Below are 110299 nucleotides of genomic sequence, written 5' to 3' on the forward strand. Positions count from 1 at the left end.
TCCGACGCCGCCACCAGCGCAGCCGCATCCTCCACCACCGTCACCCCGGCCGTACGGTAGGCATCGTCCGATATGCCCGAACCCTCCCCGGCGCCCGCCTCCACAAGGCATGCGTGGCCCAGCTTCTGCAACTGCATGGCGGATTCGGGCGTCAGCGCGACGCGCGCCTCGCCGGCAAACCGCTCCTTCGGCGCTCCAATGCGCATTGTAGGCTTCTCCATGATATGCGGGATCAGTCGGCGGTCCAGCCGCCATCGACCATCAGAGCGGTTCCGGTCACCATCGACGACGCATCCGATGCGAGATAGGTGACGGCGGCCATGATATCCTCGACGCGGCCGATGCGGCCGAGCTTGATCTTTTCCTCTATCCACCGGACCCGTTCGGGATTGGAAAAGGTCTGCTCGGTCAGGGGCGTGCGGATGAAGGTCGGGCAGATCGTGTTGACCCGGATGTTCTTCGGCCCCCATTCGATCGCCATCGACTTGGTAAAACCCTCGACGGCATGTTTCGTGGCGCTGTAGACGGCGCGGTCGATGCCGCCGACATGGGCCATCTGCGAGGAAACATTGATGAGCGACCCCACCTCGCCGGCCGCAAGCAGCCCTCTGGCGACGGCGCGTGTCAGGAAATAGGCGCCCCTTACATTGAGCGCGAAGACCGCATCGAAGTCGGCCGGGCTCGTCTCGACGGCCGGGCCGTGACGGGCGACGCCGGCGCTGTTGACCAGAACCTGGAACGGCGGCTGCGCGGCGATCGCCGCTTCCGTCGCCTCGACATCGGCGATGTCGAGCACCAGTGCCTCGGCCGAAAACCCTTCGGCGCGGATCGCGTCCACCGCCTCGGCAAGCTTGCCCGACGAGCGCGCCGACAGCATCACATGGGCGCCGGCCTCTGCGAGCGCCACGGCGCAGCCGAAGCCGATGCCGGACGAGGCGCCGGCCACCAGGGCACGCTTGCCGTCGAGGCGGAAGGAAGGGGTGCGCGGCAGGCTCATGATGCATGGCTCCATGCTGTAACAGGGGCACCGCCATCCGGCTCGAAGCACCTGACGATGTAAAGCGATCTATCCAAGCGAGCCCCCTCCAATCCGATCGACTGCGGCTTACGCCGCAGCCTCTCCATAGCCGACATTGCGGCCGCCATAGCGGCGAACGCGGATATTGGCCTGTTCCGCGTGACCGACAAAACCTTCCAGCATGCAGAGCCGCGAGCAATAGGCGCCGATCTCCGCGGCCGCCTGGTCGGTCGTGACCTTCTGGTAGGAGTGGGTCTTCAGGAACTTGCCGACCCAGAGCCCACCGGTATAGCGGCCGGCCTTCTTCGTCGGCAGAGTATGGTTGGTGCCGATCACCTTGTCACCATTGGCGACATTGGTGCGGGGCCCGAGGAACAGCGCGCCGTAGGAATGCATGTTCTCCAGGAACCAGTCGTCGCGGTCGGTCATCACCTGCACATGCTCGGAGGCGATCTCGTTGGCGACCTCCAGCATCTCCTCATAGGTATCGCAGACGATGACCTCGCCATAGTCGCGCCAGGAGGCGGTGGCCGTTTCCGTCGTCGGGATGATCGAAAGGATGCGGTCGATCTCATCCATCGTCTGCCGCGCCAGCTTTTCCGAATTGGTCAGCAGAACGGACGGCGAATTGTAGCCGTGCTCGGCCTGGCCGATCAGGTCGGTGGCGCACATTTCGGCGTCCACCGTCTCGTCGGCGATCACCATCGTCTCGGTCGGGCCGGCGAAGAGGTCGATGCCGACGCGGCCGTAGAGCTGGCGCTTGGCTTCCGCGACAAAGGCATTGCCGGGGCCGACCAGCATGTCGACCGGCTTGATCGTCTCGGTGCCGAGCGCCATGGCGCCGACGGCCTGCATGCCGCCGAGCACGTAGATCTCGTGGGCGCCCGCCTTGTGCATGGCGGCGACGATCGCCGGATGCGGCTCGCCCTTCTGCGGCGGGGCGGAGGCGACGATGCGCGGTACGCCGGCAACCGAGGCCGTCAGCACCGACATATGGGCCGACGCCACCATCGGAAACTTGCCTCCCGGCACGTAGCAGCCGACCGATTGCACCGGAATGTTGCGGTGGCCGAGGATCACACCCGGCATCGTCTCGACCTCGATATCCGTCATCGAGGCGCGCTGGGCTTCCGCGAAACGGCGGATCTGCGCCTGGGCGAAATCGATATCGGCCATGTCGCGGGCCGAGACCTTGGAGATGGCGGCTTCGATCTCCGACGGGCTCAGCCTGAACGACGGCGGCGAGAACTTGTCGAACTTTTCCGAAAGATCGCGCACGGCGGCATCGCCGCGCGTCTCGATGTCCTTCAGCGTCGCTTCAACGATCGCCCGGACCTTCGCATCGTCTTCCGACCGCTGGGCCTCGGGCTTGCCGCGTTTGAGATAGGTAACAGTCATGGATCAGATCTCCCTTTCGCCCCGAAGGATATGATGCTATGCGGGAAGCGCAAGTTTTCATATAAGAACTGAAAAATTTTCACACACGGTCACCCGATGAAGCCCACCGCAAAGCAGGTCGCCCACGCCGCAGGCGTTTCCCTCGCCGCCGTATCGCGTGCATTCACGCCGGGCGCGCCGCTTGATGCGGCCAAGCGGAAACGCATCCTGGCGGCGGCCGAGTCCCTGGGTTACATCAGCCCGGCCAGGCGCACGGCCAATGCCATCGCAGCCGGAACCATCACGCTGGTCGCAGGCGATCTTCTCAACCCGTTCTATCCGACGGTGCTGGATACGCTGGCCAGGCAACTGCAGGCGAGCGACCGGCAACTGCTTGTCTACACGATGGCGGCCAATGCCGATGTCGATGCGATCATCCCCCAGATCCTCGCCGCGCGGCCGTCCGCCATCATCGTGACGTCGACCTTCCTGACCTCCAACATGGCGCGGGCCTGCCGGCAGCATCAGATCAAGGTCGTGCTGCTCAACAGGATACAGCGGGATGCGCGCATCAATGCCGTTGCCTGCGACAACTACCAGGGGGGCCGGGACATCGGCCGCCGGCTTCTGGAGCGGGGCTACCGCAAGATCGGCTTCATCGGCGGTGTCGCCAACACCTCGACGCATGCCGAGCGCGCCCGCGGCTTCCAGGACATCCTGGCGGAGGCGGGCCGGTCCATCCATGTGCGCGCTGCCGGCGACTTCAACTACCATGACGCCTATGCGGCCGGCATGGCGGTGCTGTCCGGCGGCGATCCGCCGGACGCGCTGTTCTGCTGCAACGACATCATGGCGCTCGCCGTCATGGATGCGGCAAGGGAGCGCGGGTTGAGAATTCCGGACGATCTGGCGGTCGCCGGCTTCGACGACATCCCGATGGCAGGCTGGAACGCCTACCGGCTGACGACCATCCGGCAGCCGGTCGAGCGCATGGTGCAGGAAGCCCTCAATCTCATCGACGACCCGACGATCAAGCCTTCCGACGACGGCGTCACCCGCACCCTGCCGGGCACGCTGATGGCGAGGAAGAGCGCCTGACGGCCGCCGGCCGACCATATCAGCCGCCGGGTATGCGTGCGATCCGCACGCCGGTCCTGGCATCGAACAGGTGACAGATCGAAGCCGGGATCGCCGCATGCACGACATCGCCGATTTCGGCGCGGTATTCCTTGCCGGACTTGATCGAGACGAGCTGGTCGCCGAGCCTGAAGCTCGCCATGGTCGCCTCGCCGAGAAGCTCCATCGAATAGATCGCGGCACCAAGCTCGCCGCCTTCTGAAATGAGCGAAGCATCCTCGGCGCGAAAGCCGAGCGTGACCGACCCCTTCACATCGGTCTGCAGACCGGGGATGGTGATGCCCGGGCCGCGGAACGTGCCGTTCTCGATATCGCCGGAAACAAGGTTCATCGCCGGCGAGCCGATGAAGGAGGCGACGAAGGTGTTGGCCGGGTTGTCGTAGATCTCCGTCGGCGTGCCGACCTGCTGGATGACGCCCTTGTTCATCACCACCACACGGTCGGCCAGCGTCATCGCCTCGATCTGGTCGTGGGTGACGTAGATCGTCGTGACCTTCAGCGTGTGCTGCAGGTTCTTGATCTGGGCGCGGGTCGAGACGCGCAGCTTCGCATCGAGGTTGGAGAGCGGCTCGTCCATCAGGAACACCGAGGGCTGGCGCACGATGGCGCGGCCAAGCGCCACGCGCTGGCGCTGTCCGCCCGATAGCGCTGCCGGCCGGCGTTCGAGGAAATCGGTAAGCTCCACCATGCGCGCGGCCTGCATGACCTTCTCGTGATGCAGCGCCTTCGGCACCTTTCGCACGCGCAGCGGGAAGCGGATGTTCTCGTAGACGGTCATGTTCGGGTAGAGGCCGTAGCTCTGGAACACCATCGAGATGTCGCGGTCCTTCGGCTCCAGCCTGTTGACCATGCGGTCGCCGAGCCAGATCTCGCCCTCGCTGATGTCTTCCAGCCCGGCGATCATGCGCATCGTCGTCGTCTTGCCGCAACCCGAGGGACCGAGCAGAACGAGGAACTCCTGGTCGGCGATATCGAGGTTGAAATTGTCGACCCCGACGAAATTGTGCCAACGCTTCGATACGTTCTTGAGGCGGATTTCAGCCATTTGCGATTATCCCTTCACGGCGCCGGCGGTGAGCCCGCTGACGATCTGACGTTGGAAGAACAGGACCAGCACGAAGAGCGGCGCGGTCGCCGAGACGACGGCGGCAACGGCGAACATGACATTGCCCTCCTGCTGGACCGTCCCGAGGAAGCTCGCGATCTTCGGCACCATGGTTTGGTTGGGCTGGGAGAGTAGCATCGCGGTCACGGCGAAGTCGTTATAGGCGAGCAGGAACGAGAACAGCCCCGTGGTGATCACGCCCGGCCACATGACCGGGATCACCACGAGGCGGAAGGCCTGGAAACGCGAGCAGCCGTCGACCATCGCGCTCTCGTCGAGGTCCTTGGGGATCGACAGGAAGAACGAGTGCAGCATCCACAGCGTGAACGGCTGGTTGATGGCGACCAGCACGATGATGGCGGTCGGCATGTAGCCCCAGATGTTCATCTCGAAGAACGGCAGCAGGTAGCCGGAGACCAGCGTGATATGCGGCATGGCACGGAAGACGAGCGCCAGCATCAGCAGCCAGAACGTATAGCGATAACCGGAGCGCGCCAGCGCATAGCCGCCGAGCGTGCCGAAGGTCAGCGACACGACGACCACCGACACCGTGACGATCACCGTGTTGATCACCGAGGAGAAGAAGTCGCGCAGCACCCAGGCGCCGTAATAGCCGTCACCGGTGAAGGCCGAGCCGGTCCGGGCGATCGTGCGCGTGCCCTCGATGGCGAACCACCAGCTATCGCGCGAGAAGAAATCCTGCTCGACCTTGAACGATCCCCAGACCGTCCAGATGAAGGGGAAGGCGGCCATGAACACCCAGAGGAGCACGAAGCCTGTGGAAAGCACTGCCAGCGGCAGGGGCTGTCTGCGTTTTGTCACCATCATCACGGCGCCCTCATCGACGGTTGAAGTCTCGCCAGGTGCGCACCAGCACCGGCGAAAGCAGGATGATCACGCCGACGATGGTCAGCATCGACGTGGCGGCGGCCGAGCCGAAGAGCTGGTCGACCTGGCCGCGCAGGTCGTTGAAGATCGACCAGGACAGCGACGTGGCATTGGCTTCGGCGCTGAAGCCGACGATCGGCTCGAAGACCCGGAAATTGTCCATCAGTTGCACCAGCCCGACGAAGGTGGCGAGCGGCATGAGATGCGGGATCACCACGAAGCGGATGCGCTCCCAGCGGCTGGCGCCGTCGATCATCGCGGATTCCAGCGTATCGTGCGGCACGGTCTGCAGGCCGGCATAAAAGACGACGAAGGAAAACGGCGCGTTGTGCCAGATGCCGTAGACGAGGAGCGTGATCCAGGTGAGCACGGCCGACGACTTCAGCGACAGCGTGGGATCGTTGAGCAGCACTTGCAGCGTCGCGCCGAGAATGCCCTGCGACGACGCCATCCAGTAGACGATGAGCGCGCCCACCAGCGGCGTCACGATCATCGGCAGCAGCGAGAAGAAGATGACCGGCCCCTTGTAGAAGGGCGGAATGGCGTTCACCCCGAGCGCGATGCAGAAGCCGAGCAGCATGGCGAAGGGCGTGACCACGAACGTATAGGTCAGGGTAAAGGCAAGCGCCCTGTAGAATGGCAGGTTGTAGACGCGCGCGACGGTATCCTTGAAACCGGCATTGTCGGAGAGGATCGCGCCGATCTCCGTGACGGCCAGATGGTTGCGGTCGAGATAGGTACCGAAGCCGTTGAAACGGCCGAGCGGTTCGTCGTTGCGCAGCTTTTCGGTCGCTTCCGCATCGACGCGCGTTTCCTTGGTGCAACCGGAAAAGGGCGTACAGGTCTCGACCTCGGTCACGACCCGCTCGTGCTGGACATAGAGCGACTGCACCGCGACCGAGACGATCGGCAAGGCGATGAAGAGCAGCATCGCCGCAAGCGACGGCATGATGAAGGCAAAGAAAGCCCTGTGCGGCATGCGCCTTCTCCTTGCTCAGGATTGAATGTTGCGTTCGTCCCGCCTCGGGCAGGACATCTCGATCGAAGCCTGCGGGACGCGCCGGCTGGGCCGGCGCGCCCGAGGCTCACTTCAGGAAACCGCCTTCGCGGGCAGCCGCGGTATAGGCCGCCTCGACATCCTTCAGCGCCTCCTCGGCACTCTCACGTCCCTGCATGAATTCGGCCAGTTCCGCGCCGAGCGCGGTGTGCAGCAGCCCCATATAGGGCAGCATCGGATAGGGTTTCGCACCGCCATTGGCGGTTTCGAGCACGCCGACGGCGACGCGGCCGGGCTTGTAATCCTTCGTCAGCCAGGTCGCGAGGTCGGGATTGTTCTGGCCGACCTCCGGACGGATGCCGTAGACCATCGCACGGAAGGAGGCTTCCGCATCCTCGTCGGAAATGTTCCTGGCGATGGAGAACCCGTCCCACCACAGGGCTGCCGCGGGGACCGAGCCGCCACCGACGGTCGGCGCACCGACCAGAACCGTGTTGTCACCCACCCCGTCTGCGGCCTTGGCCGGATCGATCGCGCCGTTGGCAAGCGACCCCCAGCCATTGATGATGGCGGTCTTGCCGGCCGCATAGACCTTGATGATCTCGTCGGCATTGTAGGTCATGTAGTCCGGGTTCATGTATTCGGTCATCGCCTTCATCGTGGCGAGCGCGGCCAGGCCCTTTTCGTTTCTGATGGCGGGAACAGCCGAACCCGCTTCAAAAAGTTCGCCGCCATAGCCGAGATACATATTGACGAATTCGGCAGCCAGGTCCCAGCCGGCCTTGTCGGAGGCGGACAGCGGGTAGTCCATCAGGCCCTTTTCCCTGATCGCCTTGGCGGCGGCCAGGATGTCCTCATAGGATTTCGGCTGCGCCAGGCCGGCCTTCTCCAGAATGTCCTTGCGCAGGAAGAGGTGCTGCGAATTGCCCATGAAGGCGACCGCCATGACCTTGCCGTCGAGCTTGATCAACTGCGTCGGCAGAAGGTCCTGCCCATATTTGGCGACGAGGTCGTCGAGCGGGCGCAGCAGGCCTTCATTCAGCAGCGGCACGATCGAATTGTTGGCGATGACGGCGACGGTGTATTCGGCCGGACTGATCTTGAGCGCCGGCACCTGCAGGTTCTTGTGCTCGGTCGTCTGGTTCGTGATGACCTTGACCGTGCCGGAAGCGCATTTTTCGGCCTCCGACAGGACGAGACGCAGCCCGTCGAAATCGTTGGCAAGGATGCGCACCGAACCTTTCTCGATGCCGCAGTCCGCCCGGGCGGGCAGTGCCGCCGCAAGACTTGCCAGCACCAGGGCCGCGGTCGATGCGAAGAATGTCGATTTTCTCATGTTCCCACCTTCTTTGTTGGCGGCGCCCCGTTTTCGGGGTCGCCGCATTCCTCGGTCAGGCACCCTTGACGGGCGCCGATGCCGGATCGTTCGAGATGTCCACAGGCGCCTTGGATATTCTCCGCCTAGCGCAGAACCTGGATGAGCACGCCGAACTCGTTGAAGGTCGTCCACTCCTTGGTGACGCGGTTGCCTTCGATCAGCCAGTGCGTGATGCCCCAGATATTGACCTCGCGGCCGGTCGGCTCGCCATAGCGGCCAAGCCCGCGATGCGTGCCGGTCATCGACCAGCGGATGGCCACGACGAAACCTTCCTGGGCATTGCCCATCCAGTAGAGGTCGTCCACCGAATAGAGCACGTCCGGGAACATGGCGAGCTGCGAGAGCATGAAGGAGCGCAACTGCCCCGTACCGCGGAAGATGCGGCTGCCGGTCTGCTGCGAGACGATGCCGGGATGATACACCTGATCGAGCGCGCCGAGATTGCGTCGGTTCCACATTGTGTGCAGCGCCGCGCGCACGAACTCTTCCGGATTGTCGCGTATCTCCGTCGGCACCGCCATCTTCTCCGGCTTGCCCTGCCCCACCGTGCGCTTCGGCTCGCCGCCCAGGAAATCGCGCGGCAGCCCCGTCGTCGCGCCGGACGACGCCGCACGCTTCGCCGTCTCGACAACATCGAAGCCGAGCTGCCTGACCACCTCCGCCGTGTCATAGACGACGTGCTCGTAGAAGATCTCATTGTCGCGGGCGACACAGTTCGCCATGCAGAGGAACTGCACGCGGCGACCGGTCGGCGCGCCGTAGCGGCTGAAGCCGGTATTGGTGCCGATGATCTGCGAACGGTGCGACGTGTGGAAACCGATCGCGTCGTCGCCGGCCCAGACCACGTCTTCCGCGACGATGCGGATATCGGGAAAGGCGTTGTTCAGCGAGGTCGTGTCGGCGACGATCTTGTCGCGGCCTACCTGCAGCGCCAGGTCGTCCCACACCAGGCAGTCATGGCTATAGGTGTCGTAGATATAGCCGATATCCTTCTCTTCCCAGATCTGGTGGGTGATGCGGATGATGTAGTCGATGATATTGACATATTGCGGCTCGAAGCCGGTCAGGCGCTGCTTGACCAGATGGTCCGGCGAGCGGCCGATGAAGGCATCCGTGCCGCCACGCCGATAGGCGTCAAGCGAGATCGTATAATCGCGGGGCATGTGCTCGGGCGACAGCGGCCGGAACCGCGAGCGCCCCTGTTTCGTCTCTGCCCGGCCCCTGCCGGCAGGCATCTCCTCATGGACCACGGCCTGCTTGCCGACGACCTTTCCCGACTGCTCGCTCATCACTTTCCCTCATTTTTTGCATTCGTATGCAGAAGGAAACATGAAATGCTCGATCGGTCAATAGTAAATGACTGTTCGGTCACATTTCTCCTGATCCCACATTCTCACCCACACACCAGACGGCAAGAAGGAGCGCAAACCGGGCACCGACAGAACCACCGTCTGGTGCCCGCAATGCGTGCGGCCCACAGCACCACGACGCCCAGAGGGTCGAGGTCTGACTTGTGCCGGGCCAGTCGGCTGGAGCAATTCCAGCAAGAGTGTGACGCGGCCTTGCGTCCGGAATTTTGTTAAAACAACGAGTTAGAGCGCTTCCACGATTCGAGGAAAAGCGGAAACACTCTAGGCGACCACGATCTTCGTGCCCGCCCTCTCCAGCGCCTCGGCGATCGCGGGCGGCGGTGGCGCATCGGTGACGAGCCGATCGATGCTCGACCAGGGCGCCACTTCGAAAATGCCGCGCTTGCCGAATTTCGAGGCATCGGCGAGCACGGTGACGATGTCGACGCGCTCGATCATGCTCTGCGCGACTTCGGTCACCTGGGCATCGAAATCCATCACCGCGTGCTCATCCACCGAGCCAACCGTCAGGAAGGCATGGCGGGCGCGGAACCTGCGGATCTGCTCCACCGCGAACTGACCAAGCGATTCCCCGGCATCGGCACCATAGGCGCCGCCGATCAGGAAGACCTTGTGGTCCGGGTTGGCGGAAAGCGTGGCGGCGATGCGCCAGGAATTCGTCACGACGACCAGCATCGGCAGGTCGACCAGGGCTTCGGCGAGGATCAGCGTCGTCGTGCCGGTGTCGATGAAGACCGCGTCGCCCGGTGCCAAAAGGCTTGCCGCCGCATGTGCGATCCGGCGTTTGGCCGGCAGGTTTTCCGCCATGCGCAGGGCAAAAGGCCCCTCCACCGCCGGCTCCACCTGGGTGTTGGAGCGCACGCGGGCGCCGCCGTGGAATTTCTTCAGCCGCCCCATGGCATCGAGATTGGCAAGGTCGCGCCGGATCGTCTCGCGCGAGGCGCCGAGCGTCTGCGCCAGGTCGTCGACGCTTATTTCGCCCGCCTTGTGCACGAGCTTCACAATTTTTTCGTGGCGATCGGCAGGCCGCATCGGCGCTTCCTTCAGATGGCGATTCGCGCAGAAATCCACGCGATTTGCAGCATTTCTCCCGTTGTATCGTTGAATTCGGTCAAGTCAATGACTGAATTACGACCGTTCAGTCATCTCGTCGCAATGTCGCTTGCCGGGAAATACGGGCGGGAGAGCACCTTACTAGCGGCGCTCTGGAATCTTCAGCGCTTCAGCATGCTTTACATTCGGTCATTCAGATTATACCGTTCAGTCACATAATGACCGAACGGGAGATAATGCCGTGCCACTCCATCCACCGATCGCGGAAACTTTCGACGTCGCCATCATCGGCGCCGGCGTCGTCGGCTGCGCGGTGGCCCGCCGGTTCGCGCTGGCCGGCGCGAAGGTGCTCCTGATCGAGAAGGGCGCCGACATCCTGTCGGGCGCCTCCAAGGCCAACAGCGCCATCCTGCATACCGGCTTCGACGCCCCGCCCGGCAGCCTGGAACTGGAACTGGTGCGGGCCGGCCGGCAGGAATATCTGGAGATCAAGGACAGCCTCAACCTCCCCCTGGTGGCGACGGGCGCCTATGTCTGCGCCTGGAACGCGCTGGAGGCCGAAAAGCTCGCCGGCATCGAGCAGCAGGCTCGCGACAATGGCACGATGGATGTCGTTCTGCGCTCCGGCGCACAAGCGCGCGCGTCCATGCCGGCGCTCTCCGATCGCCTCGTCGCGGCGCTGGAGGTGGCGGGCGAGCACATCATCGATCCCTGGACGGCGCCGCTCGCCTATCTCAACCAAGCCGTGGCGCTCGGTGCGCGGTTCCTGCGCGGGACGGAACTCCTCAAGGGCACGTTCGACGGCGCCTGGCGCCTGGAGACGACGGCCGGTGAGATCAAAGCCGACAGCGTCATCAATACGGCCGGGCTTTACGGCGACATTGTCGATACCCGTCTCGGCTTCGAGGCCGCCTTCCGCATCAGGCCGCGCAAGGGCCAGTTCGTCGTGCTCGACAAGGCGGCCGCACGCTATGTGCCGCGCATCATCCTGCCCGTGCCCACCGAAGTGACGAAGGGCATCGTGGTCTGCCCGACGGCCTTCGGCAACGTGCTCGTCGGCCCCACGGCGGAGGAGCAGGAGGACCGGGTGCGTGCCACCGTCGAGACCCAGACGCTGGAAGCCCTCCTCGCCCGCGCGGCAGAGATCGTGCCGGCGCTCGCCGGCATGCCCGTCACCGCGCTTTATGCGGGACTCAGGCCCGCCAGCGAGGAGAAGGGCTACAGGGTCTTCGTACGCCCGGACCAGCGCGCCATCACGCTCGGCGGTATCCGCTCGACAGGCCTCAGCTCCGCCCTCGGCCTCGCCCAGCATGCGCTGAAGCTTCATGCGGGCTTTGCCGGCCCCTTCACGCCCCCCGCGGACGTGCCTGACATCGCCATGCCCAACCTTGCCGAATGCCGCGAACGCGACTGGCAGCGCCCCGGCCATGGCGAGATCGTCTGTCACTGCGAACTGGTGACCCGCCGGGAGATCGAAGCGACGTTTGAAAGCCCGGTGCCGCCCGGCGATTTCGGCGGACTTCGCCGCCGTACCCGCGCCGGCATGGGCCGCTGCCAGGGATTTTATTGCAATGCGCGGCTGGCCGAGATGACCAAGGGCCGGCTCGCCGCCCCGCTCGCCATCGAGACGGAGGGCGGCCGATGAGCGCGGCGGATGCGGATGTGCTGGTCGTCGGCGGCGGCCCCTCCGGCGTGGCGGCGGCCATCGAGCTCCGCCGGCAGGGCCGGCGCGTCATCCTGCTCGACCGCGAGCCGGCGCTTGGCGGCGCGACGCGCCATTGCAGCCATTCCCCCTTCGGCATGCTGGAATTCGGCCGCGTCTATTTCGGCGCCGCCTACGGCCGCAAGCTGGCGCGGGAAGCGCAAAAGGCCGGCGTCGATATCCGCACCGGCCATTCCGTCGTTGAGCTTGCCGAAAACGGCGCGCTCTTCGTCACCGCCGGTCCCGGCGTCGAACGGCTGACGGCCGAACGCATCCTCGTGACGACCGGCGCGCGCGAAAAACCGCGCTCCGCCCGACTGATCTCCGGCGACCGGCCGATCGGCGTGGTCACCACGGGCACTCTGCAATCCTATCTCGCCTTTCACGGGCTCCTGCCTTTCCGGCGACCGCTGATCGTCGGTTCCGAGCTCGTCTCGCTTTCGGCGGTGCTGACCTGCCTCAGCCATGGCGCAAGGCCCGTCGCGATGATCGAGCCACGCCCCCACGCCCTCGCCCGGGCGCCGCTGAGCTGGTTTCCGACGCTGGCCGGCGTGCCGTTCCATCGTGGTGCCCAAATCGTCGACATCATTGGACGGAATCGCGTCGAGGCGGTCACCATTCGCCGCGGCGAAAAACTCGAAACGCTCGACTGCGACGGCGTGCTGCTGACGGGACAGTTCACCCCGGAATCCGCACTGTTCCTGCAGTCGGCCATGGGCATAGACCAGGGCAGCGCCGGACCGGCCGTCGACCAGCACGGCCGCGCGCTCAACCCGCGATATTTCGCCGCCGGCAATGTCCTGCGCGCGGTGGAGACGGGCGGCTGGGCTTTTCGCGAGGGCCGTGCCATCGGAAGGACCATCGCCGAGGACCTTCGGCACGAGGCGGAGGACGGCAGGCCCGTACCCGTCACCTTCGATGCGCCGGTCAAGCTCGTCGTCCCGAACATCCTGCGCCGCGCATCGTCGCTGCCGGCGGCGTTCCGGGACTTCCAGCTCCGCTTCCTGCGCCGCGCGAAGGGCCGCCTGTCGCTCGAACTGGAGGGACGCGAGATGTGGCACGCTCGCGGCACCTGGATGCCCGAACGGCGCATCCTCGTTCCCATTCCCGCGGAGGCGCCACGGGCGCAGCACGTCCATTTTCGTTTCAGGGAGGAAACATGATGCGGGTCGCCGCGATAGATCAGGGTACGACATCCACGCGCTGCCTCGTCATCGAGGATGGCGGGGCATGGACGGTCGCCGGCACACGCCGCCATGCGCAGCACCATCCCGCGCCCGGCTGGGTGGAGCACGATCCGGAGGAGTTGCTGCGCAATATCGAGGCGGTGCTGGAAGGCGCAGGCCCGGTGGATGCCATCGCCATCTCCAACCAGGGCGAAAGCTGCCTTGCCTGGGACAGCGAGACCGGCAAGCCCCTGTCACCCGTCATCGTCTGGCAGGATTCACGCACCGCGGCCGATCTCGCCGCCCTGCCGCCCGAGGCCGAGGCGCGCTCCAAGGCGGTCTGCGGCCTGCCGCTCGATCCCTATTTTTCTGCAAGCAAGCTCGCCTGGCTCGTGAAGAACGTGCCGGCCGTCTCCGCCGCGCTTCATGCCGGCCGCCTACGGCTCGGCACGACCGACGCCTTCTTCCTCGACCGGCTGTGCGGCATCTTCCGCACCGATCTCGCAACCGCATCGCGCACCGGCCTCATCGACCTTGCGACCGGCACCTGGAGCGAGGAAATGTGCACCCTGCACGGCGTGCCGCGCCAGTGCCTGCCCACCATCGGCGCGGTCGATGCAGGCTTCGGCGCGATCGGCGGAACGCCGGTAAAAGTGTCTATCGTCGACCAGCAGGCGGCCCTCTTCGGGCACGATTGCCGCAAGCCCGGCGATTGCAAGATCACCTTCGGCACCGGCGCCTTCCTGCTGGCGATCGCCGGCGACCGGCGCCCGCCCGCCTCCGACCTCCTGCCCACCATCGCCTGGCAGCGCGCCGGCGAAACCGCGACCTTCGCCATCGAAGGCGGCGTCTACGATGCCGGCTCGGCACTCGAATGGGCGCGCAGCATCGGCCTCTTCTCGGCGATGGAGGAGCTGGGCAGCTTCGAGGGACCGTCGGCGCTCAGCCGCGGCATCGTCTTCGTGCCGGCGCTGTCAGGCCTTGCCGCGCCCTATTGGGATCGCCAGGCCGCGCCCCTCTTCATCGGCATGGACCATGCGACGGACCGGCGGGACATGGTCCGCGCGGTGCTGGAAGGCATCGCCATGCTGACGGTCGGTCTCATCGAAGCGGCAGCCAAGGTGGGCGAGCTCGGCTCGAGCATCTCCATTGACGGCGGTGTCTCGCAGAGCGCCTATTTCGCCCAGTTCCTTGCGTCCGCGAGCGGCCGGTCGATCACCGTGGCGCCGATGCACGAGCTGACGGCGCTCGGCCTTGCGGAACTGGCCGGCCTCGACGTCAGCGGCGCACGCACCGCTGCCCGGACTTTCAAACCGGACGGCATGGTTGCGGCCGCCGACCATGCCCGCTTCGCCAAAGCCATCGAAAGGGCGCGCGCCTGGCGGCAATGACGCCGCCGGCCACATCCTCAAATCCCACGGAGCCAAACATGCGAAAGATCTTCCTCGCATGCCCCTACGGGCATGCGGACAAAGCCGTCGTGGAACGGCGCTTCGACATCTCGAACGCGGTCGCCGCCCGCATCGTGCGAAACGGCGCGGCCGTCTTCAGCCAGGTCTCCATGTCGCACCCGATCAACGGCCAGCTCGCCGGTCTCGACAAGGCGGCGATCGGCAGCCTCTGGGCGCCGGTCGATGCCCTCTTCATGGCGGCGATGGACGAGCTGATCGTCATCGACGAACCCGGCTGGAAGGAAAGCGCCGGCGTCGCCCGGGAGATCGACTTCTTCAAGGAGCGCGGCCGCCGGGTGAGCTTGTGGAGCGAGGTGGAGAGCGACTTTCCGGCATGAACTGAACTTCGAAAAACCCGAAACAGGAGGGGAACCATGAACAGCAACATCCAGGCGCGGCCCGCATCCGGGCCGTCATCCCACCATGGCAGCGAGCATGACCGGCTGAAACGCGACGTCACCGCCTTCCAGTCCTTCGCCGTCGCCTTCGGCTTCGTCTCGATCGCGACCGGCATCTTCACCGCCTACGGCGCCATGCTCTCGACCTCCGGGCCGATGGGCATCTGGACCTGGCCCGTCGTCGTCGTCGGCCAGTTGATGGTCGCCCTCGTCCTCGGCTCGCTCGCCGCGCGCATTCCGGTGACCGGCTATGTCTACCAGTGGACCTCGCGCATCTCCAATCCGGTCTTCGGCTGGATCATGGGCTGGATCAGCTTCACCTTCCTTGCCATCGTGCTCTGCGCGGTGGATTACACCATCGCATCCACCGTTCTGCCCGTCCTGTTCGGTTACGAGGGCACGGCCATGAATGCCTGGTGGATCACCAGCCTCGTCATCGTCGCCCAGGCCGTGATGATCGCCTTCTCGACGAAGTTCACCCAGCGCTTCAACGCGGTCGCCGTCACCATCCAGCTCGTCGGCATGATCGGGCTTGTGGTGCTGCTCTTTGCGGTCGGCGCCATCAACAACGAGCTGGACTTCGCCAACCTGACGAGCACCGGCGCGATCGGCGTAGAAGGATATTATGCCTTCGGCGAGCTGACCAAGGCCGGCCCGTGGATCATGGGCACGCTGCTCGGCGCCTTCACCATCGTCGGCTTCGAATCGGCGGCGAACCTTGCCGAGGAAACCCGCGAGCCGGCCCGCGTCGTGCCGAGGGCCATGTGGCAGGCGGTTCTCAGCCTCGGCGTCATCGGCATGCTGTTCCTCATCGCCGTGACCGCCCTTCTCGGCGATCCGACGGCGCTCGGCGCCTCGGCAACGCCGATCGCGGACGTCATCTCGCGCGTGCTCGGCCCCATCGTCGGCAATTTCCTGCTGGTCCTGGTGGTCATCTCCATCTTCTCCTGCGGCCTCGTCATCCTTCTCAGCGGCACGCGCCTCGTCTGGGCCATGTCGCGCGACGAGCGCTTCCCGGGATGGCAGCTCTGGCACAAGATCAGCCCCACCCTGCACACGCCGGTCAACGCGACGATCTTCGTCGCCGTCATCGGCCAGGTCATCCTCGCCCTGTTCTCGCAGCAGACGGACGCGCTGTTCTCGCTGTTCTCCGCCGCCACGCTGCTGCCGGCGATCATCTATGCGGTGACCGTGCTGATGTATGCGGCCAAGCGCCACCAGCTGCCGCCGAGCCAGGGCTTCACGCTCGGCGCCTGGGAAGTGCCGGTGCTCGTGCTGGCCATCGCCTGGCTCGCCTTCGAACTGGCGATCTTCCGTGACGCCTCCTTCGCAAAGCCCTGGTCCTATGTCGCCGTCATGTTCGGCCTCGGCGCCCTCTATCTCGGCTACCTGCTCGTCTCGCGCGGCGGGCCGGGCGGCCTGAAGATGCCCGAGCTCATCGCCATCGACAGCATCCTCGACGCCGACCGCGGCGCCGACTTCAACGCGATGCCCGCCGAATAGGCCATGCGCTCGACCGGTCGGTGCCGACTTCCATCGGCCGGTCAGACATCAGAGTGAGACGTCGTCTGCCGGCAAGGCGGCAGACGCAATGATCCGCAGGCAGGAGACGTGCCGTCAGCCGTGGGCACGCGCGAAACCGCTGGGCGGAGTGCCCACCCGGTCTGCCAGTATCTCGCGGTCCAGCGTCAGGTCCGCCTCAGTGTTTAAGGATCTGGCTGAGGAACAGCCTGGTGCGTTCATGTTGCGGATTGCCGAAGAATTCATCCGGCTTGCCCTGCTCGACGACCTGCCCTGCATTCATGAAGATAACCCGGTCGGCGACCGCGCGGGCAAAGGCCATTTCGTGCGTGACGCAGACCATGGTCATGCCCTCGCGGGCAAGGCCGGTCATGGTCTCCAGCACCTCGGACACCATTTCCGGATCGAGCGCCGAGGTCGGCTCGTCAAACAGCATCACCGCCGGCTGCATGCAGAGCGACCGGGCGATCGCCACGCGCTGCTGCTGACCCCCCGAGAGCTGCACGGGATATTTGTTCGCCTGTTCGGGGATGCGCACACGCTCCAGGAACTGCAGCGCCGTCCTGCGGGCTTCCGCCTCCGGCACGCCCTTGATCCACATCGGCCCGACCATGCAGTTCATCAGCACCGTCATGTGCGGAAAGAGATTGAAGTGCTGGAACACCATGCCGACGTTCTTCCGCACCTCGCCGACGTTGCGCATCTTGTCGTGCAGGGTGATGCCGTTGACGACGATGTCGCCCTGCTGGTGGGCCTCCAGCCGGTTGAAGCAGCGGATCAGCGTCGACTTGCCGGAACCCGAGGGGCCGCAGATGACGATGCGCTCGCCCCTCTCCACCGTCAGGTTCACGTCGGTCAGCACACGGAAGGCGCCATACCACTTGGAGACGTTGCGCACGTCGATGATCTTTTCCGCGCTCATCGGATCTTGCTCCTGGCATAATGGCGCTCGATACGAGCCTGGACGAGTTCGAGGCAGATCGACAGGCCCCAGTAGAGCATGGCGGCCGAGATCAGCATTTCCATGTGCTGGAAGGTCTTCTGGCCGAGCGTGCGCGCCAGGAACATCAGCTCCCAGACGCCGATGACCGAGACGAGCGAACTGTCCTTCAGCATCGAGATGAACTGGTTGCCGGTCGGCGGGATGATGACGGGCAGCGCCTGCGGCAGGATGATCTTGCGCATGGTGAGCCCGAAGCCGAAGCCGATCGAGCGGGAGGCCTCCCACTGGCCGCGGTCGATGCTCTGGATGCCCGAGCGGAAGATCTCGGTCATGTAGGCGCCGTAGCACAGCGAAAGCGCCAGGATACCGGCCGGCACCGCATCGATGATGAAGCCGAGCTGCGGCAGGCCGAGATAGATGAGGTAGACCTGCATCAGGAGCGGCAAGCCGCGGAAGAACGAGGTGTAGAAGCTCGCCACCGCATAGGCGAAGCCGTTGGTCGAGAGCTTCGCCACCGCGCCCAGGATCGCAATGGCCGAAGCGATGATAATCGAGATCGCCGAGACGTAGATCGTCGTGAAAAGCCCCTGCGTGATGAGGAAGGGCAACTTCTCGGCCATGAACGGCAGGCTGAGATTGAACGTCTTGAAGAAGGCGAGGAAGAGCAGCAGAAGCTCCAGCCAGACGATGGCGATCTGCACTTTGAGCGTCGCAAAGCCGATCAGCACGACATTCATGCAGAACAGCACGGCAATGACGAAGGCAATGGCGAAGCGGCCGTAGAGGCCGCTTTCGGCCGGCTCGCCGATGACGGGGCGCATGAATTCGCCCATCGACGTGCCGGTGAGGTCGATGGCCAGGAAGACGGCAAGGATCGCCGCAAACGTGGCCATGACGAACCATGGCTTGTGGACGAGCACTTCCGATTCGACGGTATCCGGATACAGCATCTGCGCTCCCTGTGCCTGGGCGCGGCCCGCCCATCCGGGCCGCGCGAACCGATACGTCTTACTGGGTGACCGTATAGTCGACGCCGTACCACTTGAGCGACAGCTTGCTCAGCGTGCCGTCCGCCTGCATGGCCTTGACGGCCTCGGCGATCTTTTCGCTGAGCTCCTTGTCGCCATGCTCGATGGCCACGGCCAGCGGCTCGAAGAAGACCGGCTTGCCGAGCTGCCGGATCGGATAACCGGCCTTTTCCGCATCGAGAATGCTTGGAAGCGACGAGACGACGGCATCGAGGCGCGTGCCGTCGCCGAGCCGCAGGTCGTCGAAGGCGGTCGTGGAATTGGCATAGGATTTGACCTCGCCCGGCTTGAACTCATAGGTGAAGGCCGGCGCGCCGGCGGCATCCAGCGTCAGATCCTGGTTGGCATAGGCCTCGAAGGTCGAGGTCGCCGTCACGCCGACCCTCTTGCCGTCCAGGTCGCCGAGCGTCTCGGCCTTGCTGTCCTTGTGCACGGCGACGGCGGCGGGCGTGTAATAGTAGACGGCCGGGAAGTCGAAAAGTTCGGCGCGCGCCTTCGTCGGCGTCATCGAGCCGACATGCATGTCCCAGCGGCCCTGCCAGTTGCCGGCCGTGATGATGTCCCAGCCGGGCGTGATGAATTCCACGGAGACGCCGAGATGCCTGCCGATCTCCTTGGCGATATCGACGTCGAAGCCGTCCATCTCGTTCTGGTCGTTCATGAAGGACTGCGGCGCCCAGCTCGCGTCGGTCGCGACCTTCAGCGTCTTGGCGGCGAGCACCCGGTCCAGCACCGCGCCGGCCCTGGCGGGCATGGCGGCAAGCGAAAGGGCGAGAGAGGCGGCGAGCGCCGCGACCATCGAGGTTCTGATCATGCGTTTGTTCCCTCTGTCTGTTGTCGTTTCGTCGACGGCGCGGGTTTCCTCTCCCTGCCGTTGCTGGCGATCTTGGGGCCTGCCGCCCCATGCGTCTTCCGGCGTTCCCAAGCAGCGTCCGCCGCCCGGCTCCATCGAAATGACGGAAATCAAGTCGTGCCCTCCCCGGCCATCTCCGCCCGCACCGCGCGGGCCACGCGGAAGGCCTCGACGCCGGCCGGCACGCCGCAATAGACGGCGATCTGCACGAGCGCGGCCTGCAGCTCTTTTTCCGTCAGGCCGTTGCGGACCGCGCCGCGGTAATGGAGGCCGAATTCGTGCATGCGGTTGCTGGCCGCCAGCATGCCGAGGTTCAGCAGGCTGCGTTGTTTCAGGTCGAGCCCGTCGTCCGTCCAGGCCATGCCCCAGCAATATTCGTTGAGCATGTCCTGCAAGGGGGCCGAGAAGGCGTCGCCGCCGCCCATGGCGCGGTCCACATAGTCGTCGCCGAGCACGCGCCGCCGCACGTCCTCACCCTTTTTCCGCAAGGTCTCATTCATGGGCCGCCTCCGTATAGGCCAGGAAATCGCCGATGGCATCGGCCACGACATCCGGCGCTTCGATGAGGATGGAATGACGCAGGCCCGGGAAGATGGCGAGCCGCGATCCGGGAATGCGCTCGTGCATATAGCGGGCCATGCGCGGGTTGGAGCCCACGTCGTCCTCGCCGGTGGCGATCAGCGTCGGGCAGCGGATCTGGTCGAGGAACCCGCCGAAATCCGTTTCGGCGAGCACCCGATAGGCGGAGGCGTAGCAATCCGGGTCGTTTTCCGCATCGCGCGCCCTCAGCCAGGCGATGGTGTCGGGGTGCTTCTCCTGGAAATCCTCCGTCAGCCAACGCGAGAGCGAGGCATTGTGGTGGTCGGCCGGGGTTCCGGCCTGGAGCGCGGCGAGCCGCGCCAGTACGCGCTCGCGCTCGTCCGGCGTGCGCCCTGCCACGGTGGACAGCAGCACCAGCCGCCGCAACCGCGGAAGATGCGTCAGCGCAAGGCGCTGGGCGATCAAGCCACCGAGCGAGAAACCGGCAAGGTTGAAGGTCGCAAAACCGGCCCTGTCGGCAAGCGCCAGCGTCTCGGCCACGAAATCGTCGATCTCGTAGCGGCCCTTGACGCGGCTCGATTTCCCGTGGCCCCTCAGGTCGAAGGTGAGGATGGTGAAGCGGTCCTTCAGCCGCGCCACCACGCCGGACCAGGCTTCCAGGTAGGAGCCGACGCCGTGGACGCAGACGAGCGGTTCGCCGCCGTCGCCGTCGATGCGATAGTTGAGGGTGACCTCGCCGACCGTGTGTTCCGCCATGCCCTCCATGCTCAGCGCCCCGCCATCGCCCGCTTGCGCTCGCTCTCGCGCGCGGCGAAGACGGGCATGACCTCCTTGACGAAAAGCTCGATCGTGCGCTTCTGCAGTTCGAAGGGCAGGTTGAAGATGAGGCCGAGGCAATACTGGTCGACGCCCGCCGCCTCGTAGACCATGAGCTTCTCGATCACCTCGTCCGGCGTGCCGAACATCAGGTTCTTGCGGATGCTTTCCGGGTTGTAGTTCTCCTTGCCCCTGACCGCCTCGAAGGGCACGGCCTCGGGGAAGCCGTCCTTCACCGTGCCGATGTTCTGCATCAGGTTCTCGAAGGCGCGGCCGTAGTCCATACTGTGCCGCACGGCGCGCTCCCAGCCGTCCGGCCGGTCGTAGACGCAGGTGCGCCGCTGCATCATGAAGCGCGGGCGCGGCACCTCCGGATGGTCGGCCACCGCCTTGTGGAATTTATCGGAGAGGACCTGGATCTCCGCGGCCGGCGCCGAGAGCGGCGTCGACAAGATGCTGGCGCCGTTGGCGACCGCCCAGTCGAAGGTGCCGGGATCGCGGGCGGCGACCCAGATGCGCGGATGCGGCTGCTGCAGCGGTTTCGGCACGGCGGCCGTGACCGGAAATTTCCAATAGTGCCCGTCATGGGCATAATCGCCGGCCCACAGCTTCTTCACCGCCGGCACGAGTTCCTTCAGGTAGGCGACGCCCTCCTGCTGCGGCATGCCGCCCGCCATGCGGTCGAACTCGTACTGGTAGGAGCCGCGCGCGATGCCGAATTCCAGGCGCCCGTTCGTCAGATGGTCGCACAGGGCGGATTCGCCGGCGAGCCGGATCGGGTTCCAGTAGGGCGCGACCAGCGTCGAGGTTCCAAGCCGGATGTTTTGCGTATGCTGCGCGAGCCAGACCAGCGTCTGGAACGGGTTCGGCGAGATCGTGCATTCGAGCGTGTGGTGCTCCGCCGTCCAGAGCATCTCGAAACCGCCCTCGTCCGCCATGCGGGCCAGCGTCAGGAGGTTGTTCTTCACCGTCGCCATCGGCATGTCCGGCGAGAAGCGTTCCATCGTGAGCGAGACTGCGAACTTCATGGATTCTGCCTTTCGAGGTCTGGTTATTTGAGGCGGATGACGAAGGGGTCCTGCATGGCGCCGGAATAGTCGATGATCACGTTCTTCAGCCGCGAGAATTCGTGCATGACCTCGAAACCGCCGCGCCGGCCGTAACCGCTTTCCTTGAAGCCGCCGTTCGCGGACATGAAGGAGGCGGAGCGGTAGGTGTTGATCCAGACCGTGCCCGCATCGATGCGGCTGGCAAAGCGCAGCGCCCGGTCGATGTCCTTCGTCCAGACGCCGGAGGCGAGGCCATAGCGCGTGTCGTTGGCGAGCGCGATCATCTCCTCCTCGTCGCGGAAGGGCATGACGCCCACCACCGGACCGAAGAGTTCGTCGCGCATGAAGGTCATGTCGTTCTGGGCGTCGACCATGACGGTCGGCTCGAAATACCAGCCGCCCGGTGCAAGCTCCGCCTTCTGCGGCCGCCCGCCGCCGGCGGCGACCTTCGCGCCTTCCCTGACGCCCGAAGCGACGTAGGATTCGACCTTGGAAAGCTGGTCGGCGAGCGCCAGCGGGCCGATATCCGTGCCATCGACGGTCGGCAGGCCGACGCGGATGCGCTGCGTGCGGGCGACGAGCGCATCGAGGAACCTGTCGTAGACGCTCGCTTCCACGAAGCAGCGCGAGCCGGCGACGCAGGTCTGGCCCGCCGCGGCGAAGACGCCCGAGACGACGCCGTTCACCGCATGCTCGATATCGACGTCGCCGAAGACGACATGGGGCGACTTGCCGCCAAGCTCCATCGAGCAGGGAACGAGGTTCTCAGCCGCATTGCCGGCGATGCGGCGGCCGGTCGCCGTGCTGCCGGTGAAGACGTATTTCGCCACACCCGGGTGACGGGTCAGGGCCTCCCCGGCGCTCTTGCCGGTGCCCGTGACGACGTTGACGACGCCCGCCGGAAAGCCCGCCTCGTGGACCAGCTCGGCAAGCGCCAGCGTGGAGGCCGTGGCATGCTCGGACGGCTTGATGACGACGGTGTTGCCGATGGCAAGGCACGGTGCGAGCGTGCCGGTGAGCAGCATCAGCGGCGAATTCCAAGGCGTGATCATGCCGACGACGCCGAGCGGTTCGCGCAGGTTGAGGTTCAGCGTATCGAGCCGGTTGATGGGGATCGTGTCGCCCTGCAGCTTGTCGGCCATGCCGGCGAAATAGTGGTAGCTGTCCGGCATGGCGCGCATCTGCGCCCGCGTCTCCTTCAGGAGCTTGCCGTTGTCGCGCGTCTCGATCTCGGCGAGCGCATCGGCATTGGCGCGGACGAGTTCGGCAAGGCGGCGCACCAGCGCGCCGCGGTCGGTCTGCGTCATGCGGCGCCATTCGGGATTGCGGAAGGCGGCGGTGGCGGCTGCGACGGCGGCTTCCACGTCATCCGCATCGGCCTCGGCGAATTCGTACCAGGGCTCGCCGGTCGTCGGGTCGAAACTGCGGATGTAGTTGCCGTTCTTCGGCGCGACGAATTCGCCGCCGATGAACAGGTGCTGGCGCGAACCTTCGAGGGTGCTGACGGTCGTCTTCATGTCATTGTCCTTGGTCTGAGGCCTGGAGCCAGGCGCGGGCCTGCCCGTCGATCATCGCGACGCGGCCGCCGTCGTCGGAATCCATGTAGATGCCGAAGCGGCCCGCCTGCCGTTCCTGCACGTAGCGGCGCAGCATGGCGCGCAGTTCATGGGTGGCGATCGCTTCATAGGGCAGGTCGTCGATGGGGAAGAAGCGGAAGCCTTCGGGTAGGCTGACCGCTGCCCCCTCACCCGCCAGCCGGGCGCGGTAGACGAGGTGGCCGGGATCGCTGTCGGCGACGTCGAAGACGGAATAGAGGAAGGTTTCCTCCGGCACGAGGCGGAGTGCGTCGCCTCCGTCGAGCACCAGTTGGCTATCGGCCTTGCGGCGGCGGGCGGAGGGCAGCACCCAGCCGCCCTTGCCGTCCGAACACAGGAGCAGCCCGTCGCCGGCCTCCACGAGGTAACCGATGATCATGCCCTGCGCGGCGAGCCAGCCGGCCGGCAGCGGATCCTTCACGCTGGCATAGCGGCCGCGGCAGAAGCCGAGCGGGGCGGTCGGGCTGGTGCCGAAGGCGCGCACCTCACCGATCAGGATCGCGTGGTCGCCGGCATCGATCGAATCGTGGAGGCTGCAATCGAACCAGGTGAGGCTGTCCGTCAGCACGGGCGCGCCGGTATGCACCCGGTCGTGGTTGACCGACTGGAACTTGTCCGGTGCCTTGGAAGCGAAGGTCGCCGATACGTCGACCTGGCCTTCGTGCAGGATGTTGACGGCAAAGCAACTGGCCGCGGTGAAGGCCGCATAGCTGGAGGCCGACTTGGCGACGCAGACGAGCAGGAGCGGCGGATCGAGCGAGACGGAGGTGAAGGAATTCGCCGTCATGCCGCGCGGCGTGCCGTCGGCTTCGCGCGTGGTAATGACCGTGACGCCCGTGACGAAGGTGCCGAAGGCGCGGCGCAGCGCGATGGGGTCGATCGGTGCGTCCTTCGTTGCCGCCTGCTTCGTCATGCCGTCGACCTCCTCCTCGGTTCGTTGGGAAGAAGCTATCCGCCACGGGCGGCGGCGACTTCCTACCGAACGGAGGATGCGGAGAAAGAGTTCTGCTGCGGTTCGAAGGAAGGCCGGGCCTGCCGCGTGGTCAGCGTTCGCCGAAGGCGCGGTTGTCGATGACGCTGTAGAGGCGCAGGGCAAGTTCCACGGAAAAGCGTCGCTCCGGCGTTTCCACGTCGATGCCGAAGAGTTCCTGGATGCGTGCCAGCCGGTAGCGCAGCGTCGTCACATGCAGGCCGAGGCGATCCGCGCAGGCCTGGCTGCGGCACCCCTCCTCCAGATAGGCGGACAGCGTCTCCAGATAGGGCGTGCCGTTCTCCCGATCGTGCTCGGCGACCGCCCCGACGCTGTCGCGCACGAAGCTGCGCACGTCGCCGACATCGGCGGCGGACACGAGCATCGGCAGCGGCCCGAAATCCTGCCTGGAAAGCGCACCCGTCAGGCCGAAGGAGCGGCCGATGCGGATCATCCGGCTGCACTGCTCCCAGGCCGTGGCGTAGTCGTCGAGGCCCGCGCAGCGGCTTCCGACGACCACGATCGGCGCCTCGTCGAAATAGCGGCCGAGCTCGTCGGCGATACGGCGCATGAGCTTCGTCGTGCGCTCCTGCCGGTGTCCCGCCTCATGCGGCATCAGGCAGACGACGCCGCCTTCGATGGCCACGAGCCCGGCCTCGATCGAAGCCTGCTGCATGATGCGGGACAATGTGTGCTCCACATCGACGGAGCCGCCGCCGAAAGCCTTGGCGCGCTCCGGGAAGTCGACCACGATCATCTGCTGCGGCAGCGACAAATCGAGGCCGAGCCGCGCGGCGCGCTGGCCGACATCGGCAGCGTCACGCCAGCGCCGCTCGACGATCTCGAAGAAGAGTTCGCTCTGCGTGCGCGTCTCGAAGCGGAAGCGCAGGAAGCTGCGCATCATCTGGACGCTGAGCGCGAATTTCGCGCTGTCGAGCATGAGCTGGTCCAGTTCGCCCTCATCGGCCGCGGACGGAAAGATGACGAGCGCGCCGACAAGCTGGCGGTCTACCGTCAGGGGTTCCACGCGGGCGGAGACACGAAGCCGCCGGGCGCCATCCTCAAGGAAGATCGGCGCCGTTTGCGTGTTGCCGCGCTCCACGGCTTCCCGCGCAGCCCGGACGAGCAGGCGCGCAAAAACCGTCGGCGCCGCCGCCTGCCAGGCCGCATCCGTAAAATCCACGGGCAAGGGCGAGCGCCCGGCGATCACCTGGTTGACAGTGAAGTCGACGACGACGAGCGGATTGGGCAGGAGCCGCCCCACCATCGCGGCGAGCGAGGCGACGGAACCGTCGCTGAGCACATGCTCCAGCAGCGAGGTATGGGCCGCCAGCGCCCGGTCGAGCCGCTCGGCGGCGCGCTTTTCCGCCGCAAGGCGGTGCTGCTTTTCCACCGCGATGGCACCGAGATGGATGATCGTTCCAAGGAACGCGAGGTCGTCCTCCGTCACCTCCGTTACCGTACGGGCGATCACGCTCAGGACCATCGGCCGGCCCTCTGCGTCCGCGCAATCCATCGGCATGACGAGCACGGTGCGGTAATCGCGCTCGAAGGCCTCCTTGCGGTAGCCGGGAAATTCCGTGCTTTCCCGCGCATCGCGGATATAGACCGGCTCGTTGCGCTGGAGCGCGATGAGCGATGGGCTGGTGGCCAGTTCCCAGCGGTCGGGCAAGTCGCGGTGGATGAGCGTCGGATCGTGCCGCACGATGACATGGGCATAGCCGTGGGCCGCATCGATGCCCATGATCGAGCCGAGCGCCCAGTTGGCATGCCGGCAGGCGGCCGCGATCAGGTGCTGCAGCACCGTCGCGAGGTCCCCGCCGCTGTTGATCTGGCTCGCCACGTCGCGCAGCGAAAGTATCCTTGATTTCTGGCCCAACGCGCCGCGCACTCCCGTCGTAGGGCCATGATAATGCGGCGCACCGCGCGCGAAAGCTACTGGTTTTCGAAGGAGGCGATGCTGCCATTTTCCTCCGGATACGAGGAAGACCGCACAAGGCCACACGCTAGGTTGGCGGCGAGTTCAACAGACGGGGGAAACGACATGGCGCTCGGCATCAGAAAGATCTGCACCTTCCTCGAGGAGACCCATGTCGAAGGCGGCAGGGCCGCGCCGCAGCCCTTCAACATCGTCGTCGTCGCTGCCATCCTGCAGAACCCCTGGGCCGGCAAGGGCTTCGTCGAGGACCTGCGGCCGGAGATCATCCGCATCGCCGGGCCGCTGAGCGAGGAGATGACGCGCCGCCTGCTCGCGCAGATGCCCGCGGAGAGGATCGAGGCCTGCGGCAAGGCAGCGGCCGTGGGCATCAACGGCGAGGTCGAACATGCCTCGGCGATGATCCATACCCTGCGCTTCGGCAATCCTTTCCGCAACGCGATCGGCGGCACGAATTACCTGGAATTCGCCAACACCCGCAACGCGCCCGGCGCGCTGCTCTCGCTGCCGATGATGCACAAGAGCGAGACGGGCAAACGTTCCCACTTCCTGACCGCCAATTTCCAGATCGCCGATGCACCGCATCCGGACGAGATTATCGTGGCCATTGCCGCCGCCGACGGCGGGCGTCCGCATGCTCGCATCGCCGACCGCTTCCAGGATATCGCGGAGATGGAGGCGGAGATCGCCGCGAATGCCGGCTAGCCGTGGACCACATCGCCAAGCCGGATGTGGGTTTTCATAGCGATTCTAGCCGAAATTGCGTTTGTAGGTAGAGGCGATGAGGGTGGTTGCGGCGGCAAGGGCGGCTTCTCCGTCGCGCCGTTCGATCGCCGTCAGGATCGCCTCGTGCTGGGCGAGCGAAGGGCCGAAGCCGCCGGAGGCGGCCATCGTCTTGGGAATGCTGATCGACAGCGCGGCCCGGACGACCGAGGAGATCGGCAGCAGGAAGCGGTTGTGCGCGGCCTGCAGGATCTGGAGATGGAAGTCGATGTCGGCCTCGATCGCCTCTTCCAGCCCGGCCTGCGCCTGCGACATGCGGACGAAGGCAGCCCGGATGGCGGCATGATCGGCCGCCGAACCGCGCCGGGCGGCAAGGCGCGCGGCCAGCGGCTCGATGGAGAGGCGGATTTCGAAAAGCTCCTCGGCCAGCGCATCCTGGTCTTCGGCATCGCCCTGCCAGGACAGCACGACCGGATCGAGCGTGTTCCAGTGCTCGGCCGCCCGCACGCGCGTGCCGAGCCGGGGCTTTGCCTCGATGAAGCCTTTCGTCGACAGGATCTTCAGGGCCTCCCGAAGCGTCGTGCGGCTGACCCCGAGCGTTGCCAGCATGTCGGCTTCCCTCGGCAGCGTTTCGCCGGCCTTCAGCTCGCCGAGCGTGATGCGCCGGCCGATATCGCCTGCAATACGGGCCGGCAGGCCGCGATCCTCCCGAGCGATGACCTTCATGCACGCCCTCTCCCTTGTGTCTTTCCCCCGTACATAGACGCTCCGCCCTATTCGGGAAAGCCACCCAGGGCGGCGGCGTAACGGCGGACCATCGCGATGCCGACTTCGGTCGGCCGCAACGCCGGGCCGCGGTCGTGGATCGCCATGCCCGCCCGTTCGCCGAAGAGACGCTTGCCATAGCACAGGAGGGTCTCGATACCCTGCATGGTGAAGACGACGCCCGGCAGCATGCGGCGATACTCCTCCTCGGCATGTTCATCCCAGCCGTCGCAGAAGAATTCGTAGGCCCGCACCGCATAGTCGATGGAATCAGGCGCGAGGATGAGGCCGCGGCAGCCGATGCGCAGATTTTCCAGCAGTTCCAGCCCCGCCCGGCCGTTGAAGACCGGCAGTCGCCCCTCGGTGACCTCAATCAGGTGGGCGATATCGACGACCGGCCCCTCGCCCTTCACCAGGCGGATATTCGGATGCTGGCGCACGAGATCGTGGATGTCGGCCGCCGTCAGGCCGCGTCCCATCAGCGCCGGCGCGTTCTGGATGGCCAGCGGCAGGTCCGTCTTCTCCGCGACGCGGCCGAAGAAGCGGATATATTCGGCGGCGGAATACTGGCCGACCATCGGCGGCTGCAGGATCAGCCAGTCGGCGCCGGCGGTCGCGGCATGGCGCACCTGGCGCACCTGCTCCTCGACGGACGCGCCGAAGATCGTCAGGGCGACGGGCACGCGGCCGGCGGTATCCTCGATCACCCAGTCCATCACCGTCATGCGCTCGGCCTCGTCGAGCTTGGAGGCCTCGGTGGCAAGGCCGAGCGCCGCCATGCCGTGCACGCCGCTTTCAAGGCAGATCTCCACCTGCCGGCGCATCGCGGCCCGATCGAGCTTTTCCCGCTCGTCGAAGAGGGCGTAGAGGATGGCATGGATGCCGTGGAGGTCGTCGATCTGAAAATCCTTCACCGGCGCCTCCTCAATGGCTCTCGCGGGGAACCGCATGGCCGCTGCCGCCGACGAGGAAGTCGAGGTCCGCCCCCGTATCCGCCTGCATGACGCGTTCGACATAGAGCCCCTGGTATCCGCGGGTCATGTCCGGCACGGGTGCTGTCCATTCCGCGCGGCGGCGGGCAAGTTCGGCCTCGTCGACATCGAGATGCAGCCGGCGGCCGGCGACGTCGAGCTCGATCCAGTCCCCCTCGCGCACCAGCGCGAGCGGGCCGCCCACCGCCGCTTCCGGCGCGGTATGGAGAACCACCGTGCCGAAGGCCGTGCCGGACATGCGGGCATCGGAGATGCGCACCATGTCGCGCACGCCCTTCTTCAGGAGCTTCTGCGGCAACGCCATGTTGCCGACCTCCGCCATGCCCGGATAGCCCCTCGGACCGCAATTCTTCAGCACCATGATCGAGGTCTCGTCGATATCGAGGTCCGGATCGTCGATGCGCGCCTTGTAGTGATCGATCGTCTCGAAGACGACGGCCCGGCCGCGATGCTGCATCAGCGCGGGCGTGGCGGCCGAAGGTTTTATGATCGCACCATCAGGGGCGAGATTGCCGCGCAGCACGGCGATGCCGCCGCTGGCCGTCAGGGCTTTTCCGCGCGACAGGATGACGTCGTCATTGAAGTTTTCCGCATCCGCGACGTTCGCACCGACGCTGCGCCCCGTCACCGTGAGGGCGTCGAGATGGAGAAGATCGGCGATCTCCTTCATCACGGCCGGCAGGCCGCCGGCATAGTAGAAATCCTCCATCAGGTAGCGGCCCGACGGCATCAGGTTGAGGATCGTCGGCACGTCGCGACCGAGCCTGTCCCAGTCGTCGAGCGACAGCGCCGTGCGGATACGGCCGGCAATGGCAAGCAGGTGCACCACCGCATTGGTGGAACCGCCGATCGCGCCGTTGACGCGGATGGCATTGGCGAAGGCCTCGCGGGTGAGGATTTTCGAGAGGCGAAGGTCCTCGGCGACCATCTCGACGATCCGGCGGCCGGTGAGGCGGGCAAGCCGCGCGCGCGCCGCATCGACGGCCGGGATGGCGGCATTGCCCGGAAGGGCGATGCCCAGCGCCTCGACCATCGACGCCATGGTCGAGGCCGTGCCCATGGTCATACAGTGCCCCGGCGAGCGTGACATGGCGCTTTCGGCCGCCATGAAATCCTTCTGCGACATCACGCCGGCACGCACGTCCTCGGAAAACTTCCAGACATCCGTGCCCGAGCCGATGGCTTGCCCGCGGAAGCGGCCGTTCAGCATCGGCCCGCCGGAAATGACGATCGAGGGCAGGTCGCAGGAGGCCGCGCCCATGACGAGCGAGGGCGTGGTCTTGTCGCAACCCGCCATCAGGATGACCCCATCCATCGGATTGCCGCGGATGGCCTCCTCCACGTCCATCGAGGCGAGGTTGCGGAAGAGCATGGCCGTCGGACGCAGGTTCGATTCACCGCAGGAGAAGACCGGAAACTCCAGCGGCAGCCCGCCCGCCTCCAGCACGCCCGCCTTGATATGCTCGATCAGCCCGCGGAAATGCGCGTTGCAGGGCGTGAACTCGGAGAAGGTGTTGCAGATGCCGATGACCGGCCGGCCATCGAAAGCATCGTCCGGCAACCCGTTGTTCTTCATCCAGCTCCGGTGGATGAACGCATCCTTGTCCAGCCCGCCGAACCAGTGCTGCGACCTCAATTTCCGCGACATCTTTCCCTCCAGTCGACCGATACCAGCATGCTGGCTCATATTCTCATATAATCGGAGTTATTATCGGTCAATAAAAACGCTGCCGCAGGCAAAGAAAAACCTCCGGGGCGAAGCGCCGGAGGCTGAAGGTGCCTGGACGAGATCCGCTGCCTCGATCCCAAGGGCGGTTGCGACATGTGCGCCATCGCTGCGATATACGCCGGCCCCGCCATAGCCCCTCCGCTTCATCATTCGGCACCGGGGATGGCGAATGAGCGCGTCAACCCCGCTCCAATCACCCGACCTCGTTTCCAGTTCCTGAATTCCGGCGACCAGCGCACCGGGCCTCTGAGGCGCGGTGAAGCTTGGAAAGCTCCTCGATCGGGATATCCCATTCTGATCTGCTGATCGCCAGAAACGAGAGCGGGCGCCTGAGGCGCCCGTTTTGCTCCTGAAGAGGTCGTTTTGACAGTGCGATGCGAAAATAAAAAAGTCGCAAACTTCGCAGCGAGGGACTGAGGCATTCGCCGGAAAATAGGGGGAAACCGGTGGTAGCGGAGGCGAATTCTTTTCACCGCCCCGAATTCGATCAACGCGACGTACTCGTTGTTTTTTCAGGTTTTCGGGTTTGAATACCCATTCGCATTGCAGGGCTTCTAACCATCAATATGTGCGTCGCGCGGGCCAGCTTGATAGTCAGGCTCCTCTTTCCATCGTTTTTCATTGAAGGAATTCAACTGTTCAACGACGTAAGGAAGATTGACCGACTGCAACACTGCCGCCATCGAACCCGATAGCCTCTCCTCCATTTCCAGCAACCTGCGAAGCTTTCCGTTCAACATAACGAGAGCGTGGAGCGGCATTTGAGCCAATTCCGCTGCCTTAGCTTCTGAGTTTTCATCAGGCGTCATAGGAAGCGCACTGGAAAGACGCTTGCACAACTTCATAAAAAATTTCTCGGGGTCTGAAGGCATTGAGCCGGTCATCAAGCCCGTATCTTGGAGAACCCTGTTGCCGCCCTTGTTTACATATCCATATTTCGCGTCGAAAGTTGACGTGACGAATGTCCGAAGAAGCCTGAGCCGGACCTTAAACTCTTCATCAGTTCGATCTCGAAGAAGGATATCGGTCTGGGCTGCAACAAACTCTGCCTGCTTCGTTGCCTGCTTGGCTTGTTCCTTCATCACCTTTCTATTTTCGACAAATTCCTTTCGAGTGAGCTTAAGCTCTTCCCGCGTCAGTCCAAGTTCCTTTCGCTGCTCGCGCAGCTCGTCAGATTGTATCCAGACAGCGGCAAACAACATGGCGAATGCGGCCGGCGCAGAAATCCCGGCGAGAAAATCGCCCCAGGTATTTGCACCGTCTGGAACGCGCAGATAGAGACCGATTGCTCCTGATATGAGTATCCACAGGACAGACGCTCCGCCGAACCAACACAATTTTTTCCCTGCGCCAGATGGCAACGTTGAAGTTCGCTTGGCTTTCGGCTTTTCGTCGGTCATTCCTGCCCCACATGCTATCATTGGCTGAAGCGTAGATGGTTTGCGACTTCTGAGAAAGATGGCTCGTTCTAGGCTTCACAGAAGCGGTGGTGTTCATGAAGAAAAAATGGCCGAGCTTTGAGACCGGTGATCTCCCCGACACCGACGAAGGCGACGCGGAGATGCAGCGCCGATGGGAGGCCTACGACCGCGAGATGCGGGCGCTGATCGCTGCCGGCGGCGTCCATCGGGACGGAGATGGATGGTGGGTTCACACAACGACCGGCGAGCTTATCGGGCCTGATCCCGAGATCGAGCGCCCGGCGACTGACGAAGAGCTTGCCCGCGCCCGCCCATTCGCCGAGGTCTTCCCCGAACTCGCCGAGAGCATCAAGCGGATGCCAGGTAAGGATCACCGATAGGCGGCATCAGCCTGGCGCTGCGACCGCAAGCTCACCATCGGGCGTGAGACGCACGCCCCGCGCCTGATCCACCTCAATCGCGCCAGCATCCAAGCACGCGGCCCGTAGGCGCGAGAGCCGCTTCCGGGCGGCCTCTCGCCGCCGAGCGTATTCGTCGCCCCTCTCGCCCGCCCTGGGCGGCTCCACGTCCACTTCCTTGATGATCTGACGCCATGGGATGAACCGGCCAGGCGCAGCGCGTTCGGCCATCCCTTTGACGGCTCGTAAAAGCGGTAGGCAGTTCCTGCCAATCGCGGGGGCTGCCAGCGCTTCATTCGCCCAGGGCGACAAAGCCGGCGCGCGTTTTCTCTCTGGCAAATGCGCAGGCAGCGCGAGTGCCGCCATGAAAGGCACCGCATTCGGATTTCCGATCACATGCAGGTAGCCAGTCGCCACGAGGCGCCGGATCGCGCTCGTGCACTCTGCTTGCGAAAGGCCAGTCTGCACGGAAAGCCGCGCCGGGTCGATCCGCGCTCGCCAACTGCCATCCGATCGCGACCAAATCGCCGCAGCAACGCGGAAGTGCCGGTGGTCAAGCCGAGGGTCGCGGCACGCCGCATTGAGCCAGTCGCGCTTAGATGGGATTTTCATCCTATTCTCCATCAGGGAAGCCCAAAAATAGGAACTAAAGCCAAACCAAACAGCGAATTTCAAATTTTAAAATAGACGCAAGGATCGGGCCTCCGAAGAGCCGCATGGGGAGCAGGCAGCGAAAGGTACCTAAAGCGCTATTGGCCGCCGCCGGAGGGCCGGAATGATGCTGATCAGGGGAGCAGACGGGACAGCTCGTGCGCGACGCGCTTGGGCAACATGGTCTGGACAGTGTGATGGAAGACGCGCGCAGCTTCATCGCGCACCATCTCCTCGGGAACGGACGGGCCGAATTGCTTCTCGATCGGCAGGCGATTGGCCGTCGTCCTGACAAAGACATGGCCGCCCGCAATGAGCTTGCCCGAGTTCCATCGGCCGCCGTGCATGAAGTGCGACGGGTAGCGCTGCATCTGCCCCCACACCTTCGCCCGCACACCCCAGGAGAACTGCTTGGGATTGAACACTTTGAGAGGCAATGGGCTGCCAGATGCGATGACATGCCCCTCGATCGCTCCGCCGCCCTTGTGCGCTGCGAGCTTCTTCCTGATCTGAGTGCGGATGATCTTGGTCGGAATAGAGGACTGCTTCCCGATGGCGCGCACAACACGGCCTTCGACCGTGGTCGTCACGCGATTGACGGCTCGGGCTAAAGCCTTGCGGCCCTTCTCTTCGCCGACAGCGCCGATCTGGTTGGCGAAGCGGGAGAGGACATTATCTTTGGAGACAATTTCGACGCGCATGTGACCCTCGTCGCCAAAGAAAAAGGCTGGCGAACAGGAGAAACACCAGCCCTTCTCAGGAAAATCCCTTCGGCGTCCAACGAAGAGATAGGAATATTGTCACACCGCAGTTGGGTGGTCAAGCCGATCTGGAAAGCGCTGCGAGCGCAATCACCGCGAGGTCGCGGTAGCGCGCAATGGCGCGCGGGCTGGTCGACACCGGCTTGATCTCGAAAGCTTTGAGGCCCTCGATATCGCCGGCCCTCACCATGGCGACGACCGCTTCCAGCTTCTTGCGGTGCGGCTTGTGGGTGGCGGCGCTGAAATCCGGCGCCGCCGGCAGCTCGCCGCGCTGCGCGGCTTCGAGGATCGCCGCACGCTTGCCGGCTGGTTTCCGCTCTGGCTTCGGCACCGGCTCGGCCGGCGGCTCGCCCTGGCGCGCGGCGTCGGCCATGTCTTTCGGGACGAATACCGTCGTGCCCTCGGGCATCACCGCATAGATCATCGCCGGCTTACGGCTCTCCGCATTGATTGCGTCGGCGATCTTGACCGCCTCGGCGAGCGTGGGCGCTTCCTGATTGATCTTCTCGGTCGGCCCCTTGCGGAGATGGACGTTGAAATGCGTCGCGTTCGCGATCTTGGCGCGGTCGGCGGCGTCGGCGGGGTGTATCGGCTTTGCCATGTGCGGTCTCCGTTGCTGATGAGACCGTGTGTTAGATGCACACGAAATAGTTGCAACCGGAACTCGGAATGGAGCTGATCGCCAAGGCTCATCGTGCGCAGGCCGATGCTCTGGAGATCGAGGCGGCAGCAAAGCGCCGCCTCGCAGACGAGTATGATGCCGCCCAGGAGCGGGGGGAGGTCGCGGGTCACGGCGGCGGAAGAAATTTCAAGGTTCCTGATGGGAACGTTGAAACCGCAACTGCCGCAGACATTGGCTTGAGCCGGAAAGAAATTCACGAAGCCCGCACCATTCGCGACGCCGAGAAATCTGATCCCGGCGTTGTGCGGCGCACGTTGAATGACCGGCTCGATAAGGGGCAGGAGCCGACGAAGGCCGCCCTGCGCGAGGCCATAGTCGAGGCCGCGAAGCAGGGCCTTCGCGGCGGTGGCGGCTCATCAGTCCGTCGTCCTTCGCCTGCTTGGCATAAGATGCGAGCGCCGCAGCCTTGTCGGCCCGCAGCCTGGCTACGGTCGCCTTTGTCACGACCTCGCCCGCCTCGATCATGCGCACGATCTCCTCTCGCACCTCTGGCGGCGTCTTCGGGGCGGCAAGCTCATAAAGGGCGGTGGGAGGCAAATGCGCAACGGTTGCGCTTTCGGCCCCGTAAACTTCGGCCACCCGCATGAAACTCTGCGCCGCACGTTTGCTCATACCGAACCTATCGTCGATCCAGCGGAGGAACTGCCCGTGCGGGAGGTGCCGGATCAATGAAGTTGACTAAAATTTTAACAACTTATAGACGCAGACGGGCCGACGCAGGAGTTGCCTCTCCTGCGTCGGCCCTAACCGAAACCATGATCATCGGAGGATCACGGAATGGCTGATGCCGTCGTTATCACACCCCCCGCCGTCCTGAAAGTAAGTCCGTTTTTTGCCTCCCGGCTGGTGGAATGGCAAAAGTTGCGCTCGGAGATGAAGAGCCTCGCCAATGCAGAGGCAAGCGCCCAGGCAGATGATGCCGGCGACATCGCTGCCTCGATCGATGCTCTTCACGGTGCGTGCCGAGCGCTGGAGGACGAGGTTCATGCCGCTGCTCCCGCAAACGCTCTGGAGCTTGCGATCAAGGTGGAGATGCTGCTCACGGAAGGGCAGATCAATTACGATTTCCACGATGGCATCAAGTCGGAAGCGTCCCGCATTGTTGCGGGGTTGCTTCCGGCCGGGATCTAAAGATCGCGCGCCCCTCTGCTCTAGTCAGAGGGGCGCTGTAGTTTGTCCGGTAGGAAAAAAACCTTCAATCGGCCGACTTTTTCGAGACCTCTACGTCGGGCGGCGTAAATCGCGGCAGCTCTTCGATGGTCCGCGTGTCCGTGCTTTGCTCATATTCGCGCATTAGATCGTTTATCGTTACTCCGCGATCCAGATCGCGCTGCGCTTCCTTTCGCGCAATTACACGCACGATGTTTTGCAATACCGGATCGAGCGCCTTCTCAACCTTGCCGTCTTGCGCCGCAGGCTGCGGTGGCGTTTCGCCAGCGAAAACCCATTTGATGTGCAGTGTATCCTTCCCACGCCGCTTCTTTTTCTTCGGCGGAGGCTCCTTGGCCGGATCGGGTTCGCCCGGGTCGGGCATTCTTGCGAGCGCACGGAGCATCCTATCAAGGACCGGATCGACGGGCTTTTTCTCATCAGGCATGGCGGCATCTCCCTTGTTTGCGGGAGCAAGGCTACCTCTTGCCCGCGCCGCGACAAGGTACCCCAATGAGCAGATATCCAGGTTGTGGATTTAATCCATAGCAACCAATGCGAACGGCGGGACCAATGCCCCGCCCTTGCAGATTTTATGGATTTTTAGGGAGAACTTTCCTGTGGATAACTCAAGTTCTATTCCTGATTAATTCCGATGAAGTGATTGGATAAACTGCCGAAGCCGTTGATTGAGAAGATATTCGATCTCGTCGATCGAACCCCTGATGTCCTGCACGCCGTTGATTTCGACGCTGATCGTGGGATTGAAGGCGACCGTTCTCGTAGCCTCTTCTACAAGTCCCTGGCGGCCGGATGCGTCCGCACTCGAAGCGCGAAGCGCCGCCACGGTTTCGCTGCTCGGCCAAATCGAGCCGCTGTGGTTCGGCTGGAAAAGTTCCGGCCCTTCCTCACCAACAAGGTAGGTTCCACCGGCCTTTACCGGCCCGCCCGCTGCGCGAGCGCCGTCGATCGCCGGAGTAGCTTCTCCACCTCCGCCTGGCGTCGAAAAGCCGATCAGGCTGCCGAGGTCTAGCTTCCCGAAGGCGGAAACGATCCTCTGCGGGATCGTCTTTACCCACGCGATCATTTCCTCGACTTTGCTGACCATCCCGTCCCACAAGGACTGGATCATGTCGGCGCCGACATCGATCATAAGAGCTGTTCCGGCCTTGATCGCGTTGATGATCCGGTTCGTCACATCCTTCGCGCTCGCCTCCAGGCCGGCCTTTTGCGCATCCGACAGCACCTCTTGCTCGAAGAAGCCCCCGAGCCAGCCCGCCGCCGCAGAGATTTGCTCGCCGACCCATTTGAAGGCATCGCCGATCGCCCGCGCGGATTGCGCGAACGGCTCAAAGAGCGGGCCGACCTTCTCGAAGACAGGCGCGAGCTGCTCGGCGACGGCCGAAGCCACGCCCTTGACCACGGAGCTGACGCGATCCCAATACCGCCAGAGCATGGCGCCCGCTCCCGCCACGGCAGCGACGCCGAGCGCGATCAGGCCCCACGCAGGCGCCGAGATCGTTGCGAGCGCAGCGCCGACCGCAGAGAGCGCACCGGCAATGCCAGAAACGCCGGGAATGGCGAGCGCCATCCCTTTCAGGGCGTCAGTGAAACGCGCCAGGCCGGTGTAGCGAGCGCCCGACATGGCAGCGAGCGCCGATTGCAGGGCTGTGGCGTTCCGGGCCGCCGTGGTCGCGCCAATGATGGCGCGGCCGAGCGTGTTGAAGCCGAGAGCAAGGGCAGACAGAAGACCGCCCCGCCCCATCAGCCCGACCCATTTCAGGGAGACGAGCGCGATCCGAAGCCCGACGACCGCCGCCGTGGTGGCAACGATCTGCGCGATCAATTCCGGGTGAGCCTCGGCCCAATCCGAAAACCTCAAGGTCAACTGGCCGATCGGTTCCAAGAGTTTCGTCAAGCCCGGCAGGAGAGCCCCACCGATCGTCAGCGCGACATCATTGAGCTGTGATTTGAAACGCTGGAGCTTGTACTCGCTGGTGGCTGCGCGCTTCTCAAACTCGCGGCCGACGCTGTTCAAATACGCCTGCTCGTCGGCCGTCATCGCGAGGGCCTTACGGAGCAACTCGGTATTGTTGAGCAGCGGAGCCAGGGCGCGGGCTTCGTCTCCGAAGAGATCGGACATCACTGATGCCTGCATGTGCTCCGGCAGCTTTCCAAGCGCTTCGACGACCTTGAGCGTGGTGCCCACGGCGTCCTTCTGCATTGCCTTGGCGACCTTCTTGCTGTCCATCCCGAGCTTTTTGAACGCTCCGGCAACCCTCGGCGTCGCGCTCGCGCCCTTGGTCAGAGCCCGCCCCATGTTTCGGAAGGAAGTGGCCGCCACTTCGCTTGTGTTGCCGGCCGAGACCATCGCTGCGCCAAAGGCGAGCGTCTGCTCCTTTGTGTAGCCAAAGAACTCGCCCTGGGATGCGACGCGGTTCGTGAAGTCGATCATTTCCGGCGCACTGGCCGCAGTGCTGTCGGAAACGTAGTTCACGAGATCGGCGTATTTGGACACTTCCTCGTTCGTGAGATTGAGTGCCGTCCTGATCTTGGCGAGCGCCAGCCCGGCGGCGCCGCCGCTCATATCCCAGGCCACCGCCGCCTTCGCGGTCAGCTTTGTGAAATCGAAGAGATCAGCCTCCGGCACACCGGCTTGCGCTGCCGCTGCGGAAAGGGCCGCGAGATCATTTACCGCCATCGGGATTTCCGTCACCGACAGCTTGCGGAGTTCCTTGCCGTAAGCCTTCAAGCCGGCCGGGTCGAAGTTCGTCACCTTATCGATGTCGGCCATCGCGCTTTCGAACTTCACAGCCGACATGATCGGCGCCGATAGCGCCTGCTTGAGCACGTAGAAAGAAGCTACGGCATCCATCACCTGCCCGCGTGTGCGGTCAAGCGCAGCATTGTTCCGCTGCATCGCGGACTGGAGCCGATCCCCGAACGCCATGCCGCCCGCACGGCTGGCGGCGTCCCTGATGCCGAGGATCGAGCGCGAGATCGCGCGCGCCGGCCCGGAGGCCTGATCGAGGACGCGAACGATCAGCGACGAGGTGAGCGTAGTCATTGGACCGTCGCTCCAGGCGGGCGCTCAATTAAGCCGATGGCGATGGAGGAGACGGCCCGGAAATCGCGCGGGTGAAGCCGGCCTATGGCTTCACCCGGAATGTCCGAGACAATCGCCAAAATCAGACGGCAATGCTTGGCAACGAGCACTTCGGGCAGGTTCAACGCCACCATTGCGTTAAGCGCCGCGTCATCCGGCCGCGTCAGACGGACGACTTCAACCGAGCCGCCGTCAACGGCGATCGGATGTTGCAGCCGATACGTTTGCGTCGTGCGTGGCAATTTTCCCATTCGGTTCATGCGCCTTGTACTTGTCCAATGAACCCGCACGCCCCCGAGCGACCTCGGGGGCAGCGATTTGCGGTGAAGGTTTAGGTACGACGCGCGGTGCGAAGGGCACCGGGGCGGGTGCAGAGATGCAGGGCGTTCATCTGGATTTCTCCAACGATGCCCTTGTCGTTCGGCATCGCCCATTGCTTGGCATACAGGCGTTTGCCGAGGATGTTCACCGTATCGGTGAAGTCGGCCGGGCCGTAGTACGTCCTGAAAAGCTTCGGCAGGCCGACCGGGACAATCTTGGCTTCATCAGCATCAATGCCGATGAGCCCGCCGTCACCCTCATCATCGATGGCGCCATAGTTCTCCCAAACGATGCCACCGAATTCGAAGATCGGGTTGGACGAGCGGCTCGGGCCGACGTAGCTCTCCCGAAGAATGCGCTCGTCGGACCAGCCCTTGAAGGTGTCGCGCACCTCCTTATGCATCAGGAGGTCATCGAAAAAATTGTCGCCGACGAAGGCATGCAGATTGTCGAAATTGTGCCCACCCAAGCTAGCGCGGACACTACGGATCAACTGAGTGCAGCGCTTCCGCAGCGCTCCCTCTGCCGGGGACGGATTGTCGAGGTCAAAATCGACTTCTTCGGGCGGAGCGACGCCAAAGGCATTGAACAGATTGAGCGTCTTACCGCCCTTGTAGGTGACAATCCCTTGGATGGCGCCGAGGCGGGCATGCTCTTCCGTCACATCGAAATCGCCGATGTGAGTTACCAATCGCTCCGCCACCAAGTTCTGGACGCTCTCAAGTCCATTGCTACCGTACTTCCGGACGTTCTGAACCTCATCGGCGATAACAGACCAGCTCCTGCCAAAATGAGGAATGTCGAAATCCTGGATAGTCCGCTTGGGCATATCGCGGACAGTTCCCGGCGCGCCACGCGGGCTCGGCGGAACGAGTTCCAGCCAGTCGCCACGCTGCTCGATAGCGATTTTGGTGGTAGAGACGGTCGTCACATCGAAGAGTTTCAGTTCCGTCAATCGCCCCGACCGCACTACCTTATCGGCGACCGCATCGGTGAGGGACGTGACGCTGAAAGCGTCATGATTGAAGATGTCGGTAATCAAATCGGACATCGTGTCTTCCTTTTTCTACTGGCTGGTCCCGAGCGCGCGGCTGACAGCCTCGCTCATGGAGCGAGCCCCGTTGGATTTGGGTTGCTGGTTGAACGGATCGTCGCCCGGACCAAATTCGATCTGGCTCCGCGCGCGTTCCTCGATGGAGGGGATACCGCTCTGCCTGCGCGCCTGCGCGCGTGCCTCTCCAAGCTTGGCAATAGCGGCGGGGATCGGGAGAGAAAGGTCGGCAGCGAACTCGTCGGCCTGTGCCTCGGCTCCCCATGCAGCCATTCCGAAAGCTGCTCGGCGTTCCGCTATGAGCCGGACGGTCTCCAAGCTCGTCACGCTCCGGCGTTCTTCGTCAGAGGCGAGAAGCGCATACTCCGCAATGATCAGCGCGCGCTCCGTCAGCCATTCCAACCCGACTTCATCGTCATGGGCAGAAGAAACCGGGGGCAAAGCAAAGCTGTCGCCGCGAGCAAATGCTGTCAGGAGCGGACCCACTGCGTCGATGGAGAGGCGTGCGCCTTCGAGAAGAAACCGCGAAAATCGATCCATCTGGCCGGAGGAACGGTTCGGGCTCATTCTCAGACCTCCCGCACTTCGAGGAAGGCCCTGGGGTCGATCTGCCGGCGACGGCCGATCCGGAGGCCGAGCGCTTCGGCAGCGACGATGTGTGCCTCCTCTTCCCTTGCGAGAGCAAGGAGATCACTGTCTATGGACGCCATAAGAGAGCTGCGCTCGACACTCCCAACGCCGCCTTCCGGCGCCCGAGCTTTCACCAACGCATGAAGCTTGGCGCGAATTTCATCGCCGAAGCACCACATCAGGAAGGACAGCAGCCGCGAGGAACTGTGCTCTCCCTCCTCAAGCGCATGGAGGGCGACCGGAGAGGCGGCATCAGAAGAAAAATCGAGAGACGGTGCACCGGTCGCGCTATACCCCTCGATCATCGCGTCGAGCTGATCGAGAAGATCGTCCATGTCAGCCGGCAGATCGGAGACCTCATCCCGGCGGCTCTCCAGATCGCGCATCTTTGCGCGGAGTTCCTTGACTGCGGAAGCGTGATCACCCGCCACACCCGGCAGAACATCAAGCGCAAGTCTGACCTTCAAACGCGCTGCCGTCGCCAGCCAGCGGTGAACCTCATCCAAAAAGTAGTGTTGCTGGAACTGCTCCGTAATCCGGTCGAGAGCGGCTTGGTGGCGCGAAATTGCGTCGGCGGCAGCCTGCTTTTGGAGGGAAATTTCATCGGCAATATGCACTCGCATTTCGCTCGGCGCATCGGCGAGGATGGCGTCGTTCTGAGCGTGCACCGCACCATGCCGATTGATAGCATCATCCAGAGCCAACCTGGCCTGCCGCATTGCATCAAAGGCAACCTGCCGTTCCATGATGGCCGTCAGGAGCTTCGGACGCCGCTCGGGCGGCACCAACTGGATGAGGCGAGAGGTGAAGTTGCGCATAAAAAATCCCCGCTGATTTGGCGGGGATTATCGCAATGGCGCTCGGCACTCGGTACTACTCAAAAGTGATCAAAACTGATCATCCTCATCACCACCGCCGTAGTTCAGCAGTGCGGGAACGTATATCCACCACCGGCCGAGAACCTTTCGACCAACTGTGTGCCTGTTTCGACGGATCGTAACTTCCGCCACCGATGCCTTTGCGGCAGCTTCCTTTATCTTCACCCACAGGCCGGTAGAAAGATCAACGATCTTCGGCAGTCGTTCTTCTATTGCTTGCGCATCGGGATCGTCATACATTGAAGCCCCCATAGAAATCTGAGCATGGAAGGCCGCCCTTCGGGGCGGCCTTTCGCATATCGAGCGGCGTCATTGGGCGTCTCCGCTTGTATCGCACATCGCCCCCGCTTCAAGCGCGGCAAGAACGACATCTACAGGAAGGTCATATTCGAGGAGCGACGCCGCTGTCAGCGACCGCCCCTTCACAAGAGCATGCCGCAGAACAGCGGCCCAACGGTCCCGTTCTTCGATCACGCCATCCACGTAGGCGCCAACGAACGCCTCGCGGGCTGCCGGATCGTCGGCAAACATCTTCGGCGCCTTCGCCTCGGCATCAGCAGTGAGCCGGCGCAAGGCCGCGGGGCGGAGCCAGGGATTGTCCGTCATGTCAGGATGCCCTCGGCAGAAAACTAAGCCGAAAGTCCTCAATTTTGACGATGGGGGCGTCGGAGCCGGCAAAGTTGCGGATACGCGGCGGGGTCAAGGCAGCGAAAAGCATGCGACGCTGAAAGGCATATGTGGCGTCAATCACCGTTGCGGTCGGTCGCGTTTCAGCCCATGCGAAAAGATCAGGCGCGATATCCATCTCAGGCTTTCCTCTGATTGAGCAGAACGTAAAGTTTTTGCAATTCGCCTTTCAGGGCATAGTCGCAGATGACGTTCATCATGCCCTGAGTGATCCCGACCGTTTCGAAACGCCCAATAACCAAATCGATAGCAATCTGCGGGGCGCGCAAGCTGTCCCGCAGATGTTGAACAGCCATCACGAACTGTTGTTTGGTCAGCGGTCGATCAGAACTCCGCTTCCTACCATTGTTGAGAGGGACAGCCCCCTGATAGGGGCTGTCCCCTCTACCGGGTTCATCAACAGGTTCCTTCAAAGGGTTACTGCGCAACTCACTGCGCATCATGGAAGCAGAATTCGGCGCATCATCACCCCGGTTTTTGCGCTTCATCGCACCTTTATGATGCGCAGAGTTTTGCGCTTCATAATCGGCAGCCTCGCGCGCGTCAGGGAATGCAGGAATGTAGACGTTAGGCTTCTCACGCCCCTGTCTTTTTGCCAGAACGAGACCGCGCGCCTGCAACTCGGCGAGGTGCTTCTGGACAGTGCGGCGAGGCATGCGGAGCTTTTTCGAAATGGCATCTTGCGACGGCCAGCAAACCCGCTTTTCGCGGTTTAGAAAGAAGTATGCCAATCCTGCGAGCACCCGAAACGCACCATCGGTCAGATCGCGCTCTTCAAGCCCGCATTCGATCCACCTGCCGCGATACTCGGCGAACGATACTTCACCGTCCCTCGACTTGCCCTGCTCTCTCTTCAATTCGCAGCCCTCCCACAAACGGTGCAGCGCAAGGTCTTGCCCGCCCAGGCGGCCGGGATAACCGCCACACCAGAATGGCCGCAGCAGCACTTGATCTCCCGAGTGATCTTCTGAGTGGCCGCTGCCAGTTCGGCGCGGAGGGCGGCTTTACCCGGCCGCTGGTTCGGCCGGCCGGGCAAGATAACATCGCCGAGAATGGGATCGGCGCCCTGCTCGCGCAGCCGGCGCCGATCGCGGTCCTTGCTCCAGTCGATCCTAGCCATTTGCGGGCACCGTGCGCTTCGCCAGAAACTCTTGGACTGCTTCGTCCGTCAGATAGTGGCGATTGCCGATTTTGATGTAGGCGATCTCGTTGTCTTTCACAGCGCGGTAGACGGCCATGTAGGAAAGGTCCGCTATTTCGGCAGCCTCTCGTATAGTGCGCCGCTTGGGGAAAGCATCAGGCACGCGGGGAACCTCCAAAGCAATTTTCGAGTGATCCCAATTTAGGTATTGAAGTATATCTTTTCAACACTTAAATTATCTTTCCTAGATTATGGACTTTATACTTTTGGGGCCCAAACCTGTAAAGTATCGGGATTATTTCCATAGGGTTTGAGCCACAATTCAAAACTTGGAGCGGAAACTGCGAAACGCCCTTTGCCCTGTTCTGCTGAACATCATAGATCGGCTCGTGCAGATGCCCTGCCCCGAGACGATCTCCTCCGAAAATGTCGATCACAACACTGGTGCCAGCCAATGCATTCACGACAGCCAAAAGGCCGAAGAGCCGTCTTCTACGCCCGCTACTCGACGGACCTACAAAAAGATCGATCGATTGACGATCAGGTGGCATTATGCCGGGAATACGCAGCCCGGAACGGATTGACGCCGGGCCGCGTCTATTCCGACCGCGCGCAAACCAGCTCCTCGCTCATCGGCCGCGACGGGATCATGCAGCTCATGGCCGACGCCCGCAGCGGCGATTTTGATGTTGTTGTTGTCGAGGCCCTCGATCGCATTTCGCGCGATCAGGAAGACCTTGCCGGCATCTTCAAACGCCTCTCCTTCGGAGGCATCGAGATCGTCGCCGTGCACGAAGGCGTTGCCGATGCCATGCAAATCGGCATCCGGGGGCTGCTCGGCTCGATGTTCCTCGCCGACCTCAAGCACAAGGTGCGGCGGGGCATGGCCGGCGTCGTCGCCGATGGGCGGGCGGCGGGCGGCGTCTCCTACGGCTATGATCTCGTGCTCGGCCGCCCTGGGGAGCGCACGATCAACGAAGAGCAGGCCGAGGTGGTGCGCCGCATCTTCCGCATGTACCTCGGAGGGATGTCTCCGCGCGACATTGCCAAGCAGCTCAATGACGAGGGAATTCTCCCGCCACGAGGCGCGAAGTGGAATGCCAGCACGATCAACGGCAACAAGGGCCGGAACTACGGCATCCTGCAAAATGCGATGTACGAGGGGAAGATCATCTGGAACCGCGTGCAGATGGTGCGCGATCCCGATACCGGCAAGCGCGTGAGCCGGCAGAACCCTGAGAGCGAGTGGAAGACCGCCCTGGTGCCGGAACTGCGGATTGTCCCCGCCGCTCTCTATGACGCTGTGCAAAAGCGCAAAGCAGTGCGCAGTCACGATCATGAGAACCATCGCCGCGCGAACAAGCCGAAGCGCATCTTTTCCGGCCTCCTGCGTTGCCGCTACTGCGGCGGCGGGATGGCATCGAAAGGGGTGTATCGAGGAACTGTGCGCATGCGGTGCTCTCGGTATTCCGAAAGCGGCTCTTGTACGAACACGAAGAGCTATCGCCTTGATCGGATCGAGGGAGGCGTGATCGACGGGATGCTCAATCTGCTTCGACGCCCCGAGGCAACGCAGGAATATATCGATCGCTTTTTCGAGAAGGAGCGGTCCAAAATCAACGAGGCGGCCAAGCACGCCGGCCAGATAGAACGCAATCTGATCAAGCTGACGGCCGAGCAGGATCGCCTCATCAAGCTCTATGGCGATGGCACGCTCCCGATGGATCGCGTCGAGGCGCGCTTGAAGGAATTGCAGATAGAGCGAGGGCAGTTAGCGGAGACCTTGAAGGAAGCGCAGCGTAAGGTGCCGAAGGTCGAGCTTCACCCGAGCGCACTCCGTCAGTTCATCCGCAAGCTTGAGCGCATTAAACAGGTCATAGAGAATGAGGGAAATATCTTTGATCGCGCAGCATCAGAAGCATTTCGCGCTGCGGTCTCGCATATCATCGTTGGAGACGGTGAAATTGAGGGAGACTACGAAGTCGATGTGGTGACCTACATCGCCGCGCTGACGGGCCAGACCGATTTCATCGGCTACGGTCATTCGTTGGGGGGGCAGATGGTAGCGGAGGAGGGATTCGAACCCCCGACACAAGGATTATGATTCCTCTGCTCTAACCTACTGAGCTACTCCGCCGCCCGAAAAGAGGAACAGAACGATGTCTGTTTCCGTCCGGTGCGCGGCTTATAAGGTGCTGTTCCCGCGGGTGTCAAGCGACGTTCGCACAAAAATCACTTTGTTCGCGAAGGCCTTGGCGAATGCGGGCTTTCAGGCCGCGGCCGGGGTGGACAGAATGCGCTTGAGGGCGTCCTCGGCGGCAGGTTCCCGCTCGGAACGCAGGATGAAGCCGCCGCCATGGATGCGGGCATCCTCGCCTTCGCCGGAATAGAGCGCGCAGGCCTGGCCGGGCGCAACACCCGGTTCGCCTTCGCCAAGTTCGACATAGAGGCCGCCGGGGCCGGACTTGAGGCGGGCGGGGCGCGGCGGGCGCGTCGAGCGCACCTTGGCATAACAATCAAAGCCGGCGGCTGCCACGGCCTCAAGGTCACCGTCACCGAGCCAGTTGATGTCGCGCAGGTAGAGGCGGCGTGTTTCCAGCGCTTCCTTGGGGCCAACGATGACGCGGCGCGAGCGGGCGTCGAGATAGACGACATAGAGCGGCTCGCCCGTGGCAATGCCGATGCCGCGGCGCTGGCCGATCGTATAGTGCAGGATTCCGTCGTGGCGGCCGAGCACGCGGCCGTCGATATGCACGATGTCGCCGGCAAGCGCCGCATTGGGCTTCAGCTTGTTGACGATGTCGGAATATTTGCCCTGCGGCACGAAACAGATGTCCTGGCTGTCGGCCTTCTTGGCGACGACGAGGCCCATCTCCTCGGCAAGCGCCCGCGTTTCGGCCTTCGAAAGATGACCGAGGGGGAAGCGCAGATAGTCGATCTGCTCCTGGGTCGTGGCGAAGAGGAAATAGCTCTGGTCGCGCTCGGCATCGACCGGCCGATAGAGCGCGCGACGCTGCGGCGCCTCCGGCGTCGGGTTCGGCCGGGAGCGGATGTAATGGCCGGTGGCGAGCGCATCGGCGCCGAGTTCCTTGGCGGTGGCCAAAAGGTCGGCGAACTTGACAGTCTGGTTGCAGGCGACGCAGGGGATCGGCGTTTCGCCGGCAATGTAGCTTTCGGCGAAGGGATTGATCACCGTTTCGCGGAACCGCTTTTCATAATCGAGCACGTAATGCGGGATGCCGAGCGTTTCGCAGACCCGGCGTGCATCGTCGATATCCTGGCCCGCGCAGCAGGAGCCCGCGCGGTGCACGGCGGCACCGTGATCGTAGAGCTGCAGTGTGATACCGAGCACGTCGTAGCCTTCGCGTTTCAGGATGCCGGCCACGACGGAGCTGTCCACGCCGCCCGACATGGCGACGACGACACGGGTATCTTCCGGCTTGCGATCGAAATCGAGACTGTTCACGCGAGGTCCGTTCCGGTGCTGCGGCGCTTGAAGGCCTGCCGCGGGGCACCTTTCCCTGGGGTTTGCTTGGCGCAAGGACGGCGCCGCGCAATCGGCGCGGCGTCTTTCGGGCGACATATAGAAACTTGCCGCACCGAGGGCAAGAGAAGGCCGGAAACCTCGTCTTTCCGGCCGCGCACCGCATCCTGCCTTCCCGGTCCGCCGGCAGGGCGGTGCGGAAAATCAGATGAGGCGCAGGCGCAGCGCGATGGCGATCGCCTGCATGCGGTTGACCGCCTTGAGCTTGCGGGTCGCGCTCTTGAAATAGCTGCTCACCGTATAGGCCGAGATACCGAGGATGATGGCGATCTCGTCGCTGCTCTTGCCGGCCGCCGCCCAGCGCAGGCACTCGACCTCGCGGCTCGACAGCTTCTCCCGGCTCGCCGTCGCCGCCACGAAGGTCTTTTCGAGGCATTCGAAAAGCTGGAGGGCGGCGAAATGCAGGTCCGTCAGCTCCCGCCGGGCAAGCGGGGCCTGCATGCCGGAAAAGACCATCAGATAGGGATCGGATGTCGTGGAATGCAGAAGGAAGGCCGTCGAGGCGGCAAGGCCATGGCTTTCGGCGAGCGCGATCGCTTCGCCGACATGGCCGTTCTCCCAGTCGGACGGGGCGAGAAGCGAGCTGTCGCCCTGCACGGGCAGCTTCGTCATGCCCGTCTCGATCGCCAGCCGGCTCAGATGGAAGAGGTTCATCGCATCGTATTTGCGCACGAGATCGGCCGGCCAGTTGCTGACGAGCAGCCGTTCGGCGAAGCGCTGCTGCTCGTTGGCGGGAAAGCGCGACACCAGGAAGTGGCTGAAGCCGAAATGGTTGGCGCACTGACGCATGAGGTGCAGCACCTCATATTCGGTCTGCACGGCTTCGAGATTGGCCGTGGACAAGAATTCAGGCGACCAGCCCTGCTGCAGGAGCATGTTGTCTGGGTCTTTCATTTTCCGTTTCCAACAGCCGGCGCGAAGGCCGGGCGCGTGTGCATTCCCGGTCCGGAAAAATTCAGGCGCACCCCTTTAGAAAGCGGCGACGAAAAACGCCGCAGAAGCCATATCCCTACGGGGAACAGCTTGCGGAGTGAATTCATGATGATGCAGCCCAGGGCTTCCGGTGGCATCCATCGACGCCGCCCTTAAATTTGAGGGCGTATTAGCAGCATTTGAATAAAAGGGAAATGAAATATTTGCATGGCTCCCATGCGGACATCGCGCAGGGCAGACCTGGCAAACGTAAGGGAAGCCAGTGCTTCCAGCCTTGGGCACGACAGGCGAAGCCGCTCAAAAGATTAGAAAATTGTTAGCATGCGTTTAGGCAAATCTTAAATGTGGCGGGCTACAGTCCCGGCATATGGTCTTGAGTTTATGTAGAGAGTCCAATGACCGATCTGATACGACCCCGCGTTAAATACGTCATCGGCCCCGATGGCAGCCCCCTGACGATCGCCGATCTGCCGCCGGCCAACACGCGGCGCTGGGTGATTCGCCGGAAGGCAGAAGTCGTCGCCGCCGTGCGTGGCGGGCTTTTGAGTCTCGAGGAAGCCTGTGAGCGTTATACGCTGACCGTCGAAGAATTCCTGTCCTGGCAGTCCTCCATCAACGATCACGGCCTTGCCGGCCTGCGCACCACGCGCATCCAGCAGTACCGCCACTAACCGTTTCATTTTCGATCAAGACCCCTACGGCTGCGCCCCGCGCGGCCGTAGTCTCGTTTGAGGGGTCGAGGCGCCTCAGTGCGGGCGCAGCTTCATCTGCAGAAGGCCGGTCATGATCGCCGAGGTGGCGTAGAACCAGAGGCCCGGCTGGGTGAAGGCCGAGGCCATGCCGCTCGTCTTCGCCGCGACGATGACGAGCGCCACCAGCATCACATCCATCATCGACCATTTGCCGAGGATCGGCAGCAGCCGGGCAAGCCAGTTCGCCATGCCCGCGGGCGGCGTCGGCGCGGTCGCCTCCAGCGCGATCGCGAAAAGCTTGATCACCGGGAAAACGATGGAGAAGAGCGCGACGAGCACCGCAAGGCCTCCGCTCCCCTGCCCCCAGAGCGAGACGACGATATCGATCAGCGAGGGCGTCTCGTCGAAGAAATAGAGTTTTTCGAAACGCACGAGCGGCAGGACGAGGCCGAAGGCGAGGAACAGAGCGGAAAGCACGAGAAGGGCGGGAACGACGAGGATCATGGCAGGCCAGCGCTGGTTTCGATGCCCCTGCATAGCACCGCGGCGACGCGGACGCAGCACGGTCTGTTCACATCCGGTGCGCTTGCGGGACGGCGGCAGACAGGAAAGGATGGCGCACAGCAACGAGAGCGAGGACCATCATGGATATCACAAGTGCAGAAACCGGCTCGAAGGGGCGCTATTCCACCATCGTCGAGGGCCATGAGGCGGAGGTGACCTATTCGCGCGCCTCGCCGCAGCTCGTCATCGTCGACCATACCGGCGTGCCGGATGCGCTGCGCGGCAAGGGCGTCGGGCAGGCCCTGGCGGTCCATGCGGTGGAAGAGGCGCGCAAGGGCGGCTGGAAGATCATGCCGCTCTGCCCCTTCTTCCGCGCCCAGGCCATGCGCCACAAGGAATGGCACGACGTCGTCAATCTCTGACAGGGCCGCAAAAAACGCGAAGAGCCCTCGTGAGCGGTCTTGCGGCCGCTCGCGAGGGTTCTTCAGAACCCGGATCGGGTCAGGCGCGCAGCCGGACCGCGTTGTCGCGCTCTTCCAGCGCCGAAGCCTTGGCGAACTCCGCCTCCGCCTCTTCCAGCGCCAGTTCGGCCGCATCCTGTTGCACCTTCAGTTCCCGGATGGAGACCTGGAGGTTGTCGGAACGCTGGCGCGCCGCCTTGGCGAAGGTGGGATAGGCGAAGTGGTTGGGATCGTTGATCCCGGATTTCTTTTCCTCGATGGCGATCTGGCTTTCCAGTTCCTTCGACATCCGTTCGAATTCGGACATCATCAACTGAAGCTGGGCCAGTTGCCGTCTCTTGTCTTTCACCTGAAATTCCTTCAGGCGAACTAGGCTCTCACGCGACTTCATACGCAATACTCCCGTGGATAGCGAGACCCCGGCATTGGAGCGAACGGCCGCCAAGACGCGACAGTCGTTCACCCGGCATTCCAAATCAGTGCCCGAAGCGCGGCGTTTGACCGCACGCCGGAGACCGGCACTTCGCCCGAAACCCGGAAAAACGCGCCGGGCCTTAAAAAAAATTCAGCGATATTAATAAAACCCTACCGCTGGTAACCTTTCGTTTACGGGCATCGTTAATCATAGGTGCGATGATTTAAGGCTCAGTAAATGCGGTTCGCTAAAAAACAGGTTCGCCACATTGATGAGTCGAAAGAGTCAGTTAGCTGTGGTTCTTAATGAGACAGTTTAAGAGTCACATTTCTGATTCATCCATAAAATCAGGGAGCTGCCTAAAATAATTAACAGATCGATACACCTTGCCAAAGGGAATCAGGATTTGTTAACCAATTCGTGGCAGCCTCCAAATCAGGCAACGACTGGATCCGTATCGCGTAGGGGGCCAGGTACCTTGAGCGGCGGAAAAGGGGACAGATATGCGGGTTCTACTCATTGAGGACGACAGCGCGACGGCGCAGAGCATCGAATTGATGCTGAAGTCCGAAAGTTTTAATGTGTATACCACCGACCTCGGCGAGGAAGGTGTCGATCTGGGCAAGTTGTATGATTACGACATCATCCTGCTCGATCTGAACCTGCCCGACATGTCGGGTTACGAGGTTCTGCGCACGCTGCGCCTGTCCAAGGTCAAGACGCCGATCCTCATCCTCTCTGGCATGGCCGGCATCGAGGACAAGGTGCGCGGCCTCGGCTTCGGCGCCGACGACTACATGACGAAGCCGTTCCACAAGGACGAGCTCGTCGCCCGCATCCACGCCATCGTGCGCCGTTCCAAGGGTCACGCCCAGTCGGTCATCTCGACCGGCGAGCTCATCGTCAATCTCGACGCCAAGACGGTCGAGGTCGGCGGCCAGCGCGTCCACCTGACGGGCAAGGAATACCAGATGCTCGAGCTGCTCTCGCTGCGCAAGGGCACGACGCTCACCAAGGAAATGTTCCTGAACCACCTTTATGGCGGCATGGACGAGCCGGAACTGAAGATCATCGACGTCTTCATCTGCAAGCTGCGCAAGAAGCTGGCGAATGCCGCCGGCGGTGCGAACTATATCGAGACGGTCTGGGGCCGCGGCTATGTGCTGCGCGAGCCCGACGGCGACTATCTCGAAAGCGCCTGACGCTCTCCCTCACCGCCTGAGATTTCAACCCGCCGCTTGCCGGCGGGTTTTCTTTTCCGACAAAGGATCTCCAACCGCTCCTCCGTCATGGTCATGGTCGGGCCTGACCATCGACACAGCCGCGTGGGTCCTCGGATTATAAACGAAAAACGCGGCCCGCTCCTCACGAGCGGCCGCGTTCATACATTCGGGCTGAAGTCGTTTCAGGCGGCGGCCGAGAGGCTGCCGAAAACCTGGGTCAGGATCTTGCGGTCGAAGGGCTTGAGCAGGAAGTCGTCCGCACCGGCACGCTTGCCCATCATCATCTTCTTGAGATCCGCCTCGACGACGCAGTAGTAGATGCGCACCGACTTGCCCTGCGGCAGGTTGCGGATATTGCCGATGAGTTCGAGCGCACCGTCCATCGTCGAATCGACGATGAGGATATTGGGCAGTTCCGCCTCGCAACGCACCAGGGCCTCCAGCGAGCTCGACGCTTCCAGCACGAGGAAATCGAAGCCCGAGAGAATACGCTTGCCGACCTTACGGACGACGTCGGAACCATCGGCGATCATCAACCGCTGCATTCGCTGCTCCTAGGTCTCCCGCCCGTCAGACGGGAACAATACAGGGTGCAACTCTACCGGCGACTGGCAAACAAAGCGTTAGCGGCCATGGTTAACGAACCATGGCCGCTATCGATTATTCCGAGGCCGGAACGACCCGCGCCGAGAAGACGATCTCTTCCGGGCTCACGGCGACATCGAGCTCCATGCCCGCCTCGTCGGCGAGCAGCACCGTGTAATAGGGCTGGATGGAATGGGCATCGACCGCCTCTTCCGGTGTGCCGGAGAGGATTTCGGTGAATTTCGGCGGCACGCGCAGCATGCGGCCCTTGGCGACGAGCTTGAAGGTCGCGTCGAATTCCGGATTGTCGAGCGTCACGTCGATCGAGCCGCCACGCGGAATGGCGCCGTAGGCGACGAGGAACAGGTTGAGCAGCAGCTTGACCCGGTTCTTCGCGACGATGGCGCGCGGCCCGGTCCAGGTGATCTCGGTCTTCTTCTCGGCGGCGGCGAAATCGCGCGCGGCCTTTTCCGCCTCGCCCGTATCGATCGACGCGCCGACCGAACCGGAGGCGCCGAAGGCGAGCCGTGCGAACTTCAGCCGCACGGAGGCATTGAGCGCGCTGGTGCGGATGAGGTCCATCGCATCGGCATCGGCGCCGCCCTCGTCGAGCAGTTCCAGCCCGTTGTTGATCGCGCCGACGGGCGAGATGACATCGTGGCAGACACGGCTGCACAAAAGTGCTGCCAGGTCGGGACCGGTCAGCGTAAGGTTCGGATTTTTCGCCATAAATTTCTCCCAGATCCACGCATCACTTCACGCGGACGGCCTTAGCATGGGCACATTCGCGGGCATCCTGCGCGACGCATAGCACGCCGGAATTGCGCGAGGCGTGCCCGATTTGAAGACAGCCATAATGACACCACATTTGGTAAACCGATTGTTAAGACGATCGGATCAAATTGCAGCATGGAACGGGGCCGATACATGAAGAAAGGCGAACGGGACATGGGTGTTTCAAATCTGGTCAGGATGGCGTGCGGGATCGTGACGGCATCGATCCTGGCGCTGCTCACGGTTCTGCCGGCGCAGGCCCAGCAGAACGGCCAATATTCCATGCAGGAAATCGTCGATGCCGGCCACGGCTTCTTCGGCTCGACCTCGGGCGGCCTTGCCAAGGTGGTCGAGCGCGCCTTCGAGGCGCACGGCCTGCCGAACGGCTACATCCTCGGCCAGGAAGGCTCCGGCGCCTTCGTCGCGGGCCTGACCTATGGCGAGGGCACGCTCAACACCAAGAATGCCGGCCAGCATCCGGTGTTCTGGCAGGGCCCGTCGCTCGGCCTCGACTGGGGCGGCCAGGGCAGCCGCACGATGATGCTCGTCTACAATCTGCCCGACGTCAACTCGCTCTATGAACGCTACGGCGGCGTCTCCGGCTCGGCCTATGTGATCGCCGGCGTCGGCATGCAGGTCAATGTCAACCGAGACGTCGTGCTCGTGCCGATCCGCACCGGCGTCGGCGCCCGCCTCGGCATCAATGCCGGCTACCTGAAGCTGACCCGCGAACCGACCTGGAATCCCTTCTGAGAATGAAAGAGCGCCCTCGTCCGTCAGGTTAACCGAGAGTTGATTTCTGAAGGACAGCCCCTCCCGCAAGGTCGGACGAGCCGCTATAGTGGGCTCGTTCGAACCCGTTTTGGGCCAGTTTTGAAACGAGTGGACCCGTGATCGAGTATGCCCTCCTCTTCGCGCTCGGCTTTCTCGCCGCCACGCTGACCGGCCTTCTCGTCGCGCCGGCCATCCAGAAACGCATCGTCAAGTTCACCGAAGACCGCATGCGCGCCACCATGCCGCTGAGCCCGCAGGAAGTGCGCGCGCAGAAGGACATGGCCCGCGCCGCCTATGCCGCGGAAAACGCCCGCCTGTCGGAAGGGGTGCGCCGCGAACGGGAAAAACACACGCTGGAAATGGTGCGCAACGAGAAGCTGCTGGCGCAGGCCGCGGCGATCGGCACGGAAAATGCCGAACTGCACGCCCAGATTGCCGACATGAACATCGAGGCCGGCGACATGCGCTCGGCGCTGCGGCGCGAGGAAATGAAGACCGAACAGCTGAAATCGGCGCTCGCGGCGGCCGACCGCGAAATCCGCGGCAAGGTTGCCGATATCGAGACGCTGCACAGCCGCATCAACCATCTCGAAGCCGATCTCGACACGATGAAGATCGATCTCGCCACCCGCGACACGACGATGGAGAACCTGAAAAGCCGCATCGGCAATCTCAAGGACGAGCGGGACACGCTGCGCGAGGATATCAAGACGGCGCGCCAGAGCGCCAAGGCGCTGGAAGTGCGCCTGTCGCGCGAGGAAGGCCGCGTGCGCCAGCTCGAGGCGCGGCTGACGCGCGAGCTTGCCGGCAGCGCCGACAAGGACAATGCGATCGAACGGCGCATCGCGGAAATCAGCCGCCTGCGCGACAAGGTGAAGACGTTGACAGCGGAAAACAAGGAAGCGGTGAAGGCCGTGCGTTCCACCGGGCTTGCCCGCACCATCGCCACGAGCCGGCTCTCCCCCCGCCGCACCGACAAGGTGGCCCCGCCGCCGATCGACATTGCCGCGCTGGAAGAGGACGTGCGCAACCAGGGCACGGCCCTTTCCGAACGGCTGATGGCCGCGAAGACCGGCGAGAACGACGCGGCGCTGCGCGAGGAAATGGCCGATCTCGCCAGCAAGATGATCGTGCTGACCGCCACGCGCGAAGGCGCCGGTTCGCCGGTGCATGACCTCATCGCCACGATCGATCCCGCTCTCGACGGCGACGATCGCAGCCTCGCCTGGCGCGTGCGCGAACGGATCGGCGGCGACGAGACCTGACGTCGCCGCACCGGAGGAATGCGACATGAAGGCAGCGATCCTGGCCTTGCTCATGAGCGTCACCAGCGCGACAGCCCCCTCGCCCCAGCAGGCTGCCAGCATCGACGGACGCTATTGCGGCCGGCTGTGGAGCAACGGCATGCTGGTCGAGGCGATCACGGTGCTGAAGCTTGCCGGCGACGGCCGGCTGACCGGCAGCTACACGTTCATCGACGGCGATACCAGAACCCCGGGGACCCTGACCGAGGATCCGCCCGGCAAGGGCCTTGCCCGCACGCTCGACTGGCAGGACATGTATGGCAGCGGCAAGCTCTCCATCACCCTCCAGCCGGATTTCAGCAGCTTCACCGGCACATGGCAGGACCAGACCGGCGGGCCGAACGAACTGTGGGACGGCGTGCGCTGCTGAGGGCCACCCAGCGCAACACGGTGACGGCCGAAAGCGCCTGGAGCAGTTCCAGCAGAATTGCGTTGAGCGTTTTCACGACTCGAAGAAAGCGGAAAGGCTTTAGGCGACACGCCCCATGGCGAGCGCGATCTGGTAGAGCGCGATGCCGCTCGCTGTCGCGACGTTCAGGCTGTCGAGCCCCGGCCGCTGCGGAATGCGCGCGGTGTGGAAGGACGAGAGAATGCTTTCGGGCAACCCCTCGCCCTCCGTGCCGAGCACGAGCGCGATGCGCCGCGCGGCCGGGATCTCCGCCACCGGCACCGCGCCACGCGGCGAAAGCCCCCATATCTCGAACCCCGCTTCCGCAAGACCGGCAAGCATGACCTCGGCGCCGGAACCGCGGGAAAACGGAACGCTCAGCACCGAGCCGACGGAGACGCGGATCGCCTTTCGATAAAGCGGATCGCAGGAGGTCTCGTCGAGGAACACCGCATCCGCGCCGAAGGCGGCGGCATTGCGGAAGATCGCGCCGACATTGTCGTGGTTGGAAAGGCCGCACCCGGCAAGCACGAGGCTCGTTTCCGGTAGCCGACCGAGAAGCGCGGCCCCCCGCTCCGGCGGGGGCTTGCGGCCGAGGGCCAGCACGCCGCGATGCATGTTGAAACCGGCGATCGCATCGAAGACCGCGGCCGAGGCGACATAGACCGGCACCGTCTCCGGGAAGGAAGCCAGCACATCGGCAATGCCCGCAAGGCGGTTTTCGAGCAGCAGGATGGCTTCGGCGGCAAACCCGTTCTTGCGGGTCGAAACCCCGCCGAGCATGCGCAGCACCACCGTGCCCTCGGCGATGAACAGCCCGTCGCGGCCCGTCAGGTCGCGCTCGCGGATCGAGACGAAGCTCGCGATGCGCGGATCGGCGGGATCGTCGATCGGGACGGGTTCCGCCGCCATGCCGGATCAGTTTCCCGCAATCGCGACCTCGGCGACGATGCGCCCGGCCGTAATGTCGAAGAGGAACGCCTTGCGCGCGCCATCGGCCATCACGCCGTAGAACAGGATCTGGCCGCCGGAACTGGAGACCGCCGAGACGGCAAAGCCATCGGGCAACGTCGCGGTCGCCGTGACCGGCGCATCGCTCGGCACGGCGAGGGTGCCGCCGGACGAGGCGACGGCTTCCGGCTTGCCATCGCGCGTGTTGATCTTATAGACAATGGCCGCAAGCACCGCCATGAACATCAGGAGCATGATGCCGCCCGAGACCAGTTGCAGGCGCATCATCTTGCGACGAACATTTTCCATGACAGGGTCGAGCGGCTTGTCTTCCTGATCGTCGTTTTCGATGTTGGACATGGCAGGCGCCCTTCCGGCAATGAGTATAGTGAACGATGACCGACCCCTTTAAAGAAGCCGACGCCACAAGAAAAGTCCTGACGGTGCCGGAAGAGGCCGAAGGGCGCATCGACGCCTGGCTCGCCGCCACGCTTGCCGGCGATTTCTCGCGCAGCCGCATCAAGGCGCTGATCGAGGAAGGGGCCGTGCGCGTCAACGGCGCGGCCATCGGCGAGCCGAAGCGCAAGATCCACCCTGGCGACCATGTCGAGATCGCTCTGCCGGAGCCGCGCGACCCCGAACCGAAGGCCGAGGACATCCCGCTCGACGTGCTCTACGAGGACGACGACCTGATCGTCATCTGCAAGCCGGCCGGCCTCGTCGTCCATCCCGGCGCCGGCAACTGGACCGGCACGCTGGTCAATGCGCTCATCCACCATTGCGGGACGAGCCTTTCCGGCATCGGCGGCGTGCGGCGCCCGGGCATCGTGCACCGGCTCGACAAGGAGACGAGCGGCGTCATGGTCGCCGCCAAGAACGACGCCGCGCACCGCCATCTCTCCGACCAGTTCGCCGACCACGGCCGCACCGGCCCGCTGGAACGCGCCTACCAGGCCGTCGTCTGGGGCCGCCCCCGCCAGCTCAGGGGCACGATCGACGCCCCGCTCGGCCGCAGCACAGACCGCACCAAGCGCGCGGTGAAGCGCGAGGACGCCGACGACGCCCGCGAGGCGATCACCCACTACGAAGTGGTCGAGCGCTATGGTGAGACCGAGGAGGGCACCAGCCTTGCCTCCCTCGTCGAGTGTCACCTCGAAACCGGCCGCACGCACCAGATCCGCGTGCACATGGCCCATATCGGCCATCCCCTGATCGGCGATCCGGAATATGGCGGCGCCTTCAAGACCAAGGCCAACCGCCTGCCGGACGAGGCGCGCGCCGTGGTGAACGGGTTCCACCGCCAGGCGCTGCATGCCTTCCTGCTGCAGTTCGAGCATCCCTCCACGGGCGAGACCCTGCATTTCGAGGCCCCGCCACCGGCGGATTTGGAACGGCTGCTCGCGGCACTGCGCGCCGTCTAGAAAGACGCTACCCCTTGATTCTCAGGCGAAACACCCCACTTTGGGGATGTGTCGCAAAATCCGTTCCGCCCGTCCCGCCTTCACGCAGCCGTGAAGCTTGCGGAGCCTTGAAACATTGTTTCGCCACACCTATCTGTAGGATCAGTGGGGTCGCCATGACCCACGGGGAGCATGGTTGCTGACGGGGATCCGGTTACCAGGATCAGGCTCCGTACCAAGGCTTGCCGGAATGGAAGCCGTCTCAGAAAGGGGTGCTGAATGGCCCGCAATACGCTGCCGTCTATTACAGCCGGAGAAGGTGGTCTCAACCGCTATCTCGATGAAATCCGCAAATTTCCGATGCTTGAGCCGCAGCAGGAATACATGCTCGCCAAGCGTTACCAGGAGCACGGCGACCGCAACGCCGCCCATCAGCTCGTGACGAGCCACCTTCGTCTCGTGGCGAAGATCGCCATGGGCTATCGCGGCTACGGCCTGCCGATCGGCGAAGTCGTCTCCGAGGGCAATGTCGGCCTCATGCAGGCCGTGAAGAAATTCGACCCGGAACGCGGCTTCCGCCTTGCCACCTATGCCATGTGGTGGATCAAGGCCTCGATCCAGGAATATATCCTGCGCTCGTGGTCGCTGGTAAAGATGGGCACGACCGCCAACCAGAAACGGCTGTTCTTCAACCTGCGCCGCATGAAGGGCAAGATCCAGGCGATCGACGACGGTGACCTGAAGCCCGACCAGGTGAAGGAAATCGCCACCAAGCTGAAGGTCTCGGAAGAGGAAGTCGTTTCGATGAACCGTCGCCTCACCGGCGACGCCTCGCTCAACGCGCCGATCAAGGCCGGCGAGGGCGAATCCGGCCAGTGGCAGGATTGGCTCGTCGACGACCACGACAGCCAGGAACAGACGCTGATCGAGCAGGACGAGCTGGACACCCGCCGGGCCATGCTGGCGCGCGCCATGGGCGTCCTCAACGAGCGCGAGCGCCGCATCTTCGAGGCCCGTCGCCTCGCGGAAGACCCGGTGACGCTGGAAGAGCTCTCCGCAGAGTTCGACATCAGCCGCGAGCGCGTCCGCCAGATCGAGGTCCGCGCCTTCGAGAAGGTGCAGGAAGCCGTGCAGAAATACGCGGCCGAACAGGCCCATGCGGTGCGCGTCATCGAAGACGCCTGATAGCAGGCGACGGAGGCTGGCAGAACGGCCAGCTCCATCCACGCCGGATGGAGCTTCGGCTCAAGGCCGAAGACGACGTCGAGGGTTTGGAAAAGGTTTGTCGATAAACAAAGGCCCGGCAGCGATGCCGGGCCTTTGTTTTGCGGAGCTTTTTACTGGCCCGGCGTGCCGAGCGTTGCCCAGGCCTTCATCACCGTGTCGAAGGCTTCCGCGCCGGCGGTGCCCTTGTCGAGGGTGATCAGCGCACGGCGGCCGTTGCGGTAGGTGATCGGGATGTCGATCCAACTGCGCGTGCGCAGGAGGTCGGTGTTCTTGGCGATCGCTTCCGGGAAGTCGTTGAGGGCGATCATGTGGAAGTCGTCGGTGATCTTTGCCGGCACGGCGATCAGCGCCTCCCCGCGATCCTGCTCGGTGCGCTTCATGGCGACGCGCTGCACGCTTTCGATGCCGCCGCCCTCGAAATTCTCCGGCAGCGAGAAGACGAGCTCCACCAGATGGCTTGCCGGCAGCGAGCGGTCGCCGTTGCGGCGGAAGGTGATCAGCGCCGTCAGGCCCTTGGAGGGCACGTTGACCTGCGCACGCACCACCGGCTCGTCCTTGGCATCGCCGCCCGGCGATTCTTCCGCGCTCGACCAGGCCACCGTGCCTTCGATCGCCGTCGGTGCGGTCTGGCCGAGACGCTCCTCGTAGAGGAACATCTTCTGCGTCACCCCGATCGCCGGCTGCTCGCCGGTTGCGGCGGGCGTGCCGCCCTCGGTCGTCGTGGCCTCGCCCGTGCCGGCGGGGGTCCCCGCCGTGCCGTCCGGGGTCGCCTCGCCCGTCGTCGTGCCGGCAGCGCTGTCTTCCGTCGTGCCGCCAGCCGTTTCCGGCGTCTGGGCGGCGACCGACTTGCCCTCCTCCGGCGCCGTACCGTCGAGCGCGGCAGCCGGGCCTTCGTCCACTTCGGTGCCGTCCGTCAGGAGGCGCTGCGTGAACTTGCCGTTGCCGCTCGGGGTCGCTACCGCAACCTCGGTGTTCGCCGTCGTGCCGCCGGCAGCGTCCGGCGTCTGGGCGGTCTCGCCCGACGTGGTGCTCGCCGGCAGATTGCGGCCGCCTTCGGCGGTTTCGTTCGTCTGCCGGGTTTCGGCCGGCGTTTCGGTGGAGGGCGCGGTGAACGCGGCGATGCGTTCGTTGACCCAGCCGTTCACCGTCTCGCGGTTGAGCCAGTAGGCGGCGCCCGCGCCGCCGACGATGGCGACCAGAGCCACCACGGCCGCAAGCGCCGCGACATTGATGCGCGACTTGCGCGGCTCGGCGCGGAAGGAGCGTTGCGGCGCGCGGGCCGTTTCCACGACGGGCGTAGACGGCGTCGCATCGGCCAGTCCCGCTTCCGCCATGGCGGCCGCGCCGGCCGGCGCCGCGTCCGTCTTCGGGCTGTGACCGAGAAGTTCGTCGAGATCGCCCCAGTCGCGGGAGGAGGACGTCGCCTGCTCCGGCGTCACCGCCGGCTGCGCGGCCTTCTCCTCCGGCCAGTCCCAGGCGAGCGGCTCGGCGGCGGTCTCTTCCGGCTGGGCGCGGTTTTCCGCGATCACGTCGGCAGGGCTTGCCGCGTTCCAGTTCCACTGGGCTTCGGCCGAAGGCATGCGGGCATCGGCCACCGGCGCCTGCTCGTCATGCACCGGATAGGTCTGCGCCTGCGGCTCGACGGCCGCAACCGCCTCTTCCGTTGTAGCAACCGCCTCTTCCGCTTCGGCCTGAGGCTCGGCTTCCCGCGCCGGCTCCTGCCAGGAGGGAACGTATTCGTCGGCCGGCGCGGCCTCGACATGCCAGGAGGGCTTGTTATGTGCCTCGGCGACGGACGGCTGCTCGTCCTCCTGGACGGGCGCCTCGGCGACGGGGTCAGGATGCTCGGCGGCGACGTAGGCCGGCTCGGCCTCCTCCACCGGCGTTTCGGCGACCGGCAGCTCTTCCTCGGCCGGCCGGACCTCCTCGTAGGACTCTTCTACAGGCTCGGCGACCGGCTCCTCATGATGCGCCGGCTCGGCCTCCGGCTCAGCGGCCGCCGCCTCGGGCTCGGAAACGGCAGCAGGTTCCTCCGCCACCGGCTCCGGCTGCAACACCTCTTCGACGGGTTCCGGCGCGATATCCTCGGCGGGCAGCGCCTCGGCATGGTCGGTCTCGACGCTGTTGATCGCCGCCTCGAGCTTGTCGAGCTGGCGCTTCACAAGGTCATCGGAAGGGCGCGGGTTCATGGATTCGAGCTGCCGGCGGACGGCGCCGCGGGCCTTCTCGTAAACCTTCTGCCGCATCTCGGCATTGTTGTCCGAGAGGCCATCCACGGCCCTTCGAATGACTGCTACAAAATCCGCCATCAGAACTTTCCGTCGTGTCCGCTCGCTATCTCATTGGAATACGTCACGGAACTGGTGTTGAGCTTGAGATTAGTCCTCAAACGGGTCGGTCACAAGTATGGTGTCGTCCCGCTCCGGACTGGTCGAAAGCAGGGCGACCGGGGCGCCGATCAGCTCTTCGACCTGACGTACATATTTGATCGCCTGGGCCGGCAGATCCGCCCAGCTACGCGCGCCGACCGTTGACTGCTTCCAGCCTTCGAGCGTGATGTAGACCGGCTCGACGCGCGCCTGGTCTGCCTGATTGGCCGGGAGATAATCGATTTCCCGGCCGTCGAGCTTGTAGGCGACGCAGATCTTCAGCTCATCCAGACCATCGAGAACATCCAGCTTGGTGAGCGCGATGCCGGTGATGCCCGAGGTCTTCACGGTCTGGCGGACCAGAACCGAATCGAACCAGCCACAGCGGCGCGGACGGCCGGTATTGACGCCGACTTCGCGGCCGACGGTCGACAGATGCCTGCCGATCTCGTCATCGAGCTCGCACGGGAACGGCCCCTCGCCGACGCGCGTCGTGTAGGCCTTGGTGATGCCGAGGACGTAACCGATCGCCGTCGGGCCGAGGCCGGACCCGGCGGCGGCCTGGCCGGCGACCGTGTTCGACGACGTCACGAAGGGATAGGTACCGTGGTCATTGTCGAGCAACGCGCCCTGCGCCCCTTCGAAGAGGATGCGGGCACCGGCCTTGCGCTGGTCGTCGAGGATGCGCCAGACCTGATCGACATAGGGCAGCACCCGGTCGGCGACGTCCATGAGTTCCTTCTCGACCGATTCCACAGAGATTTCCGGCAGGTCGAGGCCGCGCCGCAGCGCATTGTGATGGGTCAGCAGCCGATCGATCTTTGCCGGCAGCGCCTCCTTGTCGGCAAGGTCGATGACGCGGATGGCGCGACGGCCGACCTTGTCTTCATAGGCGGGGCCGATGCCGCGCCGTGTCGTGCCGATCTTCGTGCCGCTGTTGGAGGCGGCATCTTCCCGGAACCCGTCGAGGTCACGGTGGAGGGACAGGATGAGCGGCGCATTGTCGGCGATGCGCAGGATCTCCGGCGTGACGTTCACGCCCTGGCCGCGCAGTTTCTCGATTTCGGCAACGAAATGGTGGGGATCGACGACGACGCCGTTGCCGATGACGCTGAGCTTGCCGCGCACGAGGCCGGACGGAAGCAGAGCCAGCTTGTAGCTGACGCCATCGATAACCAGCGTATGACCTGCATTGTGGCCGCCCTGATAGCGGACGATGACGTCCGCGCGTTCGGAAAGCCAGTCGACAATCTTGCCCTTGCCTTCGTCACCCCATTGAGATCCGACCACCACGACGTTCGTCATTTCATCTTTCCCGTTTTCGCGCGCGAGCGCCTTGCTGTTACGCGCACATGCGCGCGCGCCTGACACAAACCCGCGCATCTATACTGTGTTGTCTTTGGGAATGCGACCCTGTTATGACGGCCGCAATCCGCTTTTTGCATGACATCTCGCGCTTTTTCGCCTTATGTGAGCCACCTGCCGGCGCACCCCGCGCGCACCCTTCCACCCACCGGACCCAGCCACCTTGAACAGCAGAGCCTATTTCTACCTGTGCGTCACCTCGCTTTTCTGGGGCGCGAACTCGGTGGCCGGCAAACTTGCCGTCGGCCATGTCAGCCCGATGGTGCTGACCACCTTCCGCTGGATCGTCGCGCTCAGCATCATCCTGATCCTCATGCTGCCGCAGGTGAAGCGCGACTGGCCGATGATCCGCCGGCACTGGCTGCAGTTGCTGCTCTACGGCGTCTTCGGCTTCACCGCCTTCAACGCCCTGCTCTATACGGCGCTCGGCTACACCAGCGCCATCAACGCCGTCATCGAGCAGGCCGGCATCCCCATGCTGATCTTCGTCTTCAACTTCCTGCTGTTCCGCATCCAGGCCTCGGCCGCACAGGTTCTCGGCTTCACCGTCACGCTGGTCGGCGTTCTTGTAACAGCCGCTCATGGCGAATTCTCGGCATTGGCCGAGCTCGAGTTCAACGTCGGCGACGCGCTGATGCTCGGCGCCTGCATCGTCTATGCCGCCTATACGGTCTCGCTGCGCTGGAAGCCGGAAATGCACTGGCAGAGCTTCATCGCGGCGCCCGCCTTCGGCGCGCTCCTCAGCGCTATCCCCCTGTTCTTCTGGGAACTGTCGCGCGGCGCCGCCATCTTTCCGGATACGACCGGCTGGGCCGTCGTGCTTTATGCCGGCATCTTTCCTTCCCTGCTTTCGCAGGTGCTCTATGTGCGCGGCGTCGAGATGATCGGCGCCAACCGGGCCGGCCTCTTCATCAATGCCATCCCGGTCTTCGGCACCATCCTGTCCGTGGTGCTGGTCGGCGAAACCATGCATGTGTTCCACATCTTCGCGCTTCTTCTCGTGCTCGGCGGCATCGCGATTGCCGAATGGGGACGGCCGAAAGAGAAAAACACCTGACAGATGCAAGAAATCACCCGCAAGAACCTGTATTCTCAGAAGGTTAACCCCTAAAACTCGGATGGACGCTTAAGTCTTGTTTAGATTTTTGATGTTGCAGTCGCTGGCAACATGGGTCTTTTCGAGTTTCAAATCGTGAAAAACATTCGTATTTCCACCCGCATCTATCTGCTCACCGCCATGGCGCTGTTCTTCATGGCCGCCGCCATGATCTACAAGACACAGGCCGCCAACGAGGAGGTGAACGACGAGCGCCGCCAGATGCTGCGCAACGTCACGGAATCCGCCATCTCCGTCATCGCCTCCTACGAGAAGCTCGCCAGGGACGGCGCGCTTTCCGAGGAGGAAGCCAAGACGCGGGCCATCGCCGACGTCATGGCCATGCGCTTCGGTGAAGGCGGCTACTTCTTCATCAATTCCTTCGACGGCATGATGGTCGCCCATCCGCTGAACGCCAAGCTGATCGGCACTGATGTGCGCGGCCTGAAGGACACGCACGGCAAGGCCTTCAACATCGAGCTGATCCAGCTCTCCCAGAACCCCGGCAGCGGCTTCGTCGACTATTACTGGGACAAGCCGGGTCAGAGCCAGCCGGTCGAGAAGTTCTCCTATATCCAGGGCTTCAAGCCCTGGGGTTGGGGCATCGGCACCGGCGTCTATGCCGACGACCTTGCCGCCAAGTATTACGCCTCGCTGACGACGACGATCGCCATCACGCTGCTTGCCGGCATCGCGACGCTTCTTGCCGCGCTCGCCATCGGCCGCTCGATCAGCCGCCCGATCAACCGGCTGAAGGACGTGATGCTGGAAGTCTCGCGCAACGAAACACACTCGACCGTGCCGGACACCGATCGCAAGGATGAGATCGGCAACATGGCCGATGCGCTCGTCCTGCTGCGCAATTCCGTCATCGAGCGCAACGAACTGGAAATCCGCCAGCGCGAGCAGCAGGGCCTGCTCGACGGCGAGCGCAGCGCCAACGAGGAGCGCCAGGCCGCCGTTGCCCGCAGCCAGTCGCGTGTCGTCGAAACCATCGGCTCGGCGCTGGAACGCCTTGCCCAGGGCGACCTCACCGTCGAGGTGCCGGATCTCGGCCGCGATTATGAAAAGCTCCGCCGCGATTTCAACGGCGCCGTGGATGCCCTGAAGTCCACCATTGCGGCCATCGCGGAATCGACCGCCGTCGTCAACGGCAGCGCCGGCGAGATCAGCCGCGCGGCCAACGACCTCTCGCAGCGCACCGAGCAGCAGGCCGCCTCGCTGGAGGAGACCGCCGCCGCACTCGACGAGATCACCGCCGCCGTACAGAACTCCACCTCGCGTGCAGAAGAGGCCAAGCGCATGGTTTCCGAAGCCCGCGCCGGCGCCGCCAGGTCGAGCGAAGTCGTGCGCAACGCGATCGACGCGATGGGCCGCATCGAGCACTCCTCCTCCAAGATCGGCGAGATCATCGGCGTCATTGACGACATCGCCTTCCAGACGAACCTCCTGGCCCTCAACGCCGGCGTGGAAGCGGCCCGCGCAGGCGAAGCCGGCAAGGGGTTTGCCGTCGTCGCCCAGGAAGTGCGTGAGCTCGCCCAGCGTTCGGCCAATGCCGCCAAGGAGATCAAGGCGCTGATCAATGCCTCCACGACGGAGGTTTCGGCCGGCGTCAACCTCGTCGAGGAAACCGGCAGCTCGCTCAGCGATATCGAACGCCGCGTCAACGATATCAACGAGCGCATCGTCGCCATCGCCACCGCCGCGCAGGAGCAGGCCGTCGGGCTTCGGGAAATCAACACGGCCGTCAACCAGATGGACCAGATGACCCAGCAGAACGCCGCCATGGTGGAAGAAACCTCGGCCGCCAGCCAGACGCTGGCGCAGGAAAGCGGCCAGCTCGCCGGCCGCATCGCCCACTTCCAGTTGACCGGCTCGGGCCGCGGCGAGATGCGCCGCGCCGCCTGATCCCCAACGGCACACACCAACGAAAAGGCCCGCCGGAGCGATCCGGCGGGCCTTTCTGTTCGTCTTGGGAGGACGACGATCAGTCGACGTTGAAGACCAGCGACTTCACCTGGCGGATCGCCGGGTTGGTACGCAGCTTGTTCAGGACGTCCTCCGACACGGCGGCGTCGACATAGAGCAGCGCGATGGCGTCACCGCCCTGCTTGTCGCGGCCGAGCTGGAAGTTGGCGATATTAACGCCGCCCTCGCCCAGCGTCGTGCCGATGAAGCCGATCATGCCGGGAACGTCGGTATTGGTGATGTAGACCATGTGGCTGCCAACATCGGCGTCGAGGTTGATGCCCTTGATCTGGATGAAGCGCGGCTTGCCGTCGGAGAACACCGTGCCGGCGATCGAGCGGGTCTGGTTGGCGGTCGTCACCGTCAGGCGGATATAGCCGTCGAAGACGCCCGACTTGTCGCGCTTGACCTCGGAGAGGATGATGCCCTTTTCCTTGATCATGATCGGCGCCGAGACCATGTTGACGTCGGCGACCTGCGTGCGGATGAGGCCGGCGAGCGCGGCGCTGGTCAGCGCCTTGGTGTTCATCGTCGCGGTCACGCCGTCATAAAGGATCTCGATTTCCTTGATCGCGCTTTCCGTGACCTGGCCGACGAAGGCGCCGAGCACGTCCGCAAGGCGGATGAACGGCTTCAGGATCGGCGCCTCTTCCGCCGTGATCGACGGCATGTTGATGGCGTTCGAAACGGCACCCTTGACGAGGTAGTCCGACATCTGCTCGGCGACCTGCAGGGCGACGTTCTCCTGCGCTTCCGTGGTGGAGGCGCCGAGATGCGGCGTGCAGACGACGTTCGGCAGGCCGAAGAGCGGGCTTTCCTTGGCGGGCTCGACCTCGAAGACGTCGAAGCCGGCGCCGGCGACCTTGCCGGACTTCAGCGCTTCGGCCAGATCGGCCTCGACGACGAGGCCGCCGCGGGCGCAGTTCACGATGCGCACGCCGTCCTTCATCTTGGCGATCGCCGCCGCATCGATGATGTTGCGGGTCTTGTCCGTCAGCGGCACGTGCATGGTGATGAAATCGGCTTCGGCGAACAGTTCGTCGAGTTCGACCTTCTTCACGCCCATTTCCTCGGCGCGCTCCTTGGAGAGGAACGGGTCATAGGCGACGACATGCATCTTCAGGCCGATGGCGCGCGAGCAGACGATGGAGCCGATATTGCCCGCGCCGATGACGCCGAGCGTCTTGCCGGTGATCTCGACGCCCATGAACTTCGACTTCTCCCACTTGCCGGCCTGCGTGGAGGTGTCGGCGGCCGGAAGCTGGCGGGCGACGGCGAACATCAGCGCGATGGCGTGTTCGGCCGTGGTGATCGAGTTGCCGAAGGGCGTGTTCATGACGATGATGCCGCGGCGCGAGGCGGCCGGGATATCGACATTGTCGACGCCGATGCCGGCGCGGCCGATGACCTTGAGATTGGTCGCCGCCGCGATCAGCTTTTCCGTCGCCTTGGTGGCGGAGCGGATGGCAAGGCCGTCATAATTGCCGATGATCTCGGCGAGCTTGTCCTTGTCCTTGCCGAGCTGCGGCTGGAAATCGACGTCGACGCCGCGATCGCGAAAGATCTGGACGGCGGTTTCCGACAGTTCGTCGGATACGAGTACGCGAGGTGCCATGGGAGGCCTCCTTCAATAGGTCCGGGAAGATGAGATCAAGGTGGCTTCGCCCTTGGGACGAAGCCAGTCGCAAAATCAGGCCGCAGCCTTGGCAAGCGTCGCCTTCTGGGTCTCGAAAGCCCAGGTCAGCCAGGGCATCAGCGCTTCGAGATCGGCGGTGTCGATGGTGGCGCCGGCCCAGATGCGCAGGCCCGACGGGGCATCGCGGTAGGCGCCGATATCAAAGGCGACACCCTGCTTGTCGAGGAGCGCGACGAGGCCCTTGGCAAAGGCTCCCTGAGCATCCGCATCGAGCGCCAGCACGTCCTTGTCCGCGATCGTCAGGCAGACGGAGGTGTTGGAGCGCGTTGCCGGGTCCTTGGCGAGGTTGGCGATCCAGTCGTTCGCCTCGACGAAGTCGAAGATCACCTTGGCATTGGCGTCGGCGCGGGCCATCAGCCCCTTGAGGCCGCCGACCTGCTTGGCCCAGTTGAGCGCATCGATATAATCTTCGACGCAGAGCATCGAGGGCGTGTTGATCGTCTCGCCCTGGAAGATGCCTTCGATGACTTTGCCGCCCTTGGTCATGCGGAAGATCTTTGGCATCGGCCAGGCCGGCGTATAGCTTTCAAGCCGTTCGACGGCGCGGGGCGACAGGATGATGACGCCATGCGCGCCCTCGCCGCCCAGAACCTTCTGCCAGGAGAAGGTGACGACATCGAGTTTCGCAAAGTCGAGGTTTTGCGCGAAGGCGGCCGAGGTCGCATCGCAAATGGTCAGGCCCTGGCGGTCCGCCGGGATGAAATCGGCGTTCGGGACGCGGACGCCCGAGGTGGTGCCGTTCCAGGTGAAGACCACGTCACGGTCGAAATCGATCGTGGAAAGGTCGGGCAGCAGGCCGTAGTCAGCCGTAATTTTACGGGTATCGGGGAGCTTCAGCTCCTTCACGACATCGGAAACCCAGCCCGAGCCAAAGCTTTCCCAGGCGACCATGTCGACGCCGCGGGGCCCGAGCAGCGACCACAGCGCCATCTCGACGGCGCCGGTATCGGAGGCCGGCACGATGCCGATGCGGTAATCCGCCGGCACTTCCAGGACGTCTCGGGTGAGATCGATGGCCTGCTTGAGCTTGGCCTTGCCGATCTTGGCGCGGTGCGAACGACCGAGCGCGGCATCGGAAAGCGCTTCGAGCGACCAATCGGGGCGCTTCGAGCAAGGGCCAGAAGAGAAATGGGTATTGTTCGGACGTACGTCCGGCGGCGTGACGGTCTTCGTCATGATCGCTATCCTTCCAGATAGATAGCTCCTCGTTGGGGAGGAGTGTCCCGCCGCCGTGAATATGGAAGAGCCATTTTGAAGTCAAGCGGATTATGTCGCGAACGAAAAATAATGCGGCGCAACGGAAACGGCGCGCCGGTTTCCCGACGCGCCGCCGCACAAGCAAAGGATGAAGGTTTTACCAGGTGGAAACGCGGATACCGGCGCGGAATTCGTGCTTCTGGAACCCCTCGTCATGCCCCTTGACCCTGACCGTACCGACACCGGGTACCTCGGCGCTGCCGCCGAAGGCCTTGCCGCCCGCCATATCGGAGAAGCGGTAGCCGAGGTCCAGCTTGACGCGCTCGGTGAGGTCAATGGCGGCACCCGCCATCAGCGCATAGGTGAAGCGCCAGTTGTCGTCGCCCTTCACGCGGATCTCGTCGAAGGTCGCGCCAGCGCAGGATCCCGTGTCGTTCCGGCAGTTCGCCTGGGTCCGGAAACTGTCCCATTTCATGTAGGTCACGCCCGCGCCCGCGCCGACATAGGGCGTGATCCCGGCATAGGTTCCGAGATCCACATAGCCGTTCGCGAGGAAATTGGCCGCGCTGTAATCCGCCTTCTGGCCGAGGCGGCAGGTCGTGCCCGCCGGGGCCGCGATGCAGGGCGAATCGAGGCTCGTGCTGCCGCTCAGCGAACCGTTGAAGAAATCCGTCGTCAGGTCGGCGCGCAGGAAGTTGTTGAACTGATAGCCCATGCCGACGCCGTAGGAGACGGGCTTGGAGAAGCGGGCATTGTCGAAGTCGCCTTCCGCGAAGGTCGCGCCGAAGGCATCGATCCGGTAGTTCGGCTTGTCGTGCTTGACCCAGCCGGAATAACCGAGGTCGCCGCGGATGTACCAGCCCTCGGCGACCGTGCTGCCGGACACGTCGATTTCCGGCGCGTTGATGATGTCGAGATCGCTCGCCGTCGCGCTCGTCGCGATGAGGCCGGCAAGAACGGCAATACCAAGCGGTGCAATGCGGCGGAACATGGTCTCGATCCCTCAAGGCCGGACGGGCCGGCGGTTGCGTGACCGGCGCAGGACTGCATATCCTTAAGAGATCGCTGCCCTACACCGTTGGTTAACCATAAATCTTAAGGCGTGAAGAAACGGTTAAATGACCGGAATTGCGACACGTCCGAAAATGCGAAAGGCCGCCCGGAGGGCGGCCTTGCAAGACGGTCGGCGAGAAGCCGCTTATTTGTAGACGGGCTGCTCGATCGGGATTTCGGCCGGCGGGATATAGGCCTGCTGGTCGCAGCCGTTGAAGGCGTAGCGCAGACCGGCGCGTGCCTCGTGGCTGTAGAAGCCCTTGTCGTAGCCCGGGCCGCCGCCGGCATTGAAGCCGAACATGTCGCCCTTGGTGACATGGCGGAAACGGTAGCCGAGGTCGGCCTTCAGGTTGCAGGTGACATCGACGGAGGCGCCGGCCATCAGCGCATAGGTGAAGCGCCAGCTCTTCCGGCCGCGGTGATCGAAGGTCGGGTCGCAGTTCGTCGGATCGCCGGTTTCGCACGAGGTGTTCTTGAGGCTCTTCCAGTTCACATAGGTACCGCCGATACCCGCGCCGACATAGGGCGTGACGATGCCGTAGGTGCCGATATCGACATAGGCATTGGCGAGCAGGCTGAGGGCCGTCAGCGAGGAGACGTCGGTCGAGGTGCAGTTCACGGCAACGCCGCAGCCGCCCGTCGTCGAGCCCTTGAACTTGGACTTGAACATGTAGTCGAGCGTCACGTCCGTGCGGAAGTGATCGTTGATCTGGTAACCGACACCGCCGCCGATGGTGAAGCCGCTCTTCAGGCGCGTGGAATCGAAGCTGCGATAGGTGTCGTTCGACCCCTGGTAGAAACTGGCCCCGCGCATCTTGTTGTAGGACCAGCCCATGTCACCGCGCAGATACCAGCCGCCCGTCTCGATGACGGTTTCCTGCACCGGCGCCTCGATGACCTCCGGCTGGTAGACATCGGCCGCATAACCCGACGTGCCCGTCAGCAGGACGGCAACCACGCCACTCAAAACTTTCCTCATGGCCTTGCTCCAATAGGCTTTGCTTGGGTTGGCCGGCACGCCGGATTCCAAGTCCCTCGATCAGGCATGGATAATGGCGAGGAAAGGTTAAGGGGCGATTAACTACAAACATTTACCGTATTTGTTAACGGCCGTTCACGAATTCGGTAAACGACAAATAAAAACCACGGGATTTTCACAAGAGCCTCCGCTGCGACTTCACGGCAAAAGAAAAGGCCGAAGCAATGCTTCGGCCCTCTCGATGAATGTGGGGCAGAGACGTTCAGGCGGCGTTGCGCACCGCGCCGATAACGTCCACCAGCTCGTCGACGATGCGCTCCACCTGCGCCCGGTCGTCGCCTTCCGCCATGACGCGGATCAGCGGCTCGGTGCCGGAGGGGCGGATGAGGAGACGGCCGTTGCGGGCGAGCTCGCTTTCGGCATCGGCGATCGCCTGGCGCACCGTGGCGTCCTCCAGCGGCTGGCCGGCCTTGATGCGCACGTTCTTCAGCACCTGCGGCACCGGCTCGAAGCGGTTGCACACCTCGCTGACCGTCCTGCCGCTGCGCTTGACGCAGGCGAGCACCTGGAGCGCGGCGACAAGACCGTCGCCCGTCGTACCGAAATCGGACAGCACGATATGACCGGACTGCTCGCCGCCGACATTGTAGTCGTGCTGGCGCATGTGTTCGACGACATAGCGGTCGCCGACCTTGGTGCGCTGCAGGCCGAGCCCCTTGTCGGACAGGAAGCGTTCAAGGCCGAGATTGGACATGACGGTCGCGACGATGCCGCCGCCGCGCAGCAGGCCGTCTGCCGTCCAGCTTTCGGCGATGACGGCCATCAGCTGGTCGCCGTCGATGATCTTGCCGTTCTCGTCGACGATCTGCACGCGGTCCGCATCGCCATCGAGCGCGATGCCGATATCGGCGCGCACCTCGTGCACCTTGCGCTGCAAGGCTTCCGGATGGGTCGAGCCACAGTCGAGATTGATGTTGAGGCCGTCAGGCTCGTTGCCGATCGTCACCACGTCGGCGCCGAGTTCCCAGAGGGCGGCGGGGGCAACGCGGTAGGCGGCGCCGTTCGCGCAGTCGATGGCGACGCGCAGGCCCTTCAGCGTTACGTCGCGCGGCAGCGTGCGCTTGGCGTGTTCGATATAGCGGTCATGCACGCCGTCGATGCGCTTTGCCCGGCCGATCTCGGCGGACTTGGCGAGCTGCGCCGTGATATCCTTGTCGAGCAACTCCTCGATCTCCATCTCGATCTCGTCGGAGAGCTTGTAGCCATCGGGACCGAAGAGCTTGATGCCATTGTCGTAGAACGGGTTGTGCGAGGCGGAGATCATCACACCGATATCGGCGCGCAGCGACCGCGTCAGCATGGCGACGGCGGGGGTCGGGATCGGGCCGAGGATGAAGGCATCGATGCCTGCGGCGGTGAAACCCGCCACCATGGCGTTTTCCAGCATGTAGCCGGAAAGGCGCGTGTCCTTGCCGATCACCACGCGATGGCGGTGCGCGCCGCGGCGGAAGATCGTGCCGACGGCGATGCCGACCCGCATGGCAAGATCCGGCGTCATCGGGAAGATGTTGGATTGTCCCCGGATGCCGTCCGTGCCGAAATAACGACGTTTCATGTCCACTCCTGAAAATCGCCGGCCTGGGCGGCGCATTGCGCTGCACCCTGCTCTGGCTCCCTGTCTCTACGCAATTCCGGACGCAAAACCGCTGCGCGCTTTTGCTGGAACTGCTTCAGCGTGCATTCTGCCGCTCCGCGCGTCCATCTCAGGGCAGAGGGTAACGATAAATCCGCCCGGTAATCCAATCCTTAAAACGACGTAGAGCTATCATCTTTCTTTGCCACAAAAGCCGGCAAAGGACAGCCACCCGACTATCAGAATTCATTACAGTCCGTTACCAAAGGAAAACGGCCGGGATAGACTTCCCGGCCGCCAAAGTACTGAGAAAGCCCGCCCAACCTCTTCTTGCCGTGGTCGGGCTTGACCCGCCCCATGCCACCCGCCTCTCGCATTGCGATTGTGAATCCTCGGCTCAAGGCCGAGGATGACGGGTTAGGGTACAGGCAAGGTCGCCTATTGCGGTTGCGGTTCCAGCCCGCCTTCCGGCTCGCCACCCTTCTTGTGACCGGCCTTCGGCACGGCGGAGCCGCGGTGCGGCGGCGTGTCGTCACCGAGATCGCGGGCGGGTTTCTCGCCGCGGATCAGCGCCTTGATCTCGTCGCCCGTCAGCGTCTCGTATTCGAGCAGCCCCTCGGCAAGCGCCACGAATTCGTGGTGCTGCTCGGTGATGATGCGCTTGGCCTCGGCATAGGCCTCATCGATCAGGCGGCGGATCTCGTTGTCGATCTTCTGCGCGGTCGCCTCGGAGACGTTCTTCTGCTGCGCGACCGAATGGCCGAGGAAGACCTCCTGCTGGTTCTCGCCATAGGCGACCTGGCCGAGCTGGTCGGAGAAGCCCCATTGGGTGACCATCGCACGGGCGAGCTTGGTCGCCTGCTCGATATCGGAGGAGGCGCCGGAGGTGATGTTGTCCTTGCCGAAGGTGATCTCTTCGGCAACGCGGCCGCCCATCATGATGGCGAGGCGCGAGACCATCCACTTGTAGCTCATCGAGTAGCGGTCGCCCTCGGGAAGCTGCATGACCATGCCGAGAGCACGGCCGCGCGGAATGATCGTCGCCTTGTGCAGCGGATCGGCGAGCGGTACCTTGAGCGCGACGATGGCGTGGCCGGCCTCGTGATAGGCCGTGAGCTTCTTTTCCGCCTCGGTCATGGCCGAGGAGCGGCGCTCGGCGCCCATCATGATCTTGTCCTTGGCGTCCTCGAATTCCTGCATGGTGACGAGGCGCTTGTTGCGGCGCGCGGCCATCAGGGCAGCCTCGTTGACGAGGTTCATGAGGTCGGCGCCGGAAAAGCCGGGCGTACCGCGGGCGAGGATCTTGAGGTCGACATTCGGGGCGAGCGGCACGTTGCGCACATGCACCTTGAGGATGCGCTCGCGGCCGACGATGTCCGGGTTCGGCACGACGACCTGGCGGTCGAAACGGCCGGGGCGCAGCAGCGCCGGGTCGAGAACGTCGGGACGGTTGGTCGCGGCGATCAGGATGATGCCTTCATTGGCCTCGAAACCGTCCATCTCGACGAGAAGCTGGTTCAGCGTCTGCTCGCGCTCGTCATTGCCGCCGCCGAGGCCCGCGCCGCGGTGACGGCCGACGGCGTCGATTTCGTCGATGAAGATGATGCAGGGCGCGTTCTTCTTGGCCTGCTCGAACATGTCGCGCACGCGGCTTGCGCCGACGCCGACGAACATCTCGACGAAGTCCGAACCGGAAATGGTGAAGAAGGGCACGTTGGCTTCGCCCGCGACGGAGCGTGCCAGCAGCGTCTTACCGGTACCGGGCGGGCCGACGAGCAGCACGCCGCGCGGGATGCGTCCGCCAAGGCGCTGGAACTTCTGCGGATCGCGCAGGAACTCGACGATCTCTTCCAGGTCCTGCTTGGCTTCGTCGACGCCGGCGACATCCGCGAAGGTGACACGGCCATGCGCTTCGGTGAGCAGCTTCGCCTTGGACTTGCCGAAACCCATCGCGCCGCGCGAGCCGCCCTGCATCTGGCGCATGAAGAACAGCCAGACGCCGAGGATCAGAAGCATGGGCAGCAGCGTGCCGATATAGCTGAGGAAGCCGGAGGAACCGTCCGTCTCCGGCCGCGCGCTGACGACGACGTTCTTCGCCTCAAGCCGCTGGACGAGCGAATTGTCGCCGGTCGGCGCATAGGTCTGGAAGGTCGCGCCGGTCTCGACATAGCTGCCGACGATCTTTTCGCCGGTGATGACGACTTCCTTCACCCGGCTCGCGTCCACTTCTTTCAGGAACTGCGAATAGGGGATTTCCCGCGAGCCGGTCTGCGCCGGGCTCGTCTGGAACATGCTGAACAGCGCGATCAGCAAGAGGGCGATGATCGCCCACAGGGCGAAGTTGCGGAAATTGGGATTCATCGAACGTTCCGGGCACTTTCCCGGCCGGAATTTCCCGGCCGCTTCTCTGTCGCCTAACATAGGGTCGCCATGCGGCCTTGCCAAGGCAAAGCGCACGGGGTCAGGGCTTTTCTCTCAATATCGTCAACGGCACCGACGGTCCTGCGGCCGCCCGGCGTCGTCATGATCCCTATTCTAGCACAACGCCTTCGTGCGCGCCTTCATTCGTTCGGCGGAGACGAAAACGGCGCGCGGCCGAGAATTCCCGCAAGCGCATTGGCGAGCGGAAGGTCGAAATACGGCAGGAAACGGGCGTAAGGCGTGATGACTGGCTCCATGGCGGCACGATCGGCGGGCACGCGCGCCCCGTCCTCGAATTCCAGGCATGGTGCGGCGCGGCTGGCGCGCAAGGCAGGCCCGCCCAGCCCGGCGCCGTCACCCCGCCCTCCCCCGCTGCCGGCGGCAGAAACCGTGATCGTCCGGCCGGTGCGGTTGACCACACGGTATCGCCCGTCCCAGACGGCCGCCGCCCCCGCCGGCACGGCAAGGGCCTTAATGCCCCGGCACTCGCGATAGACGAAAAGGCCGTCACGCCGGCGATCGAAGACCACGCGGCCGGCGGTCAGCCGCGACAGTGTGCCGCTGGCAAGGAATTTTCGCAGGCGCCCGGCCGATGCCGTTTCAAGGGCATGGACCCGCCCGCCCGCAACCGCCGCCAGCAGCAGCAGGCCGCGCCAGGCGCCAGCATCGGTGAGAAGCATATCGATCGCCGCCCGCTCCAGCGCGAAGGAGGCGCCCTCCACCCGGACGTTTTCGGCAAGGAAGGCGGCGGCGCGGCGGGAAAGCAGCATCCTGTCCTCGCCTGCAGGATCAGGCGAAACGCCACGCGCCCGGATGCGGACGCGCTCGAAGCGGGCATTGTCGTTGCTCGGATCGTCGCGCCAGCCTTCGCCCCGCGCAGCAAGGAAAGCGCGGATGGCCGCCCGGTCGATGGCGAGGAACGGCCGCAGCAGCCAGACCGCACCGTTCAGGAGAACGGCATCCGCCATCCCGGAAAGGCCGATGCCGTCCGCCGACCGGGCGGCGCGCATCGCCACCGTCTCGTTCTGGTCGTCGCGCGTATGGGCCGCAAGAACGGCATCGGCGCCCATCTCCACCGCGGCGGCAGCGAGAAGATCATAACGCTTGGCGCGGGCGGCGGCCTGCAAGCCGGAAACCGGCTTCACCCCTTCCCAGCGCCGGATGCTGTGCCCTATGCCGTGGCGCGCGCAAAGTGCGCCGACCCAGGCGGCCTCTTCGGCCGAGCCGGGGCGCAGATCATGGTCGATCGTGCAGGCGGAAAGGGTGATACCGGGAAAACGCCCGGTCGCGCAGAGCGTGGCGAGGGCCACGAGCAGCCCGGTCGAATCGCTGCCGCCGGAAATGGCGACCAGCAGATGCGCCGGGTGCTTGAAACTGTTCAGAAATCGGCCGGCTGCCTCAAGGGCGGGATCATCCGCGCGGGCCACGGCGTTTCTTCCGTCCGCAATCAGCAGGACAGGCGGCTCTGTTCGGAGGAGACCTTGCTCTTCACGGCCTTGGAAGCATCGGGATAACGCTTGTTCACCTCGCGCAGCGTGGCGCAGGCGGTTTCGCGGTTGTCGAGCGCGGCGAGCGACATGCCGAGCTTCAGCAGCATCTCCGGCGCCTTCTTCGACTTGCTGAACGTCTGGTGGGCATTGAGGAAGGTCTTTGCCGCCTCGTTGAAATTGCCCTGCGAATACTGTGCCTCGCCCAGCCAGAAATTCGCATCTGCCGCCTTCTCGCCCTTCGGGAAGATGTCGAGATAGTCGCGGAATTCGCGTTCGGCAAGCTGGTAGTCGCCGGACAGGACATGGCCATAGGCCACCTGGTAGAGGTCGTCGGGATTGTCGAGCGAGGCGGAAGACGACTGCGAGGCCTGCGGCAGGCCATCCTCGACGCCCGGCAGCGAATTGTCGTTGCCGATCGAGGCGCTCCGGTTGTCGAGATCCGGATTGGCGTCGGCGCCGATCGGGTTGCCGTTCTCATCGAAGCGGATCGAGCCGAGTTCCTGCGGAAGGGCACCGCCGCCGGTGCTCTGGTCAAGCGTGTCGGTCCCGGCGGTATCACCCGCCGGCACCCTGTTCGAGGCGATCTGCTGGTCGGCAGTCCCGCCGTTCACCGGCTTGTCGAGGGCGCCGCTCTTGCCGGAGCCCCCGCTCTTGCCGCTTTCGAGATCCTGGAAGCGATACTCGTTGTCTTCCTGCGTCTTGCGAAGCTGCTCCTGCATCTGCAGGAGCTGGTAGCTCATTTCCTCGATCCGGCCGTTGAGGCTGCGGATCTGTTCTTCGAGTTGCCCGACGCGCGGATCCATGGCCTGAGCCAGGATCACATTACCCTTCTCCGCCCGCTCGCTTTGTGCCGGCAGGAAGCCGTTCGCAAGCGGGAAAAGCGGCGATGCGCTGATCGGCCCGACCATGCCTGCTACCGCTGCGAGACTGAAAACGCCTGCCGCGACAAGTTTCTTCATCTATCTTCGTCCTGTTGGTCCCATTGTACGCCGAAGCGCTGCCGAAGAGTTTTTCCAAATACTCTCAAAAAGCAACGGAGTTCGGCCAAAGTGTGTTGAAAAAAGAAAGGCGGCCTCTCGGCCGCCTTTTCCCTGGTCCTTCCGGAGAAGGAATTACATGCCGGCGCCGCCGAGAACGGTGACGGCGCGGCGGTTCTGCGACCAGCAGGAAATGTCGTCGCAGACGGCGACCGGCTTTTCCTTGCCGTAGGAGATCGTCTTCATGCGGTTCGCCGGAACGCCGCGCGAAGCGAGGTACTGGCGGGTCGCGGCAGCACGGCGTGCGCCGAGCGCGAGGTTGTATTCACGCGTGCCGCGTTCGTCGGCATGGCCTTCGATCGTGATGGCGTAGTTCGGGTAGCGCTGCAGCCACTGGGCCTGACGATCGAGCGTCGCGGCGGCATCGGCGCGAACCGACGAGGAGTCGGTGTCGAAGAAGATGCGGTCGCCGACATTGACGGTGAAGTCCTGCTGCGAGCCCGGCGTCGCGGCACCAGCGCCACCGTTGAGGCCGAGGTCGCCAGCATTGTTCGGCATGTTCTTCTTGGATGCGCAGCCGGCGAGCGCCAGCGTCATGAACAGGGCGATCATTGCCGGGTTGCGGGCGATGGTCTGCATGCGGCCAGCGGCCGGGGAATGAATGCGGCTCATGAGCCGGTCTCCTTGCATCAGTTCTGCGTCAAGTTCGTTGAAGCGTCGGTTTCAATCAGGGTTGCCAGACTGTAACCGCGGTCGGTTAATCCGCGTTCAACGATTATGGTTAACGATTGCTTGTAAGACCGTCCCCGGCCCCTCGCATAAAACAAAGACGGGCCTGCCACGTCTCGCCTGGCGCCTGATTTACAGGACTTTGCGGCAAGAACGCGGCAGGCCCGCCTCATTCATATCTGTCGCTATTCCAGAAGCGGCGACCAGGCCGGGTCGGAGGCGAAGCCCTTGGTCTGGACGACCTGCTCGTTGTAGCCGGAAAGGTCGATCGAATAGATCTGCGGGCCGCCGGCCCCGGCCGCCTGGCGGAAGAACATCAGCACGCGGCCGTTCGGCGCCCAGGTCGGGCCTTCATTGTGGAAGCCCGAGGTGAGGATACGCTCGCCCGAACCGTCCGTCTTCATCACGCCGATCGAGAACTTGCCGCCCGACTGCTTGGTGAAGGCGATGAGATCGCCGCGCGGCGACCAGACCGGCGTGGAGTAGGAACCGTCGCCGAAGGAGATGCGGCGCTGGTTGGAGCCGTCGGCGCCCATCACGTAGAGCTGCGGCCTGCCGCCCCGGTCGCTTTCGAACACGATCTGCGTGCCGTCGGGCGAATAGGACGGCGAGGTGTCGATCGCCGCCGTCGAGGTGAGGCGCGTCGTGGTGCGCGAACGCAGGTCCATCGTGTAGATGTTGGAATTGCCTTCCTGCTGCAGGCTCATGATGACCTTCTGGCCATCCGGCGAGAAGCGCGGCGAGAAGGTCATGCCCGGGAAGTTGCCGACCACCTCGCGCTGCCCCGTCTCGAGCTGGAGCAGGTAGACGCGCGGCTGGTTGCCCTCGAAGGACATGTAGGTGATTTCCTGGCGGTTCGGCGAAAAGCGCGGCGTCAGGACCAGCTCGTTGGCATTGGTGAGCGCACGCGCGTTGAAACCGTCCTGGTCCATGATGGCGAGCTGGCGCTTGCGGGCCGTCTTCGGGCCGCTTTCGGCGACATAGACGATGCGGGTGTCGAAATAGCCCTTCTCGCCCGTCAGGCTCTCATAGATCGCATCGGCGATGATATGCGCGACGCGGCGCCAGTTCTCCGGCTGGGTGTAGAACTGCTGGCCGGTGATCTGCTTGCCGGCAAAAGTGTCCCACAGGCGGAACTCGGCGCGCAAACGCCCGTCGCCTTCCTGCGTCACGCGGCCCGTGACGAGGGCCTGCGCATTGATGACCTTCCAGTCATCGAAGCGCGGCGCCTGGTTGGGGTTGGAGATCTTTTCGATGAAGGCCTGCTTGTTGATGGGCGCGAAGAGGCCGGAGCGCTTGAGGTCCGCCGCAATCACGTCGGTGATGCGCTGGCCGAGATCGCCGGCGGCGATGAAATCCGTCACCGCGATCGGCAGCGGTTCGACATTGCCCTTGTTGATGTTGATTTCCACGAGCGCCCAGGCCTGCGGCAGGGAGGCCGCAAGGCCGGTCAGCACGACCAGCAAACGGAGGAGAGTGCGTCTGAACATAAATCTAGGCCTTCCTAGTTCTTACATCATCTGGCTGGGGTCGAAGTTCACGACGACTTCGCTCCAGGCGTCATATTTTTCCGGCGGCAGGCCCTTGAAGGGCCGCGATTTCATGATGGCGCGGCGGGCACCGCCGGCAAGCGCACGGCGCGCGGTGTCCGAACCGCCCGTCGCCACCACTTCCGGCTCGCCGATGATGTCGCCGTTCTGGTCTAGCTGCATCGTGACCTTGATGCGCACGTCGGCGGCATCGGCAAGGCCGGGGATGATCGACCAGTTGTTCTGGATCTGGCCGCGCAGCGCGTCCATCTCGCTCAAGGACAGCTTCGTGCCGCTCGTCGTCTTCTTGCCGCCGAGCGCGGCCTGTTCCTGCGAGCGCTTCGCGCCGCCGCCGGCCGCCTTTTCCTTGTTGAGAAGCGCGGAGATCTCGTCGGCGTTGAAGTCGCTGTCGTTCAGCGAACTCGCCTTTTCCTGCTTCTTCTTCTGGTCCTTCTTGCGGTCCGGCGTCTTGGCGGTCTCGGCCTTCGCCGTCTCGACCTTCTTCTCGGCCGGCTTTTCGGCGGTCTCCGTCTTCTTCGTCTCGACCTTCGGCTTCATCTCGGGAAGCGGGATCCTGTCCGGCAGCGCCTCGGCGTCCTCGACCTCGGCGGGCTTTTCCTCCGAAGGCGTCGCCTCGGGCTTCGGGTCGGGCTTGACCTCCTGCCTGGTCTCGGGAAGCGCGGCGACCTCGGTCGAGGGTTCGCTGGCAGGCTCTTCCTGCTTCACCTCTTCGACGGGCTTGGTATCCGGCGTCTGCACGACCTTCTCGGCCTTTTCCGGTGCGGCGGCGGTCTCGATGTCGCGCGGCTTTTCCTCCGGCGTCGGCAGGTTCTTCAGGTCGACGTCGTTTTCGCCGGCGTTTTCCGCATTCTCGACCGGCGTCTGTTTCTTGGTCGGAACAGGCGCCGCCTTTTCCTTCATTTCGGCTTTCTTGTCGCCCTGCTGGATCTGCGTCAGTTCCTCGATCGACACGATATCGACCGGCAAGGCCTCGACATTGGCAACGTCGAAGCTTTCAGGACTGCCGAGCGAAACCAGCGCCCAGGTGAGGACCAGGGAGTGGATGACGGCGGATGTGGCGAGGCTGCCCTTCATGGCGTGCGATCACCTGTCCGGTTTCTGCTCGGTGACGAGGCCGATATTGGTGAACCCGCCCGCCTGGATGCGCGACATGACGTCGGCGATGACGCCGTAGGGCGCCGTGCCGTCGCCGCGCACGAAGACGCGCTCGGTATACCCCGTCGTCGCCACGGCCTGGAGCTTTGCGGCGATCTCGTCGATCGGGATCGGCGTTTCCTGCAGGTAGACCTGGCCGTCCGCCTTGACGGAAACGGTGATCGGCTGGGTGTCGGCGTTAAGGGCCTTCGCCTGCGTCTTCGGCAGGTCGAGCGGCACGCCGACCGTCATCAGGGGCGCGGCCACCATGAAGATGATGAGCAGCACGAGCATGACGTCGACGAACGGCGTCACGTTGATCTCGCTCATCGGGGCCTTCCTGCCCCCGCCCCGGCGGCGGCGGCCACCGCCCGAATTCTTTGCACCGACTGACATGCCCATTGGGTCGTCTCCGTCTACTTCTTGCGGCCGGTCACTGCGCCGCGGCGCGCGGCTGCAGCTTCTCGTCGATCTGGCGCGAGAGGATGGCGGAGAATTCGTCCGCGAACCCTTCCATGCGCGCCGTCAGCTTGCCGGCATCGGCAGAGAACTTGTTGTAGGCAATAACCGCCGGAATTGCGGCAAGCAGGCCGATGGCCGTGGCAAGCAGCGCTTCGGCGATGCCGGGCGCCACGACCGCAAGGCTCGTCTGCTTGGAGCCGGCGATCGCCTGGAACGAGGTCATGATGCCGACGACCGTGCCGAACAGGCCGACGAAGGGCGCCGAGGAGCCGATGGTGGCGAGCGAGCCGAGCCGCGCTTCCAGCGTCTCGGATTCGCGCGACAGCGTCACGTCCATCGCCCGGTCGATACGCATCTGCAGGCCGATCGGCGAGCGGGCACCGCGCTCGAAACTCTTCTTCCATTCCCGCATCGCCGCCACGAAGATGGCGCTCATGCCCGAGGTCTGGCGATCGGAGAGCGTGCGATAGAGCTCCTCCAGCGACTGGCCCGACCAGAAGACCTGCTCGAAACTGTCGAGCTGGCGGCGCGCCTTCCCGTAGCTCACCGTCTTGTCGACGACGATGGCCCAGGTCCACACGGACGCGGCGATGAGGCCGAGCATGACCAGCTTCACGACGAACCCGGCCTGCATGAAGAGACCCCAAAGGGTCACACTATGCGCCGCTTCCAAACCCACTTGTTCCATAGACCTATGTCCCCGAATCCAAACACCCGGCACGGGCCTTTGCGGCTCGAACCGGGTAACATTCACGCCGTCGCGGTCTCCTGGGAGGTGGATCTCGCATCGGCATTCACAAACAAGGCGTCGCTCGGAAGGATTTACTCCGCACCCGCTCCGCATGTCCGTCAAGAATGTCCGGTTGATGCCGCCGGCCGCCATGCCGGTCAAACGCTTACAACCTGCCTTCTTGACGGCAATTTTGGTTAAAGGATGACGTGCAGCGCACAAAATCATCCTCGTGAAGCGAGTAAGACATCATTATGGTTAAGGGAGTGTTACTGCTTATGTAAGCCGGTCGCTTCCTGCGCTTTGGCAAGGAACCGCGCCGCAAGACCCTCCGGCAGCCGCCGCGGGCGACCGGACGCATTGATGACGGCGATGATGACGCGCGCGGCGATCAGCAGTTGCTCGCCGCGGCGGATCTCCTGGTTGAGGATCATCTTCGCCCCGCCGGCCTTTTCCGTGGCGGTGAGGATCGTCAGGACATCGTCCATGCGCGCCGGCGACTTGAAGTCGATCTCCATGCGATGCACGACGAAGACCAGCCCTTCGCGATCCTCTTCCAGAACGAGGCTGCCCTGCTCGACGCCGAGCAGGCGCAGGTAGTCCGTGCGCCCGCGCTCCAGGAAATGCAGGTAGCGGGCGTGATAGACGACGCCGGAAAAGTCCGTGTCCTCGTAATAGACCCGCTGCACGAGCCGGTGGCCCGCATCGGTCAGTTCGCCGGAAAGATGATGGTTCGTTTCGCTCATCGGCACAGCTCAGTCGTCTTCGGAAAAAAGCCGGAACTGGGTCGCCTCGAGATCCTTCGGCGGCGTCAGCCCGAGGTGCTTCCAGGCGTTCACCGTCAGGACACGGCCGCGCGGCGTGCGCTGGATGAAACCCTGCTGGATCATGTAGGGCTCGATGATGTCCTCGATCGCATCGCGCGGCTCGGAAAGCCCCGCCGCAATGGTCTCGATGCCGACCGGCCCACCACCGAAATTGTGCGCGATCATCGAAAGATAGCGCCGGTCGAGCTGGTCGAGGCCCATATTGTCGACGAGCAGCCGCGTCAGCGCCTCGTCGGCGATCTTTTGCGTCACCGCCTCCGCCCGCGCCACTTCGGCGAAGTCGCGCACGCGGCGAAGCAACCGCCCGGCGATGCGCGGCGTGCCGCGCGCACGCCGCGCGATCTCGCGCGCGCCCTCGTCCGTCATGCCGAGCCCCATCAACCTTGCACCGCGGCGCACGATCAGTTCCAGCTCCTCCACGGTATAGAAATTGAGCCGCACCGGAATGCCGAAACGGTCGCGCAGCGGCGTGGTGAGGAGGCCGAGGCGCGTGGTGGCGGCGACGAGGGTGAATTTCGACAGGTCGATCTTCACCGAGCGGGCAGCCGGGCCTTCGCCGATGATGAGGTCGAGCTGGAAATCCTCCATGGCCGGATAGAGGATTTCCTCGACCGCCGGGTTGAGGCGATGGATCTCGTCGATGAAGAGCACGTCGCGCTCTTCGAGATTGGTCAGCAGCGCTGCAAGGTCGCCGGCCTTCGCGATGACGGGACCGGAGGTCGAGCGGAAATTGACGCCGAGCTCCTTCGCCATGATCTGCGCCAGCGTCGTCTTGCCGAGGCCGGGCGGTCCGACGAAGAGCACATGGTCGAGCGCCTCGCCGCGGTTCTTCGCCGCCTCGATGAAGATCTTGAGGTTCGCGCGCGCTTCCGCCTGGCCGGTGAAATCGTCCAGCGTCTGCGGCCGCAAGGCGGTATCGATGTCCTCGCCGCGCTTTTCCGGCGAAAGCAGTCTGTTCTCGTCGCTCATGAGCGCCTAATTCCCATTGTCGGCCAAGGAAGGCAACCGCATCACCGCGACAATTCCTTGAGGCCGAGGCGGATGAGCTTGGCGCTGTCGGCCCCCTCCCCGCCATTCTTCAGTGCCGCCGCGACCGCATTGGCGGCCTGGTCGCGCGAATAGCCGAGATTGGTCAGCGCCGAGACGGCATCGGAAACCGGCGCGGAGGCGACGCCCTCGCCGAGCTCCTGCTTGAGCCCGATCGAGGCGGACGCCTCCCCCGCGAAGGCCGGCGCCTTGTTGCGCAGTTCCGTGATGATGCGCACCGCCACCTTCGGCCCGACGCCCGGCGCGCGCGACACCGCCGTCTTGTCCTGCAACGCGATGGCGTTGGCGAGTTCCCCTGGCGTCAGGGTCGAGAGGACGGCCAGCGCCACCTTGGAGCCCACGCCCTGCACGCTCTGCAGCAGCCGGAACCATTCCCGCTCCAGCGCCGTCAGGAAGCCGAACAGCCTGAACTGGTCCTCCCGTACATAGGTCTCGATGAACAGCACCGCCGCCTCGCCGCTCGAACCGAGCTTGCCGAGCGTGCGCGCCGAGCAGAAGGCGACGTAGCCGACGCCGTGCACGTCAACGACCACATGGTCCTCGCCGATCTCGTCGATTGTGCCCTTGAGTTTGCCGATCATGAGAAAATCCGTCAGGGATGGGTTTCGGGGGAGATGATGTCGAGCGCGGGGAAATAGCTGCGATAGCGCGCGGCATCGCGGGTGAGCAGGCGGTGGCCCCGCGCTTCCGCCTGCGCGCCGACCAGGAAATCGGGAAGCGTGCGCTCGCGCAACCCGCCAGCCCGGCGATAGGCATAATGCGCCTTGCCGGCGGCGACGGCGGCTTCGTAGGACAGAGGTTCGCGCCGCATGCGCAGCCAGCCGAAGGCGAGGTTGAGTTCCAGTTCGCTGAGCGGCGAGGTCGCAAGCTCCGACCAGACGATGGGATTGAGGACCAGTTCCCCCTCTTCCAAGCATCGCTTCAGCGCGTTGAAGGACCAGTTCCGCTGTGGCCGATCCGGGCCCAGCATGTCGATGAGGATATTCGTATCAACGACGGTCGAGGTCATCACGCGGTCCCCGCAGCCATTCGAAATATTCGTCCGGCGTCATGCCGTCCAAATCCCACGTCCCTTGGACACTGGCCGCCCAGGCTTCGAAATCATCAAAGCCGGGTTTGCCGTCGCCGACCTTGACGAGCATCACACCTTCATCCGACACGACGAAATCCACTTCCGAGCCAGGCTCGATGGCGAGCCGGTCGCGGATGGGTTTGGGGATCGTCACCTGGCCTTTTTCCGTCACGCGCATGGTAATACCTCCAAGGTATTACTTAACGGCCAGACCGGAACAAGTCAAGAACAAATCAGCCCGCGAGCTTGGCGAGGCGGCCGGAGAGGCCCTGGCGGTTGTGGGCATGGCAGATGGCGATGGCGAGCGCGTCGGCGGCATCGTTGCCGGTGAAGGTGGCCTTCGGCATCAGCACCTTCAGCATCATGTGGATCTGCTGCTTTTCGCCATGCCCGACGCCGATGACGGCCTTCTTTACCGCGTTCGGCGCATATTCCGCCACGCGCAGGCCCGCGCGCGCCGGCACCAGCATGGCGATGCCGCGCGCCTGGCCGAGCTTCAGGGTCGCCGTCGCATCCTTGTTGACGAAGGTCTGCTCCACGGCAGCCTCATGCGGCTGATGGCTGTGCACGACCTCGGAAAGGCCGTCATGAAGCTGGCAGAGGCGGGAGGCGAGGTCCATGTCACCATCGGAGGTGACGGTGCCGGACGCAACGAAGCGCAGTGAATTGCCGAGCGTCTCGATGATGCCCCAGCCGGTGCGGCGAAGCCCCGGATCGATGCCGATGATGCGAATCGTTTCCTGCATGGCGAAACCCTAATCTCCTGGGGCGGACCCTGCCAGCGAAATGTGAACAAAACAAAAACAGACCGACAATTCCATCCGGCGTCATGAAAACCCTCCGGCCGTCGCTTGGATTTCACGAAACTGAACCTACATGGGAGCACAATCAAATCCGCTTACAAAGAGGCCGCGGCCATGGTGCCCTTTTCCATCCTCGATCTTTCCCCGATCATCGAAGGCGGCACCGTCGCCCAGTCGCTCGAAAACTCCCGGCGCCTCGCGCAGGAAGCCGAAGCGCACGGCTACAAGCGCTTCTGGCTTGCCGAGCACCACGGCATGCGCGGCATTGCCAGCGCGGCCACCTCGCTGGTCATCCAGCATGTGGCCGCGGGCACGGAAAGGATCCGCGTCGGCTCGGGCGGCATCATGCTGCCGAACCATTCACCGCTGGTCATCGCCGAGCAGTTCGGCACGCTCGCCGCGCTCTTTCCGGATCGCATCGATCTCGGCCTCGGCCGCGCGCCCGGCACCGACATGCGCACCGCCCAGGCGCTCCGCCGCAATCTCGACAGCGCCGCCAACAACTTCCCGCAGGACGTCGTCGAGCTGATGCAACTGATGGGGACGGCAAGCCCCGAGCAGAAGGTCGTCGCCATTCCCGGCGCGGGCAGCAACGTGCCGGTCTGGCTGCTCGGCTCCAGCCATTATTCGGCGCATCTCGCCGGCATGCTGGGCCTGCCCTTCGCCTTCGCCTCGCATTTCGCGCCGGACATGCTGCTGACGGCGCTTGAAATCTACCGCGACCGCTTCGAGCCCTCGCAATATCTCGACAAGCCGCATGTCATGGTCGGCGTGATGGGCGCGGCCGCCGATACGGACGCGGAGGCCGATTATCTCTTCACCTCGATGCAGCAATCCTTCGTGCGCCTGCGCCGCGGCACGCCCGGCGCCTTCCCGGCGCCGGTCGACGACATGGATCCTCACTGGAGCGAGAACGAGCGCATCAATGTCGAGCACACGCTGCAATATGCCGTCGTCGGCGGACCGGAAAAGATCCGACGCCGCATCACCGATTTCCTGGCGCTGACCAGGGCGGACGAGCTGATCGTGTCGATGCCGGTCTACGACATGGAGGCCCGGCTGAAATCGGTGCGGCTTTTCGCCGAGGCGCGAGACGCGCTGGCGGCATGAAAAAAGCCGAGACCTTCCAGCCTCGGCTTTCCTGAATGGTGTTCGTTCTCTCCAGCCTCCCCCGTCGTCATGGTCGGGCTTGACCCGACCATCCATGCCGTATCCGCGGCAGTGGATCCTCGGGGCAAGCCCGAGGATGACGGAGAGGACAGGCGGACCGATCAAGCCGAAAGCTTGGCCATCACTTCGTCGGAGACTTCGAAGTTTGAATAGACGTTCTGCACGTCGTCGTCGTCTTCCAGCGTGTCGATGAGCTTCATCAGCGACTGCGCCTTCTCCTCGTCGACCGGCACGGTGTTCTGCGCCTTCCAGATCGCCTTGACGGTCTCGGCTTCGCCGAGCTTGTCTTCCAGCGCCTTGGAGACCTCGCCGATATCCTCGAAGCCGCAGATGATCGTGTGGCCGTCCTCGTCGGTCGTCACATCCTCGGCGCCGGCCTCGATGGCGGCTTCCATGACGGTGTCCGCGTCGCCGGCCGACAGCTTGTAGGTGATCTCGCCGACGCGGTCGAAGGAGAAGGAGACCGAACCGGTTTCGCCGAGCGCGCCGCCGGCCTTGGAGAAGGTCGAACGGACGGAGGAGGCGGTGCGGTTGCGGTTGTCGGTCAGCGCCTCGACGATGACGGCGACGCCGCCCGGGCCGTAGCCCTCGTAGCGCACTTCCTCATAGTTCTCCGCATCGCCGCCGGACGCCTTCTTGATGGCCCGTTCGATGTTGTCCTTCGGCATGGACTGCGCCTTGGCGTTCTGGATCGCCAGGCGCAGACGCGGGTTCATCGCCGGATCGGCCATGCCCGTCTTTGCCGCAACCGTGATTTCACGGGCGAGCTTGGAGAACATTTTCGACCGCACGGCGTCCTGCCGACCCTTGCGGTGCATGATATTCTTGAACTGTGAATGGCCAGCCATGGCACCCCTGTCTCATCTTGCTTGGCGCCCTTTTCGTCGGTCGCCGGTCTCAGTGCGGGGCGTGTCGCCGCGGTGAAGCGTCGCCCTGCCGCCCCGATTTTCGGAATGCCGCCTTATAATTTCATTGCCGCCGCACGTCCAGCAGTCCGGCGAACAAAGCGATGGCCGGGTTCAGTCGGCGCGCAGGCGGGCACGGCTCAAAAGAAAGGAATGGCCGTCATTGCGCTCGCAGGTCAGCCCCGTGCGCTCCGAATAGCAGGTGAAGGGGCCGGCCGACCACGTTTCTCCATAGGGGATGGTCCTGTCGCCGCCGCAGCATCCCTGGTCGCCGACATTGGTGCGCACCACTGCCTTGCCGCTCCGGCCAAGCGTCGCGCGCACATATTTCGGCTCCACCCGGTCGCAGGAGAGTTCCGGGCCGCCATCGGCCGGCTGGTAGGTCTCCGTGCCGCCCTCGGGAATGTAGATGCAGCCGATATTGCCGGACGGCATGACAAAACTCTGCGCCGCGCCGAAGGCGCGTGCGGGCAGCTTTTCCACCGGCTGGGTCACGATCTCCCGCGGCTGGCTCGATTCCGCACCGGGACCACCCGGCGTCGGCGCGCCGCTTGCGAAGGCTAGGGCGCAGGAGAGCAGGACGGCGGGCACGGCAAGAAGGAAACGCATGAAAAACTCCGGGGCATCAGACGCCGGAGAGAATATGAATCGTCGGCCGCTTGGGCAAGTTGCGGATCGACACGGTGACCGTCGCGTCGTCGTCGGTCACGGCGTCGAAGCCCTTGCCGAACATGGAGAGGAACTGGCTGATCGGCGGCCCGCGGCGGTGCATCGGCAGGATCAGCGCGGAGCGCAGGCGCTGCACCACGCGGCTCATGCTTTCCGCGCCCATGGTGAGCCCACCATCGACCGGCACCATCAACACGTCGAGCCGGCCGATCTCGGCATATTGCTTCTCCGTCAATTCATGATGCAGGTGGCCGAGATGGCCGATGCACAGGCCCGCCACCTCGAAGATGAAGATGGAATTGCCGTTCGGCTCCATCGCCCCGCCCCAGCCGCGGATATCCGTCGGCACGTTGCGGATATAGGTGTCGCCCACCACGACATCATGGTCCGCGCCCGTCTCCGAACCCTCCTGCCAGCCATGCAGCACATATTCGATGCCCGGCTCCGGGTTCGTCGTGTAGTGGCTGGAATGGGCCTTGTTCATCGTCACCACGGTCGGCAGCGCCGGCGGCTTGTACCAGCCGTTATAGTCCGTCGCGATCTTCACGCCGCCCGGCGTCTCGATGAAGAAGGTCGAGTGGCCGACATAGGTGATGCGCACCTCCTCGTTCGCCTTCGCCTGGACCCGCAAGGCGGCGCTTGCCGAAACGCTGGCGAAGGTGACGGCGGGAAGCGAGCGCGCGATCATCTGGCACTGGCTGACCGGCGTTTCGACCTGCGCGAGCGAGGCCCGCGGAGCGGCGAAGACCGCGAGGACGGCGAGGATCATGAGCAGGAGATGCGGCATGGGCGGCTCCGTTCATTGGTCGGCGCGACTATGCGCCCGCGGCGCCGACGGGTCGAGATTGTGCGGCGGGCGGGCCGATCACAATCCGTTGAGCGCATGTTGAGCGGAACCTTGCCCGCCGCCTCACGTTCCCCGTCCATCAATCCAACGATTGCGAGGAGCAACCATGTCCAACCTCACCCAGGCACGCGAAAACCCGAAGGAGCAGCTTTTCGACGAGATCGACAGGATCCATGCCGGCATGCTCGGCGTCGACGGAAGCCACATGCACATGCAGCCGATGGCCCCCCAGCTCGATCGCCAGACCGCCACGATCTGGTTCTTCACCAAGACCGATGCGGAGATCGTCGAGGCCATTTCCCCAGGCGCACGCGCCCATTTCTGCGTGGTCGGCAAGGACCATGACTACCATGCCTGCCTTGCGGGCCGCATTTCCGTGCGCAAAGATCCGATCAAGATCGACGAATACTGGAGTTCCATCGTCGAAGCCTGGTTCGACCATGGCAAGGACGACCCGAAGCTCACCATGCTGGCGCTGGAAATCGAGGACGCGGAAGTCTGGGCCTCGACGGGCAGCAAGCTGAAATTCGGCTGGGAGATCGCCAAGGCCAACTTGAACCCCGACGAGGAACCGGATGTCGGCGTGAAGGCGCACCTCAATTTTTCAAACGGCCCGGCCGATCACCTGCGCCACATGATCTGACGTCAGGTCCAGAAATCCGGCAGCGTTTCGGCAAGGCGCGGGCCGAGGCGAAGCGGTGCGATCTTTTCGGCAAGGCCGGTGCGGTCGGAGATCTCGACCGCCAGGCCGCAGATCGTCGCCGGCCCGGAGGCCGCCTCGAAGCGGCCCTTCGGCATTTTCGAGATGAAGCGGTTGAGCGGCTCCTCCTTCTCCATGCCGAGGGAGGAATCGTAGTCGCCGCACATGCCGGCATCCGACATGTAGCCGGTGCCGCCGTTGAGGATCTGGCAATCGGCGGTCGGCACATGGGTGTGCGTGCCGACGACGACGCTGGCGCGGCCATCGACGAAATGGCCGAAGCACTGCTTCTCGCTGGTCGCCTCCGCGTGGAAATCGAAGATCACGGCGTCGGCCTGCTCGCCGAGCGGGCAGGAGGCGAGGATCGTCTCGCCCGCGGTGAAGGGGTCGTCGAGTTCCGGATGCATGAAGACCCGGCCCATGATGTTGGCGACGAGCACGCGTGCGCCGTTCCGCGCGATGAAGAGGTTGGCGCCGCGGCCGGGCGTGCCGGCGGGATAGTTGGCGGGGCGAAGGAACTGGTCGTGCCGGCTGGCGAAGGTCACGGCCTCCTTCTGGTCCCAGACATGGTTGCCGGTCGTCACGACGTCGGCACCGGCATTGATGGTCTCAAGGAAGATGTCTTCCGTGATGCCGAAGCCACCGGCCGCATTCTCCCCGTTGACGACGACGAAATCCAGCTTGAGATCGCTGATCAGCCCCGGCAGGCGCTGCCAGACGGCGGTCCGCCCGGTCTTGCCCACCATGTCGCCGAGAAAGAGAAAACGCATCGAAGAACCTTACGAAACCTGTTGGAACAAACGAAGGCCGCTCTCGGTAAGGATCGCGTCCAGCGTGACGTCGTGCGGCTCCGCGGGTACTGATGCCACTTCCTGGCAATCGAAAGCAATGCCGATCAGTCTCGGCACACGGCCTTTTGCCTTGAGGCGATCGATCGCCCGGTCATAGTGGCCGGCGCCGTAGCCGATGCGGTGCCCTGCCCGGTCGAAGGCCGAAAGCGGGACGAGAAGGATATCGGGATCGAGCACGGCCGCCTCCGGCCCCGGCCCGGTCGTGCCGAATCCGGTCTTGATCACCGGCGCACCGGCGACCATCTCGCGGAAGATGATCGTCTCGCGGTCGAGCACGACGGGAAGGCAGAGCCGCGCCCCGCGCGTGCGAAGATGCGCCATCAGCGGGCGGATATCGGCCTCCGAACGGATCGGCCAGAAGCCCGAAATCACCGTGCCGGGCGCAAATTCGATGCGGTCGCCCGCAAGCTCCACCATGGCGAGGCTGCCCTCGATGCGCGCCTCGGGCGCCATCGCGTCGCGCAGCGCCAGCCGCTCGTTGCGGATCGCCGCCTTCTGTTCCTTGGGTGTCACTGTCGTCTCCAGCCTTGCTGCGCGTGGCTTACCAGCTAGCAGTGCCGGAAGGCAAACCCCCATCCCGGTTGCGACGGCGGGAGGTCGCAGAAAACCGGCCGGCCCGCGGGAAAAGCCACCTGTGCCACATCGGGACAGCGCGGCGAAAAGCCGCCCCGGCCCGTTAAGCATTGAAACAGCTTGTGCTTTCGGCGGCAGGCTGCAGCGTTTAAGCGGGGCCCATGTCCTCGGAAAATGATCTTTCCCCCCTCCCCGCCCTGACCGAGATCGAAAAGCGGTGCCTTGAACTTGCCGCCAACGGCAGGACGCCGGCCGATATCGTGCTCGAAACCGACATCGCCATGACGCGCGTGACGGACGCCATATGCAGCGCGATCGAAAAGCTCGGTGCCCGCAACATCACCGGCGCGATCACCCGCGCGGCCCGCCTCAGGTTGATCTAGGGCCCTATGCGGCGGCGGAAGCCTCCGCCAGCCGCAGCATGGCGAGCGCCGCCCCCTCGTCTGTGATCAGCGTGTTGCAGCCGACGCGCCGGATGGTGGCGCGGATCGCCGGCGCTCGGTGCGCGCCGCCCGAAACGAGCACGATGTGGCGCGCTTTCTTCACCGTATCGAGATCGATGGACATGACCCGGTGGCGGATCGGATGGTCGATCGTATGGCCCTCCGCATCGAGGAAATTGCACATCGTATCGCAGACGCAGCCAGCCGCGATCAGCTCCTCCAGCTCGTGGCGGGCGATGAAATCGCGCGAGAGCGAGCTGGAACGCGGGCCGATGTCGCCACAGCTCACGACGGCGATGTCCATGTTCTCCGCCAGTTCGAACAGCGTCTTCAGGCCGCATTTCTCGATGAGGCTGCGCTTGGTCTCCCGCGAATCGACGAGCAGCGGCGCCAGGAACAGGTAGCACTCCGCCCCAAGCTGGCTCGCCAGCCGCCAGGTGTACTCGATCGGGTTGATATGGTGCGCCTCGACGACGCCGCCGAGCAGCGAGACGACCTTCACCCGCTCGCGCCGCGCCGGGCGGAAGCTGGCGAGCGAGGCGGTGAGCGTGCGTCCCCAGCCGACGCCGATCGTGCAATCGTCCGGGATCGCCTCGGTGAGGAACTGGCCGAGCGCGAGGCCCACGCCCTTGGCGGTCGCCTCGGCGCTGTCGGCCGCCGGCACCACCACGGCCTCGTCGAGCCCATAGGCCTTCTCCAGCCGCACGGCGAGTTCGACGCAATCGGCGACACCCTCGTTGATCCAGATCTGCACCTCGGAGCGCTTCAACGCCTCGTCCAGCATGCGGATGACCGTGGTGCGGCTGACGCCGATCTTCTCCGCCACGTCCTTCTGGGTGAGGCCCTGATTGTAATAGAGCCAGGCCGCCCGGAGGCGCAGTGCCGCCGATTCCGAATAGGCCGTATGTGTGTCGCGCCGGAGCCTTGCCACGTCGCCTCCATTCTTCTCTGCAATGTTCGGATGCACCATAACACAGGAAACGAAAAATGCGACATATGTCCAAGAGATTGGTCAAAAGTACTTGACTTTTCCCTGCGGAAGCGATGATAGTCCGCCTCATATCGGCTGGCGGCACTTCGTCGGCAGATTGGTTGTGCCAGCCCGCGCGGCGACTGAAACAGGAAGCACAGTTGCCGGGCGCGCTTTCACGAGAAACATGGAGGAGGGCCCGAGCGTTCCAGCGCCCGGCGGCCCAGCAACAACCATTCGGGATATCGGATATGACGTCCAAGCTTGAACAACTCCGCGCGATGACGACCGTCGTGGCAGACACCGGCGACATCGAAGCCGTGCGCCGCCTGAAGCCGGTCGATTGCACCACCAACCCCACGATCGTCCTGAAGGCGCTCGGCACGCCGATGTTTTCCGACACCGTTGCGGAAGCCATCCGCTGGGGCCAGTCGCAGGGCGGCAACCGCGAGGGCGTCGTCTCGGCCGTGGCCGACCGCCTCGCCATCTCCGTCGGCGCCGCGCTTGCCGAACTCGTGCCCGGCCGCGTCTCGACCGAAGTCGACGCCGACCTCTCCTTCGACACCGAAGCCTCCATCGCCAAGGGCCGCGAGATCATCAAGGCCTATGAGGCGCGTGGCATCACCCGCGACCGCATCCTCATCAAGCTCGCCTCCACCTGGGAAGGCATCCGCGCTGCGGAAGTCCTCCAGAAGGACGGCATTGACTGCAACCTGACGCTGCTCTTCAACAAGGCGCAGGCCATCGCCTGCGCCGATGCCGGCGTCTTCCTCATCTCGCCCTTCGTCGGCCGCATCCTCGACTGGCACGTCAAGGCCAGCGGCAAGACCTTCACGGCGGAAGAGGATCCGGGCGTGCTCTCCGTCCGCGCCATCTACGACTACTACAAGTCGAACGGCATCGACACGATCGTCATGGGCGCCTCCTTCCGCAACACCGGCGAGATCGAAGCCCTTGCCGGCTGCGACCGCCTGACGATCAGCCCGGCGCTGCTCGAAGAACTCGATGCGGCCGAAGGCACGCTGGAGCGCAAGCTCTCGCCGGAAAAGGTCGCCAGGGTTTCGCCGGTCAAGATCGACGAAAAGGCCTTCCGCTGGATGCTGAACGAAGACGCCATGGCCACCGAAAAGCTCTCCGAAGGCATCCGCGCCTTCGCCAAGGACCTCGGGAGCCTCCGCGCCATGATCGACAAGGAACTGAAGGCCGCGGCGTAAGGCTTGCAGCGGGGGAAGCGCGGAGAAGCTCTCTGTTTCTCTGCTCTGCCCTCTCCTCCTCGCCATACCTCTCCTCCGTCATGGTCGGGCTTGACCCGACCATCCACAGCCGCAGGTGCCGCGTGGATCCTCGGGTCAAGCCCGAGGATGACCAAAGAGAGGGAGGAGACAAGGAGCAAACGGAAAACACGAAGGCCGCCCTTGGGCGGCCTTTTCGTTTGGCGAACGATTTCAGGAAAGTACGATCCGCGACGACCGATGGAGAGTTACGATCCTGGGTGCCTACAAACGTAGGTGGGCACCGTGTGACCAAGCCCACGGGCCGGGTCAGGGACAGCTCCCTTTGGATCGAGTATGGCCCCAGGGATTGTGGTTCCTGTCGGGAAGCGCAGATCGCATCCGATATATAGGCGCAAACCGGCGTCTTCGCCAGTGGCAATTCTGCCGCTCAGTTGACCGGCGGCTTGCCGGACAGTTTCGCCGCCATGCCCTGGATCTGGCTGGTCAGCTCGCCGAGCGCCTGGGCGATGGCATCCTCGTTGCGGGAGACCTCGCTCATCACGCCTTCGCGGCCCTTGCGCAGGTCCTCGGCCTCCGCCTCCAGCTTGGCCAGCCGGCGCTTGACGTCGTTGAGCTCGTCCATGACCATGATGCCGGCCATGACCGTCAGGCGCAGGTCGCCGATCTCGCCGAACTGGCTCTTCAGGTGCCCGACATATTGATCGAAACCGGAGGCGAGCTCTTCGAGATGCGCCTCCTGGCCCTCTTCGCAGGCCATGCGATAGGCCTTGCCATCGATCTGTACGGTTACCTGTGCCATGCGGACGTTCCTGATTGCGGGGATTAGCGGTCGAGCACGGCCCGGATGGTTTCCATGGCCGTGACGAGCCGGCGGGAGACCTCGCGGTTGACCTCCTCCAGGCGGTTTGCACGGAATTCGGACTGGTCGAGCTCTTGGGCGAGCCGCGAGCGATCGGCATTGACCCGCCGCACCTCGCCTTCGACCTCGCCATGGTCGCGCTCGCGGTCGAAGCGCATGTCGAGCGCGTTGTCGAGAGTGCTGATCGCCCTGCGAAGCTCCTCGATCGCCGCCTTGACTGTTTCCCCGTTCGTCATAAAGCCTTCACCGGCACTCTCAAAAAACGCGAATCGCCGCCGCCAGCGCCGGTTCTCTCCCGTTGACAGTATTCAACTGCGGGCCTGAGCGTCAACAGCGCGGCCCCTGCGGCGGGAAACCCGCTGTGGATCAGCGTCGCGGCGGGTTGCGCAGGTCGCCCGACACAGCCCCGCCGCCGCGGCAAAAAAGCCGCCGGAATCACCCCGCAAAGGCCGGAAAAACCGCCGAATTCGTTGACTCCGACGGCTTACCTGCTATGTGTCACCCGCTTCCTAACCGATGCCCGAAACGGCACCGGCCCTGACACCCCGAAGAATACGGAACAGTCATGATCTCTCGCGAAAAACACGACCGGATGGCGAACGCAATTCGCTTCCTTTCCATGGATGCCGTGGAAAAGGCGAACTCGGGTCACCCCGGCCTGCCCATGGGCGCAGCAGACATCGCAACGGTTCTTTTCACCCGCTTCCTCTCCTTCGATCCGAAGACCCCGTCCTGGCCGAACCGCGACCGTTTCGTGCTCTCGGCCGGCCACGGCTCGATGCTCCTCTATTCGCTCCTGTACTTGACGGGCTACGAGGACATCACGATCGACGAGATCAAGAACTTCCGCCAGCTCGGCGCGCGCACCGCCGGCCACCCGGAATACGGCCACGCCGCCGGCATCGAGACGACCACCGGTCCGCTCGGCCAGGGCATCGCCAACGCCGTCGGCATGGCGCTCGCCGAGCGCAAGCTGCGCGACGAGTTCGGTTCCGACCTCATCGAACACTACACCTACGTTCTCGCGGGTGACGGCTGCCTCATGGAGGGGATCAGCCAGGAAGCAATCTCGCTCGCCGGCCACCTGAAGCTCAACAAGCTGATCGTGTTCTGGGACGACAACAACATCTCCATCGACGGCCCGATCTCGATCGCCGACTCGACCGACCAGCACGCCCGTTTCCGCGCCTCGAACTGGCACACCATCGCCGTCGACGGCCATGACCCGGATGCGATCGCCGCCGCCATCGAGGAAGCCCAGAAGTCCGACAAGCCGACCATGATCGCCTGCAAGACGACGATCGGCTGGGGCGCCCCCAACAAGGCCGGTACGCACAAGGTGCACGGTTCGCCGCTCGGCGCCGAAGAGATCGCCGCCACCCGCAAGGCGCTGAACTGGGAATCGGAAGCCTTCGTCGTTCCCTCCGACGTGCTCGACGCCTGGCGTCTCGCGGGCCTGCGCTCGGCCAAGACCCACAAGGAATGGGAAGCGCGCCTCGAAAAGACGGACGCCGAGAAGAAGGCCCAGTTCGTCCGCCGCTTTGCCGGCGAGCTCGAAAGCGGCCTCGAACCGGCGATTGCCGCCTACAAGAAGAAGCTTGCCGAAACCCGGCCGAACCCGGCGACCCGCAAGGCTTCGGAAGACGCCCTCGAAGTCATCAACGGCGTTCTCCTCGAAACCATCGGCGGCTCGGCCGACCTCACGGGCTCGAACAACACCAAGACCAGCCAGACCAAGTCGATCACCCCGACCGACTTCTCCGGCCGCTACATCCACTACGGCGTGCGCGAGCACGGCATGGCGGCGGCGATGAACGGCATGGCGCTGCATGGCGGTCTCATCCCCTATTCCGGCGGCTTCCTGATCTTTTCCGATTACTGCCGTCCGTCGATCCGCCTCGCCGCACTGATGGGCATCCGCGTCATCCATGTCCTGACGCACGATTCCATCGGCCTTGGCGAGGACGGTCCGACGCACCAGCCGGTCGAGCACATGGCGGCGCTGCGCGCCATCCCGAACCTGCTCGTCTTCCGCCCGGCCGACGCCACGGAAACGGCAGAGTGCTGGCAGCTTGCGCTGGAAAGCCACAACCGCCCGTCGGCCATCGCGCTCACCCGCCAGAACCTGATGCCGGTGCGTCTGGAATACGAGGAAGAGAATCTTTGCGCCCGCGGCGCCTACGATCTCGTCTCGGCCAGCGATGCTCAGGTGACGCTCTTCGCCTCCGGCTCGGAAATCGAGATCGCGGTGAAGGCCCAGCAGGCGCTCTCCGCCAAGGGCATTTCGACCCGCGTCGTCTCCGTGCCCTGCGTCGAGCTTTTCGCCGAGCAGCCGGAAGCCTACCAGCAGGCGGTCATCGGCAATTCGCCGGTCAAGATCGCCGTCGAAGCCGGCATCCGCCAGGGCTGGGATCACTTCATCGGCTCGGACGGCATCTTCATCGGCATGTCCTCCTTCGGCGCGTCCGGTCCCTACAAGGACCTCTACAAGCACTTCGGCATCACGCCGGAGGCCGTCGTCGCCGCCGCGGAAGCCAAGCTCGCCTGAGTGCGTAGGGCGCGCCTGTCGCGCCCTCCCCCCGCCAAACGTTTATTGATAGGGAGAGACCCCACATGACTGTGAAAGTTGCCATCAACGGTTTTGGCCGCATCGGCCGCAACGTTCTGCGCGCCATCGTCGAATCCGGCCGCACCGACATCGAAGTCGTCGCCGTCAACGACCTCGGCCCGGTCGAGACCAACGCGCATCTCGTTCGTTACGATTCCGTGCACGGCAAGTTCCCGGGCACCGTCACCGTTTCCGGCGACACGATCGACGTCGGCCGCGGCCCGATCCGCGTCACCGCCATCCGCGACCCGAAGGAACTGCCCTGGGGCGACGTCGACATCGCGCTGGAATGCACCGGCCTGTTCACGACGAAGGAAAAGGCCGGCGCGCACCTTGCCAACGGCTCCAAGCGCGTCATCGTTTCGGCCCCGTGCGACAATGCCGACAAGACCATCGTCTTCGGCGTCAACCACAACACGCTGACCAAGGACGACCTCGTCATCTCCAACGCCTCGTGCACGACGAACTGCCTTGCGCCGGTCGCCTACGTGCTCGACAAGGCCTTCGGCATCGAGAAGGGCTACATGACGACGGTTCACTCCTACACGGGTGACCAGCCGACCCTCGACACCATGCACAAGGACCTCTACCGCGCCCGCGCCGCTGCCTTGTCGATGATCCCGACCTCCACCGGCGCCGCCAAGGCCGTCGGCCTCGTGCTGCCGCAGCTCAAGGGCAAGCTCGACGGTTCGGCCATCCGCGTGCCGACCCCGAACGTCTCGGTCGTCGACCTGAAGTTCGTGCCGAAGCGCAACGTCACCGCGGAAGAAGTCAACGCCGCCATCAAGGAAGCCGCCGAAGGCGAGCTGAAGGGCATCCTCGACTACGTCACCGGCCCGCTCGTCTCGATCGACTTCAACCACGACAGCCACTCCTCGAACTTCGCCGCCGACCAGACCAAGGTCCTCGACGGCAACCTCGTGCGCATCCTCTCCTGGTATGACAACGAGTGGGGCTTCTCGAACCGCATGTCCGACACGGCCGTCGCCCTCGGCAAGCTGATCTAGGGACGCCAAACATGTTCCCGCCCCTTGTCCTCAAGACGGTCCGCTGGCGTCCGTTGGAGGGCGAGGGGCTGGAACACCTGACCGTGCGCGCCGTCGACGGCGGCCTTCGGGCCGAAAGCACCGTGATCGGCGACCACGGCAACCGGCCCTTCGGCGTTCGCTACCGCATCGATCTCGATACCGCCTGGCGAGTCCGCGCCTTCCTCGTCGAAGACATGGCCGGCCGGCGCATCGCGATGACATCGGATGGCGAAGGCCACTGGAGCGGAGAGGACGGAAAACCCCTCCCCGCCTTCGATGGCTGCATGGACATCGATCTCGCCGGCTCGCCCTTCACCAACACGTTGCCGATCCGGCGGCTGGGTCTTTCCGTCGAACATGGAAAGACGACGCTGGCCATGGTCTACGTCCCGTTCGATACGTTCGTGCCCTTCGTGGACGGCCAGCACTATACCTGCCTCGCGCCGGCGAGCCGTTACCTCTATGAAGCGGCGGATCGCACATTCAGCGCGGAGCTTCCGGTCGATGCCGACGGCTTCGTGACCGACTACCCCACCCTATTCGCAAGACTTTGACGGGAGCCCACTCCTCATGACCTTCAAGACCCTCGACAACCTCACCGACATCGCAGGCAAGCGCGTGCTCGTCCGCGTCGATCTCAACGTTCCGGTCAAGGACGGCAAGGTCACCGATGCGACCCGCATCGAGCGCGTCGCCCCGACCATCCGCGAACTCTCGGAAAAGGGCGCGAAGGTCATCCTGCTCGCCCATTTCGGCCGACCGAAGGGTGAGGTCGTCACTGAGATGTCGCTGGAGCAGATCCTGCCCGCCGTCAACGACGTCCTCGGCAGGAAGGTCGGCTTTGCCGCCGATTGCATCGGCGAGCCGGCCGCCGCCGCCATTGCCGCGATGGGCAACGGCGATATCCTGCTTCTGGAAAACACCCGCTTCCACAAGGGCGAGGAGAAGAACACCCCGGACTTCACCGCCGCTCTGGCCGCGAACGGCGACATCTACGTCAACGACGCCTTCTCCGCCGCCCACCGCGCTCATGCCTCCACCGAGGGCTTGGCGCACCTCCTGCCCGCCTATGCCGGCCGCACCATGCAGGCCGAGCTGGAAGCCCTCGAAAAAGGCCTCGGCAATCCGGCCCGCCCGGTCGTCGCCATCGTCGGTGGCGCGAAGGTCTCCACCAAGATCGACCTCCTGATGAACCTCGTGAAGAAGGTCGACGCGCTGGTCATCGGCGGCGGCATGGCGAACACCTTCCTCGCCGCCCGCGGCACCAATGTCGGCAAGTCGCTCTGCGAGCATGACCTCGCAGACACCGCCAAGCAGATCATGATCGAGGCGGCGACCGCAACCTGCGCCATCGTGCTGCCGGAAGACGGCGTCGTCGCCCGCGAGTTCAAGGCCAATGCCGAGAACGAGGTGGTCGACGTCAACGCCATCCCGGCCGATGCCATGATGCTCGATGTCGGCCCAAAGACGGTCGAGGCGGTCAATGCCTGGATCTCGCGTGCCGCGACGCTCGTGTGGAACGGTCCGCTCGGCGCCTTCGAGATCGCGCCCTTCGACGCCGCGACGGTCTCCGCCGCCAAGCACGCCGCTGCCCGCACCAAGGAAGGCAAGCTGGTTTCCGTCGCCGGCGGCGGCGATACGGTCGCCGCCCTCAACCATGCCGGCGTCGCGGATGATTTCACCTATGTCTCGACCGCCGGCGGCGCCTTCCTGGAATGGATGGAAGGCAAGCCCCTGCCGGGCGTCAACGTCCTGCACCAGCAGAAATAACGTCGGGGGGCTTGCGCCCGGCCGCAGATCGCCTACATTTCCATTCAGTGTCAACGAACAGAAAGGAAGGTGATCCAATGTCTAATGAGATTTCGGTCTTGGCTTCGGGCATGGGAATTGTGGTGAACGAAACGAGGCAGCCCTCGTTCTGATCCCCGCCTTCCTTCGGGTCCAAAGACCCGGGTCCGCACCGGACCAAACCTCATGGGGGCCACCTTCGGGTGGCCCTTTTGCGTTTCAGAGCTCGCCCTGGGCGGACGGCTCGCTTCAAGGCCGGATCAGAACGGTCAGCATCATCAGCGCGATGGCGACGACGGCGATCTTCCAGAAATCGGCACGCCGTTTCAGCCCCGGCAGGCCGAGGGGCCGGATGAGATGCAGCAGCATGACGGCGAGGAGCAGGGCGGGAAGGATTTTCGACATGGCGGCCTTTCTCCAGCCTTCCTGTCACACCTCAGACACTTTTCCAAGCGAACAGCGTGAGGCCTGAAAATCATTCGCCCGCGCGCTTTGCATCTGGCAATCGGTAGCAGGTACGCTATTCCTTACCCATTGGCGAAACTCACGAAACCTCATGCGTAAAAACCTCATATCCGTCTTCGCGCTTCTCATGGGCACGCTGTTCCTCTTCCTCGGGAACGGCCTGCATGGCCTGCTCCTGCCCATGCGCGGCGCCTTCGAGGGCTATGAGACGACGATGCTCGGCCTGCTCGGCACGTCCTGGGCGTCGGGCTTCGTTCTCGGCTGCCTTCTGGCACCCACCGTCGTCAAGCGCATCGGCCATGTGCGGGCCTTTTCCGGCTTCGCCTCGCTGATCGCCATCATCGCGCTTTTGACGGGCATGCTGGTCGATCCCTTCTGGTGGATCGCGCTGCGCGCCGTCACCGGCTTCTCGATCGCTGGCACTTCGATGATCATCGAAAGCTGGCTGAACGAGCGCGCCACCAATGAAAGCCGCGGGCTGATCTTCTCGCTCTACATCGCCATCACCCTCGTCGGCACCGTCGGCGGCCAGATGACCGTGGCGCTGGGTGACGTCACGACGCCGCTGCTCTTCATGTTCGCCGGCATCCTCTACTGCCTCGCCATGCTGCCGACGACGCTCTCCACCGCCGCCTCGCCGCAGCCACTGAAGCAGGTCAGGCTCGACATCCCCGCCCTCTACCGCACCTCGCCGGTCGCCAGCGTCGGCATCGTGCTGATCGGCATCGCCAACGGCGCCTTCGGCACGCTCGGCGCGGTCTTCGGCACCAATGCCGGCCTCTCCTCCAGCACGATCGCCATCATGATGAGCGTCGCCATCTTCGCCGGCGCCGTCATGCAGCTGCCCGCCGGCCGTCTGTCCGACCGGGTCGACCGGCGCATCGTGCTCGCCGCGCTCTCGGCCATCGCCGCGGCAGCGGGCCTGTCGCTCTTCGTCTTCCAGCCGGCCTCCGTCACCATGCTCCTGGTGCTGACGGCCCTCTACGGCGCTATGGCGAACGCGCTCTACCCGATCGCCGTTTCGCACGCCAACGACTTCGCCAGCCCCGAGGACTTCGTCAAGGTTTCCGGCGGGCTGCTGCTACTCTATGGCGTGGGCACGATCATCGGCCCGACGCTCGGCGGCCCGATCATGTCGGCGGTCGGTCCCTATGCGCTGTTCATGGTCACCTGCTGGGCGCATATCCTGATCACCGCCTATGCCATCTTCCGCAGCCGCCGCCGCGCTGCCCTGCCGGCCGAGATGCGCGACTCCTACACGACCATCAATCCCGGCACGCTCACCACGCCGGAAAGCCTTCAGCTTTCGCCGCGCGCCCTCGCCCAGCCGCAGGCCGCCGACGAGCAACAGGAGGACCGTCCCACATGAGCTTTTTCGAAGACGACCGCCCCGTAAAGAAGATCGCCCACGAGATTGGCAGCGACCTCTCGCTACTTTCCGTTGACGAGCTTGCCGCCCGAATCGACCTGCTGCGCGCGGAAATCGAACGGCTGGAGGCGGAGAAGCTGAAGAAGGGCGCCAGCCGCTCGGCGGCGGAGAACCTGTTCCGCTGAACCCGCGCCGGATTGTCGCAGCCTTGCCGAAAAGGCACAGGCACGAGCAAACCGGCAATAGAGTTAACCGGCCATTAAGCCTTCCCTGTTATTACTTGAACATCCGGTCCTTCCGGGTTCAGACATTTTTCCCCTCGGGGTTTCGGTCTGATTTTTCTCCCTGTTTTACCTTGAGAGCCGCTTTCCGCGGCTCTTTTTTTGTTTGCCCGCTCCGTGCGCGCGACCTGTCCCGAAAGAATTGTGGAGATTAACCCTTTCTTAAGAATACTCTTGCGCGAATTGGGTTATGGGATCATCCTCACGACATAAAACGGCCGATTGGAACACCACGGACCGACCTTCCGTTACCTGCATGTGATGCGTTCAACAGGGATGAAACCATGTCCGAAAGAGGATTGAATACCGTCAGCTTCGCTGGCCACGTTGCGTCGTCGGCGCAATTCAAGTCCCTGTACGCCGAGGGCATGGGTCTGGTCGAGGAAACCGCAAGCTACCTTGACGGCGTCGGCCGCCAGGCTTCCAAGGTGCTGCCCCGCATGGCCTCGGTGCTCTATGCGGCCGAATCGATGCGCCTCACTACCCGCCTGATGCAGATGGCCTCCTGGCTGCTCCTGCAGCGGGCCGTCAACAATGGCGAGATGAGCCGCGACCAGGTGCTTTCGGAGAAGAACAAGGTCCGCCTCGACAGCTTCAACGTCGACAAGACCGCGCCCGGCTGGAACGACCTGCCGGAGGCCTTCCGCGACCTCATCGAACGCTCGCTGCGCCTGCAGAACCGCATCGCCCTGCTGGACCGCGAGATCTACCGCCCGCAGGAGGTCCAGACCTTCGCGCCGGACAACCAGAACAGCGTGCAGGCCCAGATCAACCTGCTGCAGACGGCTTTCGGCAGCAACTGAGCAAAGACGGCAACGCCTGATGGAACCCGGCTTCGGCCGGGTTTTTTATTTTGCGGAGACCACCCCTCATCCCCCTGCCGGGACCTTCTCCCCGCAGGCGGGGAGAAGGGGGTGTCGCGCCGGTTTCCCTACTTCTGCGGGTAAGCGATTGTGGGAAACGGCGCGCCCAGCCTTCCTCGCCCCGCTTGCGGGGAGAGGATGCCGGCAGGCAGGTGAGGGGCGATCATCTGCGCCATAAGCAACAAAAAAACCCGGCCGAAGCCGGGTTTTGTAAATTCGTCCGAAGCAGGCGGATTAAAGGCCGAGGCCTTCGAAGCGCTTCTTGAACTTGGAGACGCGGCCGCCGCGGTCCATGAGCTGCTGGTTGCCGCCGGTCCAGGCCGGGTGCGACTTCGGGTCGATTTCGAGGTTCATCGTTGCGCCTTCCGAACCCCAGGTCGAACGGGTTTCGTACTCGGTGCCGTCGGTCATCACGACCTTGATGGTGTGGTATGCGGGATGAATATCAGCCTTCATGACAACTTTCCTGCCTGTTCCGGGGGCCAATTGTCGCAATGGATTGCGACAGCGGGGCCAAAGACGTAAATGAAGCCGCGGTCGGTCGGACCTACGGCTTCCCAATTCGATGGCGAGCCTATACATGAAGGCCGTCCGGATAACAAGAGCCGAAAGACAATTCGTGCCTGAAGGCGCTGGAAACGGGGGTATGGTGTCCACAGACAAAGAGCAGGGCGTGCAGGAAAAATCGGCACGCCGCAACATTCGTCCGCTGGGCAGGCTTGCTCCCTACATCAGTCGTTATCGCGGGCTCGTCGCCGGGGCGCTGGCAGCGCTCGTCATGGCCGCCGTCACCACGCTCGCCCTGCCACTCGCCGTGCGCCGCATGATCGACCATGGCTTTTCCGGCGCCGATGCCGGCTTCATCAACACCTACTTCACGATGCTCTTCGCACTGGCCGGCCTGCTCGCGCTGGCGAGCGCCATGCGCTACTATTTCGTCATCACGCTCGGCGAGCGCATCGTGGCGGACCTGCGCCGCGACGTCTTTTCCCATGTGACGAAGCTTTCGCCCGCCTTCTTCGACGTCAACCAGTCCGGCGAGATTGTCTCGCGGCTGACCGCCGACACGACGCAGATCAAGTCCGCCGTCGGCGCCACTGCCTCCGTCGCGCTGCGCAACCTCATCCTCTGTTTCGGCGCCATCGCCATGATGGTCTATACCAGCCCGAAGCTCTCCAGCCTCGTGATCGCCGCCATTCCCGTCATCGTCTTCCCGCTCGTCGCCTTCGGCCGCTCGGTGCGCCGCCGCTCGCGCGAGGCGCAGGACACACTGGCGGCCGCCTCCGCCTATGCCGGCGAGGCGATCGGCGCCACGCGCACGCTGCAGGCCTTCAATGCGGAAGACGCCGCCCGCGCCCGCTTCTTCGGCGCGGTCGAGCAGGCCTACGGCGCCGCGCGCTCGGCCATCCGCGCCCGCTCGCTGCTGACCGGTTTCGCCATCGCCATGATCTTCGGCTCCGTCGTCGCCGTGCTGTGGTTCGGCGCCCGCGACGTGCTGTCGGGCACGCTTTCGGCCGGCACGCTCGGCCAGTTCCTGCTCTATGCTGTCTTCGCCGCCGGCAGCCTCGGCGCGCTGTCCGAAGTCTGGGGCGAGCTTTCGCAGGCCGCCGGCGCCGCTGAGCGCCTGACCGAACTCCTGGCCGAGCCGCCCGCCATCGCCGCGCCGGCAAACCCGGTGGCCCTGCCGCTGCCCGCGCGCGGCGAACTCGCCTTCAACGACGTGCACTTTTCCTATCCCGCCCGCCCCGGCTATCGCAGCATCAACGGCCTGACCTTTGCGGTGAAGCAAGGCGAGACCGTCGCCATCGTCGGCCCCTCCGGCGCCGGGAAGAGCACGATCCTCTCGCTGGTGCTGCGCTTCTACGATCCCGACGCGGGCACGGTGTTTCTCGACGGCGTCGATCTGCGCACGGCCGATCCGGAAGAGCTGCGCCGCCACATCGCGCTCGTGCCGCAGGACGTCACCATCTTCGCCGCGACGATCCGCGACAACATCGCCTTCGGCATGTCCGGCGTCAGCGACGAGGCCGTGCGGGCCGCGGCAAGGGCGGCGCAGGCGGAAGAGTTCATCGAACGGCTCGACAGGGGCTATGACACCATGGTCGGCGAACGCGGCGTCACGCTGTCGGGCGGCCAGCGCCAGCGCATCGCCATCGCCCGCGCCATCCTCAAGGACGCCCCGCTACTGCTTCTCGACGAGGCGACCTCCGCCCTCGACGCGGAAAGCGAGACGCTTGTCCAGAAGGCCCTTGACGGCCAGATGGGCAAACGCACGACGATCGTCATCGCCCATCGTCTTGCCACCGTGCTGAAGGCCGACCGCATCCTCGTCATGGAGGCGGGCCGCATCGTCGAGGAAGGCACCCACCAGTCGCTCATCCGGCAGGATGGCCTTTACGCCCGCCTCGCCCGCCTGCAGTTCGACCACGGAGGCCAGGCCTTCCTTGGAGAGGACCGCGCCGTCGGCTGAACGCCGGCTCTTGCCGGAAGGGCCGGGCGCCCTATCCTGAGGGGGCGGACTTCACGTCACCTCGGGAGGAAACAACGTGACATTTTCGACGCTCACCCGCCGGACCCTCATGGTCCTCGGCACCACCGTGCTCGCATCGCTGGCGCTCGGCCTGCCCGCCAGCGCCCAGCAATTCCCCGACCGGACGATCACGCTCGTCGTGCCCTTCGCCGCCGGCGGCTCGACGGATGTCGTCGCGCGCATCATCGCGCAGAAGATGGGCGACATCCTCGGCCAGCAGATCGTCGTGGAAAATGTCGGCGGCGCGGGCGGCAGCCTGGGCGCCGACCGCGTGGCACGCGCCGAGCCGGACGGCTACACGATCCTGATGGCGACCGTCGCGACACACGCGCTGAACCCGCTGATCCTCAAGACCAAGCCCTACGATGCGGAGAAGGACTTCGCGCCGGTCTCGCTGCTCGTCATCGTGCCGAACGTGCTGGTGGTGAACCCGGAACTGCCGGCCAAGAGCGTCGAGGAACTGCTGGCGCTGCTGAAGGCCGATCCGGAAGGCTACAGCTATGCCTCCTCCGGCAATGGCACGCCGCTGCACCTGTCCGGCGAACTCTTCAAGTCGATGGCGGGCGTCAACATGCAGCACGTGCCCTACAAGGGCTCCGGCCCGGCGCTGAACGATGTCATCGGCAACCAGATCCCGATCATGTTCGACAACCTGCCCTCCTCCTCCGGCCACATCAAGGCCGGCACGCTGCGTGCGCTCGCCGTCACCACGAAGGAGCGCGCCGCCTCCTTCCCGGATGTGCCGACGGTCGCCGAATCGGGCATTCCCGGCTACGAGACCTACACTTGGAACGCGCTCTTCGCCCCGGCCGGTACGCCGGATGACGTCGTCGCAAAGCTGAACGAGGCGGCCAATGCAGCACTGAAGGACCCTGCCGTCGCCGAGCGCATGAAGGAGTTCAGCGCCACAATCGTCGGCTCGACGCCGGAAGAACTCGGCAAGCACGTCACGGAGGAGCTTGCCAAGTGGAAGCCGGTGGTCGAGGGCGCCAACATCCAGATGGACTGAGTTATCTTTCGGTGAGTTTCAGCTCGATGCGGCGGTTGGTTGCCCGCGCCGCGTCGTCGCTGCCCTCGGTGATCGGCTGGAACTCGCCGAAGCCCGCCGCGACCAGCCGGTTGGCCGGCACACCCCGGGAAATCAGGAACTTGACGACCGACGTCGCGCGGGCGGAGGAAAGCTCCCAGTTGTCGCGGTAGCGGCCCGTGCCGGAAAGCGGCACATTGTCCGTATGGCCGTCGACGCGCAGCACCCAGTTGATCTCGGAGGGTATCTCCCGGGCGAGATCGAGCAGCGCGGTGGCGAGCTTGCCCATCTCCGCCTGCCCCGCCTCGTTGAGATCGCTGCCGCCCGAGGGAAACAGCACCTCCGACTGGAAGACGAAACGGTCGCCGACGATGCGGATGTTCTCCCGGTCGGAAAGAATCTCGCGCAGGCGCCCGAAGAAGTCGGAGCGGTACCGGTTGAGCTCCTGCACGCGCTGTGCCAGCGCGACATTGAGGCGGCGACCGAGATCGGCGATCTTCGCCTGCGAGGACTTGTCCTTGGCCTCGGAAGCCTGCAGCGCCTCCTCGACGGCGGCGATCTGGCTGCGCAGCGCCGCGATCTGCTGGTTGAGCAGCTCGATCTGGCTCATGGCCCGCGCGCTCACCTGCTTTTCCGAATCGAGCTCGCCCTCCAGCGTCGTGACGCGGGCATTGGCGGCATCGGAAGCGCCGGCCCCGCTGTCGAGCAGTTGCTGGAGGCGGGTGCGGTCGCTTTCCGACTGGGCAAGCGAAGCCTGGAGATTGGCGAGTGCGTCCTCCAGATCCTGCTTGCCGCTCTTCTCCAGTGCGAGAAGCTGGGTCAGTTCGTTGATCTGGCTCGTCAGCCGGTTGAGCACGTCGTCCTTGCCGGAAATCTCGCGGCTGAGGAAGAACTGCGCCAGCACGAAGACCGTGAGCAGGAACATGATGGCGAGCAGCAGCGTCGACAGCGCATCGACGAAGCCCGGCCAGTAATCGACCGCGCGCTGGCTGCGCCGGTTGCGGGCGAGCGCCATCCCTATTCGCCCCCGGCCTTATGGGCCTTTTCCGTCGCGCGCTCCGGCAGGCGCTCGACGTTCTTCTCCCCGCTGCGGGCAGCGAGCCGATCGAGCGTGCGGCGCAGCGCCTTCGATTCTTCCTGCTGCGCCTCGATCCAGTCGCGCAGCATCTGCTGCTCGCTGCGCATGTTCTTGACGAGGCCCTGGATACCCTCGGCAAGGCTGGCCATGGCCGCCGTCGAGCGGCCGCCGCCACCCTCCTGCGCCAGTTTCAGGATCTGCTGGGCAAGCGCCTGCACATCGGTGGAGGAACTGGATGCCATGTCGACGACCGGCTGCAGTTCCGAGCCGACATCGGTGACGGAAGAGAGCCAGTTCTCCAGCTCCGTATAGAAACGGTTCTGCGCACGGCCGGCCTGCAGGTCGAGGAAACCGAGGATCAGCGAACCGGACAGGCCGAAGAGCGAAGTCGAGAAGGCGGTGCCCATGCCGTCGAGCGGCGCGGAAAGGCCTTCCTTCAGGGCGTTGAGGATGTCATTCGCGGTGCCGCCGCCAGCATCGAGCGACTGGATGACCTGGCTGATCGAGCCGATGGTGCCGAGAAGGCCCCAGAAGGTGCCGAGAAGGCCGAGGAAGACGAGAAGGCCGATGAGGTAGCGGGACGTGTCGCGCGATTCGTCGAGGCGGGTCGCGATGGAATCGAGGATCGAACGCAGCGCGGTGGCGGAGAGCGCCACGGAATGCCGCCGGCCGATCAGGGCGCGCATCGGCGCCAGCAGCACGGGATCGCGCCCGACCTTCTCGGCGCTGCCGGCGGCGCGGAAGGAATTGAACCAGCGCACTTCCGGCCTCAGCGCCAGCACATGGTTGAAGACCAGGAGGATGCCGATCAGCAGCACGCCGAGGATGAGGCCGTTGAGGCCGGGATTGCTGAGGAAGGCCGATTGCGCCTGGCGGAAGAGGATGGCGGCCACGAAGCCGACGATGATGAGGAAGATCACCATCGTCCAGAAGAAGGCCATGGGGCTTGAGAGTTTGTGGGGATAATCCTCCCCGGTCTCGGGCGACCCTCCCCAACCCGACAGCCCAAGCTTCGCCATGTCGTCGTCTCTCCACTTCCTTGTCGGCCGGGAGACTAGAGGAAGATTGCGCCGAATTGAAGGGCTTAGCGGCAACAGCGGCGCGGAATGCGCCGCCCATTTCCGGGTCTTAGCGCGTCGGCACCGGGCGGTGCACGACTTCGCTGAGCGCCTTGTGGATATATTCGTTGCCGGCGATGACCGTGCCGGTGTCGAGCATGGCGCTGCCGCCGGTCAGATCGGTCGCGTAGCCGCCGGCTTCGCGAATCAGGAGAATGCCGGCCGCCAGATCCCACGGCGCCAGGTCACGCTCCCAGAAACCGTCGAAACGGCCGGCGGCGACATAGGCGAGATCGAGCGAGGCCGAGCCGAGGCGGCGCATGCCGGCGACCTCGCCCATGACATGGCGCAGCTCGATGAGGAACTTGCCGTGGTTGCCGCGGCCGAGATGCGGCATGCCGCAACCGATGACGGCGTCCGACAGGTTCTTTCGGGCCGCGACGCGCAGGCGCCGGTCGTTGAGGAAGGCACCGCCGCCGCGCTCGGCGGTGAAGAGCTCGTCCGTCGCCGGATTCAGCACGACGGCGGCGACGATCTCGCCGTTCCGCTCCAGCGCGATCGAGATGGCGAAGGCGGGAATGCCGTGCAGGAAGTTGGTCGTGCCGTCGAGCGGATCGACGATCCAGCGATGCGCGCCGTCGGTGCCGATGATCTCGTCGGATTCCTCGCCGAGGAAGCCGTAGGTCGGGCGGGCCTTCATCAGGTCCTCACGGATCAGCTTCTCCGCCTTGCGGTCGGCCTGCGAGACGTAGTCGCCCGGCCCCTTGAGCGAAACCTGCAGGTTCTGCACTTCGCCGAAATCGCGCGCAAGCGACTTGCCGGCCTTGAAGGCGGCCTGAACCATGACGTTGAGAAGAGCTGAACGAGCCATGTAGAAAAAATCCTTCGGGAATGTCCGGCGCTTCGAAACGGCTGAGCCGCGGCGCGAAAGCGCGCCGGGACCGGAATATGTGGCCTCAAAACCACAAATCCCCCGAAGTTTCAAGCCTTCGCCCCCTGCAAGGGCTGCAATGCAGGGGCCTCGATGCTGCAAAGGGTAAACGGGGTGGCGTCAGGAGCCGGAACGGTACTTGTTCGCCGCGTCGACCGCCGCCTTCTGCTGCGCGTCGCTGAGGCCGAGATAGAAGTCCTCCAGCGAGGGGTCGTTGAGCCCGGCGCGACGCGCGAGAACGAACCACTTGGCCGCCTCGACCGGATCGGCCTTCGTGCCGATGGCGTGGATGTAGAGCTGGGCAAGCTTGCTTTGCGCAACGACATTGCCGCCGCCGGCCGCCCGCCTCAGCCATTTGAAGCCGGCCTCGTAGTCGCGCTCGCCGCCTGTGCCGTTGACCAGCCACATGCCGAGATCGAGCTGGGCCGTATCGAAGCCGGCGCGCGCCGCGCGCAGCAGCCATTCACGGGCGCGCCGGGTCTTCTCCTCCGGCAGGTCCTTCAGGCTGATATAGATCTGCGAGACGGCATATTGCGCATCCGCAATGCCCTGCTCGGCGGACTTCTCGTAATAGGGCAGCGCGGCGCGCAGGCCTTTTTCCCCCGGAGAATCGGCCACCAGCACCTGTGCGTAGTTGAACTGCGCGGAGGCATTGCCGAGATCGGCCGACTTCTTCATCAGCTCGTCCGCCTTGGCGCGGTCCTCCTTCGAGCGGGAGCGCTCCATCAGCAGGATCGCATATTTGAACATGCCGGTGGGATCGCCGCCATTGGCGGCCTGCTCGTACCAGAACATCGCCTGTTCGCGGTTCCGCTTGACACCGAGGCCGCGGTCGAGGACCTCGGCCACCAGCGTCTGCGCGGCCGGATCGCCAAGCTGCGCGCGTGGCAGGGCCAGTTCCA

111 protein-coding genes, 1 tRNA gene, 1 other RNA gene and 3 pseudogenes (1 of these 116 cut by a window edge) are annotated in these 110299 nt (G+C 64.3%); 34 read left to right on the forward strand and 82 right to left on the reverse strand.

Features of this window, described 5'->3' with window-relative positions; genetic code table 11:
- The 3 genes and pseudogenes from EV665_RS06140 to hisD all read right to left on the reverse strand — a co-directional run.
- Positions 1 to 206, reverse strand: a pseudogene (locus tag EV665_RS06140) (Re/Si-specific NAD(P)(+) transhydrogenase subunit alpha); the annotation flags it as partial.
- A gap of 26 nt (positions 207 to 232) precedes the next feature.
- Positions 233 to 997 carry an SDR family NAD(P)-dependent oxidoreductase gene (locus EV665_RS06145; protein ID WP_133033442.1) on the reverse strand — a complete coding sequence of 255 codons (765 nt, stop codon included), beginning with the start codon at positions 995 to 997 and terminating at the stop codon, positions 233 to 235.
- A 108-nt stretch (positions 998 to 1105) separates the two neighbouring features.
- On the reverse strand, positions 1106 to 2416 hold the full coding sequence (gene hisD, locus EV665_RS06150; protein ID WP_064331063.1) for a histidinol dehydrogenase: 1311 nt from the start codon (positions 2414 to 2416) through the stop codon (positions 1106 to 1108).
- 96 nt (positions 2417 to 2512) lie between these two features.
- Here hisD and EV665_RS06155 point away from each other — a divergent pair, with 96 nt between their 5' ends.
- A complete protein-coding gene (locus tag EV665_RS06155; RefSeq protein WP_133033443.1) occupies positions 2513 to 3493 on the forward strand; it encodes a LacI family DNA-binding transcriptional regulator in 981 nt (326 codons plus the stop codon).
- A gap of 19 nt (positions 3494 to 3512) precedes the next feature.
- On the opposite strand, the gene EV665_RS06160 is transcribed toward EV665_RS06155, so the two are convergent.
- The 6 genes from EV665_RS06160 to EV665_RS06185 all read right to left on the reverse strand — a co-directional run bounded on the left by EV665_RS06160 (position 3513) and on the right by EV665_RS06185 (position 10302).
- Complete coding sequence (locus tag EV665_RS06160) at positions 3513 to 4577, reverse strand: ABC transporter ATP-binding protein (RefSeq protein WP_133033444.1); 1065 nt, start codon at positions 4575 to 4577, stop codon at positions 3513 to 3515.
- Positions 4578 to 4583: 6 nt separating this feature from the next.
- On the reverse strand, positions 4584 to 5465 hold the full coding sequence (locus tag EV665_RS06165) for a carbohydrate ABC transporter permease (protein WP_133033445.1): 882 nt from the start codon (positions 5463 to 5465) through the stop codon (positions 4584 to 4586).
- A 10-nt stretch (positions 5466 to 5475) separates the two neighbouring features.
- On the reverse strand, positions 5476 to 6504 hold the full coding sequence (locus tag EV665_RS06170; protein ID WP_133033446.1) for a carbohydrate ABC transporter permease: 1029 nt from the start codon (positions 6502 to 6504) through the stop codon (positions 5476 to 5478).
- Between the two features lie 106 nt (positions 6505 to 6610).
- Positions 6611 to 7858, reverse strand: coding sequence for an ABC transporter substrate-binding protein (locus EV665_RS06175; protein WP_133033447.1), 1248 nt, complete (start codon positions 7856 to 7858; stop codon positions 6611 to 6613).
- A 125-nt stretch (positions 7859 to 7983) separates the two neighbouring features.
- A complete protein-coding gene (locus EV665_RS06180; protein WP_084438038.1) occupies positions 7984 to 9189 on the reverse strand; it encodes an ester cyclase in 1206 nt (401 codons plus the stop codon).
- A 342-nt stretch (positions 9190 to 9531) separates the two neighbouring features.
- A complete protein-coding gene (locus EV665_RS06185) occupies positions 9532 to 10302 on the reverse strand; it encodes a DeoR/GlpR family DNA-binding transcription regulator (RefSeq protein ID WP_133033448.1) in 771 nt (256 codons plus the stop codon).
- Between the two features lie 262 nt (positions 10303 to 10564).
- Here EV665_RS06185 and EV665_RS06190 point away from each other — a divergent pair, with 262 nt between their 5' ends.
- Genes EV665_RS06190 through EV665_RS06210 form a run of 5 tightly spaced genes read left to right on the forward strand, consistent with a single transcriptional unit; the run spans position 10565 to position 16543 of the window.
- Positions 10565 to 11968, forward strand: coding sequence for an NAD(P)/FAD-dependent oxidoreductase (locus EV665_RS06190; RefSeq protein ID WP_245507651.1), 1404 nt, complete (start codon positions 10565 to 10567; stop codon positions 11966 to 11968).
- Positions 11965 to 13188, forward strand: a complete 1224-nt coding sequence (locus EV665_RS06195) for an NAD(P)/FAD-dependent oxidoreductase (RefSeq protein WP_133033449.1) — start codon at positions 11965 to 11967, stop codon at positions 13186 to 13188. The genes EV665_RS06190 and EV665_RS06195 overlap by 4 nt, the downstream gene beginning before the upstream one ends.
- Positions 13188 to 14582, forward strand: a complete 1395-nt coding sequence (locus EV665_RS06200) for an FGGY family carbohydrate kinase (protein ID WP_133033732.1) — start codon at positions 13188 to 13190, stop codon at positions 14580 to 14582. The genes EV665_RS06195 and EV665_RS06200 overlap by 1 nt, the downstream gene beginning before the upstream one ends.
- A 38-nt stretch (positions 14583 to 14620) precedes the next feature.
- On the forward strand, positions 14621 to 14980 hold the full coding sequence (locus EV665_RS06205; protein WP_133033450.1) for a DUF1937 family protein: 360 nt from the start codon (positions 14621 to 14623) through the stop codon (positions 14978 to 14980).
- Between the two features lie 36 nt (positions 14981 to 15016).
- Entirely contained in the window at positions 15017 to 16543 is a 1527-nt protein-coding gene (locus EV665_RS06210) for an amino acid permease (protein WP_133033451.1), read from the forward strand.
- Between the two features lie 196 nt (positions 16544 to 16739).
- On the opposite strand, the gene EV665_RS06215 is transcribed toward EV665_RS06210, so the two are convergent.
- From EV665_RS06215 to EV665_RS06255, 9 genes are all read right to left on the reverse strand, one after another.
- On the reverse strand, positions 16740 to 17483 hold the full coding sequence (locus EV665_RS06215) for an amino acid ABC transporter ATP-binding protein (RefSeq protein WP_133033452.1): 744 nt from the start codon (positions 17481 to 17483) through the stop codon (positions 16740 to 16742).
- On the reverse strand, positions 17480 to 18454 hold the full coding sequence (locus tag EV665_RS06220; protein ID WP_133033453.1) for an amino acid ABC transporter permease: 975 nt from the start codon (positions 18452 to 18454) through the stop codon (positions 17480 to 17482). Before EV665_RS06220 ends, EV665_RS06215 begins: the two co-directional genes overlap by 4 nt.
- A gap of 58 nt (positions 18455 to 18512) precedes the next feature.
- Complete coding sequence (locus tag EV665_RS06225; protein WP_162852989.1) at positions 18513 to 19346, reverse strand: transporter substrate-binding domain-containing protein; 834 nt, start codon at positions 19344 to 19346, stop codon at positions 18513 to 18515.
- A gap of 149 nt (positions 19347 to 19495) precedes the next feature.
- Complete coding sequence (locus EV665_RS06230; protein ID WP_133033454.1) at positions 19496 to 19885, reverse strand: carboxymuconolactone decarboxylase family protein; 390 nt, start codon at positions 19883 to 19885, stop codon at positions 19496 to 19498.
- On the reverse strand, positions 19878 to 20681 hold the full coding sequence (locus EV665_RS06235; RefSeq protein ID WP_133033455.1) for an alpha/beta fold hydrolase: 804 nt from the start codon (positions 20679 to 20681) through the stop codon (positions 19878 to 19880). Before EV665_RS06235 ends, EV665_RS06230 begins: the two co-directional genes overlap by 8 nt.
- Positions 20682 to 20692: 11 nt before the next feature.
- The gene (locus EV665_RS06240; RefSeq protein ID WP_133033456.1) at positions 20693 to 21769 is read right to left on the reverse strand and encodes an LLM class flavin-dependent oxidoreductase; all 1077 of its coding nucleotides are present in this window, start codon (positions 21767 to 21769) and stop codon (positions 20693 to 20695) included.
- Between the two features lie 23 nt (positions 21770 to 21792).
- Positions 21793 to 23307, reverse strand: coding sequence for an aldehyde dehydrogenase (locus tag EV665_RS06245; protein WP_133033457.1), 1515 nt, complete (start codon positions 23305 to 23307; stop codon positions 21793 to 21795).
- A gap of 1 nt (position 23308) precedes the next feature.
- Positions 23309 to 24298, reverse strand: coding sequence for a flavin reductase (locus tag EV665_RS06250; RefSeq protein WP_133033458.1), 990 nt, complete (start codon positions 24296 to 24298; stop codon positions 23309 to 23311).
- Positions 24299 to 24428: 130 nt separating this feature from the next.
- Positions 24429 to 26234 (reverse strand): helix-turn-helix domain-containing protein, encoded by a 1806-nt coding sequence (locus EV665_RS06255; RefSeq protein WP_133033459.1) that lies wholly within the window; start codon positions 26232 to 26234, stop codon positions 24429 to 24431.
- Between the two features lie 165 nt (positions 26235 to 26399).
- Between EV665_RS06255 and EV665_RS06260 the strand changes: the two genes are divergently transcribed.
- Entirely contained in the window at positions 26400 to 26996 is a 597-nt protein-coding gene (locus tag EV665_RS06260) for an amino acid synthesis family protein (protein WP_133033460.1), read from the forward strand.
- 45 nt (positions 26997 to 27041) lie between these two features.
- On the opposite strand, the gene EV665_RS06265 is transcribed toward EV665_RS06260, so the two are convergent.
- The 4 genes from EV665_RS06265 to EV665_RS06280 all read right to left on the reverse strand — a co-directional run bounded on the left by EV665_RS06265 (position 27042) and on the right by EV665_RS06280 (position 31900).
- Entirely contained in the window at positions 27042 to 27740 is a 699-nt protein-coding gene (locus tag EV665_RS06265; RefSeq protein WP_064331078.1) for a FadR/GntR family transcriptional regulator, read from the reverse strand.
- Between the two features lie 47 nt (positions 27741 to 27787).
- Positions 27788 to 28693, reverse strand: a complete 906-nt coding sequence (locus tag EV665_RS06270; RefSeq protein ID WP_133033461.1) for a dihydrodipicolinate synthase family protein — start codon at positions 28691 to 28693, stop codon at positions 27788 to 27790.
- Between the two features lie 10 nt (positions 28694 to 28703).
- Positions 28704 to 30419, reverse strand: coding sequence for an L-arabinonate dehydratase (gene araD / locus EV665_RS06275; RefSeq protein ID WP_133033462.1), 1716 nt, complete (start codon positions 30417 to 30419; stop codon positions 28704 to 28706).
- Between the two features lie 635 nt (positions 30420 to 31054).
- Positions 31055 to 31900, reverse strand: a complete 846-nt coding sequence (locus tag EV665_RS06280) for a hypothetical protein (protein WP_133033463.1) — start codon at positions 31898 to 31900, stop codon at positions 31055 to 31057.
- Positions 31901 to 31995: 95 nt separating this feature from the next.
- Between EV665_RS06280 and EV665_RS06285 the strand changes: the two are divergent.
- Positions 31996 to 32289, forward strand: a pseudogene (locus tag EV665_RS06285) (BrnA antitoxin family protein); the annotation flags it as partial.
- An 18-nt stretch (positions 32290 to 32307) separates the two neighbouring features.
- Here EV665_RS06285 and EV665_RS06290 read toward each other — a convergent pair.
- The 3 genes from EV665_RS06290 to EV665_RS06300 all read right to left on the reverse strand — a co-directional run bounded on the left by EV665_RS06290 (position 32308) and on the right by EV665_RS06300 (position 34332).
- Positions 32308 to 32931 carry a hypothetical protein gene (locus tag EV665_RS06290; protein ID WP_133033465.1) on the reverse strand — a complete coding sequence of 208 codons (624 nt, stop codon included), beginning with the start codon at positions 32929 to 32931 and terminating at the stop codon, positions 32308 to 32310.
- 173 nt (positions 32932 to 33104) lie between these two features.
- Positions 33105 to 33671 (reverse strand): hypothetical protein, encoded by a 567-nt coding sequence (locus EV665_RS06295; RefSeq protein ID WP_133033466.1) that lies wholly within the window; start codon positions 33669 to 33671, stop codon positions 33105 to 33107.
- 118 nt (positions 33672 to 33789) lie between these two features.
- Positions 33790 to 34332: a hypothetical protein gene (locus EV665_RS06300; RefSeq protein ID WP_133033467.1), complete on the reverse strand. Its 543-nt coding sequence runs from the start codon at positions 34330 to 34332 to the stop codon at positions 33790 to 33792.
- An 858-nt stretch (positions 34333 to 35190) separates the two neighbouring features.
- Between EV665_RS06300 and EV665_RS06310 the strand changes: the two genes are divergently transcribed.
- Positions 35191 to 35544, forward strand: coding sequence for a hypothetical protein (locus EV665_RS06310; RefSeq protein WP_133033469.1), 354 nt, complete (start codon positions 35191 to 35193; stop codon positions 35542 to 35544).
- Positions 35545 to 35608: 64 nt separating this feature from the next.
- Here the strand turns inward: EV665_RS06310 and EV665_RS06315 are convergent, their stop codons facing one another.
- The 12 genes from EV665_RS06315 to EV665_RS06365 all read right to left on the reverse strand — a co-directional run bounded on the left by EV665_RS06315 (position 35609) and on the right by EV665_RS06365 (position 43539).
- The gene (locus EV665_RS06315) at positions 35609 to 36010 is read right to left on the reverse strand and encodes a hypothetical protein (RefSeq protein ID WP_133033470.1); all 402 of its coding nucleotides are present in this window, start codon (positions 36008 to 36010) and stop codon (positions 35609 to 35611) included.
- Positions 36011 to 36208: 198 nt separating this feature from the next.
- Positions 36209 to 38629, reverse strand: a complete 2421-nt coding sequence (locus EV665_RS06320; RefSeq protein ID WP_133033471.1) for a phage tail tape measure protein — start codon at positions 38627 to 38629, stop codon at positions 36209 to 36211.
- Positions 38626 to 38928, reverse strand: coding sequence for a phage tail assembly protein (locus EV665_RS06325; RefSeq protein WP_133033472.1), 303 nt, complete (start codon positions 38926 to 38928; stop codon positions 38626 to 38628). Before EV665_RS06325 ends, EV665_RS06320 begins: the two co-directional genes overlap by 4 nt.
- Positions 38929 to 38999: 71 nt before the next feature.
- On the reverse strand, positions 39000 to 40040 hold the full coding sequence (locus tag EV665_RS06330; RefSeq protein ID WP_245507652.1) for a major capsid protein: 1041 nt from the start codon (positions 40038 to 40040) through the stop codon (positions 39000 to 39002).
- A 15-nt stretch (positions 40041 to 40055) separates the two neighbouring features.
- Positions 40056 to 40607: a hypothetical protein gene (locus EV665_RS06335; protein ID WP_133033473.1), complete on the reverse strand. Its 552-nt coding sequence runs from the start codon at positions 40605 to 40607 to the stop codon at positions 40056 to 40058.
- Positions 40608 to 40609: 2 nt separating this feature from the next.
- Complete coding sequence (locus EV665_RS06340; RefSeq protein WP_133033474.1) at positions 40610 to 41488, reverse strand: hypothetical protein; 879 nt, start codon at positions 41486 to 41488, stop codon at positions 40610 to 40612.
- Between the two features lie 69 nt (positions 41489 to 41557).
- Positions 41558 to 41788, reverse strand: a complete 231-nt coding sequence (locus EV665_RS06345) for a hypothetical protein (protein WP_133033475.1) — start codon at positions 41786 to 41788, stop codon at positions 41558 to 41560.
- Positions 41789 to 41857: 69 nt separating this feature from the next.
- Entirely contained in the window at positions 41858 to 42154 is a 297-nt protein-coding gene (locus EV665_RS06350) for a hypothetical protein (protein WP_133033476.1), read from the reverse strand.
- 1 nt (position 42155) lies between these two features.
- On the reverse strand, positions 42156 to 42353 hold the full coding sequence (locus EV665_RS06355) for a hypothetical protein (protein WP_133033477.1): 198 nt from the start codon (positions 42351 to 42353) through the stop codon (positions 42156 to 42158).
- Position 42354: 1 nt separating this feature from the next.
- Complete coding sequence (locus tag EV665_RS06360) at positions 42355 to 43092, reverse strand: helix-turn-helix domain-containing protein (RefSeq protein ID WP_162852990.1); 738 nt, start codon at positions 43090 to 43092, stop codon at positions 42355 to 42357.
- On the reverse strand, positions 43089 to 43355 hold the full coding sequence (locus EV665_RS32260) for a hypothetical protein (RefSeq protein ID WP_162852991.1): 267 nt from the start codon (positions 43353 to 43355) through the stop codon (positions 43089 to 43091). Before EV665_RS32260 ends, EV665_RS06360 begins: the two co-directional genes overlap by 4 nt.
- Complete coding sequence (locus EV665_RS06365) at positions 43348 to 43539, reverse strand: helix-turn-helix domain-containing protein (protein WP_281048226.1); 192 nt, start codon at positions 43537 to 43539, stop codon at positions 43348 to 43350. The genes EV665_RS32260 and EV665_RS06365 overlap by 8 nt, the downstream gene beginning before the upstream one ends.
- Before the next feature lie 291 nt (positions 43540 to 43830).
- Between EV665_RS06365 and EV665_RS33255 the strand changes: the two genes are divergently transcribed.
- Positions 43831 to 45480: a recombinase family protein gene (locus tag EV665_RS33255; RefSeq protein WP_380688365.1), complete on the forward strand. Its 1650-nt coding sequence runs from the start codon at positions 43831 to 43833 to the stop codon at positions 45478 to 45480.
- Here the strand turns inward: EV665_RS33255 and EV665_RS06380 are convergent.
- The 3 genes from EV665_RS06380 to EV665_RS06390 form a co-directional block, all read right to left on the reverse strand.
- Positions 45437 to 45513, reverse strand: a tRNA-Met gene (locus EV665_RS06380). The two genes, EV665_RS33255 and EV665_RS06380, sit on opposite strands and share 44 nt — an antisense overlap.
- A 132-nt stretch (positions 45514 to 45645) precedes the next feature.
- The gene (gene mnmA / locus EV665_RS06385; protein WP_133033480.1) at positions 45646 to 46842 is read right to left on the reverse strand and encodes a tRNA 2-thiouridine(34) synthase MnmA; all 1197 of its coding nucleotides are present in this window, start codon (positions 46840 to 46842) and stop codon (positions 45646 to 45648) included.
- 222 nt (positions 46843 to 47064) lie between these two features.
- Positions 47065 to 47814: a helix-turn-helix transcriptional regulator gene (locus EV665_RS06390; protein ID WP_064331092.1), complete on the reverse strand. Its 750-nt coding sequence runs from the start codon at positions 47812 to 47814 to the stop codon at positions 47065 to 47067.
- 434 nt (positions 47815 to 48248) lie between these two features.
- On the opposite strand from EV665_RS06390, the gene sciP reads away from it, so the two are divergent.
- Positions 48249 to 48524 (forward strand): CtrA inhibitor SciP, encoded by a 276-nt coding sequence (gene sciP / locus EV665_RS06395; protein ID WP_023515011.1) that lies wholly within the window; start codon positions 48249 to 48251, stop codon positions 48522 to 48524.
- A 75-nt stretch (positions 48525 to 48599) separates the two neighbouring features.
- On the opposite strand, the gene EV665_RS06400 is transcribed toward sciP, so the two are convergent.
- A complete protein-coding gene (locus EV665_RS06400) occupies positions 48600 to 49148 on the reverse strand; it encodes a paraquat-inducible protein A (protein ID WP_380688368.1) in 549 nt (182 codons plus the stop codon).
- 41 nt (positions 49149 to 49189) lie between these two features.
- On the opposite strand from EV665_RS06400, the gene EV665_RS06405 reads away from it, so the two are divergent.
- The gene (locus EV665_RS06405) at positions 49190 to 49471 is read left to right on the forward strand and encodes a GNAT family N-acetyltransferase (RefSeq protein WP_064331094.1); all 282 of its coding nucleotides are present in this window, start codon (positions 49190 to 49192) and stop codon (positions 49469 to 49471) included.
- A gap of 79 nt (positions 49472 to 49550) precedes the next feature.
- On the opposite strand, the gene EV665_RS06410 is transcribed toward EV665_RS06405, so the two are convergent.
- Complete coding sequence (locus EV665_RS06410; protein WP_064331095.1) at positions 49551 to 49901, reverse strand: hypothetical protein; 351 nt, start codon at positions 49899 to 49901, stop codon at positions 49551 to 49553.
- Positions 49902 to 50428: 527 nt separating this feature from the next.
- Between EV665_RS06410 and ctrA the strand changes: the two genes are divergently transcribed.
- Positions 50429 to 51127 carry a response regulator transcription factor CtrA gene (ctrA, locus tag EV665_RS06415; RefSeq protein WP_064331096.1) on the forward strand — a complete coding sequence of 233 codons (699 nt, stop codon included), beginning with the start codon at positions 50429 to 50431 and terminating at the stop codon, positions 51125 to 51127.
- Positions 51128 to 51330: 203 nt separating this feature from the next.
- Here the strand turns inward: ctrA and EV665_RS06420 are convergent, their stop codons facing one another.
- Complete coding sequence (locus EV665_RS06420) at positions 51331 to 51693, reverse strand: response regulator (protein WP_024270821.1); 363 nt, start codon at positions 51691 to 51693, stop codon at positions 51331 to 51333.
- Between the two features lie 115 nt (positions 51694 to 51808).
- The gene (gene chpT / locus EV665_RS06425; protein WP_064331097.1) at positions 51809 to 52462 is read right to left on the reverse strand and encodes a histidine phosphotransferase ChpT; all 654 of its coding nucleotides are present in this window, start codon (positions 52460 to 52462) and stop codon (positions 51809 to 51811) included.
- Positions 52463 to 52705: 243 nt separating this feature from the next.
- Between chpT and EV665_RS06430 the strand changes: the two genes are divergently transcribed.
- From EV665_RS06430 to EV665_RS06440, 3 genes are all read left to right on the forward strand, one after another.
- On the forward strand, positions 52706 to 53260 hold the full coding sequence (locus EV665_RS06430) for a DUF1134 domain-containing protein (protein WP_245507663.1): 555 nt from the start codon (positions 52706 to 52708) through the stop codon (positions 53258 to 53260).
- Between the two features lie 137 nt (positions 53261 to 53397).
- Positions 53398 to 54546, forward strand: a complete 1149-nt coding sequence (locus tag EV665_RS06435) for a coiled-coil domain-containing protein (RefSeq protein ID WP_133033483.1) — start codon at positions 53398 to 53400, stop codon at positions 54544 to 54546.
- A gap of 25 nt (positions 54547 to 54571) precedes the next feature.
- On the forward strand, positions 54572 to 54955 hold the full coding sequence (locus EV665_RS06440; RefSeq protein WP_133033484.1) for a hypothetical protein: 384 nt from the start codon (positions 54572 to 54574) through the stop codon (positions 54953 to 54955).
- A gap of 99 nt (positions 54956 to 55054) precedes the next feature.
- On the opposite strand, the gene EV665_RS06445 is transcribed toward EV665_RS06440, so the two are convergent.
- Positions 55055 to 55885: a TrmH family RNA methyltransferase gene (locus EV665_RS06445; protein WP_133033485.1), complete on the reverse strand. Its 831-nt coding sequence runs from the start codon at positions 55883 to 55885 to the stop codon at positions 55055 to 55057.
- A 6-nt stretch (positions 55886 to 55891) separates the two neighbouring features.
- On the reverse strand, positions 55892 to 56284 hold the full coding sequence (locus tag EV665_RS06450) for a hypothetical protein (RefSeq protein ID WP_133033486.1): 393 nt from the start codon (positions 56282 to 56284) through the stop codon (positions 55892 to 55894).
- Between the two features lie 35 nt (positions 56285 to 56319).
- Here EV665_RS06450 and EV665_RS06455 point away from each other — a divergent pair, with 35 nt between their 5' ends.
- Positions 56320 to 57345, forward strand: a complete 1026-nt coding sequence (locus EV665_RS06455) for an RluA family pseudouridine synthase (RefSeq protein WP_133033487.1) — start codon at positions 56320 to 56322, stop codon at positions 57343 to 57345.
- Positions 57346 to 57603: 258 nt separating this feature from the next.
- Entirely contained in the window at positions 57604 to 58509 is a 906-nt protein-coding gene (rpoH, locus tag EV665_RS06460; RefSeq protein ID WP_133033488.1) for an RNA polymerase sigma factor RpoH, read from the forward strand.
- Positions 58510 to 58661: 152 nt separating this feature from the next.
- Here the strand turns inward: rpoH and EV665_RS06465 are convergent, their stop codons facing one another.
- Positions 58662 to 60860, reverse strand: a complete 2199-nt coding sequence (locus EV665_RS06465; protein WP_133033489.1) for a hypothetical protein — start codon at positions 60858 to 60860, stop codon at positions 58662 to 58664.
- 69 nt (positions 60861 to 60929) lie between these two features.
- Complete coding sequence (locus tag EV665_RS06470) at positions 60930 to 62225, reverse strand: adenylosuccinate synthase (protein WP_064331105.1); 1296 nt, start codon at positions 62223 to 62225, stop codon at positions 60930 to 60932.
- Positions 62226 to 62448: 223 nt separating this feature from the next.
- On the opposite strand from EV665_RS06470, the gene EV665_RS06475 reads away from it, so the two are divergent.
- Both EV665_RS06475 and EV665_RS06480 read left to right on the forward strand, forming a co-directional pair.
- A complete protein-coding gene (locus tag EV665_RS06475; RefSeq protein WP_133033490.1) occupies positions 62449 to 63342 on the forward strand; it encodes a DMT family transporter in 894 nt (297 codons plus the stop codon).
- A 135-nt stretch (positions 63343 to 63477) separates the two neighbouring features.
- Positions 63478 to 65289 (forward strand): methyl-accepting chemotaxis protein, encoded by a 1812-nt coding sequence (locus EV665_RS06480; RefSeq protein ID WP_133033491.1) that lies wholly within the window; start codon positions 63478 to 63480, stop codon positions 65287 to 65289.
- A 79-nt stretch (positions 65290 to 65368) separates the two neighbouring features.
- On the opposite strand, the gene serA is transcribed toward EV665_RS06480, so the two are convergent.
- The 5 genes from serA to glmM form a co-directional block, all read right to left on the reverse strand.
- Positions 65369 to 66964, reverse strand: coding sequence for a phosphoglycerate dehydrogenase (serA, locus tag EV665_RS06485; RefSeq protein WP_064331107.1), 1596 nt, complete (start codon positions 66962 to 66964; stop codon positions 65369 to 65371).
- Between the two features lie 75 nt (positions 66965 to 67039).
- Positions 67040 to 68221, reverse strand: a complete 1182-nt coding sequence (locus EV665_RS06490; RefSeq protein ID WP_133033492.1) for a phosphoserine transaminase — start codon at positions 68219 to 68221, stop codon at positions 67040 to 67042.
- 178 nt (positions 68222 to 68399) lie between these two features.
- Positions 68400 to 69233 carry an outer membrane protein gene (locus EV665_RS06495; RefSeq protein ID WP_064331109.1) on the reverse strand — a complete coding sequence of 278 codons (834 nt, stop codon included), beginning with the start codon at positions 69231 to 69233 and terminating at the stop codon, positions 68400 to 68402.
- Positions 69234 to 69440: 207 nt separating this feature from the next.
- Complete coding sequence (locus tag EV665_RS06500; protein ID WP_064332633.1) at positions 69441 to 70274, reverse strand: outer membrane protein; 834 nt, start codon at positions 70272 to 70274, stop codon at positions 69441 to 69443.
- 262 nt (positions 70275 to 70536) lie between these two features.
- On the reverse strand, positions 70537 to 71889 hold the full coding sequence (glmM, locus tag EV665_RS06505) for a phosphoglucosamine mutase (RefSeq protein ID WP_133033493.1): 1353 nt from the start codon (positions 71887 to 71889) through the stop codon (positions 70537 to 70539).
- Between glmM and EV665_RS33165 the strand changes: the two are divergent.
- Positions 71888 to 72073, forward strand: a pseudogene (locus EV665_RS33165) (hypothetical protein); the annotation flags it as partial. The gene glmM and the pseudogene EV665_RS33165 overlap by 2 nt on opposite strands.
- A 272-nt stretch (positions 72074 to 72345) precedes the next feature.
- Here EV665_RS33165 and ftsH read toward each other — a convergent pair.
- The 14 genes from ftsH to ruvC form a co-directional block, all read right to left on the reverse strand.
- Positions 72346 to 74268 carry an ATP-dependent zinc metalloprotease FtsH gene (gene ftsH / locus EV665_RS06515; protein ID WP_064331111.1) on the reverse strand — a complete coding sequence of 641 codons (1923 nt, stop codon included), beginning with the start codon at positions 74266 to 74268 and terminating at the stop codon, positions 72346 to 72348.
- A gap of 200 nt (positions 74269 to 74468) precedes the next feature.
- Positions 74469 to 75755, reverse strand: coding sequence for a tRNA lysidine(34) synthetase TilS (gene tilS, locus EV665_RS06520; protein WP_133033495.1), 1287 nt, complete (start codon positions 75753 to 75755; stop codon positions 74469 to 74471).
- Between the two features lie 20 nt (positions 75756 to 75775).
- On the reverse strand, positions 75776 to 76777 hold the full coding sequence (gene ybgF / locus EV665_RS06525) for a tol-pal system protein YbgF (RefSeq protein WP_133033496.1): 1002 nt from the start codon (positions 76775 to 76777) through the stop codon (positions 75776 to 75778).
- Positions 76778 to 76930: 153 nt separating this feature from the next.
- On the reverse strand, positions 76931 to 77467 hold the full coding sequence (gene pal / locus EV665_RS06530; protein ID WP_064331113.1) for a peptidoglycan-associated lipoprotein Pal: 537 nt from the start codon (positions 77465 to 77467) through the stop codon (positions 76931 to 76933).
- A 242-nt stretch (positions 77468 to 77709) separates the two neighbouring features.
- Entirely contained in the window at positions 77710 to 79014 is a 1305-nt protein-coding gene (gene tolB / locus EV665_RS06535) for a Tol-Pal system beta propeller repeat protein TolB (RefSeq protein WP_133033497.1), read from the reverse strand.
- A 21-nt stretch (positions 79015 to 79035) separates the two neighbouring features.
- The gene (locus EV665_RS06540) at positions 79036 to 80148 is read right to left on the reverse strand and encodes a cell envelope integrity TolA family protein (protein WP_064331115.1); all 1113 of its coding nucleotides are present in this window, start codon (positions 80146 to 80148) and stop codon (positions 79036 to 79038) included.
- A gap of 9 nt (positions 80149 to 80157) precedes the next feature.
- Positions 80158 to 80610 (reverse strand): protein TolR, encoded by a 453-nt coding sequence (gene tolR, locus EV665_RS06545; protein ID WP_064331116.1) that lies wholly within the window; start codon positions 80608 to 80610, stop codon positions 80158 to 80160.
- A 31-nt stretch (positions 80611 to 80641) separates the two neighbouring features.
- Positions 80642 to 81358: a protein TolQ gene (gene tolQ / locus EV665_RS06550; RefSeq protein WP_064331117.1), complete on the reverse strand. Its 717-nt coding sequence runs from the start codon at positions 81356 to 81358 to the stop codon at positions 80642 to 80644.
- Positions 81359 to 81669: 311 nt separating this feature from the next.
- The gene (ybgC, locus tag EV665_RS06555) at positions 81670 to 82146 is read right to left on the reverse strand and encodes a tol-pal system-associated acyl-CoA thioesterase (RefSeq protein WP_133033498.1); all 477 of its coding nucleotides are present in this window, start codon (positions 82144 to 82146) and stop codon (positions 81670 to 81672) included.
- A gap of 9 nt (positions 82147 to 82155) precedes the next feature.
- The gene (ruvB, locus tag EV665_RS06560; RefSeq protein ID WP_064331119.1) at positions 82156 to 83196 is read right to left on the reverse strand and encodes a Holliday junction branch migration DNA helicase RuvB; all 1041 of its coding nucleotides are present in this window, start codon (positions 83194 to 83196) and stop codon (positions 82156 to 82158) included.
- Between the two features lie 41 nt (positions 83197 to 83237).
- Positions 83238 to 83855 (reverse strand): Holliday junction branch migration protein RuvA, encoded by a 618-nt coding sequence (gene ruvA, locus EV665_RS06565; RefSeq protein ID WP_064331120.1) that lies wholly within the window; start codon positions 83853 to 83855, stop codon positions 83238 to 83240.
- An 11-nt stretch (positions 83856 to 83866) separates the two neighbouring features.
- Entirely contained in the window at positions 83867 to 84283 is a 417-nt protein-coding gene (locus EV665_RS06570; RefSeq protein ID WP_210234606.1) for a type II toxin-antitoxin system VapC family toxin, read from the reverse strand.
- Positions 84264 to 84524, reverse strand: coding sequence for an AbrB/MazE/SpoVT family DNA-binding domain-containing protein (locus EV665_RS06575; RefSeq protein WP_064331122.1), 261 nt, complete (start codon positions 84522 to 84524; stop codon positions 84264 to 84266). The genes EV665_RS06570 and EV665_RS06575 overlap by 20 nt, the downstream gene beginning before the upstream one ends.
- Before the next feature lie 55 nt (positions 84525 to 84579).
- Positions 84580 to 85092 carry a crossover junction endodeoxyribonuclease RuvC gene (ruvC, locus tag EV665_RS06580; RefSeq protein WP_133033500.1) on the reverse strand — a complete coding sequence of 171 codons (513 nt, stop codon included), beginning with the start codon at positions 85090 to 85092 and terminating at the stop codon, positions 84580 to 84582.
- Between the two features lie 171 nt (positions 85093 to 85263).
- Here ruvC and EV665_RS06585 point away from each other — a divergent pair, with 171 nt between their 5' ends.
- Positions 85264 to 86259 carry an LLM class flavin-dependent oxidoreductase gene (locus EV665_RS06585; RefSeq protein WP_133033501.1) on the forward strand — a complete coding sequence of 332 codons (996 nt, stop codon included), beginning with the start codon at positions 85264 to 85266 and terminating at the stop codon, positions 86257 to 86259.
- A gap of 161 nt (positions 86260 to 86420) precedes the next feature.
- On the opposite strand, the gene EV665_RS06590 is transcribed toward EV665_RS06585, so the two are convergent.
- From EV665_RS06590 to EV665_RS06600, 3 genes are all read right to left on the reverse strand, one after another.
- Positions 86421 to 87167 (reverse strand): YebC/PmpR family DNA-binding transcriptional regulator, encoded by a 747-nt coding sequence (locus EV665_RS06590; RefSeq protein ID WP_064331124.1) that lies wholly within the window; start codon positions 87165 to 87167, stop codon positions 86421 to 86423.
- 171 nt (positions 87168 to 87338) lie between these two features.
- On the reverse strand, positions 87339 to 87833 hold the full coding sequence (locus tag EV665_RS06595) for a hypothetical protein (protein WP_245507654.1): 495 nt from the start codon (positions 87831 to 87833) through the stop codon (positions 87339 to 87341).
- Between the two features lie 16 nt (positions 87834 to 87849).
- Positions 87850 to 88680, reverse strand: coding sequence for an MBL fold metallo-hydrolase (locus EV665_RS06600; RefSeq protein WP_133033502.1), 831 nt, complete (start codon positions 88678 to 88680; stop codon positions 87850 to 87852).
- Positions 88681 to 88846: 166 nt separating this feature from the next.
- Between EV665_RS06600 and EV665_RS06605 the strand changes: the two genes are divergently transcribed.
- Positions 88847 to 89383: a pyridoxamine 5'-phosphate oxidase family protein gene (locus EV665_RS06605; protein WP_064331126.1), complete on the forward strand. Its 537-nt coding sequence runs from the start codon at positions 88847 to 88849 to the stop codon at positions 89381 to 89383.
- 2 nt (positions 89384 to 89385) lie between these two features.
- Here EV665_RS06605 and EV665_RS32605 read toward each other — a convergent pair whose 3' ends face one another.
- Both EV665_RS32605 and EV665_RS32610 read right to left on the reverse strand, forming a co-directional pair.
- Complete coding sequence (locus EV665_RS32605) at positions 89386 to 90210, reverse strand: TIGR00282 family metallophosphoesterase (RefSeq protein ID WP_210234607.1); 825 nt, start codon at positions 90208 to 90210, stop codon at positions 89386 to 89388.
- Between the two features lie 9 nt (positions 90211 to 90219).
- Positions 90220 to 90804, reverse strand: coding sequence for a 5-formyltetrahydrofolate cyclo-ligase (locus tag EV665_RS32610; RefSeq protein WP_210234608.1), 585 nt, complete (start codon positions 90802 to 90804; stop codon positions 90220 to 90222).
- Positions 90805 to 91025: 221 nt separating this feature from the next.
- Here EV665_RS32610 and EV665_RS06615 point away from each other — a divergent pair, with 221 nt between their 5' ends.
- Positions 91026 to 91247 carry a helix-turn-helix transcriptional regulator gene (locus EV665_RS06615; protein ID WP_064331129.1) on the forward strand — a complete coding sequence of 74 codons (222 nt, stop codon included), beginning with the start codon at positions 91026 to 91028 and terminating at the stop codon, positions 91245 to 91247.
- A 4-nt stretch (positions 91248 to 91251) separates the two neighbouring features.
- On the opposite strand, the gene EV665_RS06620 is transcribed toward EV665_RS06615, so the two are convergent.
- The gene (locus tag EV665_RS06620) at positions 91252 to 92238 is read right to left on the reverse strand and encodes a sugar-binding transcriptional regulator (RefSeq protein ID WP_064331130.1); all 987 of its coding nucleotides are present in this window, start codon (positions 92236 to 92238) and stop codon (positions 91252 to 91254) included.
- A gap of 290 nt (positions 92239 to 92528) precedes the next feature.
- On the opposite strand from EV665_RS06620, the gene tal reads away from it, so the two are divergent.
- Positions 92529 to 93491 carry a transaldolase gene (gene tal, locus EV665_RS06625; RefSeq protein ID WP_064331131.1) on the forward strand — a complete coding sequence of 321 codons (963 nt, stop codon included), beginning with the start codon at positions 92529 to 92531 and terminating at the stop codon, positions 93489 to 93491.
- A gap of 239 nt (positions 93492 to 93730) precedes the next feature.
- Here the strand turns inward: tal and ssrS are convergent.
- From ssrS to EV665_RS06645, 3 genes are all read right to left on the reverse strand, one after another.
- Positions 93731 to 93889: non-coding RNA, 6S RNA (ssrS, locus tag EV665_RS06635), on the reverse strand.
- Positions 93890 to 93939: 50 nt separating this feature from the next.
- A complete protein-coding gene (locus tag EV665_RS06640; RefSeq protein WP_064331132.1) occupies positions 93940 to 94311 on the reverse strand; it encodes a cell division protein ZapA in 372 nt (123 codons plus the stop codon).
- A 23-nt stretch (positions 94312 to 94334) separates the two neighbouring features.
- Positions 94335 to 94607 carry a DUF4164 domain-containing protein gene (locus tag EV665_RS06645; RefSeq protein WP_133033503.1) on the reverse strand — a complete coding sequence of 91 codons (273 nt, stop codon included), beginning with the start codon at positions 94605 to 94607 and terminating at the stop codon, positions 94335 to 94337.
- Positions 94608 to 94936: 329 nt separating this feature from the next.
- Here EV665_RS06645 and tkt point away from each other — a divergent pair, with 329 nt between their 5' ends.
- From tkt to EV665_RS06665, 4 genes are all read left to right on the forward strand, one after another.
- Positions 94937 to 96919, forward strand: coding sequence for a transketolase (gene tkt / locus EV665_RS06650; RefSeq protein ID WP_133033504.1), 1983 nt, complete (start codon positions 94937 to 94939; stop codon positions 96917 to 96919).
- Between the two features lie 65 nt (positions 96920 to 96984).
- Entirely contained in the window at positions 96985 to 97986 is a 1002-nt protein-coding gene (gene gap, locus EV665_RS06655; protein WP_064331135.1) for a type I glyceraldehyde-3-phosphate dehydrogenase, read from the forward strand.
- 11 nt (positions 97987 to 97997) lie between these two features.
- The gene (locus EV665_RS06660) at positions 97998 to 98561 is read left to right on the forward strand and encodes a putative glycolipid-binding domain-containing protein (protein ID WP_133033505.1); all 564 of its coding nucleotides are present in this window, start codon (positions 97998 to 98000) and stop codon (positions 98559 to 98561) included.
- A 16-nt stretch (positions 98562 to 98577) separates the two neighbouring features.
- Positions 98578 to 99777, forward strand: coding sequence for a phosphoglycerate kinase (locus EV665_RS06665; RefSeq protein WP_133033506.1), 1200 nt, complete (start codon positions 98578 to 98580; stop codon positions 99775 to 99777).
- 267 nt (positions 99778 to 100044) lie between these two features.
- Here EV665_RS06665 and EV665_RS32265 read toward each other — a convergent pair whose 3' ends face one another.
- A complete protein-coding gene (locus EV665_RS32265; protein WP_162852994.1) occupies positions 100045 to 100200 on the reverse strand; it encodes a hypothetical protein in 156 nt (51 codons plus the stop codon).
- Positions 100201 to 100351: 151 nt separating this feature from the next.
- On the opposite strand from EV665_RS32265, the gene EV665_RS06670 reads away from it, so the two are divergent.
- The 3 genes from EV665_RS06670 to rcdA all read left to right on the forward strand — a co-directional run bounded on the left by EV665_RS06670 (position 100352) and on the right by rcdA (position 102713).
- Positions 100352 to 101629: an MFS transporter gene (locus EV665_RS06670; protein ID WP_064331138.1), complete on the forward strand. Its 1278-nt coding sequence runs from the start codon at positions 100352 to 100354 to the stop codon at positions 101627 to 101629.
- Positions 101626 to 101814, forward strand: a complete 189-nt coding sequence (locus EV665_RS06675; protein WP_064331139.1) for a DUF1192 domain-containing protein — start codon at positions 101626 to 101628, stop codon at positions 101812 to 101814. Before EV665_RS06670 ends, EV665_RS06675 begins: the two co-directional genes overlap by 4 nt.
- A gap of 380 nt (positions 101815 to 102194) precedes the next feature.
- Positions 102195 to 102713 (forward strand): protease adaptor protein RcdA, encoded by a 519-nt coding sequence (rcdA, locus tag EV665_RS06680; protein ID WP_064331140.1) that lies wholly within the window; start codon positions 102195 to 102197, stop codon positions 102711 to 102713.
- A gap of 294 nt (positions 102714 to 103007) precedes the next feature.
- Here rcdA and rpmE read toward each other — a convergent pair whose 3' ends face one another.
- Complete coding sequence (gene rpmE, locus EV665_RS06685) at positions 103008 to 103229, reverse strand: 50S ribosomal protein L31 (protein WP_023516320.1); 222 nt, start codon at positions 103227 to 103229, stop codon at positions 103008 to 103010.
- 190 nt (positions 103230 to 103419) lie between these two features.
- Here rpmE and EV665_RS06690 point away from each other — a divergent pair, with 190 nt between their 5' ends.
- Both EV665_RS06690 and EV665_RS06695 read left to right on the forward strand, forming a co-directional pair.
- Complete coding sequence (locus EV665_RS06690; protein WP_245507655.1) at positions 103420 to 105243, forward strand: ABC transporter transmembrane domain-containing protein; 1824 nt, start codon at positions 103420 to 103422, stop codon at positions 105241 to 105243.
- Positions 105244 to 105352: 109 nt separating this feature from the next.
- Entirely contained in the window at positions 105353 to 106312 is a 960-nt protein-coding gene (locus EV665_RS06695; protein WP_133033737.1) for a Bug family tripartite tricarboxylate transporter substrate binding protein, read from the forward strand.
- A 1-nt stretch (position 106313) separates the two neighbouring features.
- On the opposite strand, the gene EV665_RS06700 is transcribed toward EV665_RS06695, so the two are convergent.
- From EV665_RS06700 to EV665_RS06715, 4 genes are all read right to left on the reverse strand, one after another.
- Positions 106314 to 107345: a peptidoglycan -binding protein gene (locus EV665_RS06700; RefSeq protein ID WP_064331142.1), complete on the reverse strand. Its 1032-nt coding sequence runs from the start codon at positions 107343 to 107345 to the stop codon at positions 106314 to 106316.
- A gap of 2 nt (positions 107346 to 107347) precedes the next feature.
- Complete coding sequence (locus EV665_RS06705) at positions 107348 to 108427, reverse strand: MotA/TolQ/ExbB proton channel family protein (RefSeq protein ID WP_064331143.1); 1080 nt, start codon at positions 108425 to 108427, stop codon at positions 107348 to 107350.
- Positions 108428 to 108536: 109 nt separating this feature from the next.
- Positions 108537 to 109337 carry an inositol monophosphatase family protein gene (locus tag EV665_RS06710; RefSeq protein WP_133033508.1) on the reverse strand — a complete coding sequence of 267 codons (801 nt, stop codon included), beginning with the start codon at positions 109335 to 109337 and terminating at the stop codon, positions 108537 to 108539.
- A gap of 180 nt (positions 109338 to 109517) precedes the next feature.
- Positions 109518 to 110299, reverse strand: partial view of a tetratricopeptide repeat protein gene (locus tag EV665_RS06715; protein WP_133033509.1) — the 3' portion only. 358 nt of this gene lie beyond the right edge of the window; only the last 782 of its 1140 coding nucleotides appear in the window; its start codon lies beyond the right edge, outside the window; it ends in the stop codon at positions 109518 to 109520.

Origin of the sequence: Shinella granuli (assembly GCF_004341885.1) — a bacterium.
GTDB classification, from domain to species: Bacteria; Pseudomonadota; Alphaproteobacteria; order Rhizobiales; family Rhizobiaceae; genus Shinella; species Shinella granuli.

Bases quoted from the DNA above. Each gene is read 5' to 3' on its own strand.
- EV665_RS06145 (WP_133033442.1), bottom strand. From the start codon at position 997: ATGAGCCTGCCGCGCACCCCTTCCTTCCGCCTCGACGGCAAGCGTGCC.
- hisD (WP_064331063.1), bottom strand. From the start codon at position 2,416: ATGACTGTTACCTATCTCAAACGCGGCAAGCCCGAGGCCCAGCGGTCG.
- EV665_RS06155 (WP_133033443.1), top strand. From the start codon at position 2,513: ATGAAGCCCACCGCAAAGCAGGTCGCCCACGCCGCAGGCGTTTCCCTC.
- EV665_RS06160 (WP_133033444.1), bottom strand. From the start codon at position 4,577: ATGGCTGAAATCCGCCTCAAGAACGTATCGAAGCGTTGGCACAATTTC.
- EV665_RS06165 (WP_133033445.1), bottom strand. From the start codon at position 5,465: ATGATGGTGACAAAACGCAGACAGCCCCTGCCGCTGGCAGTGCTTTCC.
- EV665_RS06170 (WP_133033446.1), bottom strand. From the start codon at position 6,504: ATGCCGCACAGGGCTTTCTTTGCCTTCATCATGCCGTCGCTTGCGGCG.
- EV665_RS06175 (WP_133033447.1), bottom strand. From the start codon at position 7,858: ATGAGAAAATCGACATTCTTCGCATCGACCGCGGCCCTGGTGCTGGCA.
- EV665_RS06180 (WP_084438038.1), bottom strand. From the start codon at position 9,189: ATGAGCGAGCAGTCGGGAAAGGTCGTCGGCAAGCAGGCCGTGGTCCAT.
- EV665_RS06185 (WP_133033448.1), bottom strand. From the start codon at position 10,302: ATGCGGCCTGCCGATCGCCACGAAAAAATTGTGAAGCTCGTGCACAAG.
- EV665_RS06195 (WP_133033449.1), top strand. From the start codon at position 11,965: ATGAGCGCGGCGGATGCGGATGTGCTGGTCGTCGGCGGCGGCCCCTCC.
- EV665_RS06200 (WP_133033732.1), top strand. From the start codon at position 13,188: ATGCGGGTCGCCGCGATAGATCAGGGTACGACATCCACGCGCTGCCTC.
- EV665_RS06205 (WP_133033450.1), top strand. From the start codon at position 14,621: ATGCGAAAGATCTTCCTCGCATGCCCCTACGGGCATGCGGACAAAGCC.
- EV665_RS06210 (WP_133033451.1), top strand. From the start codon at position 15,017: ATGAACAGCAACATCCAGGCGCGGCCCGCATCCGGGCCGTCATCCCAC.
- EV665_RS06215 (WP_133033452.1), bottom strand. From the start codon at position 17,483: ATGAGCGCGGAAAAGATCATCGACGTGCGCAACGTCTCCAAGTGGTAT.
- EV665_RS06220 (WP_133033453.1), bottom strand. From the start codon at position 18,454: ATGCTGTATCCGGATACCGTCGAATCGGAAGTGCTCGTCCACAAGCCA.
- EV665_RS06225 (WP_162852989.1), bottom strand. From the start codon at position 19,346: ATGATCAGAACCTCGATGGTCGCGGCGCTCGCCGCCTCTCTCGCCCTT.
- EV665_RS06230 (WP_133033454.1), bottom strand. From the start codon at position 19,885: ATGAATGAGACCTTGCGGAAAAAGGGTGAGGACGTGCGGCGGCGCGTG.
- EV665_RS06235 (WP_133033455.1), bottom strand. From the start codon at position 20,681: ATGGCGGAACACACGGTCGGCGAGGTCACCCTCAACTATCGCATCGAC.
- EV665_RS06240 (WP_133033456.1), bottom strand. From the start codon at position 21,769: ATGAAGTTCGCAGTCTCGCTCACGATGGAACGCTTCTCGCCGGACATG.
- EV665_RS06245 (WP_133033457.1), bottom strand. From the start codon at position 23,307: ATGAAGACGACCGTCAGCACCCTCGAAGGTTCGCGCCAGCACCTGTTC.
- EV665_RS06250 (WP_133033458.1), bottom strand. From the start codon at position 24,298: ATGACGAAGCAGGCGGCAACGAAGGACGCACCGATCGACCCCATCGCG.
- EV665_RS06260 (WP_133033460.1), top strand. From the start codon at position 26,400: ATGGCGCTCGGCATCAGAAAGATCTGCACCTTCCTCGAGGAGACCCAT.
- EV665_RS06265 (WP_064331078.1), bottom strand. From the start codon at position 27,740: ATGAAGGTCATCGCTCGGGAGGATCGCGGCCTGCCGGCCCGTATTGCA.
- araD (WP_133033462.1), bottom strand. From the start codon at position 30,419: ATGTCGCGGAAATTGAGGTCGCAGCACTGGTTCGGCGGGCTGGACAAG.
- EV665_RS06280 (WP_133033463.1), bottom strand. From the start codon at position 31,900: ATGACCGACGAAAAGCCGAAAGCCAAGCGAACTTCAACGTTGCCATCT.
- EV665_RS06290 (WP_133033465.1), bottom strand. From the start codon at position 32,931: ATGAAAATCCCATCTAAGCGCGACTGGCTCAATGCGGCGTGCCGCGAC.
- EV665_RS06295 (WP_133033466.1), bottom strand. From the start codon at position 33,671: ATGCGCGTCGAAATTGTCTCCAAAGATAATGTCCTCTCCCGCTTCGCC.
- EV665_RS06300 (WP_133033467.1), bottom strand. From the start codon at position 34,332: ATGGCAAAGCCGATACACCCCGCCGACGCCGCCGACCGCGCCAAGATC.
- EV665_RS06310 (WP_133033469.1), top strand. From the start codon at position 35,191: ATGGCTGATGCCGTCGTTATCACACCCCCCGCCGTCCTGAAAGTAAGT.
- EV665_RS06315 (WP_133033470.1), bottom strand. From the start codon at position 36,010: ATGCCTGATGAGAAAAAGCCCGTCGATCCGGTCCTTGATAGGATGCTC.
- EV665_RS06320 (WP_133033471.1), bottom strand. From the start codon at position 38,629: ATGACTACGCTCACCTCGTCGCTGATCGTTCGCGTCCTCGATCAGGCC.
- EV665_RS06325 (WP_133033472.1), bottom strand. From the start codon at position 38,928: ATGAACCGAATGGGAAAATTGCCACGCACGACGCAAACGTATCGGCTG.
- EV665_RS06330 (WP_245507652.1), bottom strand. From the start codon at position 40,040: ATGTCCGATTTGATTACCGACATCTTCAATCATGACGCTTTCAGCGTC.
- EV665_RS06335 (WP_133033473.1), bottom strand. From the start codon at position 40,607: ATGAGCCCGAACCGTTCCTCCGGCCAGATGGATCGATTTTCGCGGTTT.
- EV665_RS06340 (WP_133033474.1), bottom strand. From the start codon at position 41,488: ATGCGCAACTTCACCTCTCGCCTCATCCAGTTGGTGCCGCCCGAGCGG.
- EV665_RS06345 (WP_133033475.1), bottom strand. From the start codon at position 41,788: ATGTATGACGATCCCGATGCGCAAGCAATAGAAGAACGACTGCCGAAG.
- EV665_RS06350 (WP_133033476.1), bottom strand. From the start codon at position 42,154: ATGACGGACAATCCCTGGCTCCGCCCCGCGGCCTTGCGCCGGCTCACT.
- EV665_RS06355 (WP_133033477.1), bottom strand. From the start codon at position 42,353: ATGGATATCGCGCCTGATCTTTTCGCATGGGCTGAAACGCGACCGACC.
- EV665_RS32260 (WP_162852991.1), bottom strand. From the start codon at position 43,355: ATGGCTAGGATCGACTGGAGCAAGGACCGCGATCGGCGCCGGCTGCGC.
- EV665_RS33255 (WP_380688365.1), top strand. From the start codon at position 43,831: ATGCATTCACGACAGCCAAAAGGCCGAAGAGCCGTCTTCTACGCCCGC.
- EV665_RS06390 (WP_064331092.1), bottom strand. From the start codon at position 47,814: ATGAAAGACCCAGACAACATGCTCCTGCAGCAGGGCTGGTCGCCTGAA.
- sciP (WP_023515011.1), top strand. From the start codon at position 48,249: ATGACCGATCTGATACGACCCCGCGTTAAATACGTCATCGGCCCCGAT.
- EV665_RS06405 (WP_064331094.1), top strand. From the start codon at position 49,190: ATGGATATCACAAGTGCAGAAACCGGCTCGAAGGGGCGCTATTCCACC.
- EV665_RS06410 (WP_064331095.1), bottom strand. From the start codon at position 49,901: ATGAAGTCGCGTGAGAGCCTAGTTCGCCTGAAGGAATTTCAGGTGAAA.
- ctrA (WP_064331096.1), top strand. From the start codon at position 50,429: ATGCGGGTTCTACTCATTGAGGACGACAGCGCGACGGCGCAGAGCATC.
- EV665_RS06420 (WP_024270821.1), bottom strand. From the start codon at position 51,693: ATGCAGCGGTTGATGATCGCCGATGGTTCCGACGTCGTCCGTAAGGTC.
- chpT (WP_064331097.1), bottom strand. From the start codon at position 52,462: ATGGCGAAAAATCCGAACCTTACGCTGACCGGTCCCGACCTGGCAGCA.
- EV665_RS06430 (WP_245507663.1), top strand. From the start codon at position 52,706: ATGGCGTGCGGGATCGTGACGGCATCGATCCTGGCGCTGCTCACGGTT.
- EV665_RS06440 (WP_133033484.1), top strand. From the start codon at position 54,572: ATGAAGGCAGCGATCCTGGCCTTGCTCATGAGCGTCACCAGCGCGACA.
- EV665_RS06445 (WP_133033485.1), bottom strand. From the start codon at position 55,885: ATGGCGGCGGAACCCGTCCCGATCGACGATCCCGCCGATCCGCGCATC.
- EV665_RS06450 (WP_133033486.1), bottom strand. From the start codon at position 56,284: ATGTCCAACATCGAAAACGACGATCAGGAAGACAAGCCGCTCGACCCT.
- EV665_RS06455 (WP_133033487.1), top strand. From the start codon at position 56,320: ATGACCGACCCCTTTAAAGAAGCCGACGCCACAAGAAAAGTCCTGACG.
- rpoH (WP_133033488.1), top strand. From the start codon at position 57,604: ATGGCCCGCAATACGCTGCCGTCTATTACAGCCGGAGAAGGTGGTCTC.
- EV665_RS06465 (WP_133033489.1), bottom strand. From the start codon at position 60,860: ATGGCGGATTTTGTAGCAGTCATTCGAAGGGCCGTGGATGGCCTCTCG.
- EV665_RS06470 (WP_064331105.1), bottom strand. From the start codon at position 62,225: ATGACGAACGTCGTGGTGGTCGGATCTCAATGGGGTGACGAAGGCAAG.
- serA (WP_064331107.1), bottom strand. From the start codon at position 66,964: ATGGCACCTCGCGTACTCGTATCCGACGAACTGTCGGAAACCGCCGTC.
- EV665_RS06490 (WP_133033492.1), bottom strand. From the start codon at position 68,221: ATGACGAAGACCGTCACGCCGCCGGACGTACGTCCGAACAATACCCAT.
- EV665_RS06495 (WP_064331109.1), bottom strand. From the start codon at position 69,233: ATGTTCCGCCGCATTGCACCGCTTGGTATTGCCGTTCTTGCCGGCCTC.
- EV665_RS06500 (WP_064332633.1), bottom strand. From the start codon at position 70,274: ATGAGGAAAGTTTTGAGTGGCGTGGTTGCCGTCCTGCTGACGGGCACG.
- glmM (WP_133033493.1), bottom strand. From the start codon at position 71,889: ATGAAACGTCGTTATTTCGGCACGGACGGCATCCGGGGACAATCCAAC.
- ftsH (WP_064331111.1), bottom strand. From the start codon at position 74,268: ATGAATCCCAATTTCCGCAACTTCGCCCTGTGGGCGATCATCGCCCTC.
- ybgF (WP_133033496.1), bottom strand. From the start codon at position 76,777: ATGAAGAAACTTGTCGCGGCAGGCGTTTTCAGTCTCGCAGCGGTAGCA.
- pal (WP_064331113.1), bottom strand. From the start codon at position 77,467: ATGAGCCGCATTCATTCCCCGGCCGCTGGCCGCATGCAGACCATCGCC.
- tolB (WP_133033497.1), bottom strand. From the start codon at position 79,014: ATGTTCAGACGCACTCTCCTCCGTTTGCTGGTCGTGCTGACCGGCCTT.
- EV665_RS06540 (WP_064331115.1), bottom strand. From the start codon at position 80,148: ATGAAGGGCAGCCTCGCCACATCCGCCGTCATCCACTCCCTGGTCCTC.
- tolR (WP_064331116.1), bottom strand. From the start codon at position 80,610: ATGGGCATGTCAGTCGGTGCAAAGAATTCGGGCGGTGGCCGCCGCCGC.
- tolQ (WP_064331117.1), bottom strand. From the start codon at position 81,358: ATGGAACAAGTGGGTTTGGAAGCGGCGCATAGTGTGACCCTTTGGGGT.
- ybgC (WP_133033498.1), bottom strand. From the start codon at position 82,146: ATGAGCGAAACGAACCATCATCTTTCCGGCGAACTGACCGATGCGGGC.
- ruvB (WP_064331119.1), bottom strand. From the start codon at position 83,196: ATGAGCGACGAGAACAGACTGCTTTCGCCGGAAAAGCGCGGCGAGGAC.
- ruvA (WP_064331120.1), bottom strand. From the start codon at position 83,855: ATGATCGGCAAACTCAAGGGCACAATCGACGAGATCGGCGAGGACCAT.
- EV665_RS06570 (WP_210234606.1), bottom strand. From the start codon at position 84,283: ATGACCTCGACCGTCGTTGATACGAATATCCTCATCGACATGCTGGGC.
- EV665_RS06575 (WP_064331122.1), bottom strand. From the start codon at position 84,524: ATGCGCGTGACGGAAAAAGGCCAGGTGACGATCCCCAAACCCATCCGC.
- ruvC (WP_133033500.1), bottom strand. From the start codon at position 85,092: ATGCAGGAAACGATTCGCATCATCGGCATCGATCCGGGGCTTCGCCGC.
- EV665_RS06585 (WP_133033501.1), top strand. From the start codon at position 85,264: ATGGTGCCCTTTTCCATCCTCGATCTTTCCCCGATCATCGAAGGCGGC.
- EV665_RS06590 (WP_064331124.1), bottom strand. From the start codon at position 87,167: ATGGCTGGCCATTCACAGTTCAAGAATATCATGCACCGCAAGGGTCGG.
- EV665_RS06595 (WP_245507654.1), bottom strand. From the start codon at position 87,833: ATGCGTTTCCTTCTTGCCGTGCCCGCCGTCCTGCTCTCCTGCGCCCTA.
- EV665_RS06600 (WP_133033502.1), bottom strand. From the start codon at position 88,680: ATGCCGCATCTCCTGCTCATGATCCTCGCCGTCCTCGCGGTCTTCGCC.
- EV665_RS06605 (WP_064331126.1), top strand. From the start codon at position 88,847: ATGTCCAACCTCACCCAGGCACGCGAAAACCCGAAGGAGCAGCTTTTC.
- EV665_RS32605 (WP_210234607.1), bottom strand. From the start codon at position 90,210: ATGCGTTTTCTCTTTCTCGGCGACATGGTGGGCAAGACCGGGCGGACC.
- EV665_RS06615 (WP_064331129.1), top strand. From the start codon at position 91,026: ATGTCCTCGGAAAATGATCTTTCCCCCCTCCCCGCCCTGACCGAGATC.
- tal (WP_064331131.1), top strand. From the start codon at position 92,529: ATGACGTCCAAGCTTGAACAACTCCGCGCGATGACGACCGTCGTGGCA.
- EV665_RS06640 (WP_064331132.1), bottom strand. From the start codon at position 94,311: ATGGCACAGGTAACCGTACAGATCGATGGCAAGGCCTATCGCATGGCC.
- EV665_RS06645 (WP_133033503.1), bottom strand. From the start codon at position 94,607: ATGACGAACGGGGAAACAGTCAAGGCGGCGATCGAGGAGCTTCGCAGG.
- tkt (WP_133033504.1), top strand. From the start codon at position 94,937: ATGATCTCTCGCGAAAAACACGACCGGATGGCGAACGCAATTCGCTTC.
- gap (WP_064331135.1), top strand. From the start codon at position 96,985: ATGACTGTGAAAGTTGCCATCAACGGTTTTGGCCGCATCGGCCGCAAC.
- EV665_RS06660 (WP_133033505.1), top strand. From the start codon at position 97,998: ATGTTCCCGCCCCTTGTCCTCAAGACGGTCCGCTGGCGTCCGTTGGAG.
- EV665_RS06665 (WP_133033506.1), top strand. From the start codon at position 98,578: ATGACCTTCAAGACCCTCGACAACCTCACCGACATCGCAGGCAAGCGC.
- EV665_RS32265 (WP_162852994.1), bottom strand. From the start codon at position 100,200: ATGTCGAAAATCCTTCCCGCCCTGCTCCTCGCCGTCATGCTGCTGCAT.
- EV665_RS06670 (WP_064331138.1), top strand. From the start codon at position 100,352: ATGCGTAAAAACCTCATATCCGTCTTCGCGCTTCTCATGGGCACGCTG.
- EV665_RS06675 (WP_064331139.1), top strand. From the start codon at position 101,626: ATGAGCTTTTTCGAAGACGACCGCCCCGTAAAGAAGATCGCCCACGAG.
- rcdA (WP_064331140.1), top strand. From the start codon at position 102,195: ATGTCCGAAAGAGGATTGAATACCGTCAGCTTCGCTGGCCACGTTGCG.
- rpmE (WP_023516320.1), bottom strand. From the start codon at position 103,229: ATGAAGGCTGATATTCATCCCGCATACCACACCATCAAGGTCGTGATG.
- EV665_RS06690 (WP_245507655.1), top strand. From the start codon at position 103,420: ATGGTGTCCACAGACAAAGAGCAGGGCGTGCAGGAAAAATCGGCACGC.
- EV665_RS06695 (WP_133033737.1), top strand. From the start codon at position 105,353: ATGGTCCTCGGCACCACCGTGCTCGCATCGCTGGCGCTCGGCCTGCCC.
- EV665_RS06700 (WP_064331142.1), bottom strand. From the start codon at position 107,345: ATGGCGCTCGCCCGCAACCGGCGCAGCCAGCGCGCGGTCGATTACTGG.
- EV665_RS06705 (WP_064331143.1), bottom strand. From the start codon at position 108,427: ATGGCGAAGCTTGGGCTGTCGGGTTGGGGAGGGTCGCCCGAGACCGGG.
- EV665_RS06710 (WP_133033508.1), bottom strand. From the start codon at position 109,337: ATGGCTCGTTCAGCTCTTCTCAACGTCATGGTTCAGGCCGCCTTCAAG.